Source organism: Pseudomonas sp. AC229, assembly GCF_979254655.1.
Window position 1 is genome coordinate 1 of sequence record NZ_CEEDHK010000016.1, and the last position, 108,994, is coordinate 108,994.

The window sequence follows — 108,994 nt, forward strand, 5'->3', positions numbered from 1 at the left end:
GGCCTCAGCCCTGTTGCTTACAGAGCAAAGGCCGCCATGGCTTAACCAGTACCGTCCAACTTTTGGGGCGCACTTCAGCCTGCGGGAGAGGGTTGGGGAGAGGGCAGCGGTTTAAAGCGTTACGTTCAAATCCAGCCGCTCCACCGCAATCCCACTCACCAACTCATCAAACCCGCCAGCCGCCACGCCATCCCCTTCGACCAACACCCCCTGCACACAAAACCCCTCCTGTTCGTCCACCACAATCAGCAGCGCTTGGCTAACCACGCCATCGGCCAGATCGGTGCGCGCCAGCCCGAGCAATTGTGACCACACGCGCCGCCCGGCGCCGATAAACAGGTTGGGTCCGTCCAGCCCCAGTTGCTGCGCCACGTGAAAGCCGGCGGCGTTGCTCACGCTGTTAACGAACTCGAAGGGTTTGGGCTGTTTGTGATGGGCGCAGACCGCTTCCAGCAGCGCGATCATGGTCGGGCGCGCCGGGTGGCGGGAGGCCAGGTATAAGCCGCAGTCGCGGCGCACGTGTTGCTTGATCGCGGCGGCCGCCAGCAGGGCCTGGAAGATCAGGCGGTCGATGCGTCGTGGCGGGGTGCTTAGCCATTGGCTCAGCGCGGCTTTCAGGTCTTTGTCACTGACGCCCGACGAGCCGCGAATTTCACTGGCTGCAATTACGTTCATTGCGGTTCTCCAGCGGCGCAGCACTGCATGACAAGGGTGGCGTTGTTGCCGCCGAAGCCAAAGAAATTGGCCAGCACAAGGGCGTCTTCCGCCAAGGCAATCGGCTCGCCGCTCAGGGGCAGGCTCGCCGCGTCGGCGTAGTCCAGACCGGGCAATGCCGCGTGTTGCAGCGCATGCATCAGCAGCAGGGTTTCGCTCACGCCGCAGGCGCCGAGGGTGTGGCCGAGCCACGGTTTGAGCACGCACAGCGCCGGCATGTTTTCGCCATACAGGCTGAGCATGCCGTTGCCTTCGGCGTGGTCGTTGGCTTGGGTGGCGGTGCCGTGCAGTTTCACCAGGGCCACCTCGCTGGCGCGGCGATGGGCGCTGCGCAAGGCTTGCTGCATCACCCAGTCGATGTGGCTGCCGTCTTCGCGGGTGGTGGTCAGGCTGGTGGTGTCGCAGGCGCTGAAACCGCCGAGCAAACGAGCCAGCGGTGCGTCGCCAGGCTGTAAAGCGAGCAGGGCGGCGGCGTAGGTTTCGCCGAGCACCAGGCCGTCGCGTTGCGGATGAAACGGGCGGTAGTCGCCGCTGGGGCTGAGCAGGTCGAGGGCGCCGAAGCCTTGCATGGCCAACGCGCTTGGGGTTTCAAAGGCGATGACGACGGCGCTGGAAAATTGCCCGCCTGACAACAAGCGAGCACCGTACAGCAGGCCATTGGCCGCGCTGGTGCAGGCGGTGTTGAGGGTGAAGGCATCGGCAAAACCCCAGCGCTCACGCAGCTGCTCGGCGACGCGGTCGAGCGAGGTGGAGTTGTCTGGCAGGAAGTGGCCTTGGGCGCGGGCCTGCGCTTCCAGTTCGGTGATGTCGAGGCTGGTGCTGGCGACGATCAGCAAGCAATCGTCCAGCGCGCTATGGCCGTGGCCGAGGGTTTCGCTCAGCAACCGATCCATGCGCGCGTCGAAATCTTCGGCGTTGCCGGCTACGTGCAGGTAGGTGCGCGGTTGCTGCAACTCGTGCAGCAAAAACGCCTGGCCCTGCGGGTGCACGCCTTGGCTCAGGGCCAGGCTGGCACTGGCCAAGGTGTCGCCGAGCGCGCATTGCAGGGCGCCGCGTTGCAGGTAAACCGGCGTCACTGCGCTTGCCTGATATAGGCGGCGATGGTGGCGATGGTGTTAAGAATGCGCCGGCCGTCTTTCGCCCCTTCAATGCGCACGCCGTAGTGCTGTTGCAGGGCAAGCGACACTTGCAGCGCATCAAGGCTGTCCATTTGAATGCGGCTTTTGGGGCCGAACAGCGGCTCATCGTCGGCAATGCTTTGCCAGTCGATATCGTCTTCCTTGTCGCATTCACGGATCAGCAATTGCTTGAGCTGTTGTTCTAGTAGTGTGTGGTCCATTGCGTGTGCTGCACTCGCTGCTTGAACAGATACAGCCCCACCGTTCCCAGCACTGCGGCAAGCAGCAGCAGGCGAAGGCAGTAAGGCGCGATGTCGGCCAGTGAGCCATGGCCCACCAGCAACGTGAGAAAGGCGTCCAGCGCCCAGCTCATGGGTGAAACGTTGGCCACTTGGGCCATGGCCGCCGGCATGACGCTTTTAGGCACCATGATGCCGCCGATGGCCGCTAACAAAATATTCATACCGCCGCCCAGCAACAGCGCTTGTTCGGCACTGCGGGCCAACGCCGCCAACAACAGGCCCAGGCAACTGGTGGTCAGCGCAATGCTCAGGGCGAGCACGCCATACGCCAAGCCATTGCCCGGCAAGCTCAGTGGTTCAAGCCCCAACAGCGGCAAGCCATAAACGCCCAATGCCAGCAGCGCCGCGAACTGCAGCAGGTTCAGCGCCATATACGGCAGCACCTTGCTCAGCACCAGTGTGCTCAGGCTTAAGCCTAGACAGCGCAAGCGCAGCAGCGTGCCGCTTTGTTGTTCGCGCTGAAAGCCACCGGCCATCGGCAGCACGACGAAGAACATGCCGAAAATCAGCCAGGCCGGCACGCTCATTTGCGTGGCGTTGGCCTGGGCGCTGAGGTCGCCGTTGGCTAACTGCTGCTGCTCGTCGATCTGGCTTTGCGTGCGCTGCTGCACCAGCGCCAGGCGTTCGGCCGCGCTCATTTGCGGGTCGATGGCGCCGCTGTCTTGCAGGTAGGCGAGCAGGCGGGTTTGCGCCAGCGCGATGCTCACGGCGCTGTACAAACGCTGGCGCGACAGCCGATCAAACTGCGCCGGAAAGCTCAGGCTCGGCCCCTGATGAGGCGCGGTCAACAGCGTTTCGGAAAAGTCGCCGGCCAACCGCACGGTCGCCACGCCCGCCGCCGCGCCGGAGCCGATCTGGCTGTCCGGCAATTGCGCCTGCAAAGCGCTGCGAAAGAAGGCGCTGGCCTCGCTGGCTTGTGGGGCGTTCAGGCTCAGCTGTAGAGGCGGCAGGCGGTCTTGCATGTAGCTCGACATCGCGCCGGCCATCAGCAGCAGAAACAGCGCCGGCATGATAAACAGCACCGCCAATGCGTGAGGGTCGCGCGCCAGCAACAGTGCTTCTTTGCGGATCAGCGCGAGCAGTCTCATAGCTGGCCCCCGTTCAACCGCAGGTACAACTGTTCCAGCGAAGGCCGGCCGAAACGCATCAGCGACGGCAGCGGAGTCTGGCTGCTGATGAACTGACTGATGGCGGCAAACTGCTCGGCATTCAACGCCGCGATGCGCACGCCGTGGGGCTGCATTTCGGCGCGCAGGTGCAGCGCGATCAGCAGCGCCCCGAAGCCTTCGGGAACGTGCTGCGGCCATTCCACCAACAGGCCGTGGTCGGCGCCAAGCAGGGTGGAGGTGTCGAGGTCCAGGCGCACCTGGCCTTCGTGCAGCAGCAAAATACGCTGCGCCACGCGCTCGACTTCTTCCAGGTAATGGCTGGTGTAGATCACTGCTTTGCCGCTGGCGGTCAGTTGCTCCACGGCGGCCAGGAGCAGTTGCCGGCTCTGGGCATCGACGCCAACCGTGGCTTCGTCGAACAGATACACCTGGGCCGGTTGCAGCAAACCGATGGCGAAGTTCAACCGTCGTTGTTCGCCGCCGGAAAGGCTATCGGCGCGGCGATTGAGCTTGTCGGCCAGACCGGTGCATTCCACGCACATCGCCAATCGCTCACGACGCTCACTGCCGCGCAGGCGGTACAGGTCGGCAAACAGATGGAGGTTTTCACCGACCTTCAGGCCCGCATAAAACGCCAACTGCTGCGGCACCAGCGCCAGGCTGCGCGGGCCTTCCCAAATGATCTCGCCCTGCTGCGTGGCAAGCACGTTACTGAGCAGCGAGAGCAGGGTGGTTTTGCCCGCGCCGTTGCTGCCCAGCAGGCCCAGGCATTGGCCCGCTTCCACTTGCAGGTCGATGCCCGACAACGCCGCACGGCTGGCGCCGGGGTAGCTATAACTGAGGGAGCGCAGTTCAAGCACGAACAAGCACCAGCAGCAGTTTGCCGTCCAGAAGCAGGTGGTTGTCGGCGTGAATGCTAAAGCCGTAAAGGGCGCCCCCCGGGCTGAGCGCTTCTTGAGTGGCTTCGACCAACAGCTGGCCGTCGCGAGCGCCGGGTTCATGGTGCAGCTGGAGGTGTGAGAGCTTGCCGACCAAGGCCATTTCGATGGCACTGTCGTCGCCGTATAAGGCACCATGCGCGCCGCACAATTGGGCGGCGGCTTCGAATAACAAGCACGGTGAAGCATCGGCACCGAACGCGGCCAGGTACTTCCATGCGCTCAAACCCTGGATGCGTTGAGCGTCATGGGCGAGCAGGCAATCCAGCCAGAGGGCGTTGCCCTGGTGGGGCAGCAGCGTGTGCAGTGCGGTGCGATCCATTGCCTGCCGGAGTCGAAATTTGGTGGGCCGGCAGTGTAACAGAGGGCCTGCAAGCGGCGCAGCGCCTGCGATAAGCGTGGCGCCGGGGCACGATAAAAGGAGAGGGATATGTGGCAACAATGGCTGGCGTTCGCCCTGGGGTCGGGCGTGCTGGTGGGCATTTCGTGGCGCTCTATGCGCCATCCGCAGTCACACGGGTTTTACCGTTTCTGGGCCTGGGAGTTGATGCTGGCGCTGCTGGTGCTGAATGCGCCGGTGTGGTTTGTCGACCGGTTTTCCTGGAACCAGGATGTGTCGTGGGTGCTGCTGTTTTTATCGCTGTGGACGCTCGGGCTCGGCGTGTATCAGCTGCGCCGCGATGGCCGACCGAGTACGGAAAAACGCACGGATGAAGAGCTGTTCACGTTCGAGCGCACGTCGCAGTTGGTCACCGGCGGCATTTACGCGCTCATCCGCCATCCGCTGTTTTGTTCGCTGCTGCTGTTGGCGTGGGGCATCTGCTTCAAGCAGGTGACGGTGCTCACCGTGCTGCTGGCGCTGGGCGCGAGCGTGTTTTTGTACCTGGCGGCCCGGCGCGATGAAGCCGAATGCACCGAGTTTTTTGGGCAGGCGTATCGCGAGTACATGCAGCGCACGAAGATGTTCGTGCCGTATGTGTTTTAAGGAACGTGCGGTTTTGTAGGAACGGCTGGGCGGCGTATCGATCAGCCGCGATGCTGTTGCTTCAAGCGCATCGCGGCTGAAGCCGCTCCCACAAAACGGTTATGTCGCCTAGCCCTTGCCTTTGGTGCGGACCATGTTCGGCCCGCCATTTTCGAGGTGCTGAATGATGATGCTGCCGACGTCTTTGCCGGTGGTTACTTCGATGCCTTCCAGCCCCGGCGAGGAGTTCACTTCCATCACCAACGGCCCGTGGTTGGAACGCAAAATATCTACACCCGCCACTGACAACCCCATCACCTTGGCGGCGCGGATGGCGGTCATGCGTTCTTCCGGGGTGATTTTGATCAGGCTGGCCGTGCCGCCACGGTGCAGGTTGGAGCGGAATTCGCCGGGCTTGGCCTGACGCTTCATCGAGGCGATCACTTTGTCGCCGACCACGAAACAGCGAATATCGGCGCCGCCGGCTTCCTTTATATATTCCTGCACCATGATGTTTTGCTTCAGGCCCATAAAGGCCTCAATCACCGACTCTGCTGCCTTCTCGGTTTCACACAGCACCACGCCGATGCCTTGCGTGCCTTCGAGCACTTTGATCACCAGCGGCGCGCCGTTGACCATGCGGATCAGGTCGGGAATGTCGTCGGGGGAGTGGGCAAAACCGGTGACCGGCAGGCCGATGCCTCGGCGTGAGAGCAGTTGCAGCGAGCGCAGTTTGTCCCGCGAGCGGGCGATGGCCACCGACTCGTTAAGCGGGAACACGCCCATCATTTCAAACTGGCGCAGCACCGCGCAGCCATAAAAGGTGACCGAGGCGCCGATGCGCGGGATCACCGCATCGAAGCCTTCCAGCGGTTTGCCGCGGTAGTGAATCTGCGGCTTGTGGCTGGCGATGTTCATGTAGGCGCGCAGGGTGTCGATCACCACCATTTCATGACCGCGCGCCTCTCCGGCTTCAACCAGGCGTCGGGTGGAATACAGACGCGGGTTACGCGACAGCACAGCGATCTTCATGCAGCACCTGTGGAAGTAGAGGAGGCCGGGAACGCCGGTTTGTCTTGGATGTAACTGAGGCCCGGATTGACCACCAGTTGGCCGTCAATCAAGGCTTTGGAACCGAGTAGCAAGCGATAGCGCATGGCCTTGCGACAGGCCAGGGTGAATTCCACCTGCCACACGCGATCACCCAGCGCCAAGCTGGTGCGGATCACGTAACGGCTTTGGGTCTGACCGTTGGAGCTCTTAATGGTTTTAACTGCTACAAGCGGCGCTTCGCAGCGTCGGTGACGCAGCTGCACCAAGGTGCCCAGGTGCGCGGTAAACCGAACCCAGGGCTGACCATCGCGTTCAAATGGCAGAATGTCGGTGGCGTGCAGGCTGGACGTGCTGGCGCCGGTGTCGACCTTGGCGCGCAAGCCGGCCACGCCAAGATCGGGCAAGGCAATCCATTCCCGCAGGCCGATTACCGTGAGTTGGTCGAACGTCTTCAAAGGCGGCATTCCCCAAAAGGTGATCGGATTCTAGCCGGGCAGTATGACAACCGCATCTGCCGATGCGGGTTACCGTAAAGGCGTCACGAAACCATAAGGCGATTCATGAAAGACAGCGACGACGACAACAAAGTACGCCTGGATAAATGGCTGTGGGCCGCGCGTTTTTTTAAAACCCGCGCGCAAGCCAAAGAAGCAATAGAAGGCGGCAAAGTGCATTGCCGGGGCGAGCGTTGCAAGCCCGGCAAAGAGCCGAAGGTGGGCGATGAAATACAAATCCGCATCGGCTTCGACGAACGCACGGTGGTGGTGCAGGCATTGTCTGCCGTGCGCCGTGGTGCACCCGAAGCGCAGCTTTTATACAGCGAGACGCCTGAGAGCATCGCCCGTCGCGAAGAAGCCGCCGCGCAGCGCAAAGCCGGCAATATCGGCGTGGAAACCGATGGCCGGCCAAGCAAAAAACAGCGCCGTCAGCTATTCCAGTTCCGGGGTGATCGCGGGCTGTAGCTCACCGCCATCTGGCGCCAGCGCCTCATAGACACGACCCGCACCCCTGATAGAGAAGACGCGCTTGGTCGCCGTTGGGCTTTGCGCATAAAATCGCCGGCCCTGGCAAAGGTTGCGAATCCGCTATGTCTGATTTTTCCCAACGCTTTATGTTCGACGACAGCGATGTGCGCGGCGAACTGGTGTCCCTCGGTGAGAGCTACGCCCACGTGCTGGCCAAACACCCCTACCCGGAACCGGTCGCGCAATTGCTCGGCGAGCTGCTGGCCGCGGCCGCGCTGCTGGTTGGCACCATGAAGTTCGATGGCTTGCTGGTATTGCAGGCGCGCAGCTCCGGCGCCGTGCCGTTGCTGATGGTGGAATGCTCGAGCAACCGCGAGCTGCGCGGCATTGCCCGTTACCACGAAGAGCAGATTACCGCCGACGCCGGCTTGCGCGAGCTGATGCCCGAAGGCGTGCTGACCCTGATCGTCGATCCCAGCAAAGGGCAGCGTTATCAAGGGATTGTTGGTCTCGACGGAATCAATTTGTCGGAATGCCTGTCTGACTACTTCGCGACATCTGAGCAACTGCCGACTCGCTTCTGGCTCAACGCTGATGGACGTCGTGCCCGGGGCCTGCTTTTGCAGCAGCTGCCGGCCGAACGCCTCACCGATCCGGAAGACCGCGCCGCCAGCTGGCAGCACGTCACCGTGCTTGCCGATACCTTGAGTGCCGAGGAGCAGCTGGGGTTGGACAACCCGACCTTGCTGCACCGTCTCTACCACGAGGAAACCCTGCGCCTGTTCGACCCGCAACCGCTGCAATTCAAATGCAGCTGCTCGCGGGACCGTTCAGCCAACGCACTGGTCAGCCTGGGCGAGGCGGATGCTGAAGCACTGCTGGTGGAAAGTGGCGGCAGCATCGTCATTGACTGCCAGTTCTGCAACGAGCGTTACGCGTTCGATGCGGCAGATGTGGCGCAACTGTTCGCCGGTGGTGGGGTGAAATCCCCCTCCGATACTCGGCACTGATAATGCAGGGCGTTTAACGCCCAGTGAAATGATAGAGGCTGCACCTGAATTGTGCTTTCTGGCATAATCCGGCCACTTTTTTAGATGTAGTAGTTTTTTGATCGTTACTACAAAACGTTTGGAGGCTCGGCTTCAGGCCGACGGGGACCCCATATGACGCAAGCCAATAACGCCGTTTATACCGACATTTCCGCCGCACAACTGGTTGAAGAGGCCATCCGTCGTGGCGAAGGCGAACTTGCCGCCAACGGCTCGCTGGTTGTTCGTACTGGCCACCGCACAGGCCGTTCGCCGGTAGACCGTTTCATCGTTGACGAACCCAGCACCTCTTCCGCGATTGCCTGGGGCCCGATCAACCGCAAGTTCCCCGCTGACAAGTTCGACGCCCTGTGGGAGCGCGTTGAAGCGTTCGCTGGCGCGACCGACCGTTTTGTCTCGCACGTGCATGTAGGCGCTGATCCAGCCCACTACCTGCCCGTGAAAATGACCACCACCACCGCCTGGCACAACCTGTTCGGCCGCTGCCTGTTCATTGAACCGGCTGCCTACAACCCGAGCAGCAAAACCGAGTGGCAAGTGCTCAACGTTCCAGGCTTCGAATGCGTACCTGAGCGTGACGGCACCAACTCCGACGGTTGCGTGATCCTCAACTTCGCCGCCAAGAAAGTGCTGATCGCTGGCATGCGCTACGCCGGCGAAATGAAGAAAGCCATGTTCTCCGTGCAGAACTTCCTGCTGCCGGCCGTTGACGTGCTGCCAATGCACTGCGCCGCCAACATCGGCGAAGAAGGCGACGTGACCTTGTTCTTCGGTCTGTCGGGCACCGGTAAAACCACCCTGTCGGCCGATGAAAGCCGTTACCTGATCGGTGACGACGAACACGGCTGGGGCGTTGGCAGCGTGTTCAACATCGAAGGCGGCTGCTACGCCAAGTGCATCGACCTGTCGCAGAAGAACGAGCCAGTAATCTGGAAAGCCATTCAGTTCGGCGCCGTACTGGAAAACGTTGTTCTCGACCCGGTCACCCGTCTGCCGAACTACGCCGACGACAGCCTGACTCAAAACAGCCGTGCTGCTTACCCGATCGAACTGGTCGACAAGCGCTCCGAGAAAAACCTCGGCGGCGAGCCGAACGCTGTGATCTTCCTGACCTGCGACCTGACTGGCGTGCTGCCACCGGTGTCGATCCTCAACGAAGAGCAAGCGGCGTATCACTTCCTGTCGGGCTACACCGCACTGGTCGGTTCCACTGAAATGGGCTCGGGCGGCGGCATCAAGTCGACCTTCTCCACCTGCTTCGGCGCGCCGTTCTTCCCGCGTCCGGCTGGCGAATACGCTGAGCTGCTGATCAAGCGCATCCGTGGCTTCGGCTCCAAGGTTTACCTGGTAAACACCGGTTGGACTGGCGGCGGCTACGGCGTGGGTAACCGTTTCAACATCCCCACCACCCGTGGCGTGATTGCAGCGATTCAAAGCGGCGCGTTGATTGGCACCGAAACCGAACACCTGCCGATCATCAACCTCAACGTACCGAAGTCGGTACCAGGCGTTGAAACCAAGTTGCTGAACCCACGCAACACCTGGAGCGATGGCAACGCTTACGACGAAGCGGCCAAAGGTCTGGCGCAACAGTTCATCGAGAACTTCAAGAAGTTCGACGTTTCTGACGCCATCAAAAACGCCGGTCCTCAGCTGTAAGAGCCCGATGTTTTAAAAACCGCCTTCGGGCGGTTTTTTTATGGGCATTCGTTGGGTTGAGCAAAGCGAAGCCCAACGGACCCAACGCCGCGCCCATCAGAAACATCCCGCGCGACATACATCAGTGCTTTGCCTGAACCTTGCCTGTATACCTGGCCTCCAATACCTACAACCGTCGTAAACGAGGTAGCTATGCAAGTTCAAGTCAACAGTAACGATATGCAAGGCAGTGCCCGTCTCCAGGAGTGGGTAGGCGCAGCGGTAACGGATCGGCTGGAACGGTACGATGACTTTCTCACCCGGTTGGAAATTCACCTCAGCGATGAAAACGGCGCCAAGTCCGGTTCCGAAGACAAACGCTGCCAGATCGAGGCTCGGCCAAAAGGCCATCAGCCCATTTCGGTCACGCACAAAGCTGAATCGCTGGACCTAGCCGTTGAAGGCGCCGCCGAAAAAATGCGCCACGCCCTCGAACATTTGATGGGCCGCCTCGACGCGAAAACCGTGTCCACCGGCCACATGCCTACCGAACTCAACGAAGACACCGGCGAAGACCCCGACGCGTTGTTGCAGGAAGAATTCCTCGCCAAGCAGGACGCACTTGGCAAAGATTGATGAGCACCGGCCGCTAAGCCGGCCATAAAAAAACCGCCTCCAGGGGCGGTTTTTTTTGCTCAGCGAATCGGCATTAACGCTCGATCAGTTGACGCACTTGGGTCTGCGGAATCTGTTGCGAATTGCCTTCGGCATCTTCGTATTCCAGCAGGCCGGTTTCCTCATCCAGCTCCGGCTTGCCCTGAGCATTGATCATTTGGCCGTCGGTGGTGTTGATAATGTAGTCGCTGGCGCAGCCGGAAAGGGTCAGCAAGCAGCAGGCAGCAAAGATCCACTTTTTCATGGTTGGTACTCCTTTAGGTAGGTCTACAACCATTGACCGGGCGCTGCGCTAAAGGGTCCATGTTTTTCTGCGCGCATTCATCGAGGCTAAAGCCTTTCCTACAAAAACGCCGCCACTGTAGGAGAGGCTTTAGCCTTGATGGGCATTACGCAACCAGCCCACGATTAAGCAGATCCGGCCCATTCTGCGTTTCCTGATAAACCGAAATCGCCTGCGTCGCGACCCGCGTCGTGACCTGATTGGGATCAAGGCCAAACGCCTGCGGATTGTTATCCACCTCTAACTGCTGCCGCGCTAGATTTTCGGGCGAGAAAGGGTTGTTGATGTCGTCCTGCAATGCGTCAAAGGCTGCCTGTCGGGCCTGGGCTAACTGGTCTTGCAGCTCTTCGATCTGCTGCTGCCGGGCATCGCGTAATTCAGCCTGACGCTGTTGTTGCAGCTCCCGCTGTTCCTGCGCCCGCAACTCACGTTGCTCTTGCAGTTCCTGCTGACGGGCCAGTGCGGCTTCGTTGTTTGCCGCCAACCGCTCCGCCAGCGAGGTGGCTGCCGCCCCATCGGTTGGGGTGGTCTGGAACGGACTTCGCACTAACGGTGTGCTGGTGTAATAGGCGTTGTTCACGCTGTCGATGGCTAAGGGCATGACGTTCTCCCTGGTTTCATGGCCTGGGAATGTCAGTGTAAGTGCGGCCGGCGTGTGCCTTTAGGCGGATGTGGCATATGGCGCCAAAGCAGATGTTCTAGAACTTTTTCGCCGTATCGCTGACAGGCGTTTATCCAGCCAGCGCGCCGCTGCGCTTGATCGCCCGCGGCTTGCGGCCTGTAGCGGATCGGTCGAAAAAGGCCGGGGAAAGCCGTTGATGTCGACTCGACGCTGCTCGCAACCCATGACCTGCGCGAGAACCCGACGAACGTCGCCCTTTCGGTTGCCGATTTAGTGCTCAGGCTTGCCAATTTGCATGATCTGCTCCACCAGCCATTGCAGAGCCGGGTCGCGCAGACGCTGGCCGAGATGGACGACCTCGAGGTGAAACGGCCCCAGCGGCATGGGCAAGTCCCATAGCGTTAACGGCAGTAGCTCGGCGAAATGTCGCGCCAGTTGGCTGGGCAGCACCGCCGCCAACTCGCTTGTCGCCACGATATGCGCCGCCTGCAAATAGTTCGGCGTGGTGTAGGTGATGGTGCGGTTCAGGCCCTGGTCGCCCAGCCACTGGTCGACCATGCCGCGCGTTTGCCCGCCGTGTACCCAGAGGTGACGCAGCGCCAGGAAGCGCTCTAGATCAAGCGGTGCCTCATCGACAAAAAGCGGGTGCCCGGTACGCACGGCCAGTTGCAGCGTTTCGCTCATCCAATGGCGGCGCGCGAAACGCGGGGGAATCTCTTCGAAGCGGCCGAGCACCAAGTCCAGCTCGCCTTTGTCCAGCGCCTCGCTGGGCAAGGTCGGGCTCAGGTGATGGATTTCGATACGAATACCCGGCGCCAGCCGACTAAGCTGCTCGATCAGGCGCGGCATGCAAATCAGCTCGACGTAGTCGGTCACGGCAATGTTGAACCGCTGTTTGCTGCGCGCCGGCTCGAAAATTTCGCCGGCGCTCAGGCTCTGTTCGATCTGCTGCAACGCCGCCCGGATCGGACCGGCCAGCGCCTGCGCCCGGGGCGTTGGCTGCATGGCGCGACCGACGCGCACCAGCAGCGGATCGTCGAGCAGTACGCGCAGGCGATTGAGCGCATTACTCACCGCCGGTTGGCTCAGGGACAAACGTTCCGCCGCGCGGGAGACATTGCATTCGCGCAGCAACGCGTCCAGCACGCGCAGCAAGTTGAGGTCGAAGGTGGAGATATTCATTGGGTGAATGCCAAATATCACAAGACTAAATTTCAAAAATAGTAGCGCTTTCCTTATGGTGTTGGGCGTTTTTGTATTTGCGTGAGCGGCGCCCGCTACCTGCCCGCACCTGAACAATAAGGAGTCCAAAATGACCCAGAGCACCTACGATATTCAGCGCGCCGCCGTCATCGGCGCGGGCACCATGGGCCGTGGCATTGTCATGAGCCTGGCCAACGCCGGCATTCGCGTGCTGTGGCTGGACAACAACGCGCAGATGCTCGAACAGGCCATGGGTGTGGTTGCCGACACCAACGCGCACAACGTCAAGCTTGGTCGCATCACCGAGGAACAATCCGCCGCTCGCCTGGCATGCGTCACGCCCATTGGCGATTACGCCGCGCTGGCCGAAGCCGATCTAGTGATTGAAGCGGTGTACGAAAACCTCGAACTCAAGCAGCAAATTTTCCGCACCCTGGACGAGACCGTTAAGCAGGGCGCGATTCTGGCGAGCAACACCTCGGCGCTCGACATCGACGCCATCGCCGCCGTCACCCAGCGCCCCGACCACGTACTGGGCCTGCACTTCTTCAGCCCGGCGCACATCATGAAATTGCTGGAAATTGTGCGTGGCGAGAAAACCGCCAAGGCCGTGCTCGATGCCGCCGTCGACCTCGGCAATCGCATCGGCAAGGTCAGCGTGGTGGCCGGCAACTGCGACGGCTTTATCGGCAACCGCATGCTCGCCACCTACGTGCGTGAAGCGCGCATGTTGTTGCTTGAAGGCGCGTACCCACATCAAGTGGACGCCGCACTGCAAGGCTTCGGTTTCGCCATGGGCCCGTTCCGCATGTACGACGTGGTCGGCATCGACCTGGAATGGCGCGCCCGTGGCTTGGCAGGCAAGGGCCAGGATGACCCGGCCGTGCAAGTGGACAACCACCTGTGCGAACTGGGCCGCTTCGGGCAGAAGTCGCGCATGGGTTACTACCGCTACGCCGAAGGCAGCCGCCAGGCCGAGCACGACCCGGAAGTGGACGCGCTGGTGCTGCAGGTGTCCGAAGGGCTTGGCTTTAAGCGCCGCTCCATTGGCCAGGAAGAAATCCTCGAGCGCTGCCTGCTGGCGCTGGTGAACGAAGGCGCGAAAATTCTCGAAGAAAACATCGCCGCCAACAGCCATGACGTCGACCTGGTCTACCTCAACGGCTACGGCTTCCCGCAAGACAAAGGCGGCCCCATGAGCTGGGCCGACAGCCAAGGCGTGGACGACATACTCGCTCGCCTGCACGCCTTGCAAAACCACTACGGCAACCACTGGCAGCCGGCCGCACTGATCGAAAAACTGGCCGCCAGCGGCAAACGTTTCTCCGATGTTAAAGAGGGTTCGCTATGAGCTACCAAGCCCCCCTGCGCGACATGCGCTTTGTATTGCATGAAATGTTCGACGTTGGCGCTCACTGCGAACTGCTCGACAACGGCCTGGACCGCGAACTGGTCGATGGCGTGCTGGAAGAAGCCGCGCGCTATACCGGCGAAGTGATCGCACCGCTCAACCGCAACAGCGACGAAGAAGGCGTCACCCTGATTAACGGCGCGGTCACCACGCCCACCGGTTTCCGCGACGCTTACCAGCAATACGTCGACAACGGTTGGGCCAGCATGACCGGCCCAACCCAATACGGCGGCCAGGGCTTTCCACAAATGGTGGCGGCCAGCTTCCACGAAATGCTGATGGCCGCGAGCCTGTCGTTTCGCGTGTACTCGGGCCTTACCGAAGGCGCGGTGCTGGCGCTGTACAAACACGGCAGCGAAGAACTGAAAAGTGCCTACCTGGGCAAGATGGTCAACGGCAGCTGGACCGGCACCATGTGCCTCACCGAACCGCAAGCCGGCACCGACCTCGCGCTGCTGCGCACCAAGGCCGAGCCGCAGGCCGATGGCAGCTACGCGATCACCGGCAGCAAAATTTTCATCAGTGGTGGCGAGCAGGACATGTCGGAAAACATTGTCCATCTGGTGCTCGCCCGTCTGCCCGATGCGCCAGCGGGCGTGAAAGGCATCAGCCTGTTTTTGGTGCCCAAATACATCGCCAAATCCAACGGCGCGCCGGGCGAGAAAAACACCCTGAGCTGTGGTGCCATCGAACACAAGATGGGCATCAAAGGCGCCGCCACCTGCGTGATGAACTTCGACGGCGCCAAAGGCTGGCTGGTGGGCTCGGCCAATCAGGGCCTGGCGTGCATGTTCACCATGATGAACGACGCCCGTTTCCAGGTCGGCCTACAAGGTCTCGGCGTGGCCGAGCGCTCTTACCAGGGCGCCCTGGCTTACGCCCGTGAGCGTCTGCAATCGCGTGCACTTACTGGCGCGGCGGCACCGGACAAAGCGGCCGACCCGATCATCGTGCACCCCGACGTGCGCCGCATGTTGCTGACCCAGAAAACCCTGGTGGAAGGCAGCCGCATGCTCGCCGCCTACACCGCGCGCCAGCTCGACCTGGAACACGGCCATCCCGATCCGGCCGAGCGCAAAGTGGCCAGCAAGCGCGTGGCGCTGCTGATTCCCATCGTTAAATCGTTCTTCACCGACATGGGCCAGGAAGTGGCCAGCCTCGGCGTGCAGATTTACGGCGGCCACGGCTACATCCGCGAGTGGGGCATGGAGCAACTGATGCGCGACAGCCGCATCACGCAGATCTACGAAGGCACCAACGGCATTCAGGCGCTGGACTTCATTCGCCGCAAACTGATGGGCGACGGCGGTGCGGAACTGAACGCCGTGCAAGACGAATTCGCCGCCCTGTGTGACGCGCAAGCCAGCCGCAGCCAACTCGCTGACCTGGTGCAACCGCTGCAAGAGCGTCTGCACGAATGGCGCGACCTGACCGCACAAGTGCTCGCCGCCAGCAACCGCGACCCGCAAGAAATCGGCGCCTGCTCGGTCGACTTCCTGCAATACAGCTCGTACCTGTTGCTGGCTGGCCTGTGGCTGCAAGCCGCTGCCCGCGCGCAAGATGCGTTGGACGCAGGCGCCGGCGAGGCCGAGTTCTACGAAGCCAAACTGCACAGCGCACGCTTCTACATGCGCCGTGTATTGCCGCGCGTCAGCAGCCACCGCGAGATGGTACTGGGCGGCGCGGATTGCCTGATGGCGTTGCCGGAGGCGCATTTCGCGTTCTAAGCGTACGGCTCTGGATTCTGAATTCCCCGCTTCGCGGGGACGATGGTGAAATAACCAACACCACCGTCATCCCCGCGCAGGCGGGGATCCAGAATCTTCAGTCGATCATCCATAACAATAAAAAAGAGGGTGCCGATTGAAAAAGCGCTTCCGTGTACTCATCGTGCTGCTAGGCCTGTTGGCCTGCCTATACGCCTACTTCGCCTACGCCCCCCGGCCCAACCCGCCGGCCCTGAGCGCCACCGTGCAACACGACCACATCCAGGTCGGCACGCTGGACCGCCAGTTTAGCTACTACATTCCGAAAAACCTGAAAGCCAACGCACCGCTGGTATTCGTGCTGCACGGCTCGTTGCAGACCAGCGACGACATCCGCGTGTACACCGGCTACGAATTCGAGCGCCTGGCCGACGCCCACGGTTTCGTGGTGGTCTATCCACAAGGTTTCGAAAAAAACTGGAACGACTGCCGCCTGGTCGCCGACTACGCCGCGCGCCAGCAGAACATCGACGACAAAGGCTTTATCGCCGCGCTGATTCAACGCTTCGCCCAGCAACACCAGATCGACCGCTCGCGGACGTTTCTCACCGGTTACTCCAGCGGCGGGCACTTGGGTTTCCGCTTTGCGCTGGAACAACCGAATCTGCTCGCGGGCGTGGCGGCGGTGGCGGCGAGCTTGCCCACTGGCGATAACCTTGCGTGTGAAACCAGCGGGCAGCCGGTGTCGGTGCTGGTAATCAACGGCACCGACGACCCGATCAACCCGTTCAACGGTGGCAAGGTCACGCTGTTTGGTCTGGGTAATCGCGGCACGGTGCGATCGTCCGGCGACACCGCCGCCTACTTCGCCGGTTTGAGCGGTTACCCCGCCAAGGCCACCCAGGAGCAGCACCCGAGCGATTCAGTGCGTTTGCAACAATGGCAAGCCGCGGGTAAACACGAAGTGGCGCTTTACGCGCTGGCCGGCGGCGGGCATTTGGTGCCGCAGCCCATGTACCGCGCCCCACGCTTGCTGGGCCGCAACACCGAGGGCTTTAACGGCCCCGAGGCCATCTGGAATTTCTTTGCCCGCCAGCCTTCCGTATCGCCTGGCGGCGCCACACCGACAGCTGCCGTTCAACCGTGAGCGCGCCATTAACCTAAGGAGAACGCCATGCATCCTTTCAGCTTTGCCACCACCGCGCAGATCATCTGCGAATCTGGCTCGGCACGCCGCCTGGCCGCCTTGTGCCGCGAGCGCGGCGCCCACTCGGTGCTGGTCGTAACTGACCCGGGCATCACCAAGTTCGGTTTGCTCAACGACGTATTGCCGGGCTTTGCCGACGAAGGCCTGAGCGTGGCGGTGTTCGACCAAGTGGTCGCCGACCCGCCCGAAGCCATCGTGCTGCAAGCCGCTCAGCAAGCGCGTGAATTGGGCGCAGAACTGATCATCGGCTTCGGTGGCGGCAGCTCCATGGACGTTGCCAAGCTCGTGGCGCTGCTGGCGCACCCGGCGTGCAGTCAGTCGTTGAAAGATATCTACGGCGTGGGCAATGCACGCGGTCAGCGCTTGCCGCTGATTCAGGTGCCGACCACCGCCGGCACCGGTTCCGAAGTGACTCAGATCGCCATTATCACCACCGGCGAAACCACCAAAATGGGTGTGGTTTCGCCGCTGCTGTTGCCCGACCTGGCGCTGTTGGACGCCGACCTCACCCTCGGCCTGCCGCCCGCAGTCACCGCCGCCACGGGTATCGACGCCATGGTTCACGCCATTGAGTCGTACACCAGCGCCCTGAAGAAAAACCCGCTCTCCGATTTGCTCGCACGCGAAGCCTTGCGCCTGCTCGCCGCCAACCTGCACGAAGCCGTGCAGAACGGCCAGAACCGCAGCGCCCGCCAGGCGATGCTGCTCGGCGCGTTACTGGCGGGTCAGGCGTTTGCCAATGCACCGGTTGCGGCCGTGCATGCGCTGGCCTATCCGCTGGGTGGGCACTTCCACATTCCCCATGGCCTGAGCAACGCGCTGGTGCTGCCGCACGTGCTGCGCTTCAACGCCTCGGCGGCCAGCGCGCTGTACGCCGAGCTGGCGCCGCTGTTGCTGGGTGACAAGCTGCAAGCCGGCGATACCGCGAGCCTGACGGAGCAATTCATCACCGAACTGTCGGCGCTAAACGAGCGTCACGGCCTGCCAAGCCGTCTGCGCGATGCCGGTGTGCCGCAGGAAATGCTCGCGCAACTGGCCAGCGACGCCATGCTGCAACAGCGTTTGCTGGTGAATAACCCTCGGGAAATTACCGAAGCCGATGCCTTGGCGATCTACCAAGCCGCCTACTGATCCACTTGAACCGAGCACACCCATGACCGACCGCCAACATTTGCGCAGCGACTACGCCCACTTCCAGCCGATCACCACGCGCTGGCACGACAACGACGTGTATGGTCATGTGAACAACGTGACCTACTACAGCTTCTTCGACAGCGCGGTGAATACCTACTTGATCGAAGTCGGCGGGCTGGATATTCACAGCGGGCCGGTGGTGGGCTTTGTGGTCAGCTCCTCCTGCGACTACTTCGCCTCCATCGCCTTTCCCGAGCGCATCGACATTGGTTTGCGGGTGGGGAAACTGGGCAACAGTTCGGTGCAGTACGAGCTGGCGGTGTTCAAGGCCGGCGAGCAGGAAGCCTGCGCGGCGGGGCGCTTTGTGCATGTGTTTGTCGATCGCGAGACCAACCGGCCGGTGGGTATTCCGGATGGGCTGCGCAAGGCGATGAGTGAGTTGGTGGTGACGTCGTAAGGGTTGGGTTCGGCGTTTGCAGGAATCGCGGCTAATCGGAGTGCCGCCCAGCCGCTCCTACAGGTTGGCGGTTACTGTGGGAGCGGCTTTAGCCGCGATGGGCCACCCCGCAATCCTCGAAAAAAAACCGCCCATCCGGGCGGTTTTTTTATTCAGTCGTGACGACGATGTTTGTGTTTTTTATGGCCGTAGTGATGGCCATTGTCGTGCCGATAATTACGACGCTTGCCGTGGCTCTCACGTTCGTCGTCGGCGCGGCTGGCACTGCCGTAGTTGTTACCCAGCGCGCCACCTGCCGCGCCGCCCAAACCGGCACCGACGATGCCGCCCGTGCTGCCGCCAATTTTGTTGCCGATCACGCTACCGCCGGCAGCGCCCAAACCGCCGCCGATGGCTGCTTCGGTCTTGTTGCCTTTGCGTGCGCCCACTGCGCCGCCAGCTGCACCGCCAACGCCGGCACCAATTGCGGCACCGGTGGAACCGCCCACCTGTTCGCCCACCACCGACCCCAACACACCGCCCAATGCGCCGCCAATACCGGCTTCGGTATTGCCTTCGGCTGCAAACGCCTGGCTGCCAAGCAAGCCAAGGGACAACAGGAACATGCGCGAGTACTTCATGCAGGAACGAGCCTATGTAGGAAAGACGCGCCGATCGTGTATGCGCTTGGGTACACAAACAAGCGGCAAACGACGTGCGGTAGGGGGTTTGTCACGTTTCATAAATATATGTTTTCCCTCGGAAACTTTTGTATTTTCAGCTGAGTCTGAGTGCTCTTGTAGCCAAGGCTTTCGCCACAGTTTCTGCCAACGCCTTCACGGCCGGAGCTGTATTACGTTTCCCGCCTTTCTGCCAGAATCGCCTGCACTTTCCCTCGCCAAGGAGCAGGCATGAACGCCGAACAGGCACAGCAACGGCTCGGTCAGATCGAGGCGTTTCGCCAGGAACTCAAGCAGCTGCACGCCGAGCAGGTGTTAACCCTCGACGCCGAACAGCGCCAGCGAGTCGATGACCACCATCGGCAGTTGCTGAACCACTTCTCCGCCACGCTGAATATCGATGCCGACGAGCGTTCGCGTCAGCTGTCGCTTGGCATGCGCGTCGCCTCGCTGTTCGGGGCGTTGGCGCTGGCGGCCAGTTTGTTTTTCCTCTTCCACCAGTTCTGGGGCGTGTTCAGCGAAGGCCAACAGGTGGCCATGTTGCTGGGCACCACGCTCGGCACCTTTGCCCTCACGGTATGGCTGCACGGCCACGACCGTAGCGGCTATTACACCAAGTTGGCGGCGCTGATCTGCTTCGTGGCGTTTGTGCTGAACCTGTCCCTGGCCGGGCAGATTTTCAATATCACACCCTCAGACAAAGCCCTGATCCCTTGGGCCGGGCTCGCGTTCCTGTTGGCCTATCAATGCAACCTGCGCTTGTTGCTGGCGGCGGGACTGATCTGCGTGGGCGGTTATATCGCTGCGCGGGTCGGCGCGTTTGGCGGCGGCTATTGGTTGTCGGTGGGGCGGCGTCCAGAGAATTTCTTCCCCTCGGCGCTGGTGCTGTTCTGCTTGCCGCTGGCGATCAATCACGCGCGCTTCCATGGCTTTGCCGCGTTGTACCGCGTGTTTGCGCTGCTGTTCGTGTTTCTGCCGGTGCTGGTGCTGTCGTTCTGGGGCGAGGGCAGTTACCTGCCGTGGGAAGCCAGCGCGGTGGAGTCGCTGTATCAATACCTGGGCTTTGTTCTCGCCGGACTCGGCGTATGGCTGGGTATTCGCGCCGGTTGGCGCGAGGTGAGCACCACCAGCGTGGTGTTTGGCGTGCTGTTTCTGTACACCAAGCTGTTCGACTGGTGGTGGGAAACGCTGCCCAAATACCTGTTCTTCCTCGCCATCGGCGTGATTGCGGTGTTGCTGCTGGTGCTGTTGCAGCGGCTGCGACTTTACGGCGTGAAAACGCGCGGAGGTGCGCTATGAGCCCGTTGAAACGAACCTTCTGGCTCGGCGCCGGGCTGATTCTGCTGAGCAACGCCGTGGCGCTTGGCGGCGTGTATTACAACCGCAGTGGCGAGCCAGACAGCATGTTGCGCTTGTCGGAACGTGAGTTGTCGGTGGCCTACAACAGCGTGATGAACAACAACGACGCCGCTGGCCAGATGCTGCAGCTGGATGCACGCCTGGCGGACGGCTGGGTAAACCGCGACAAACTGCGCGAGCTGGGTTTTGAGATCGGCGAGCACGGCGAAACGTACAGGCGCGACCGTTGGGAGCGCGAGGCGCTGGTGGTGCTGGAGCTGAACGGCGAGCAATACCAGACCGAACTGACAGCCGCAGAAGCCGAGCTGAAACAGGCGCAAATCCAGTTTGCCGCTGCGCCAGACAGCCCGGAGGCAAAACAGGCGCTAGACAACGCCGACTACCAATTGAGTCGCTTCAAGGCCAATAACACGCGGCTGTATGTGGTCGACGCCGGCCTGGACGCCGACAGCTTGCGCCAGCGTTATCCGGACCGCAGTCGCTACAGCCTGGCCCGCGCCAGCGTGCGCGCAGGCTTCAAATGGAGTGCCGGTGTGCCGACGCCAGACGACTACACACTGTATTTCGAGCTGGCTGAAGTCAGCGTGCCGAGTCGCTGGCGCACGGTGTTCAGTGCCTGGAATCCGTACGACCGGGCGGCCGAAGAGCGCAACAAGGTCAGCGTGGACGTGACCTTCGGCAAGCGCTTCGAGCCGTGGATTACCAGCGCCAAAGCGCAATAGCAGCGGTCAGACAATCCGCCCGTTATCGCGCGCCGGCTCCAGGCGGATGGCGACGAACTTCGAGGTCGGCGTAAAGCTGCCGTCGCCGACGCTCTCCAGCGGCACCAGCGGATTAGTCTCCGGGTAATAGGCGGCGGCCTGGCCGGCGGGAATATCGAAGGCCAGCAAGGTAAAGCCGCTGATGCGCCGCTCGCGGCCGTCGCCCCATAGCGAGAGCACGTCGACTTTCTGCCCCGGTTTGTAACCCAGCCGAATGATGTCCGCCTCGTTGGCAAACACCACGTCGCGCTGACCTTTGACGCCACGGTAGCGGTCGTCGAGGCCGTAAATAGTGGTGTTGTACTGGTCGTGCGAGCGCAGGGTTTGCAGGATCAGGTCCGGCACTTCGCCACGGGCGCGAATACCTTCGTGAATCAGGTCTTCCGGCAACAGGTTGGCCTTGAACACGGCCAGGCCAGACGCCGTGTTCCAGCGCCGCTGACCGGCAGCGTTGCCCAAGTAGAAACCGCCTGGGTCGCGGGCGCGTTGGTTGAAGCCTTGGAAGCCCGGCACCACGTCGGCGATCAGCTCGCGGATGCGGTCGTAGTCCTCGATCAGCCAGTTCCAGTTCACTGGCTTGTTGCCCAGCGTGGCGGCGGCAATGCCGGCGACGATGGCCGGTTCCGAGCGCATTTGCTTACTCAGCGGCTGCAACTGGCCGTTGGAGGCATGCACCATGCTGAAGGAGTCTTCCACGGTGACCGCTTGCGGGCCGCCGGCTTGCTGGTCGATATCGGTACGGCCCAGGCACGGCAGAATCAGCGCCTGCTTGCCGATGGTCAGGTGGCTGCGGTTGAGCTTGGTGCTGATCTGCACGGTGAGGTCGCAGTTCTGCAGCGCCTGGTGAGCGCGCGGCGTGTCGGGTGTGGCTTGGGCAAAGTTGCCGCCCAGGCCGATAAACACCTTGGCGTCGCCGTCGAGCATGGCGTGAATGGCTTCCACGGTGTTGTGGCCGAATTCTCGCGGCACTTTGAAGTCGAAGCGGCGCTCCAAGGCGTCGAGGAAAAACGCTGGCGGGCGATCATTGATGCCCATGGTGCGGTCGCCCTGCACGTTGCTGTGACCGCGCACCGGACACAGGCCGGCGCCTGGTTTGCCGACGTTGCCGCGCAGCAGCATCAGGTTGGCGATTTCCTGAATGGTCGGCACCGAATGGCGATGCTGGGTAATGCCCATGGCCCAGCACATGATCACGCGGTCGGCCTGGCGATAGGTGTGCGCCATGGCCTTGATGTCGGCTTTGCTCAAGCCGGACTGGGCAATGATGTGCTCCCAACTGGTGGCTTCGACCGCCTCTAAATACGCTTCAACTTGCGTGGTGTGCTGGGCGATGAACGCTTGGTCGAACACCGTAGAAGTGCCCTTGGCTTGCGCCTCGCGCTCCCACTTGAGCAGAAATTTCGCCATGCCGCGCAGCGCCGCCATGTCGCCACCCAAGGCCGGCCGGTAGAACGCCGTGTTGGTCGGGCGATCGCCGTTGCTGAGCATTTCCAGAGCGTGTTGCGGATTCTGGAAACGCTCCAGGCCGCGCTCTTTCAGCGGGTTCAAACACACCACCTGGGCGCCGCGTTTTACCGCTTCGCGCAGCGGTTCAAGCATGCGCGGGTGGTTGGTGCCGGGGTTTTGGCCGATGACGAAAATGGCGTCGGCATGTTCGAAATCGTCAAAGGTCACCGTGCCCTTGCCGACGCCGACGCTTTGCCCCAGCGCTACGCCACTGGCTTCGTGGCACATGTTCGAGCAGTCGGGGAAGTTGTTGGTGCCGTAGGCGCGCACGAACAGTTGATACAGAAACGCCGCCTCGTTGCTGGCGCGGCCCGAGGTGTAGAACTCGGCCTGATTGGGGCTGGCCAGCTTGTTGAGGTGCTGGGCGATGAGCTCGAACGCGGCGTCCCAGGCGATCGGTTTGTAGTGATCGCTGGCCGGGTCGTACACCATCGGCTCGGTCAGGCGGCCTTGGTATTCGAGCCAGTAATCGCTTTGCTCACGCAGCGTGGTGACGCTGTGTTTGGCAAAGAACGCGGCATCAACCCGGCGCTTGGTGGCTTCCCAGTTCACCGCCTTGGCGCCGTTCTCACAGAACTTGACCATGCCGCTTTCCGCCGACTCGCCCCACGCGCAGCCGGGGCAATCGAAGCCACCGTGCTGGTTGGTTTTCAGCAGGGTGCGGATGTTTTTCAGCGCGTTGTCACTGTCCAGCCAGAAGTGCGCCACGCTTTTCAGCGCGCCCCAACCGCCGGCGGCGCCTTTGTAGGGCTTGTAGCGCTGGGTGGGGTGGGTGTCGACTTGATGGGTCATTGCGCGAACTCCGGGCTGTACACCCGCGGCGCATTGTTATGCGGCAGGTGAATCAAATTAAGGTGGTGCCGACGTGCCCATTGCACGGCCAGGCCGGTGGGTGCCGAAAGGCTAACGAGTGTGGTAATGCCGGCGCGCAGCACTTTCTGAATGAGTTCCAGGCTGCAACGGCTGGTCACCAGGGCCAGGCCGCTGGCGGTGGAAATCTGTTGGCGTAGGAGGGCGCCGATGAGTTTGTCCAACGCGTTATGCCGGCCGATGTCTTCACGGCCCAGCAGCAGCTCGCCCTGACCGTTCATAAACACCGCCGCGTGCACCGCGCCGCAGTGCTGGCCCAGCGGTTGGAAAACAGTGATGCGCTGGCGTAAGTCGATGAGCCAGGCAGCGGGCGGCAAGGGGGCAGGCTTTAACGGACTGAGCGATGGCAGCGCTTGTTCAACGGCCTCGACGCCACACAAACCGCAGCCGCTGGTGCCGGTGAGCTGGCGGCGTTGCTGCTTGAGTTCCCAGAAGGCGCGGCTGCTGACTTGCACATCGGCCTGACGGGCAGAGCCGGTGCCGCTGAGGACGACGTCATAAATCTCGTCAATCGACTCAACGATACCGTTGGCGAGGCTAAACCCTACAACGAAGTCTTCCAGATCAGTGGGCGACACCAGCATCACCGCCTGGTTGATACCGTTGAACGAAATGGCCAGCGCCACTTCCTCTGCCAATTCCACAGACGCAGCAGTGCCGTGCTCCAGCTCGTAAAAGCGGTAGCCCTGGCTGGCTTGTTCAGACGTGGTGGAGGAATCGCAGGCGGAAGCCGCCGCAAGAGGCTGGCGTTTGCTGTTCATTGTCGTCACCGAGTTGCACGAGGTTCGGTTGATCGTTATTTGAACAGCCTAGGCCGCCCGTCGGTCGGCGTCTAATCGCTAGTTCTGATGCGGTGATAGAGGGCGTCGATGGGTGCTGAATTGCGGGTTTTGTGGCGCGGCTTGGCGGCATTCCGATTAGCCGCGATTTTCAAGTGCCGAGGTTTCCAGGAATCGCGGCTAAAGCCGCTCCCACAGAGAGCGGTGCGTGTTGGCTACGATTCGAGCAGCATCGCCCCGGCTTCTTGGAAGCAGGCTTCGGCGAGTGCGGAGCGCGGGGCGCTTTTGCGCATGATCAGGCCCAGCGGCGCCAGGGTTTGGGCGTTTTCGATGGGCTGAAGGCGCAGGTGTTTGGTGAGCATGTCGACGCCGCCATAGAGCGGCATGATCGCGCAGCACAGGCCGCCGTGAACGGCCTGCACCAATTGATGCACCACGTCGGTTTCCAGCAGCGGGGTGGGCGTCAGGCCCCGGCTGCGGAAGTTGTGGTTGATCGATTGGCGAAAGTGCATGCCGCTGGATAACAGTCCCAGCGGCAGATTGATCAACGCTTCCCAGGTCAGTTCAGCCGCGTCGAAACGGAAGAAGCGCTGGTCGTACAGCAGGCCCATGCGCGTTTGCATCAAGTTGAGGCTGTCGAAGTGTTCGGCGTTCAGGCGGTCCAGGTACGACACACCGATGTCGAGTCGGTTACTCGCCAAGTGCTCAAGAATTTGCTCGGAGCTGAGCGCCGACAATTCGAAACGCAAGCTGGGGTGCTGCGTGTGCAAGCGCTGCAACAGCGGCACGGGGTCGTAACTGGACAGCGGCACTACGCCCATACGCAAGGTGCCGATCAAGCTGCCGCGACAGGCCGCCGCCTCGGCATTCAACCCGTCATACGCCGCCAGTACGGTGCGCGCCCAGGCCAGCACGCGCTCGCCCGCTTCGGTGAACCCTTCGAAGCGCTGACCGCGTACCACCAGCGGCAGCTGCAGTTCTTCTTCAAGGCTGCGCAAACGCATCGACAGGGTCGGTTGGGTGACGTGGCAGCGCGCCGCCGCCTGGCCGAAGTGCCGGGTTTCATCGAGGGCAATGAGGAATTTCAGCTGCTTGATGTCCATCGGTACCTCACTGGCGGGCGTATGGCTTAAAGCAGGCCGTCGATTAGCAAACGGTAGTCTTCCACTGCGCTGAATTCTTCGGTGTCTTTGGGGCCCTTGCGGCTATCGGGCTCGCGCACGGCCAGCAGGTGCGCGACGCCGTATTCCCGAGCGCTGCGCAAAATCGGCAGGCTGTCGTCGATAAACAGGCTGCGCTCAGGCTCGAAGGCATAGTCGTTTTGCAGGGCGGCCCAAAAGCGTTGGTCCTCTTTCGGAAAACCATAGTCATGGGAGCTGATCAGGCGGTCGAAATAGGGCGCCAATTCGATGCGCTCCATTTTCAGCGACAGCGAATCGCGGTGTGCATTGGTGATGAGCACCACACGTTTGCCGGCTTGGCGCAGGGCGACGAGAAATTTGTCGGCGTCGGGGCGCAGGGAAATCAGGTGCGCCACTTCCCGTTTCAGCTCGCGAATCCGCAGGTTGAGTTGAGCGGTCCAGAAGTCGGTGCAGTACCAATTGAGCTGGCCGGCATGATCGCGAAACAGCGGCAGCAAATGGGCATTCGCCTGCTCGCGGCTGAGGCCATGCACCTCGGCGTAGCGCTGGGGCAAGTGCTCAAGCCAGAAGTGATTGTCGAAGTGCAGATCCAGCAACGTGCCGTCCATGTCGAGCAGAACGGTGTCGATGGAAGACCATGGCAGGTGGGACATAACGATAGCTCTGCAGGGGAAGTGGCGTTTTTCACACACGCTGTAAGGAAAAGAGGCGTGATTGAGTCAGCAAGCATAATCCGGCGCGGCGACAATCCGAAAAGCCGCGTTATGATAACCCGCCAGGTCACGCCAAGGAGCCGTCCCATGCGTCAGAAACCCACCGTCCTCAATCGCGAAATAGTGGCCAGTAGCCGCCTGTTCCGCGTTGAGGAACTGCAGCTGCGTTTCAGCAATGGCGTCGAACGCACCTACGAAAGGCTGGTGGGCAAAGGCGTTGGCTACGGTGCGGTAATGATCGTGGCAATGGCCGACGCCGAGCATGTACTGCTGGTGGAAGAGTTCTGCGCCGGTACGGACGATTACCAGCTCTCTTGCCCTAAAGGGCTGATCGAGCCGGGCGAAGACGTGCTGGACGCTGCCAACCGCGAACTCAAGGAAGAGGCCGGTTTTGGCGCCCATCAATTGGAGCGGCTGACCGAGCTGTCGTTGTCGCCCGGCTACATGAGCCAAGTTATTCAGGTGGTGCTGGCGCGCGATCTGTACCCCGAAACGCTGCCGGGCGATGAGCCTGAACCCATGGCAGTTGAGCGCTTCAGCCTGCATGAGCTATCGAGCCTGGCGCAGCATCCACAATTCAGCGAAGGCCGCGCGCTGGCTGCGCTGTACTTGGCGCGTGACGTGCTGACGCAGCGTGGCGAATTCACCCCGGCGGTACGCTCGTGAGCCTGGTGCCATTGATGGAGCAAGTGGTAGCCTTGGCCCGTGAAGCGGGCGCGGCCATTCTTCCGTATTGGCGCAGTGGCGTGGCGGTAACCGCCAAGGCCGATGACTCCCCGGTGACTGCTGCCGACCTGGCCGCGCACCACATTCTGGCGGCCGGCCTCACGGCCCTGGATGCGAGCATTCCGGTGTTATCTGAAGAAGCCGCCGACATTCCCCTGAGCGAACGCGCCGGCTGGACGCGCTGGTGGGTGGTCGATCCGCTGGATGGCACCAAAGAATTTATCAGCGGCAGCGACGAGTTCACCGTCAACGTCGCGCTGGTGGAAAACGGCAAGGTGCTATTCGGCGTGGTCGGCATGCCCACCACCGGCCGTTACTTCTACGGCGGTGCCGGCCTCGGTGCCTGGCGCTGCGATGTCCATGGTCAACCGCAAGCGGTACACGTGCGTAACGCGCCGGAACAGGGGTTTACCGTTGTGGCCAGCCGACGCCATTCGAGCCCGGAGCAGGAGCAATTGCTGGCTGGGTTGAGCCTGCTGTTCGGCGACTTGCAGCTGGCCAATGTGGGCAGCTCGCTGAAATTCTGTTTGCTCGCCGAGGGCGCTGCCGACTGTTATCCAAGGCTGGCGCCGACCTCGCAATGGGACACCGCCGCCGCGCAAGGCGTGCTGGAAGGTGCCGGTGGCGAGGTGCTGGATATTCACGGCGAGGTGCTCACCTATGAAGCCCGTGAGTCGTTCCTTAATCCGTTCTTCTTGGCGCTGCCGGCGGGTGCGGCGTGGCGGGGGGATTTGTTGCGGTTGGCGCAGGGCTTGAGTGCGTAATCACGTTGAAGTGAAAGCCTCTTCCATCAACACGCGGTCAATGTAGGAGAGGCTTTAGCCTCGATTGCCGTTAAAGCATGTCTTTAAAACGCTCATCTTTCTTGAACACCAGCGGCTGACTGAAGCCTGGGATGCGCATCTGCTCGGCGGTAATCTCGATAGCCTGGTCTTCGATCATGTCCTGGCCAAAGTTGTAGATGATGTCGAGTTGGCCATGCAGCGCACGCTCGTCGTAGGCTTTGGCGTTGGCGCGGGTTTGCTCGCGACGGGCCACGTAATCGGCAAAAGCCGTTTCGCCATGGCGCTTTTTCAGCATGCGCTCGGCGACATGGGGCGCGAGAATCACGCCGCTGGCGTTGTTGCCGCCAAAGCCCTTGGAGTTGATAAAGCACACCTCCAACTGCTCAGCGCCCACATCTCGGTCCTGCGTGGCGATCGCCAGGTGCTGCTGATGCACGTCCGGGGCGACGGCGTCGATGGTTTTGATGCCGGGGATGATGCCGTATTTGAACGAGCCCAATGCCGAGATCAACTGATCGCCGCTGGCCGTGGCGAGGGAGTGGCCGACGAAGGCTTTCACCGCCGTGACTGGCCAGCTCTTGATATCGAAGGCGGCGGCGACGCGGTCTAGCAATTCCGATTCAGTCACGCGGTTGGCCGGCGTGCTGGAGCCGTGGGCGTGAATGAAACTGCGTTTTTGCACGCTTTCCAAACCGACAATCTGTACGGCGCTTGCAACTGCCTTGGCGACAGTCAGGTAGTTGCCCGGGCCTGGTGCGGAAATAGACTTTTTAAAGCCGTCGGCGTTGATGAATACATCGGCAACCGCACCGTGGATATCGGCGCCCAACTCCAGCGCCAGGGCGTCGTCCATCAGCACGACGTATTGCGCGGATTCGGCCAAGGTAAAGCCGCAATTTTCGCCGAACGGGCGACTGGCGCGGCGGAAGTTAACGTCGTCGCGGCCTTCAATCAGGCGCAACCCTTCTTCGGTCGCCAGGGCGCCCATGGCGCTATAACCCTCGATGCACTCCGACAAAATCGGTGCTTCGCTGTTGCCAACGATGGCCACACGAACCTGGCCGGCGGCGATCACATCAATGGCTTTTTGCAGGTTGTAGAGGAACGTGGCGCAGGCGCCGGTCACGCTGCCCGTCGTGCCCACGCTGCCGAGCACATACGCGTTGATAAAGTCAGTCGGCATGCTGTTGAAGCCCAGCGGTAACTGCTTGGCTGACACGCGCTGGCCCTTGAGGCGCGACTGCATCAGGCCGCCAAAGCCGTTTTCGTCGAGCTGGCTCATGATGCTGCCGGAGAACACCGCGACTTCATCGGGCTGAACGTGGCTGACGATGGTTTGCCAGTCCAAGCCGGTAGAGCGCAGGGCATCCGTCGCGGCGACAACCGACATTTGCAGGCCGCGTGGGTGGAAGCGGGAGTTATACAACTCGCTCGGCTCGAAGCCGGTCGGCAACTGGCCGGCGGACTTCACGCTCAGCGCCCGGTAGCTGTCGACTTTGAATTCGCAGCTGCCGTGCAGGGTCACTTGCACCTGGTTGCCTTCGAGAGTTTCCACCGCCCAGTTGGCGGGCAGCGGTTCGGGCAATTGTTTGCGTTGGGCAATAAAGGTCAGCGGCTGGGTGGGGCTGGTGTCGACCTCAAGGTTTTTTTGCCACTGCACGGCGTCGGGGTCGAGGTGCTGCTTTTCGATCCGGCGAACCAGCGTCGACTGCAAAATTTGCGGGCCGAAACGCGCTTCGATGTCGGCGGCAGCCAGGCTGTTGCCAGCGGCATCCTGATAGACGCCATTTACATAGCTGACCAACTTCATCATCACCGCCAGGCCGACCAGGGTTTCGAGCCGGGCGGCGGCGTCCATCGATTCCAGCACGGTGCGACGAAAACCGTGATGGAAGGAGCTACGGCCCGCGGCGTTATACCCACCAAACCCTACGATGACTGGAAGTCGAGACATCTAGCGCAAACTCCTTAAAAAGTACCAGGGCAAGCCGGCTAGGCTGAAAAAGGCTTGCCGATAGTCGATCAATTGAAATGATGATGACGGCCCCGTTAAGTGGGCCCGCTTGATCGAGAGACTATGCTGACGCGAGCAGTGACTAATGAGTCACTGTCAACGGCAAGGTTGTTGGCCGTCAAGGCTGCTCGTCTGGCTGTAAGGAAGGCCTGATTGATTGCAGCGAAACGGCTGAAGCGCTGATATTTGCAGGGGTGTTTGGCTGGGTTTGAAGCAGGGGCGTAGGAGGGATTGTTGCGGGGCTTGTTAGGGGCGGTCGTTGTAAGGCGCGTGACGGTCGGATGGGCCCTGCCTGAGGCGCGGCCCATCCAGCACGTTGTTAGCGGTAAATCACTTCGGTGCTTGCAGTGGAAACGCGAGTACCTGCTTTGCCTTGAACGATGGCTTCGATGTCGGCGAGCGAACCAATCACCGCGACCTTGCCGGTGTTGCGCGCAAACTCGCAAGCGGCCTGCACTTTCGGCCCCATGGAACCGGCGGCAAAACCTAAGCGTTCAAGCTCATCGGGGTGCGCCTCAGCAATGGCTTTTTGGGTGGGCTTGCCCCAGTCGATGTATGTGGCGTCGACGTCGGTGGCAATTACCAACAGGTCGGAAGTCAGTTGCTCAGCCAGCAATGCCGAGCACAAATCTTTGTCGATCACCGCTTCCACGCCTTCAAGTTTGCCTTCGGCGTTGTAACGGGTGGGAATACCGCCGCCGCCGGCGCAAATGACGATGGTGCCGTGATCCAGCAGCCACTTAACAGGGCGGATCTCAAAGATTTGCTTAGGGCGAGGGCTGGCTACTACGCGACGGTATTTATCGCCGTCTGGCGCGATGCTCCAACCTTTTTCGGCGGCAAGGCGTTCGGCATCTTCTTTTGAATAAACCGGGCCGATTGGCTTGGTAGGGTTGCTGAAAGCGGGGTCGTTGGAATCGACTTCCACTTGGGTAAGCAGCGTGGCAAACGGCACTTCAAACGGCAGCAGGTTGCCCAGCTCCTGTTCAATCATGTAGCCGATCATGCCTTCGGTTTCTGCGCCCAGCACGTCCAGCGGGTAAGGATTCACCGAGGTATATGCCGCCGCTTGCAGCGCCAACAGCCCTACTTGCGGGCCGTTGCCGTGGGCGATCACGAGTTGGTTGCCCGGAGCGATTTTGGCAATTTGTTCAACAGCAATTCGGACGTTTTCACGTTGATTATCAGCAGTCATGGGTTCACCACGACGCAATAGGGCGTTCCCACCCAAAGCGACGACAATGCGCATGAGCGTTCTCCTGAAAAATATAGAAAAGGGGGGACTGCGGCGTGGCAATGGTTGCCACGCCGCAGAGGGTCAGATGTCGGCCATAGCCGCGACCAGAATCGCTTTGATGGTGTGCATGCGGTTTTCGGCTTGCTCGAACGCAATGTTGTAGGGCGACTCGAAGACGTCTTCGGTAACCTCAACGCCATTGGCCAAATGCGGATAACGGCTGGCGATGTCCTTGCCCACTTTGGTTTCGCTGTTGTGGAAAGCCGGTAGGCAATGCATGAACTTCACGCGTGGGTTGCCAGCGGCTTTCATCAAGTCGGCGTTTACCTGGTAGGGCAACAACTGCTTGATGCGCTCGTCCCAAGCTTCCAGCGGCTCACCCATGGACACCCACACGTCGGTGTGAATGAAATCCACGCCTTTAACCGCTTCCTGTGGGTCTTCAGTGAGGGTAATGCGAGCGCCGCTCTCTTTGGCGAAGCCTTGGCACTGCGCGACCAGCTCATCGGTTGGCCACAGCGCTTTTGGTGCGCCGATGCGAACGTCCATGCCCAACTTGGCGCCGATCAGCAGCAACGAATTACCCATGTTGTTGCGGGCGTCGCCCAGGTACGCGTAGCTGATGTCGTGCAGCGGTTTGTCGCTGTTTTCACGCATGGTGAGAACGTCAGCGATCATTTGGGTGGGGTGGAACTCGGCGGTCAAGCCGTTGAACACGGGGACACCGGCATACGCCGCCAGCTCTTCGACAATTTCCTGACCATAACCACGGTATTCGATGGCATCAAACATGCGCCCCAGCACGCGGGCAGTGTCTTTCATGCTTTCTTTGTGGCCAATCTGCGAAGACTGCGGATCAATGTAGGTGACGTTGGCGCCCTGGTCATAGGCAGCCACTTCAAATGCGCAGCGGGTGCGGGTGGAGGTTTTTTCGAAAATCAGTGCGATGTTTTTACGCTTCAGGTGTTGCTGCTCGGTGCCGGTGTACTTGGCGCGTTTGAGGTCGCGGGAGAGATCCAGCAGATAGCGCAGCTCGCGTTGAGTGTGATGCATCAAGCTGAGCAGGCTGCGGTTGTGCATGTTAAACGCCATTTTTCATACTCCTACTAAATTGGATTCGGTATCGGTGCTGCCTGGCTGGCAGCACCGTTTCAATCAGGGCAATTAGTAATCGATAGGGTCGCGAATGATTGGGCAGGTCATGCAGTGACCGCCGCCGCGGCCGCGGCCAAGTTCACCGGCACTGATGGTGATGACTTCAACGCCTGCTTTGCGCAGCAATGTGTTGGTGTAGGTGTTGCGGTCATAGCCGACCACCACGCCCGGTTCGAGCGCGACGACGTTGTTGCCGTCGTCCCACTGTTCGCGTTCGGCTTCGAACGAGTTACCGCCTGTAGGAACCACGCGCAGTTTTTTAAGATTCAGCGCTTCGCCTACAACTTCGATGAAATGTTTTTCTTCTCGTCGCGCATCGAGGCCGTCGGAGCGGCTTTCATCGGGACGGATGCTGAACGGAACGATGGCGTCTACCGCCTCGGCGAATACGGTCACCAGGTCGCGGTCGCAGAAACTAAAGACCGTGTCCAAGTGCATGGCTGCTCGAGATTTAGGCAAGCCTGCAACGATGACGCGTTCAGCCGCTTTGTTTGCGAACAATGACTGCGCTAGCTGCGCTACGGCCTGGTGGGTGGTGCGCTCGCCCATGCCGACCAGCACGACGCCATTACCGATTGGCATCACGTCGCCGCCTTCCAGCGAGGCCGCGCCATGGTCTTTGTCAGGGTCGCCGTACCAGACCTTGAAGTCTTCGTTGGCAAAGTCTGGGTGGAATTTGTAAATGGCCGTCACGAGCAGCGTTTCCTGGCGACGAGCCGGCCAGTACATCGGGTTCAGGCTGACGCCGCCGTAAATCCAGCAACTGTTGTCGCGGGTGAACTGAGTATTGGGCAGTGGCGGCAGAATGAAGCTCGAGCTGCCCAGGTAGTCGCGGAACATCTCGATGGCTTTGCCACCGAAGCTACCCGGAAGATCACTGCCAGCGACGCCGCCGATGAGGTACTGGGCCAGCGCGCGGGGCTCAAGGCTTTCCAGCCAGGAGCGGAGTTCGTTGACCAGGCCCAAACCGACGTGATTGGCGGTGACCTTGCGGTCCAGGATCCAGTTACGAGCCTCGGGAATCGAGACGGTTTCGGTGAGCAAATTGTGCATTTCCACTACTTCGACGCCGCGCTCGCGCATCTTGGTGACGAAGTCGAAATGGTCGCGCTTGGCTTGGCTAACCCAGAGCACGTCATCGAAAAGCAGCTCATCGCAATTGGTAGGTGTGAGGCGTTGATGCGCCAGGCCGGGTGAGCAAACCATCACTTTGTGCAATTTGCCGGCTTCGGAATGAACGCCGAGTTTTACTTGAGACATGGCAGGTTCCTTCGATTTTCGTAATTACAAAGTCAGGAAGCCGTCGTAGAGACCGTAGGCCGCTACCAGGGCGCCGATTACCACCAGAGCGAAAATGCCTTTCTCGATCTGGGTAAAAATGGGTTGGCCTACTTCACGCTTGGCCTTGGCGAACAGAATTGCCCCCGGGGCATAAAGAAGTGCAGAAAGCAGGAGGTACTTGGTGCCACCGGCGTACACCAGCCATACCGCGTAGATCACTGCGACGATGGCGATTGCGAAATCTTTGCGGCGCTCTTTGGCAGCTTGCTCGTAGGTTTCACCACGAACGGCCAACAGCAATGCGTACGCGGCCGACCACAGGTACGGCACCAGAATCATTGAGGTGGCGAGGTAAATGAGCGACAGGTAGGTGCTAGCAGAGAACAGCGTGATGATCAGGAATATCTGCACCATGGCGTTGGTCAGCCACAGCGCGTTGATAGGCGCTTTGTTAGCGTTCTCTTTGCGCAGAAAGGCGGGCATGGTGTGGTCATTTGCTGCGGCGAAAAGAATCTCTGCACACAGAAGCACCCAAGAGAGCAGCGCACCGAGTAAGGAGATGATCAGGCCGACGCTGATCAGCACTGCGCCCCAATGTCCGACCACGTGCTCAAGCACGGCAGCCATCGAAGGGTTCTGCAGTTTGGCCAATTCCGGTTGGGTCATGATGCCCAGGGAGAGAACGTTCACCAGCACCAGAATCAGTAGCACGCTGATAAAACCGATGATTGTCGCCTTGCCGACATCTGAGCGTTTCTCGGCGCGGGCTGAGAAAATGCTCGCGCCTTCAATGCCGATGAATACCCAGACGGTGACCAGCATCATGTTGCGCACTTGATCCATCACGCTGCCGAGGTCTGGGTTTTTCAAGCCCCAAATATCAGCGGTGAAGATGTCGAGCTTGAATGCGAAGAAGGCGATCAGAATGAAGAGAACAAGGGGCACGATCTTGGCGACGGTAGTTACCAGATTGATAAATGCCGCCTCTTTCACGCCGCGTAGAACCAGAAAGTGGACTGCCCAGAGCAGGGCGGAAGCACCGATGATTGCAGCGGGCGTGTTGCCTTCTCCAAAGACGGGAAAGAAATAACCCAGGGTGCTGAACAGCAAAACGAAATAACCGACGTTTCCGAGCCAGGCACTAATCCAGTAACCCCAGGCTGAGGAAAAGCCCATGTAGTCGCCGAAACCTGCTTTGGCGTAGGCGTAAACGCCACCGTCCAGATTGGGTTTTCGGTTGGCGAGGGTTTGGAAGACGAAGGCCAGGGTGAGCATGCCGACTGCGGTGATCGCCCAGCCGATCAATACGGCTCCGACGTCGGCGCTGGCGGCCATGTTTTGCGGCAGGGAGAAGATCCCGCCGCCGATCATTGAACCGACGACCAAGGCAACCAGCGCGCCGAGTCGAAGTTTGTGGGCTGAGTCAGACATGACGATCATCCATTCAGAAGGGTTACCGTGAATCTACGCGCGGTCGAGCGGGTAGAGGGCTGACCTAAATCAATAGCTAGCTAACTTTCCATGTTGGCATTCCTGACTTCTGAGATGAGGGGCTACCACCGTTCGGTGTTATTGAGACGTAGCCGGCGCGTGGTCGACAAGCACGTCAGTACCACTGTCAGAACCAAACGCTAGACGGGAATCTAAAATGCGCAAGGGCTATGGCTGGCGGGGGCTTTGGGGTGGCGAACAGCCACTGCGAAGGAAGGAAATAGCAGGCGCAACAGTGATTTCGAACGGGTCTAAAGCGGCCATGTACCTGTAACGCAGGAAAGGCAGGCAGCAGGTGGCCAGCCCTCGACTGCACAGACCAAGGGGGTGCTGAAACGGAGACGTTTGGGGTTTACTCGAGGTCGTCCTGACTGGCACTCAACCCGTGTTTACGCAGCTTGTCGTGCAATGTTTTGCGAGGGAGCCCGAGGGCTTCTGCCAGGCTGCGCAACGAGTTATGGGGCCGGGCCAATTCGGCAGCAATCAATGCGCGTTCGAACGCTTCCACCTGTTCGCTGAGGCCTCCGCTGGCGGTCACGGCAGGCGCTGGCGTGGCGCTTTCCAACGATAGCTCCAGGCCTAAGGCAAACCGTTCAGCTGCGTTCTGCAATTCACGCACATTGCCCGGCCAGGTATGGCGCATCAGCGTGGCGCGTTGGCCAGGTTGCAAGTCGCGAACCGGTAAATGATGCCGCGAGCTGGCTGCTTCGGCGAAGTGTTGAAACAGCAGTAGCGCGTCTTCGCCCCGTTCGCGCAATGGCGGGATGCGCAAAGGCGCTACGTTCAAGCGGTAATAAAGATCGGCGCGGAAACGGCCTTGGTCGGCGCTTTGGCGCAGGTCGTCTTTGCTGGCGGCAATCACGCGGATGTCCAATGGTATCAATTGATTTCCACCCAGCCTTTCAACGACGCGCTCTTGCAGCAAACGCAGCAATTTCACCTGCACATCCAAACTCATACTTTCGATTTCATCGAGAAACAGCGTGCCGCCGTTGGCGAATTCAAATTTGCCGATGCGTCGCTTCTGCGCGCCGGTAAACGCGCCCGGTTCATGGCCAAACAGCTCGCTTTCCACCACCGACTCCGCCAGGGCACCGGCGTTGATGGCGACAAATGGCCCGTTACGGCGGTGTGATAAATCGTGCAGTGCGCGGGCGACAACTTCTTTACCCGTGCCGGTTTCACCAAGAATCAATACGTCGGCATTAATGGCTGCCAGCGCGCCGATCTGCTCGCGCAAGCGCTGGATGCTGGGCGACTGGCCCACCAGCCGGGTAGACAATTCGCTGCGATCAGCCAATGCCAGCCGCAGGCTGCGATTTTCCAGCACCAGACGACGCACCGCCAGCGCGCGCCGTACGCTGTCGAGCAAGTCGTCACTGGCAAACGGCTTTTCCAGAAAGTCGTAAGCACCGGCGCGCATGGCTTGCACCGCCAGCGGCACATCGCCGTGACCGGTGATCAGCAGCACGGGCAAGTCGCTGTCCTGTTCATGCAACTGCGCGAGCAATTCGAGCCCATCAACGCCTGGCATCCGAATATCGCTCACCACCACCCCGGGCCAGTCGCGCGAAATACTCCCGGCCAGTCCTTTGGCGCTCGCCAGGCTGCACACCTTCAAGCCGGCCAAATCCAACGTTTGGCTGAGTGCTTGGCGCAGGTGTGGGTCGTCGTCGATCAACAGAACCTGAGCACGGCTATCGAAGGCGCTGTCGATCATACGGTGGGATCCTCTGAGGGTTGCTGGGTTACGCCGGGCGCGGCGGTTTTCAGGTGAAGCACAATGTCGGCGCCGCCTTGCGGATGGTTGGCCAGGTGCAGCTCGCCATCTAGCGCGCGCATCAATGTCTCGCAAATCGCCAAGCCCAACCCCAAGCCTTGCGCACTGGTTTTGGTGGTGAAAAAAGGTTCTCGTGCATGCGTGAGGGCGTCGTTGGAAAACCCTGGGCCATTATCGCGAATGCTTAGGTGCACGCCCTGTTCGTCACTCACAGCGCTGAGCCAGATACGGCGTGGCGGCGCTTTTTCAACCAGCGCATCCAAAGCATTGGCGAGCACATTGCCGAGCACCTGGCGCAACCGGGTTTCGCCAGCTTGCACCCACAGGGTGGCATCGGGCAGGTCGCGAATCAGCTCCACATCCATCGCGCGTCGGCGCTTAGCGAGAAGGGCCAACGCATCGTCCAAAGCCGGCTGTAAGGCAACGCTTTCCGGGGCGTGACGGTCGCGCCGAGCGAACGCGCGCAGGTGGGCAATTATCGACGACATCCGCCCTGTCAGCTCGCCGATCAGTTTCAAATTGCCGCGTGCATCATCGGTGCGCTGGTGGTCGAGTAACACCGAGGCGTTCTCGGCGTAACTGCGGATGGCTGCCAGCGGCTGGTTGAGTTCATGGCTGATGCTGGCGGACATCGTGCCCAATGCCGATAGCTTGCCCGTTTGCACCAATTCATCTTGGGCGCGGAGCAATTCCTGTTGCGCGTGTTCGCGCTCCAGCACTTCGCTTTTCAAGCGCGTGTTCAGGGTTTCCAGATCCCGCGTGCGGTCGAGCACGCGAATCTCCAGTTCTCGACGAGCACGCGCGTCGATGGCGATGCGCTCCAGATAATGACGGCGGCGCTGCATCATCAGGCCCAGCAGCAAAATCAGCACGAGCAGGGTCGCGCCGCCCACGGCCACAGCGGTTTGAACCGGCCGTGAGATCTGCTCGGCAGGCGCCAGAATGCTCACCGTCCAGCCGGTTTCTTCCAAGCTGCGGCTTTGAATAATCCAGGCGTCACCATTGAGTTTCAGCGCTTGCGGTTCGAGGGTCGGATACGGTTTGTTGGCTGCGATTTCACGCCGTTCCTGCTCGGATAGATCGCGGCTGGCGCGAAAGCGCCAATCGGCCCGAGAGGTCAGAATCACGACGCCGTTGCTGTCGGTGACCAGCAACTGCTCGGGCGTGTTGCCCCAGAGGGTTTCGGTGGTGTCCAAGTCCACCTTCACCACCAGCGCGCCAATCACGTTATCGCCTTCTTTTACCGCCGCGGCGAAGTAGTAACCGCGTTTCCCGGAGGTAGTGCCCAGGCCGAAGAATCGTCCAAGGTGGCCGGTGACCGCTTCGCGAAAGTACGGACGAAACGCAAAGTTACGGCCGACAAAACTGTCGCTTTGCCGCCAGTTGGACGCGGCCAGCGTGGTGCCTTCGGCGTCCATCAAATAAATGGAGTCGGCACCGGTCTGTCCGCGCACCTCTTCGAGCAACTGATTTGCGTGCACTTGTGCGTCCAGATTCTGCGGGTGCGATAGCACACCGCGTAGCGCCGGGAGGTCGCCAAGAATCGGAGGCAGCACTTCATAACGCCGCAGGCTTCCCAGCAGGTTCGCCACATACAGGTCCAAGGTCTGACGATTCTGCTCAACCAACTCGCTGCTGTAATAACGCTCGGCCAGCTGTTGCAGCGGCCATAGCAGCGGCGCCAGCAGCGCGGCGAGCAGCAGCAAACTTCGCCAGCGCGGGCGCCGCAGGGGCGAGTTAGTCGGCATCGTGCAGGCAATCGGCAAGCGCGGTTTGCCAGTGCGGCAGGTGCAGATCCCACGCCGATTGCAACCTCGAACACGCCAGCCGGGAATTCAGCGGGCGCTGCGCTGGCGTCGGGTATTCGCTACTGGCGATGGGCACCAGGCGAGCGCACGGCTTACCCGCATTTTTAAGCTGTTCGCCGATGGCGCTGGCAAAACCGAACCACGACGTTTCACCCAGCGCCGTCAGGTGATACGTGCCCCACGGTCCCGGCGTACCGCGTTGCCAGCGATCCATCACGGCGCGCGTCGTCGTGGCGAGTGTGCCGGCCCAGGTCGGCGCGCCGATCTGATCGCTGACCACGCGCACCTCGTCGCGCTCTTGCAAGAGGCGCTGCATGGTCAGTAGAAAGTTGCGGCCGTATCGGGAATATACCCAGCTGGTGCGCAGAATCAGAAAGTCGCCTCCAGCGTCGACCACCGCTTGCTCACCGGCGAGTTTGCTCTGGCCATAAACGCTGAGCGGATGCGGCGCGTCTTCCTCCAAATACGGCGCGCCCTTGGTGCCGTCGAACACATAGTCGGTGGAATAGTGAATCAACGGCACGCCCAAGGCCTTGGCTTCTTCTGCCAGCACGCCGGGGGCGGTGGCGTTGATCGCAAAGGCTTGCGCGGCGTCCGTCTCGGCGGCGTCAACAGCGGTGTATGCCGCGGCATTGATGATCAGGTCCGGCCGCAGGGCGCGAATGTTAGCGCGCACCGCGTGCACATCCGCCAGGTCCAGCTCGGCGCGACCCAGGCACGTGAGCTCGCCAACACCTTGTAGGCTGCTGAGTAGCGCCTGGGCAAGCTGGCCGTTACGGCCGGTGATCAGCACCCTCATGGAAACAGTTCCGCGTCCTGGAACGGCGTGCCTGCCTGGTCTTTACCGGACAGCTGTGGTGCCTCGCTCAACTCCCAGTCGATGGCCAGTGTCGGGTCGTCCCAGCGAATGCAGCGCTCAAAAGCCGGCGCGTAGTAATCGGTGGTTTTGTACAAGAATTCCGCGAAGTCACTGACCACCAAAAAGCCATGGGCATAGCCGGTGGGAATCCACAGCTGACGTTTGTTTTCAGCCGACAGCCGCACGCTTACCCACTGACCAAAGGTTGGCGAACTGCGGCGGATGTCGACGGCGATGTCCAGCACCTCGCCGGCGGTCACGCGAACCAGTTTTCCTTGCGCCTGCTCAATTTGATAATGCAGGCCGCGCAACACGCCGCGTTGGGAGCGCGAGTGGTTGTCTTGCACGAATTGGCAGTCGATGCCGGTGGCTGCATTGAACGCAAGGGCGTTGAAACTCTCGTAGAAAAAACCGCGCGGATCACTGAACACTTTCGGCTCAATGATCAGCACGTCAGGCAGTTCGGTCGGGGTAACCTTCACACCTGTTCTCCGGCCAAACGATAGAGATACTGACCGTAGCCGGTTTTGCCAAATGCCTTGGCCTGCATCAGCAGTCCGTCGCGGTCGATCCAGCCATTCTGGAACGCGATCTCTTCAAGGCACGCCACCTTCAGGCCTTGCCGGTGCTCGATGGTTTGCACGTATTGCGATGCGTCGAGCAGGCTGTCGTGGGTGCCGGTGTCCAGCCAGGCAAAACCGCGACCGAAACGCTCGACGCGAAGATCACCGCGCTGCATGTACGCGTTGTTCACGTCGGTAATTTCTAATTCGCCACGGTGCGAAGGCTTCACGGCTCTGGCAATTTCGATCACGTCGTTGTCGTAAAAATACAGACCAGTCACGGCATAACTGGACTTGGGCTGGGCGGGTTTTTCCTCAATGGAAACCGCCGTGCCGTCAGCGTCGAATTCGATAACGCCGAAGCGCTCAGGGTCTTTTACCCAATAACCAAACACCGTCGCACCGCTGGCGTGGCTGGCAGCGCGCTGAAGCTGCTCGGTGAATCGGTGCCCATGGAAAATGTTGTCGCCCAGAATCAGACACACCGAGTCGTCGCCAATGAACTTTTCGCCAATCAAAAACGCCTGGGCCAAGCCGTCGGGCGAGGGTTGCGCGGCGTAGCTGAAATTGACGCCGAACTGGCTGCCGTCGCCGAGCATTTTTTCGAATTGCGGTAAGTCGTGGGGCGTGGAAATCAGCAGGATGTCCTTGATGCCGGCCAACATCAGCACGGAGATCGGGTAGTACACCATCGGCTTGTCATAAATGGGCAACAACTGCTTGGACACGCCGAGCGTGATGGGGTGCAAGCGCGTGCCTGAACCGCCGGCCAAGATGATTCCTTTCATTGTGCAGTGCTCCGCATGATTGCTACTCCGAGGTGGCGCCGAGGCGTTCGCGCTGATAGCTGCCGTCTTGCACGTGGCGACACCAGTCGAGGTTATTCAAGTACCACTGCACGGTTTTGCGCAGTCCGGTGGCAAATGTTTCTTGCGGCACCCACCCCAGTTCGCGTTCGATCTTGCTGGCATCGATGGCGTAGCGCAGGTCATGCCCGGGGCGATCTTTTACGAACGTAATCAAGTGTTCGTAGCGTTCCACGCCGCTCGGTTTTTCCGGCGCCAACTCCTCGAGCAGGGCGCAAATGGCGCGCACCACGTCGATGTTTTTTTGCTCGTTGTGGCCGCCAATATTGTACGTCTCGCCAACCTTCCCCTCCGTCACCACTTTAAGCAGTGCGCGGGCGTGGTCTTCAACGAACAGCCAGTCGCGAACTTGCGCGCCGTTGCCGTACACCGGCAGTGGTTTGCCTTCCAGCGCGTTGAGGATCACCAGCGGAATCAGCTTCTCAGGGAAGTGATACGGACCATAGTTGTTGGAGCAGTTGGTAACCAATACCGGCAGGTTGTAGGTGCGCTGCCAAGCGCGTACCAGGTGGTCCGACGCCGCTTTGCTGGCCGAGTACGGCGAGCTGGGCGCGTAAGGCGTGGTTTCTGTGAACAGGTCGTCGACGCCATGCAGATCGCCGAACACTTCATCCGTGGAAATATGGTGGAAGCGAAACGCCTGTTTCGCATCGTCTGCCAGACCTTGCCAGTAGCTGCGAGTGGCCTCGAGCAGGGCGTAGGTGCCGACGATGTTGGTTTGAATAAAGGCCGAAGGACCGTCAATGGAGCGGTCGACATGCGACTCCGCCGCCAGGTGCATGACCGCTTCTGGCTGGAACTCATCGAGCAGGGCGCGTACGCCGGGTTGGTCTGCGATGTCGAGCTGCGCGAAACGATAGCGCGGGTGACTGGAAATGCTCGCGAGGGACTCGAGATTGCCGGCGTAGGTCAGCTTGTCGAGATTGAGCACCTGGTGCTCAGTGTGGTGCAGCAGATGGCGAATCAACGCTGAGCCAATGAAGCCCGCGCCGCCCGTAATCAGAATTCGCATGCCGGAAGGCCTAGTGAGTTCGCAGGCGCCTAGCTTGTCGGCACGTTGGGCAAGAAGCAAGCCTGACGGGCACTGGAGCGCAGACGGCAAAACGCCGCCGCGTGTGAGGCGGCGGCGTTTCGTCTTCCTACTTGGCCTGTGCTTTTTTCGCGGCGGCCGTGGCGGTGGCTTTCGCTGCAGCACGTGCGGTTACGTTCGACGCCGGCACCTGGATGATGATCGGGTGGTCGGTAACGCTGACTCGCACCGAGTTCACGTTGCGCAAGGTTTGAATCGGCTCCTTGCCAATGATCGGGTCATAAATGTTCACCGTCGTCTGCACTTCACCCAGGTTTACCCCAACCAACGTTGGCGCGCCGGGCACGCCTTCCGGCTCAGCCCAGACAATGATATTGGTTTCGGTGTTGGCCTTGATGATCGCCATGCTGTTGCCGGTGCTTGGAATGCCCACCGTCGAGTACTGCAAGATTTTCAACGGCTCGAACGTGGCCGCGTCGGGCGACGGGTCGGCCAGAATGCTGTTCATGTTATGCAGTGCGGTGGCGGCGGACGTTGGCGCATTGTCAGCCTTGCTAAACAGGCCGTAACCGTCGTTTTCGTCCATCAACTGATACACGTAAGTGCGGTAGATATCGTTGAACGCACCGCTGACAAAAATGTTCAGCAACCAGGCAGCGCTCTGCTGCGAATTGGTTTTCGGCGACTGGTAACCCGTTTCCGTATACACCGCAGGCCCCTTGCCGCCGGGTGTATTGCCCAGCGCTACGCTGCGTTTCATCCAGCGGGTTGGCGGTTTGGCAGGGCCCGGGTAGGGATGCTGGTTGTTGTAATCGGCAAGGCCGGGCGTCACTGCCGGGTCCGGCCCCTTCGGAATGCCGCCCGCGTTAAAGCCGGTGAAATAAAAGACTTTGACGTTTTGCAGCAGCGGATGGGACTTGGTCTGCTTGTACAGCTCGGCCTGATAAGACAGCGCCGCCGGCAAACCTTTGGTGCCATCCGGCGCCCACGTCAGCGGAAAGTTGTTGATCTCGTTAGGACCTTCAACCGCCAGGGTGGAACCCGGCACCGCCGTTTCGACCTTGGCCACGTTGCTTAGAAATGTAGAGATGGTTTGCGGCGAGCGGGTGCTGCCCACGGCGCTGATGTAGTTCCACTTGATGCCCGCCTTGGCGAGCACGGTGTAGTACTGGTAGGGCGGATTGCCCCAGAAACTATTCAAGCTGTCGCGGGCATTTTTGATGCCCAGGTAATTCATATCCGCGATAACCATGGAGGGTTTCGAGTAATTCGACGACCCCTGACTGACGTGCAAATTCACGCCTTGCGAATCAATAAAATCAGCCGCGCGCATCAGTGTCGCCGCCTGCGTCGCTTGCATCGTGCATGCGCCTGCGCTGAGCAGGAGCAGCAGGGTTGTAGAGCGAACAGTCGTTTTCATGAGCTACCCCCTTTCAATGAAATTCAGCGATGGTAAGAAAAACGCTAGTTGGCCTGTCGGGCACTGTCGAAACTGTCGTGCCAAAAGCCGTAAGGTATCCGCTGAACGGCTTGTTTTAGACGCCTTTGGCAATAGAGTTTATTGCCAAAAAATACCGGAACTCGATGACTGTTTCGCTGACGTGGCCGGGTCCGCTGCCGCGTTTAACGTTCGTGCAATCAAGCGTACTTGCAATGAAGCGGCCAACACCCAGAGCCGACAGGTGCGCTCAGACGAGCTGCGCATTGTCACGCATCCGGCGTCAGCGTGCGCATGAGCAAACCGAAACGGACGTCCGCCACCGGCGGCACGGCAACGTACATCACATGACCGTCCCCCGGCGCGACGCTCGCCTCTTCGCCGAGCTGCGTCTGCAGCGCTGTCAGAGTGAAGTGTTGGTTGCCACGCGGCGTCATCAGTTCCAATTGATCGCCAATGGCGAAGCGATTTTTGACCCGCACCTGAGCCAGTTCCCCGCGCCATTCTCCGGTGAGCTCGCCGACGAACTGTTGGCGCTCGGCCCGCGAGTTGCCGCTCTGATAATTCTGATATTCATCATGCACATGGCGGCGCAGGAAGCCTTCGGTGTAGCCCCGGTTTGCCAGCGACTCCAACTCGGTAAACAGCTGCGGATCGAACGGTTTGCCCGCCACTGCGTCGTCGATTGCGTGGCGATATACCTGGGCGGTGCGGGCCACATAGAAGTGGCTTTTGGTGCGGCCCTCGATCTTCAGCGAGTGCACGCCCATCTGCACAAGGCGCGGCACATGCTGCACGGCGCGCAGGTCTTTGGAATTCATAATGTAGGTGCCGTGCTCGTCTTCGGACGCCTCCATCAACTCCCCGGGACGGCTACCGTCCTCGAGCAAAAACAGCCGGTCGGTGCTCGCGCCTTCGCCCAAGGTGGGCGTGCAGGTCCGCACGATTTGCCCCAGCTCATTCGCCTGGCCCTCATGCGCCTGGTACTTCCAACGACACGCGTTGGTGCAGGTGCCCTGATTTGGGTCGCGATGGTTGATATAGCCCGACAGCAGACAGCGTCCCGAATACGCCATGCACAGCGCACCGTGCACGAACACCTCAAGCTCCATGGTCGGTACCTGACGACGGATTTCTTCGATCTCGTCCAGCGACAACTCGCGCGACAGAATCACCCGGCTCAGCCCCTGCTGCTGCCAGAACTTCACGCTGGCCCAATTCACCGCGTTGGCCTGCACAGACAAGTGAATGGGAATCTCCGGGAAGTGACCGCGCGCCAGCATTATCAGGCCGGGGTCGGACATGATCAGCGCATCCGGCGCCATCGCCACCACGGGCGCCAGGTCTTTGAGAAAGGTGCGTAATTTGGCGTTATGCGGAGCAATGTTCACCACCACATAGAAGTGCTTGCCTTGGGCGTGGGCCTCGGCAATACCGAGTGCCAGGTTGGTGTGATCGAACTCGTTATTGCGAACCCGCAAGCTGTAACGGGGCTGACCGGCGTACACGGCGTCAGCGCCATAGGCGAAGGCGTATCGCATGGCCTTTAACGTACCGGCAGGGCACAGCAATTCAGGAGAATGGGAAGAGTGCATAGAGAATCGCCTGACAGAGTTAGGGCGCGCGATTCTAAAAAGGGCGGAGGGACCGGGTATTGATATACGTCTAAGGGCGTGAGCCGAACGCAACGTTCGCGGGTCCGAAAACAAAAAAGGCCTTCGATTTCTCGAAGGCCTTTCTTTTATATGGTGCCGGCACCAGGAATCGAACCCGGGACCTACTGATTACAAGAACGCTGCTGAAAGATTAAAAATCAAGGACTTAACGCAAATCGTATTACGTAGGGCAGAGGCTATAACCCGCTAAAGCAGTGGGGATGGCTGAGCTTGTTACGTAGGGGGGCCGAGGCTTCACGGGCTACCGGTTTGGTTCGAGCCTTTCTCCTGAACTGCGTCGCCGTGCAGAAATGTCCACGTCGGACCAAGGCAGGTTTGCGCTTTGATCACATCGTCCAGGTCGGCAGGTATTGCTGGTTTAAGCGAACGTATTGAATGGAGGCAAGGTAGCTAAACGGATGGTTGGAAATGTGGCGCTGATAGCGAGAGATGGATCGCGTATGACGTAGCGTTTGCAGCGTTCTAGGGGGATGTTGTTGAGCATTCATGCATGCCCCATCTTATCCTCAAGCGCCCCGATCATTTTGACTAAGCCATCAATGGTCACCAAGGTATCCCAAGGCAGCCCCGCAAGGGACGCGATGTCTTCGCCGGTTTTTGGATTAAAAACGCGAGCGGTAACAGAACTCGGCCACTGCAATTTGGCCTCGAAGCCCAAAGGATAAAAATATTCCTTCAGCCGAACACACCCAAAAGCGAAAGTCATCTTGGCCATGGTCCGGTTGTGACTCCCAAAACAGCAAGCGTTCATAGATTGCGAGGAATCAAAATCTCCTCGAAGCCCTGCGGCGAGAAGTACACATTCAGCCCAGCGCACGCGAAGGGATAAGTCAACTTTGCCACGAGCAGACCATTCTTGATCTCTGACATGAATCGAGCGTAGGTCAGGAGTTACTCAGCCGCCACCGGGTAGGAATCGAACCCGGGACCTGCTGGTTACAAGAACGGTGCTTACAGCATAAATATCAACACGTTAGGGCATTTGTTATTACGTGTAGAGAATGGACAAACCCGCACGTTTAGCGGGTTTTGTTCAGCTTGTTACGTAGGAGCGACGCAGAACACTCGGGCAGCCCCTACGCCCAGGAAACTGCCGCTATCGGCCAGAAGCGGACCTCAAGGGCTCACTCAGAATCTGAACCTCGGACCACCCTGTCAATTACGCGTCGAATGGTGAGCAGCGAAAAGGGGACAGATTTATTAAGTGGCTCTAATTAGCGAAAATAAAAGGGATAAATTTATTAGGCGGCTCTAATTACAGGCTTTTAACAAATCCGTCCCCTTTTTCTGTAGCCTACGATGCGCCTAGGTTTACAGCAGAGTAAATAAAAACTCTGCCATTTTCGCTGTTCAGTCAATGAGTCTTTGAGTGGTGAACATCAATGATCAAAAAGATATCTTTAGGGATTTTGCTCTTGGCTGTAGGCGGGTATTTGCTGGCAGCAGTTGGGGTGGGTCTGTTTTTTTGGAAGGAAGACAGCCTCTCCGGCGCGATAGCTGTTGTAGATGATTGGTTTTTCACCGGGGCGGCGTTGAGGACGTTCAGTCCGAATGAAAGTGATGCGGAAATGATTGCTTTGTTTGAAAAGCACTTTGCCGAGTTCGAGCGTGTCGTTAACGATAATAGGGATAGCTGTCCCGGAGACCTAGATGCTCATTCGCGTGTTGTGTTTTCAGGAAGGATGGAGTTTGTGAGTGTGAGTCAATATGGTCCTACACTTTGGCTCCCCGATCCGTTCTCCGATAAGGCATTTGATGAAGCGCGTCGCCTGGAGCGCCATTTGTATGCGCTTTCAAATGATTCTGGCACTGGTGCTGGTAAAACAATATCCGCATTTGCGCAAGAACGGAGAGCGCTAGAGTGCAAGTACGGTGCTGTTAATTTTTGGCGGTCAAGGGTCAAAGGATACGCTGGGTTAAGGATGGGCTATATTTATTTTCCACAACCTCCATTGGTTAAAGATGCGATCTTGTATGTGCCTGGAACGAGATTTCCTAATCGCCCGCGAGCGCAAGGAGTTGTGGGGGACGAATTGCTGATGAGTACGGATGTAGGTTGTAGTTATAAGGCTTTGCGTGGAAGTTGGTTTATATATGCTTGTCATTAGCAGTGATAAGGGGGCAGATTTATTAAGTAGCTCTAACTTAGAGTCGTTTAATAGATCCGTCCCCTTTGTTCCCTTGCGCTCGGACCGTCAACGTCCGCTCCTGAACGATTTTTGCCGCCGTTCACGGCGGGAAGCTACCGGCCCATTACTGCCTTTCGCATGCTCATAAGCAGCGCCTGTAGAAATGTCGACCTGTGCAACAAAGGGGGGGCAGATTTTATTTAATAGCTCTAATTTAGAGTCGTTTAATAAATATGTCCGCTTTGTTTTCATCAGCATTTTGCGCAGACCACGCACTCGCGCGCTGCTCGACCGTGCGTTGCAGCAGTTGCCCAGGCTGGGGGTTCGCCAGCCGGGTAGCGAGGGGCTATCGAGACGCGGAAAAGAGTGGGCAGAGTCACTGCGCGAATAACGGGCAGAAGCTGTAGAGTTATTTTCCCGGGTCCGAATGTTCACCCCTATAGACAGGGCGCTGCAAAAATAAATCCACGCGCACGTTTATGTGCCTAACTGAGCGCTTATCATCGCGACCTTCCACACGGCGCTACAGATCACAACGCGCAATCGCTAAGGAGCGGTAGATGTTCGATATATCCAAAGTCAGAAGAACAAGAATAGAGAGCCGCAATTTTCGCAGTGTTTATTTTCTGGTTATGTTGTCGGCTGTGCTCGCGGGCTGCGCGAAAACAAATATTCACGCGCCGAAAGAAACAAGGCTACCGCCCGGCTTCAAGGTTTCAAGTTACTCGCAAGTGATGGTTGCCCCTATAGACGTCCATCCTGATTACAAAAGCGACGCAGAAAACGTTCGGGCAATAAAACGAATACAAGAGGTCTTTAACCAAGAGCTTGCAGTACGGGCATCGTTTATTGAAAACATCCATGCCGCGGAGTCTGTTGACGCGGCGCGCGGTCTGGTAATTGTTCCAGTAGTTGAAAAGATAAAGTATGTCAACGGGGAAAAACGATTTGCTTCAGGTCCCTCCGCCGGAAGTTCAGCCGTTCTGTTGAAAGTCACTTTCTACGAGTACCCTGCGAAGAAAATCGTGCATGAAACTCACATCTATCACAACTCGATGGAGTATGGCGGGATCTTTGCGCTGGCTGGTGCAACGGGTGGTGCTGCCGATAATCGGATGCTTTCGGACACCGGAAGAGATCTGGCAAGTTTCCTTGCTGACTGTAAGTAATGACGCGGGGTATAGGGGGGTGGTTCAACCTGTCCCCTTTTGCGGCTGATGCAGTCTGGGCTGACCGACGCTCTACTTCTGCTCGGATCAAACCTGTCGTGCGTGTGCCTGAAAGCACTGCGACGGTCGCCTACCTTGGCAGATTCACCTGAGCAGCTCGATTAGTCCGGTGTCCCGGTTTTCACGATTCACGTCTCGGATTGATCATGGCCTCAACTCTCAATAATCGAACAGCCAAGGCTCATATTTTAAACGACGCCCCAAGGTTTCCTACCTAGGCACATCCAGCGACTCGGATAGCTAATGGGCATCTTTATGTTTGCTTCGAAGACCAGATCGATGGATGGTTTTCGGTCGTGGTGTTCAAGCAACTGATCGAACATCGAATTCTGAACATCACAGATGAATCGCTGTCGAGACATCCGCATTTTAAGGCGGGTTTATCCCCGTATGAGTTTCACTTGATAGAGCATTCTCCAGCCACGTCGCAGAACACATCCGATGCCGAGAGACATCGGGTCGTCACGTTTAAAGATGTCAGCCTCGACGTGATTGCCACGGCCCTGGAGCTTCGGCTGCCCTTGTATGAACGTGAGTCCCCAGATCAAGCGCTTGATGCGTGCATCTGCACATCTGGACTCGATATCCCATAGGGGGCGAGCCTGGACTGCTCAGAAAAACCGGCCGGTTGCCGCCGTTTGCGAGAAGCTGCGAGCAGCTAGAAACTGATATTTACGATACAAACGCAAGGTCGCTTTTTGTAGGGTGCGCTGTGCGCACCAAGCCAGATCGGTGATCGCTTCGGTGCGCATCGCACACCCTACGGGGATAGCGTCCGGCAGGAGATTTCGATGTCTGCTTCTGGCCGACAGCTGCCTCTCAATAACCACCAGATTCTAGCCAATAGCACTCACATCCATTGCAGTCCCTTGCGCCTCATTAGATATGCGTGACGTGGGCTGTTCAGGCAGCTCGTCTAGTCGGCGGACGGCGCGACGATAGGAACGCTGTGGTCGTACACATCCATCATAGAGCCATCTCTGTGGCCACTCGCCTCTTGCTTATCTGCGCGATTGCCAGGAGTGTCCGTTATGCCCCGGCGCTTGAGGTCGTGCAACGCGAAGCGGTCCGCCTCGGCGATGGCTCCCGCTTCTATGGCTTTAGTGATGAACCGCTGCCAGGCGGTATCCAGACTCGATTTCTGTAACGCGCCGCCGTGAGCCGCGACGATGATGAAACGCCGTTCCGCCAGGATGGGCATCGGGGCTTTGGTCCTGGCCCACACCTTCGCTCTGTAAGCCTTTGCACCGTCCCAAGCGGCACGAAGTCGCGGCGTCCAGCGTACGACATTGTCGCGACTGCCCTTCCGCCGATTGGTCAGCACCCCTTCCTCCAGTTCGTTTGCGTCGCTCAACGTGACTGTCTCGATACCTCGCAAGCGGCACAAATAGCTGAGCTCCATCACATAGGAAAGGTATTCGGGGCACGCACCTGGTTGGCTTCGCGCCAGTTGGCCCAATTCACGGGCCCTGGCGATTAGTGCAGCCATGACTGCCGGCTTCGGCAATCTTCGCTGCTTGCGTTCGACCGGTGCCTCAATACCCTGAGCAGGGTTTGTCTCCAAATAGCCACGGTTACGCCCCCACTGCATTACGCGCCGCAAATATCGCAGTGCGTGTGCCGCTTTAGATGGCGTACCGTCGTCGGCGATCCGGTCGATCACCCGCTGTATCAACGCCGAGGTGAATTTTCGGACCGCCAGCTCCCCGAGTGGCTTGCCCAGCTTGGTGGGTACATCGAGTAGCACGTTTCGCGAGTATTCATAATCTTTCTGCGTCTTCAGGCCCAGCCGCTTCAGTTGTGAGCTTGCGTGAAACTGCTCGCACAAATAGCGCAGGCTTTCTCGGTCGATGCCGGCGCGCTGTTCCATTAGTCGGTGCAGTTCAGACAGGGTGACCGAAGGCGGGGCAATATTCTGGCGCCGCTGCTTGCCCCCCTCGTCGTAGTGCAGGGTGTACCAAACCCCATTACCACGGTGGTCAAAATAAACGGCCGCCGGAAGGGCGGCCTGATCGATGTGCTTGGGAATGTGCGGGTTGTGCTTACGCTTCCTTGCTCGCCTCATAGAATCTCTGCGCCGTACTTCTCCGCCGAGACCGGCCTTAGGCCGCCGGCCTGGTTGATCAAATCCACGGTGGTCCATGGTCCCGTTCGGCCACGGAATATGCGAACTCCCTGCTCGTGCAGGGTTCGCTCCACATCAGCGCGCCGGGTGTATCCGGTGATGCGTTTAAGGTCTTCAAATGTCAGCATGCGCGGGGCCTCACTCATACCCAGTCCCCAGCATAAGGCCGAGCGGCACACGTAATAAGCGAGAAACGCCGGCGCCACCTTCTCGGTTTAAATCAATCCGTCCAGAGATGATCGAGCGCAACTGGTCCAGGGAATCACAAACGTTCTCTCGAGCGGTCTGCAATGCCAGGCCTGAGGAAAGGCCTGACCGTCGATGAATTCTGTGCCCGATATGACCAAGCCCAGCGTCGCCATTCCATCCACTCTCACGTCGTAAAGCGGTGAAAGGGCGATTTTGGAAGTGTGGTGCAGATTGTGTGCGCACGCCTGGAGCGACTCCCGGGCCAGCGGTTCGCATCGGGCGGCGTGAATATAGATATCCGCACGGATGCGCGGCATCGAACGTCGCTCCTTGTCTGATAACGGACGGCCGCGAACATTGAGGGCAAGAACATCGAAATACATGGCGAAAAGATACTGGTTGCACATCCAGTATTATCACCACTGACACCCAGTGCGTCGACGGCGAGTGAATGCCGCTTATCCGTCTTCTGATCATTGTTCCCTCCCGAGCCAGTCCCGACGCGCTCCCCACTGACGGCGCATTTCGTCAACTAAGCTGGCGACGCCCACGGATCCCCGCTTTTTAACGAGCATTTGTTCCAGCTCCGCCACTCTCTCCGAGGTGGTAAACCCACGCCGGAGCCAGTAGCGGGCCTCACAGGCCAGCATGTGCTGGCGTTCTTCATGGTCAGCCATACGCCACCTTGGCATGGGTGGTTTCTGCGTTAGGGATACGAGTTAAGGCCACGGTTTGCGTGATACGCTTTTCGCCGCCGACTTCTTGGGGGTTCACTTGCATGGTGCTTCTCCTTGGGGTTGGTCAGGCCCTGCCGAGTTGCCGCTTGGCGGGGCCAACTTCTTTAAGCCGCGACGTAGCCGCCGGCGGTCTTCATCAATAGGCCCATTTCTGCGGCCTGCTGTAGCAACTTGGTGGCCTTAGTGCTGCCTATCCGCAGCTCCTTTGATACCTGCCTCACTGCCACTTTTGCTCCGGCCTCCGTACTAGCGATGAGCTCCCGTAGCTGTTGCGGTATGCCTGGCTCTGCGGCCTCGTCCGCCCCTGTTTCCGGCCGTTCCTGATCGCGCTCCCGGGACTGTTCCTGCTCCGTTATTGCCGCTACCGGGTCACGCTCCTGCACGATGGGGCTGCGAAGCGCAGCGAGGATCAGTGCGGGCACTACCTCAAGTGCTGCGGCGAATCCGAGGCAGAGGAGGTGGGCCAGATACAGCGGTAGGCCGGCGGCTTTGGCTGGTTTAGCGAGTAGGGCTGTGAGTTCTTGCGAGGCGAGGTCTCTACGCTCCTGGGCGTGTTCACGTTCGGCGTCGATGCGTGCCATGGCGGCCGTCTCCAATTCCAGGGCGCGGCTGACCATTCCTCGGTCCCGTAGCGCCTGGGCTTGCTGGTAGGCGGTGGAAGCATCAGTGTCGAGCTGCTTAATGCGTGCGGCGTCGGCGTCGCGTTGTTCCAACAGATCGATCTGACGTTGCTCCTGGTGCGCCTGGTGCTCGGCACGGCTGGTGATGATCGAGCTCATCAGCCGGTCGTAACTTGCCCAGCCGGAGACGCCGCCCAGTGCCGTCGCGCAAGCCATCATCAGCAGTGCACAAACGGTGCGGCGTGTTGCAATCAGGCCAAGGGCCAGCGGCCAAGCGATGTACTTGAACAGATCCAGGACCACTGCCGCCGATGCAAACAGAGCGGCGATCAAGGCGTTTTCGATCAGCGCCGCGATGGCCAGCGCCACCGAAGTGGCCGTAACCCCCGCGAGTGCGGCGACCATTGCCAGCAATGGCCAGCGATGGTGTTTTTTAAGGTGGTGCATGGTGCTTCTCCTTGTCCGAACGCCTCGGGGTTGCCGCCCCGGGGCGCCGCTTGTTCCGTGGTTAGCTGATCTTCATTGGCTTGCCGTCGACCAGGACGTAGAAGTTCACGTCCCGCAGGGCATACAGGCCGCCCGGTCCGCCATGAACGACAAAGGCGTCGTACGGTGCTGCGGCCACCCGCACCGGGAATAGCTTTTCTGTCTGATGGGCGTACCGGCTGGTTTTCTTGATGCGCGCATACAGCTGCTGACCGAACGGTTTGCACCCGTCCGGGCCGTGCGCGGCTTCAAACCCAAGCCAGGCAGCCTGTGTTTCGACGTTGAGAAACTGACTGTCTTCGGCGGTGGTGCCGGTGCGGCGGCCTAAGTCATAGCCGCGCGGTAGCGCCCAATCCTCGAACGCCAGCAGCAACTCCAAATTGCCGAACTTGCGCATCGTGTTTTCGCTGGCAGGAACGCCGCTTTCTATTTCCGCTTTCATGGTGCTTCTCCTTGAGTGGATTGCCCGGACGTTGCCGCGCCCGGGCTGTAGGTCAGTGAAGGGCTGCCGCCAGCAGAGCCGGCGCGTAGTAGCCAGCCGCTATAAGCAAGGCCAGGGACGCGCCGCTGACGGCCAGCGTGGCGAGACGTTCGCGCCGGCCGGCGCGGTCGGGGTAGCTGTTGTTGTGCATGGTGCTTCTCCTTGGGGTAGGGGCCGGGGCGTTGCCGCGCCCTGGTTGAGTTGTCACGCGAGCTGGAACACCCAGCAGCGGACGGTTTTGGCAGCGCCCGACAGGTCTGTCGCGCGCGCCGAATTAACCGGTTTGTTGCTATCCAAAAATTTGGGGGACTTGCTGGTTTTCAGCAGGCGCTTGAGCTCGTGAATGAGCGGAACCTGCTGCCGCTTGTTCGCCGCCATTTCGATCACCTCGTTGAGGTTGAAGGCGACGAAGCTGTTCTTGCGGGAGTGATTCAGTTGGCCGCCTGGCTCGTCGAGCGGGCCGTTCAGGTACTCAAACAGCTCCCAAAAGCTGCTGACTACCGGGTGGTCGGCGTTGATTGCTTGCTGACGTTCCAGCGCCATTTGCTCGACCTCCGCGTGGACTAGCGCGGCTTTGTCGTCGTCCAGCGGCACCACCAGCTGCAAGGCGTCGATCAGGCTGCGCAACTGGGCGTGGTTCTTGGCGATACGGACGGTACGGATCCCCGGTACAGCCAGGAGCTGCTGCTCGTAGCCGGAGGTGCGCTCATCGATCAGCTTGACGATCTGCGCCTCAGGTAACAGGGCCTTGACCAAAAAGCCGCTGAGCTGCTCCACGGGCATGCGTTCCAACTGCTCGGCGTAGGCTTTGGATTGCGGCGTCTGGTGCTCGCGAGTTAGGTGCACATGGCCGAGGCGCTGGAGGATCGGCTCGGAGGCATTGACCGCATTGTTTTGGGCGATGAGTAGTGCGCCACGAAACGGCGGTTCGCGGGTGTCGTTGCCGTTGTTTTTCACGCCTGTGGAGCGGACGCTGCGGCCGTTGTATGCGGTCTTCAGCTCGTCCCAGTCGAAGTGTTTAACCGGGGCGCCTTCTTTCTGCTCGCGTTCCGACTCGATCAATACGACCGGCAGGTTGCCTACCTGGGCGAAGTTGCGCGCGCGGCTTGCAGCGGTCGCTTTGGATGGGTCGAAGCCTTCGTATTCGGTGCGGCCAGTACACTTCCACAGCAGTTCCACCAGAGTGGTTTTGCCGGCGCCAGCCTCGCCAATCAGCTCAAGGAACAGGTAGGACTTGTGTAACTGGCGGATCTGCTCCGCATAAAGCGCCCCCAGCCACCATGCCAACACGACGACACCACGGACGCCAAAGCAGCGCCAGAACAGGTCGAACCATTCCTCTTTGTAGTCGCTCAGCTCGGGGTTGACGTGCAGCACCGGCGACTGGCTCTGCGATTTGATGCTCTGCCGACCGATGTCGAAAAAATCTTCTTGGTTCAGCTTATGGACCTTGCCGCCGGCGATGGCGATGTCGTTGAACACGTAAACGCCGTGCTCGCGGGCGTAGCCAATCCAGTCGATGGTGTTAACGGTTTTCAGGATGTCGAGCTGGTTTTCCAGCATTCGCTCAAGCTGCTGCGGGGTGCCGGAGAAAAGGGCTCCGTTGCACACGTTGAGCAAGCGCTTCTTAAACTCAGGCGCTGAGGAAATTTGCGCAGAGGTAAATGTGCTCTTGATGGTCGGAGCTTCCGGGCGCTCAACGCGGAAGTAGTACCAGGCCTCGTCCGTCTGCTCGTTCCGCATGAAATAGAGCGCTTGGAAATTGCAGTTGGCGATGCGCGTGACGCATCCCGCTTGGCGGAGCGCTTTCTCGCGGACTTGTTTCTCGTTGAGCTGTTGCGCTTCGTGGGACTCGTCGTTCTCCAGGTCGCGTGTGGCTCGCTCGTAGCGCTCCATATCCAGGCGGAACCAGTACAGGCGGGAGTGGAACGTAAAGTGGAATTCCTTGCGCTCGTCCCAGCTGTACATCAGCAGACCTTTTTCCTCTGCTGACTCGGCCAGCAGCAGGTCGCCTTGATGGCGCGCTTCGTCGAGGTCGAGCTCGATGCGCTTCGCTTTTTCGTCCGCGCCTTCGATAAACGTCCACCGCTGATGGAGGTCGTTCCAGTCAAGTTTTCTCGCGCCCCGTTGCGGGATCACAGCCGCGCCGCACTTGAAGCCCATGTCGCGGGCTTCCTTCGCCCATCGACGCATGTTGGCTTTAGCAACCGGCTCGTTATCGAGCGCCCAAATCAGGCGGGGGAGGGGCTTGTCAGCTTCCTGGCAGGCCTTTTTAAGCGACTTGAGTGATTCGGTTGGGCATGGGGCGCTGCTCATCATGGACACAGCCGCCACGTCGTGGTGGAGCAGCGCTATGGCGTCGAAAATGCCTTCGACAATCCACAGCTCGCGGACCTGCACCAGGTCGAGCGAAGGTGGGCACCACCACACGCCTTTGTAACTTTCGCCTGGCTTGAAACGCGCTTTCTGCTTGCCGAAGCGTTCGGGGCGGTCGATCAGACGCTCCCAGTAGCCGCCTTTGTCCAAGGGAAAACGGACGGTTGCTGTGCCCGCGCTAATGTCGCGGCTCCAGTAGTTTTCCTGCGTGAACCAACCGGCGATTAGCTCGATGCGAAAGCCGCGAGCCATCTCCAAATAAGCGCGGGCGGTAGCGGTTGGATCCTCATCAGTAGACGGCGCCTGCTTGCTCCAGTCGTTGAACAGGTCGCTGTACAGATCTTTGACGTGGACGCGGTGGCCACACTTCTCAGGCCGGCCGCAGATCAACATCCACGGTGAATCGTGGAAGGTATAAAGGGTTTTCTTGCCACAGCCAGGCGCAGGGCAGGTGCCTTTGCGCATGTAATTGGTGCCGCTCATGTGCTTGAGGCCGAAGTCAGCCTCAATGCGGCGGAGCACCTCGCCCCTGAATCTCTCGTGCATCGTCATGGAACTGCCTTACTAGTTGGCGGCAAGGGCGGCTTGCAGCGCGCCGATGGTGCGTTTGTGGCCGGCGAGGGCCGGGTAATCGTCGAGGATGCGGCGGCTTCTAAAGCCCTCGGGGACGTCGCGGTAGCGGTCGTCGTACCAATGCTCCAAGAAGCCCTTGCGGAGCTCTGCGCGCAGGCTGCCAAGCCACGCCACTGCGACCGGCTTGGGCATGTCCAACTGAAACGCAACGGCGTTTGGCATGGCGGCACCTCGAATTGCGGATAAAACTTCCCCAAACCCACGGGAGTGGGGCAGGGCGGTTAAAGGGTCAGAGAGCGGCCGTGTCGGCCGGGGAGTGCAGGAAACGGTGCGGTAGAACCCGTGCCGATACCGGATAGGTTTTCCCGATGCGGTAGTCCCGAATCAAGCAAAGATCCGAACCGCTGGAGACGTCTACGCCGATCCACGACTTGCCCCGTGGTAGGCGGTCCGTCATCGCTAAATGCACTAGGCGCCCGGCCATGAATACCGGCACACCCCATACGTTCACCAGGTGGTTGACGGTGCGGTCGAAAAGGCCGTCGTCGTTGAGGTGTTCCTGCTGGTGTAGTTCTACAAAGGCTGCCGCATTGCGCTGCATGCCGGTGCGGTAGTCATCGAGTTGCTTGCGCGTGAGCGTGATGGTTTGCATAGTCAGGCCTCCAAGACGGCGAGCATGTCGAGCTGGTTGGTTTTCACCGCGCTGTCGCGGAAAGCCTGCATTCGCTTAACCGACGGTGCGACGGGTAGCCTGACGCGGGGACGGTCTATTCCAGAGGCGTTCAGCTCGTATTCCCATGAGAGGGAGCCGCCGTAGGTCGCGCCGCAACCGAGGTTGGTGCACTCGCCGTACATGGTTTTGAAAATGGGTGTTTGCTCTTCCGAATTACGAATACGCATTCGGCTGCCGCAGGCAGGACACAGGGCCTTGTACCCGCCGCCATGGTTGGTGCTCATCGTTTCTCTCCCCGGCCGCTAACGCGGCCAATGGCTTTCGCCAAAAAAAGCGACGCTTCCTGCGTCTACTACTGGTCCTGGTTGCCCGGATTTTTCCGGTGCAACGTAATCACGGCGCCGATTTCGGCGTGTCTTGCTGCAAGGTGCCGACGGTGAGCGGCGACGATGTCAGCGAGCTCGCCTTCATCAAGTCGACCATCTGCCAAGGCTTTGAAAATGATCTGGTCGACCTTGCCTTCCGCGACGTCGGTGGCAAGCGAGCGGGCGTACAGGTCGAGGTTGTCGACGTGGCCATCCTCTGGCATCGGTGCAAAGACACCGCCGTAGAGACCAGCCATGTAGTCGGCGAGAATGTTGGTGCCGCTGACGCGTTCGAGCTGGCGAACTTGCGCGTCAGTCAGAGGGCGATGGCCCGGGTTTTCGTAGGCCTTGTTGTCGAACTGTTTGAGGTCCAGGCAAAGGTGCGCAGCGGCGCATTCTCTGCCGCCTGGAAAGGCGGCAACGGCAGCCATTACGGCTTTGCGGCGGCTATCAAGAACTGGGCGTGTCATCTTCTCGTTTCTCCCCTGGAACGGGCGCACTAATGTGCGACCGTGCCCGCCTTGATACCCAGCAGAACGGCGGCGCGGTGGGCTTCGCCACGCTTGCCTTTTTTAGTGCCGGCTAAGACTTGATAGGTCGTGAACTGATCAAGCCCGTTCGCTTCGGCAAACTCCTTGACGGTTTTGCCCTGCGATTGGAGCCATTCCTTGGCTTGTGCTGGTGTTCGGGTGGCGTGCATCATTCAAATCCATTCAAAAGCGTTCAATGACGCCAAGATTACCACTCAAAAGAGTGGTGTCAACTGGGAAATACCATCCAAATGAGTGTAATTGGCGAGCGCTTGCGCGAAGAGAGAGAGCGTCTGGGGTTGTCGCAAGGGGCTTTCGGAGAGCTTGGTGGCGTAAAAGCCAACGCCCAAGGCAATTACGAAAAAGGCGAGCGGTTTCCTGACGCGGCCTACTTGGCTGCTGTCGCGCAACATGGGGTTGACGTTTTGTACGTCATAACGGGGGAGAAGAAGCCTGTTAGTGAAAATGTATTGGTTGATGAGGAGCTAGAGCTCCTCAACCGCTACCGCCAACTGCCGCTAGCGGATCGGGCTGGGACGACCAAAATGGTGCTGGCCTTGGCCGAGATGGCTGGGCGGCACCAGAGCCAAGAGGGCTAAAAGGCGCTACAGCGTGCGATTGTGTGGCAATGAGCTGCGGATTATTTGGATGCTTGTCGCTCACTGCCATTAAGGAGTATGCAGATGAGTGCCGATGTAACGGAGGCTGCGGTAAACCAACCTGCGGATTGGGTTGAGCAGCGCTATGTGGAACCGTTGACGCCAGAGGAACGGCTGATGTTGAGGTATTACCGCCAGTTGGAGGGGCCGGACCAATCCTTCATGGTTAGGGCAATGAAAGCCCGAGCAAGACAAACACTGAATCCCACCGACTGACTTAACGGAGCCTCGCACTTGCGGGGCTTTATACTCTGCATCCGCTCAGAGAAAAATAGATGATTCATTTTGGCATTGGCGCATTTGTTGGATTTGTCTTCACTCTGTTTACTACACTAATTTATTTCTCACTTGGCGACGGCACAGTATCTCTTGTAAGTCCAGACCATTACGGTTTTCTTAAGGACTACGTAAGTCCTATTGTCGCCGGTTTCGCCGGTGCGGCAGCGGGCGCCATTTGTGCGTATGGTTTTTCCGAAAAGCAAAAACGGCAGCAAGACTTGGAGCAGGCTGCGGAGATTTACGTATCGGCTATGTACGCCATCACTGCAATGATCGAAGACGTTGCTGGGATCACTGAAAAAATTATCCGACCTTTTGAGTCGCAGTCCGGGCGATTTTTGTCAATTCCCCATATGGGTTATTCTCTTCGTTCATATGATCTTGAAATAGATAAGCGCATCTTCGGGTTGTTCGTTCGTTTGAGAGCTACAAACGCTAATTCTAAGCTGTTTGCAGCGGTTAACTTATATCGCAGCTTAGGCAATCAAATCGAACAGCGCAGAGACCTTATGAGTGAGTATTGGGTTGCGCGACATGCGCATCCAAGAAATAGTCATAAAAATCTGACGGTTCACCAAATAGCCGACATGGTTGGTGCTACGAGAGTTTACAACGCGTATGAAGCCTCCGAGGGGCTAATAAAAACCTTGGAGACCACGCAGAATTCTTTGATTGAGCTCGTGGTTTATTTGAAGGATCTAGGGCAAGCATATTTCACTGGTAAGAGCGTCCGCGTTTTTCTTCCACGTATGAATGTATTGCCTGCCCCTTTGGAAGGGCCGCAGATTAAGTCTTCTAAGGAGTTGGCCGCAATGCTCAACGGTCCTCTTGTCCACGTGATCCAAATATCTAATGAAAACTGGACCGTGCCAGGTGGTTGGCCGGTGAGCTATTCACAGCTTTTTATAATTTCGAAGGGGTAGCGCAATGGAAGGCTTTTTAGACAGCGTACGAACTCACATCAATGAGCGCCTGAATAGCCCGCTCATCGGTGCATATATTCTCTCTTGGATATTCCTAAATTATCGGATTCCACTAATTTTTTTTTCGGATTTAAAAGTATATGAAAAAATCGCGCAGGTTGATTTTTATCTCCATGGCAACCTTGCGAATGCTAAATACGCCTATGGTCTTCCGCTCGCTGTCGCTCTGGTTTATATCTTTATACTGCCGTTTCCTTCTGCGCTAGTTTCCGTTTGGACTCTTTTTAGTCAGAACGTATTATTGAGGATGCAGCAGTGGGTGCTTCGGAAAAAAGTATTTACGTTCGATGAGGTTGCTCTTAAAGAAAGCGGGTGGCGTTTAGATCGAGAAAGCAAGGTACGGAAAATCGAGGAGATGGAACAGAAAGTAGAAGAGATGAAGGTAAAAAGATCAAATTCTGAAGCGGAGTTGCAGTTGGCGATCAAACGCGCCGAAAAATTCGCGGAAACAGAGTTCAAATTAGAAAGGGTCAATTTCGATTTGTCTCATCTCCAGAGAGAGTTGGCAGAAAAAACTGGCGAGGTTTTAAGCCTACAAGGGGATATGAATATCGTTCGGCAAGCACTTGCCGATAAAGAAGCTGAAGCTGCTGAGGCGGCGGAAGTTATGGTGCGTGCGATCACAAAGCTCGCTGAGGGCGGCTACGGAGGGGCGGTGCGGCAAGAAATTTTGTACGCTTTGCAAGGCCGTGCAGTGACACCTTCGCTGGTGCAAAGTGTATTAAATGCCACATCAACAAACACATAGTCACTGTTTGACGGGGAGCTGCTTTTCTTTGAGACGTAACCACTCTCGATCCAGCGCCCGCTTTGCGTTGGCTTTGCTTTGATAGAGATGCGTCAGCCGGCGCGGCTCGGTCTGGTCACCCTCGGTGAGCTTGTGCTGTGCCCCGGTTTTTGGGTCGCGATACCAGGCAACCAACCCCGTAAAGCCATCGTTGATGTCGTGGTCCGCCAGTTCGTCCAGGTCGCCTTCCGGTAACTGCGATTCGAGCTCCAGCGCAGTGGTGAAACTCTCAGGCGTGAAGCTGTGGCGAATGTTTCCACCGAGCCAGATGATTTCCGCAATTTCCGCTTTGATCCCTGTCAGGCTGTAGGTCTGATCGGGCACCAGATCCGGTCGTCCCTTGGCAAGCGTATAGCTCAATGTCGCCGTCCCTCGCTGCAATCGGCTCCACTCCGACCGTGCCGCTCGTAGCGCGCTGGCCTTGTCGGTGTAGCTGTGGCGCAACTCTTTGATGTTCTCGCCGCCGCCGGCGAACACTTCCTGTTTTTTCGCGCTGTTCACGTCGTAGAAATACGCCTTCACGCCGGTGTAGGTATCGCGGCTCGCCTGTAGGTAGCGGTGCTGGTCGCCATCGGCGCGCGTCAGCGTGACGTGTGGAAGTTCCAGGCCGCTGACTGTCACCGCTTTACCGGTAGGCATGAACAACAGGCGGCCGGCTTTGATGCTGGCGATGGCGTCGTGGTCGCGGCCGAGGCGGGTGAGCAGGTTTGCGTCCGACTCGTTGGCTTGATCCAGGTGCGCCAAGTCGAGGCCGGCAAGCGCAGCGCTGATCAGCGGGGTGAGGCCGTATCGGGTCGCGATAGCGCTGACGATGGTGGCAAGGGGCGTGGCGTCCCAAGAGCGCTCGCGCTTCACCTTCAGCCCGCCGCTCAGGTCGGCGCTGCGGGCGCGGATGTTCAGGGTATCAGGCGCTCCGCTGTGCTCGGTTTCGTCGACGTTGTAGCGGCCTTTGTAGACCAGGCCCGTGTCATCCCACCCAAGCCAAAGATCGATGGCGGCGTCACGGGGTGGTATTGCCAGCAACCCGTCATGGTCGCTTAGCGCGATGTCGAGCTGGTCCGCCTCCATCCCTCGGTTGTCGGTGAGCTCGATGCTGATTAGGCGCTCGACCACTGCGGCGGTGATGTCGTTGCCAGCGACCACGACGCGGCAAATCGGCTTGGCGTAGGCGGTAACCTCGCGGTAACGCTGGGCCGCCTGATCGAGCAGGCCAGCGGCTTGGCTCAGAAGGCTCAAAGCAGCGCACCCAAGATAGGGCGCAGCAGCCCGCCAAGCACACCGGTTGCCGTGCCGAGCATGTCGATGCGGCCGTCGTCGATACGCTTGAGGCTGATGGTGAATTCGTAGCGACGCGGCGTGCCGTCCTCGAAAAAAATCTGCTGGGTTTCGCTGATGGATGTGATCGCCCAGGCGCCGTAAATCTTGCCGGTGCCGCTCACCAGTGCCCACGCTTTGCCGGTGTCCGCCATCATTCTGAGCGAGTCCAGGCCGAGGGGAGACCCGGCGAGGCCTGGCAGCAATGAGCCCGGCAGGGTGATGGTGTCTTCACCGCGCCCCAGGAATTGACTGGCAGGGTTGGTGCCGATGCGGCTGGTCGAGCTGTGCCGCCATTCGGTGCTGCGTTGCAGCTCCTGGTAGGCGAGGGTAGGCAGCCCGAATACAAACATGCCGAGTGCCATCATCATGGTCTGGTTACTCCTGGTCGCTCAGTGCGCTGCGGCGGCGCACCTGGTCACCGCGTTGGACCTTGGCGACTTCCGCCGCCACAAGCCGCGCGAGCATTTGTTCATCCATTCCTTGCGCCGCATACACTTTGATCGTTATCGGAGCGGCCTGCTGGACGGCTGGGGCACCACCTCCGCCGATTGCGCTTAACGGCGGACGGTTATCCATGGCAAGCGCCGAACCCGCAGCGCCGAGGGTGACGGCGCCGGCGGCTGCGAGCTTTTTGCCAATCTCAACTACGGCCGCCAACGGACCCTTTTCACCGTTCTGGAGGCCTTGCTCCAGGCCGGCCATCGTGAACCCGCCGAGGCTGGCGAAAACGCGAGACGGGGAATGGATGCCCAGCTTTTCCTTGAACCAGTTAATGGTCGACTCACCGGCGCCGGTGATGGCCTCTTTCACCTTGCCTAACCCTTCGCTGATGCCCTGGACCATGCCCTGCATAAGCATCAAACCGAAGTCGCTGAATTTGGCCGGCATCTCAACGCCGAAGTAATTCATCACGCCGGCGAACACGCGATAAAACAGCCCCAACGGACTGAAGTTAAGTATTAGCGCAGTGATCCCGGCAAACCCGCCGCTCAGGCCTGCTTTGACCTCTTCCCAAAGGCCGAGGAAGTACGCCTTGATTGGATCCCAATACTTGTAGATCAGGTACACCGCACCGGCGATGGCCATCACCGCCAAGCCGATGGGATTCATCATCAGGGCGCGCCCGATCCACAGCACCGCACGGCCTACCCACAGGAAAGCGCTCCCCAATCCTTTTAGCGCCGCAACGGCGCCGAAGCTTTTGATGCCCAGTAGCGTGAGCGCGTAGCGGACGATGGCAAAGGGGCCGAGGAAGCTGGCAAGCGTGAGCATGAGCCCACCACCCACAGCCAGCAGCAAGGCCAACCCCGCCGCCGTTTTGACGATGGCAGCGGTCAGCGCCGGGTGTTCTTTTACCCAGTTCTTTACGCTGACGGCGAGTTCGCCGATGCCCTCGATCAGGTCTTTGAGCTCTGGCGCGATTGTTTCGCCGATCTCGCTCATGGCGTTGGTCCAGCTGCCTTCGGCGGCTTCGATCATGTTGGTCAGCGTGCCGAGCTGCTCATTCACACGGGTGCGCAGATCGGCCTGGGCGGAAAGCTTGGCCGCCACCTCGTTATAGCCGCCCAGCCCCTTTGCCATCATGGTGTTGAGGGTTGTGATGGTCTCGCTATCGTCGCCAAACATTTGCTTGAGCAAAGCCAGGCGATTTTCCGTCGTAAGCCCCTGCAGTTTTTCCAGTTGGGCGTACATTTTCTCGATGCCGCCGAACTCGCCTTTGCCGTCGGTGAAATCCAGTTGCAACTTGATGCCCTTGGTCACCTTCAAATCGCCCAGCGCTTGCTGGATTTTGTCGTTGTTCATCGCCCCTTGGAAAATCTTCCGGTAGGCGTTGCCTGCTGCGCCGCCTTCCATGCCGGCCTGGTCCATCATCACCAGGAGAGGGGTGAGCACTTTGGAGGCTTCCAGGCCCTGCTTCTTGATGATGTCCATGACCGGGGAAATCTTGCTGAAGCCCTGGAGCATGTTCCCGCTGTCGACGCCGAGGTAGTAGCCGCGCTGGATGGTGTCCATCAACGACATCATGTCTTTCTCGCTGGTGCGAGTGGCGTCCTGCATCTTGGCGGCGAACTCAGCCGCAGCGGTCACCGGCATTTGCAACTGCACCCCAAGATAGGTCGCCGCCTCCCCGGTCCCGCCCAGCACGTTGGCAGCGCTCAGGCCTTGGCGCCGGAGCATCGTCATCATTTCCTGAAAGTCTGCGGTGGTGCCTGGCAGGCGATCACCCAACGTCGTGGCGAGATCGCTGATCCGCTTGAAGTCTTCCGGCACTTTGCCGGTGGCGTCCATCATCGACACCTTAAGTTGCGTGGCTGCGTTCTCGGCTGGAGCAAACGCGTCGACGATGCTTTTCAGCGGTCGCGAGATTCCATATGCAGTGCCTAATCCAGCAGCACCGCCAGCGGCCATGCTGCCTGCCAGGTGTTGGGATTTGTCGAACTGTGCTCGAGCAGAAGCGAGGCGTTTCTGCTGCTGCACCAAGGCCTGCATACGCTTGCCTTGTGTGCTGATTGCCTCGTTGGTTTCGTGGATTCGCTGCTTCAGTTCGCGCGAGTGGCCGCTCAGATTTTTGGTGCTTATGCCGGCGTCAGTTAGCCGGTTGCGAAGCCCTTGGAGCTGAACCTGTTGCTCCTGGTGCTTGCGTTTGAGGTCGGAGGCGACGCGCATCGCGCTCTGCATGTTCGCGACCATTTCCCGCGTGGGCACGCCGGTATTCGCCATCGCGCGGCTGAGGGCTTTGACGCGCGCCTTGGCGTCCTCAAGTTCTGAGCCGGTCTTTGCGCTGGCGTTGCGCATGATCGTCCAACTGCGGATGTCGGACTGCTGCGCTTGCAAGGATTTGAGCTGGTCGCGATTGCGCTTGAGCTCCTGGCCGAGGCCGACGCTGCCCCGGGTGATGGCGCGGATAGGTCGAAGAGCGCGGTCCACGGCCTGGAGCACGAGCTGCATCTTCAGATCATTGGCCATGGTTTTTCTCCCAGCGAATCCTGGCCCGTTCGCGCCATTCCATCAGTTCAGATAGGGACAGCGGATCGATCTCCGCCGGCCCCCAGTGAAAGACCATGGCCAGGTCGGCCATGGCGTCTTCTACGCAACGAGGACACCCTCCCGCGCCGACTTCGTCAGTAAAAAACTTGCGACCGCCACGCCGCACTGGAGCAGGTCGGCCGGGTCCATCAAGCCGATTTCATGCTCAGTGAGCGCCGGGGTCGAGATTCGTGGCAGTACCTTGCGAAGCGCCAGTACGTCCATCTGTGCCAGGTCCGACAAAGTGACGCCACGCAGCGAGCCGCTGAGGGGTTTGCGCAGGATCACCTGGTTGATCTTCGTGTCACCGCGAACGATGGGCGTGTCCAGTTCGATAATTTCTTCGTTGGGGTTTTTCGCCGGTGCTGCGAGTGCCACGGCTTCGAGGGTTTCGGTCTTTTCCATGATGCGGCTCCTTGGGGAAAGGGGTTGCGCCGCAACGCGCGGCGCGTGGTTGTGAATGGGGTGCGACCAATGCCCGGGTTACAGGCCGATGTTCTGCCGATGCTTGGCGAGCAAATCGACGCCGTCGACGATGAACACGAAGTTCAGGAGATCGATCTCGACGATGTCGACGCTATCTACCGTCAGCTTGTAGTAGGTGCAGGTGGTGGTGATTTCGTGCTCGGTGTCTTCACCAGGGGCCGCGTCGCCGAAGCCAATTTCTTCATGTCGGCCACGAACCGTTATCTCGACGGCGCTGATCTCGCCGGTGTCATCGCGCTGAACCGAGCCGGCAAAGCGCAAGGGAACGCCGTCAGCGCGTACCGTGCCGTACTGGCGCATAACGGTCAGATCCCAGCCGCCCAGCGTGAATTTGAGCTCGATGCCGTCGTCGCTGTGTCCAAGGTCGACTTTGACCGGGCCGTCCATGCCACCGCCTCGGAAGGCCTCCATCTTGCGGGCCAGGTTCGGCAAGGTGACGGACTTGGCTACGCCCTGGTAGCTGTTGCCGTCGTTGAACAGGTTCATGTGCTTGAGCTTTTTGGGCAGCGCCATGGTGGTGCTCTCCTACGGCGCGGCCGAGGCCGCGCAGGTGAATGGGTTAGGCCTTGACGGTTTCGGCGAAGGTCATCAGATAGCGGTCGGTGATGCGCTGGCGGAACAGCAGGTTTTCCAGCGGCGGGACCGGGGTGTAGTCGTAGTCCAGGAACAATTTGCCAGCCTTGAGGCTGGTGGCGTCGTTGGCGGCAGGGTCGTACCAGCATTGCCCGTCGATGATGTAACCGCCGGTCTTCAGCTCGCGAAACTTGGCGTTAACGCCGGCGACGATGTCTTTCACCAAGCTGCCATGCATGGGTTTGTCCACGGCCCAAAAGTGCGCCTCGGCCATGGTGTCCGCGAGCACTTGAGCGGTGCGGGTGTAGTTCTCGAAGGCGAACAACGGGTCGGCGCTGGTGGTGCGGTTGCCCCAAAAGCGGAAGCCTTCACGACGGATCAGGGTGGTGACGTCGGCGGCGTTCAACAGGCCGGCGTCGGTGGCTGGGTTTTGCAGATCCCAGAATATGTCCTTCGACAGGCCCGACACGCCGTTGACCGGCACGTTGGAGAGGGTTTTGTGCCAGCCGATCTGCTCGTCGATTTTGGCGCGCAAGCCCAAAGCACGCGCTACGGCAGAGGCCGGCGCGTTGCTGTTGGTTGCGGTGTCCCAGTTCACGAAGTCGGGCCAGATCAGCATCAGCTCACGCGAGCCAAACCCATCGCGGTAAGCGGTGGCCTCGGCAACGGTTTGGCAGTTCCAGACGCTGGCGTAAGCGAAGGCGCGCATTTTCTCGGCGATGGCAGCCAGCTCGGTGGTAACGGCGAGGTTATCCAGACCAGGTACGCCGAGAATGCGCGGGCGCACGCCGAGCTGCACTTCGGCCGCCAGCAACGCTTTGAGGCCGGTGTATTGGCCCTGGGCGGTTACACCGCCGATGATTTTGGAGGTTTGGTCGGCCTCTTTCGCTGACGCATCGGCGCCGACGCCGTCCTCTACGCGTACCACGACGGTGACGGGGCTGGCCTGGTCGGCGATGGCGTCCAGGCTGCGGGCGAGGGTGCCCAGCTTGCCTGCTTTGCCGGATGCGGTGAGCACGTCGGTCAGCAGTACCGGCTTATTGAGTGGGAAGGTGGCTTCATCGGCATCGCTGCCGGTGCAGACCATGCCCACCACGGCGGTGGCGATGGTGCGAGTGGGTCGGATGCCCTCGTTGATTTCGAGGACGCGGACGCCGTGATGGTAATCGGTGGCCATTGGGCAGCTCCTGGTGGGCGTGGTGCCAGTTCAGTGAGCCTTGAGGGTGACGCGCGCGCGCAAGCGGCGCGAGCGGTGGGCGGTGTAGCGGGGCACGCTACAGGGCAGGCATAAAAAAGCCCCGCAGATGCGAGGCAATCCTCCCCAGGAAAATGGTTAAGCGCCGGTGTTGTTACCGATGCCGGCAACAGACGCCTCAATGGCCGCAACGGTCTCGGCGGCGATGTCTTCAGCTTGTTCGATGTTCCCAGCGGCGAGCGCGATGCGAATGAGCTCTTTGGCTTGGAGGCGCGTCTCGCGAAGAACGTAAAGCGCCTCGGTGTAAGCAGCTGCCTCGGCGAGGATGCTTTCGGCCGCCTGTTGTGGTGTGCGCCCGTTAATGGCCCACGCAGCGACAGTGCGCGGCGGTTCGCCTTGGAAGCCGGCAGCGGCAAAGGCCTCAGCTTCTACGCGTGCGCGGTCGTATTCGACGGCGCGCAACGGATCGCCAGCAACCTTGGCGCGGGCCATGTCGGCGGCCGCGTCAATCAGCGCGCACAGGCGAATCTCCGGCGCAATGACCGGCTCTGGCTTCACCAAGGCGATCAGCGCGGCGGGGACTTCAATTGGTTCGGCCGCAGCTGGTCGCATCGCTTCGATACGTTCCTCCAGCTCAGCGGCCGAAAGATTCTCAGCGATCAGCAGGTCGGCCGGAATGAAGTGGTTGAGGGTTACGTTCCCCCAGTCAATGACCATTGTCCCGAGGGCTGTGGATACAGAAAGGACTTCAAAATTGCTCAAGACATGACTCCTTTAACGCGGTCTGTGGAATTGCCGGCGGCGAACGTGAAGACGTTTCCCCCCGAAATAATTGCTGCACCAGGTGCGCCACCGGCCCAGGGGCCTGAGGTGGAATAGGTAGTGTTCGACCATCCGACACTGCCCGCTGCCCCGGCTACGCCAGCAGCTCCGCCGGCACCGCCTGTACCGCCAGCACCATCCCCCGGGTATGACGAGCCACCGGCGCCGGCAACGGCAGCGCTTACGCCTTCGCCTGCGCCACCGGCGCCGCCGTACACCATCTTCGCGCCGCCACCTGAACGAATGCTGCGGTGCTGGCCAAGGCCACCACCACCACCGCCGCCCTGGATGTAGCCGCGTGAGTTATCCAGGGTGGTCGCAAATTCCAGAAGTAAGCCGGTTCCACCTGGCTGACCTTCGGCGGCGGCGCCACCGGCACCACCTGCGCCCTTGATGTATCCCTCGTTGATTACCAGGAGCGTCGAGCCCGCTGGAAATACGCCGGTTCGTAGCGCGGCCGCAGAGACGCCGCGAAGCACCGCTTTGTTGATGAACACGTACTCGCGCGGCTTGGTGGGCGAGCCCATCAGCGAATAGATGCTGGCGTCAGCCAGGTCGGCGAGGTTCGTGTAGACGATGCGGCGGCGCCAGGAGCGCTTCCAAGTGTCGGCGGCGACCTTTACCCAAAGCACCTCCCCGTTACGCCAACCGTCGGCCATCTTGGCGCTCGGCATGACGCCAGCCTTTTGCCCAGCCGGGGTCTTAGCGTGGAAATTCATGTTTCCACCTGCAGCCAGATGGTGCCCACCACGCCATCGGCGGGCGTAGGCGCTGCGGTGGAAATCACAATGCGGTCCGCTGGAAACGCGTCAGTGATGCCGTACCCAGCGAGGGTTGTCGGGTTGGTTCCGCTGACCACTTGCCCTCGTTTGTTCACCGTCACGCTGCGGTACGTGCCGGCCGCGATGCCTGACTGGCCGGCAACGAGCTCGAAGACCAGTCCGGTGGTGCCGAGGACGATTGGACCGTCGGTGACGAGAAGCCAGGTGCTATCGGCGTTCGCGTTGCCGCGCTCAACCGTAACCAGCAGGCCGGGGGTTACTTCACTGTTCGAGTCGGCGTCGATAGCGCGGGTCCAGGCGCCGGCCGCTGCGATCCAAAGACCGTTGTCCTTCGGGTCGGTTTTGTCTTTGACCAGGACGCGCGTGCCGGCAGTAAGTGCCACCGTCCAATCGCCCCCAGCCTGAACGGCCAACCCGCTGAGGTTGATGTTGGCGACGGTCGTGTATTGCACGCTTTGTTTGCCGTCCATGGCGTTGATTCCGGCGGCGATCATCGCTTGGACTTCGGCCTCGGTGGTGTACTGCGGGTGCGGGTCGGCGCCCGCTAGATGGTTGACCATGATCGCGTCCGCATAGGCGCGGGTGGCCAACACTACCGACGGGTCGATCTTCAGTTGCACGGCGGCGGTGCTGGAAACGATGAGCACCATGCGCATGACTTGGGTCTTGCCAGAGCCTTCCGCCACTACCGGTTTGTAGCTCGGCGGACAGTTGGCGACGGCGATCAAGTCCCCCGCGTCGTCATACAAACCCATCTCCCGAAGCCAGTAGCCGCCCTCAGATTCAGGAATCACGAGCTCGGCGATGATCTGACTGGTGTTAAGCGGGTCGACGATCAGGCTGTTGAGATCTGCACGGTACGTTTCGCGTACCAGAGCCGTTTGCGTGCGGGTGGGGTTGGGCAGGGCGCCGTTCCCGTCGCCGACGGCCATACGGCTGATTTGCAACGGGGTGCCCAACGCGGTGGCGTTGGCAAGCTTGGCTTCGCCGATGGCCGTGAGCAGTGCGAAATAGGTTTGGCTCATTGGTAAACGCTCGTGGTTTCGATGATATGGGCGGCGCCGCCAAACAGTACGGCGGGGGCTCCGACTTCAATCGGGCCGGGTTCGTATGGGTAAACAGTCGTGACTTCACCGCTCAGGCCGGCCGCGCCGACGTGGAGGTTGCCGCGAACCTCCAGGCCAACAGCCAGGCCCACAAGGTGGCGGCTGAGCGGCTTGGCGTCATCGATCAGCCAGCTCAGCTCCTGGTACATGGCCTCGGTGATGCCGGTGTCGAGCACACCGATCAACAGCCGAAACGTGCCGGGGACGCCGAGCGGCGCCTCTTCCCACCATTCCTGCACCTCGATCAGATAGCCGAGGGGCTCCACCACCCGCCGCAGCGCGCCGATGGTTCCCTTGTGGGCATGGATGAAGTACGCCGATTTGATGGCCTGCCGCTTGGCGCTTTCCGGCCAGGCCTGAGACCAGCGGTCTACCGAAAACGCCCATGCGAGGTACGGCAGCAGGTCGACGGGGCAGGTGTCTGGATTCCATAAATCACGCAGCGGGACCGGCACGCGCTCGATCTGCGCCAATGCCTGAGCAGCAAGACGCTCAAGCTCCGTAGCGTTGCTGGGCACAAGGCGGGCGGCCATTACTCAGCCACCCCGACGGTGTAGCCGGTGCAGTACGGCGCCTGTTCCAAGGTCGCGACGATATCGGCCCAACCGACCAGGTCGACGCGTTTAACGCCTTCGATGTGCAGGGCTGCGTCAAGCGCCGAGCGGTTCACTTCCTGCCCGAGGCGCCGACGCTTCCCAACCAGCGCAGCCAAGCGCTTTTCAGCGGCAGCGCGAATGGGTTCGCTCTCCGGGCCGGAATTGATTAGGTGGAGTACTGCCTGCACGGTGTAAGGCAATACCTCCGCGCTTTGCACCGTCAGCCGATCTGCCAACGGGCGGCGGTCTTCATCGCTGAGGTAGGTCAGCACTGCGGCCAACTCTTCCGGCGAGGCGGCGCCATTGCCCAGTGCGCTCTGCACGGTGACGACGACCTCGGCCGGCGCCGGGCTGTGTGCCGTGGCGTCTGCAACTCGGCCGTCCGCACTGCGGGCGTGAAAAATATAGGCATTGCGAGGCCCCGCGACAGACAGGCCTTCCATTGCCATCTGGATCCGCTCGCGCAGCGCGTCGTCCAGTTCCATGACCGCCGCCACGGGCGGAACAACGGTGTCATCCGCCGGCGTGATTACCAGGCGCGAGACGTTGAAGCGCGCACCGATCTGCTCCAAATCCGCACCCTTGGCAAACGCCAGCAATACGGCAAGCGATGCCTCATTGACGCGTTGGCGCAGCAACGTTTCGCGGTATGCGCTCTCCTGGAGCAGTTTGGTCAGCGGTTCCGATTCAAGCGCCAGCGTTGCCGCGACCTCGGCCTGTAAATCGGCTGGCCAGAGGCTCACCGCGTAGGCTTTGCGCTCGGACAGGATCGCCTCGTAGTCGATTTGTTCGACCACACTTGGCGGCGGTAGCTGGTTGAGATCGATGGGCGTAAAGGTGACGGTCATGCAGCGGCCCCCATGCTCAGCGGCACGCGCAAGCTGAGCGCTTCGTTGGTGTCTGTGCGCGTACCCTCGACGTCCAGAATCGCCTGGCCGGCGACCTCGCCCTGGGTAAGCTTCACGCTGTTGAGGCGGATCCGCGGCTCCCAGCGCATGAGGGCCATCGCCACTGCTGCGTAGGCCTGCAAGCGCGTGGCGTTGTTGAATGGGGCGTCGATCAGATCCACCAGGTAGCTGCCGTATTCACGGCGCATTACGCGGCTGCCGATGGGGGTGGTAAGGATGTCGGCAATCGACTGCGCCAGATGGTCGCTGCCGGTCACCGTCCGGCCCGTTTTCGAGCTCATGCCGATCATTGCGGGCTCCCGGTTTGGCTATTACCGAACTGGACACCACCGTGCGTGTGGCTTACCAGGCTGATGCCTGCGGCGACTACGTCATCGCTGACAGTGACCAGCCCCGTTATTTGCTGGTTGCCTTCTTGGGTGTAGTCGCCCTTGTGGGTGATCGAACCCTCTATGTGGATGCCGCCAGTGCTGACCAGGTGCGTTACGCCGCCCGCTGGAAGCGTCGCGCGCAGGACGTGGGAAACGAAGTCATATTCCACAACTGCCCCGTCGGCGTAGGTACGGCGGTGCAGGCCTTCGCGGTCGCCATTCGCTGGGTTGGCGTCGCTGAACAGACCGACCAAGGCCACGCCTTGCGTAAGCAGTCCTGACGGACTGAGCAGGACGGCTTGTTCGCCGATGGTGGGCGGGTCCCATTCTTTCGAGGATCCGGCGCGAAGGGCGAGCCATGGCACCCATGAGCTGGTGACGTTTCCGCTTTTCACCCGCACGCGAGGCGGCTCGACCTGAACGTCGGTGACGGTGCCGAGGCGGACCAGGTTCTCAATGAGGCGGGCAAGTTCGGCGAGACTGTTCATGCCCCCGATGTTGGGGCTCACGCGCGCGGGGCGCATTCAGTCGACACTGTAGCGGGGCGCGTTACACCCCTATTTCCGGAAGGTCTACCGACGCTTTTTTGCTTTCGAGCAGAGAATCCTTTTTAGAAAGCCAATTCTTTTCGAAACGCCGGCGGTGAATTCTCTTCAGTAAATGCTTTGCGGATATACCCTACGCCTGTGCCGTTCGTATACACACAGGCCTTGTGCCGCCAGAGCAGGAATGACGGCCATTCCGACGGAACGGGGTGCGCTGTCTCTTGATGAACCATAACGTCCTCATGGGCCTTAGACTCCTCCATGGTCACGACTCGGTAGAATTTGTTCCGTCCTTCCGTCCGATCATAAGCAGCGTATGTAGTCAGATGGCGACGATCGATCCTTAATTTGCATACTTCTTTATAATCGGCCGATATTTTTGCGAAATCAGCTTGGTCTTTTATGAAGAGATTCGCTCGGCAGTTCAACATTTGATGTTGGTTTATCGCCCTTGCATCTTGTGTCTTTTTAATAGATATCCAGCCATTTTTATGCGGAATGCTATATATATCGCCATCGTAAGCCATAAAACAGATTGTCGGGCTCAGCGGCAGTAGAGCGATAAGGCCTGATCTATTTAGCCCGAAGGACTTTCCAGTCTTTCTAGGATTATTTAGAGCCCAACGGTTGGTGAGAATTGCTGGGTCGTCAGATGTGATAAATGGTAACTCTGAATTGTTACGAATAAAGCAAGCCTTCAAATCACCCACGATGTATGCGCTCGCAGCAAATGTTCCCATCGCCATTTGCACAGCATCCTTTATTTCCAGCCGATAAGAACTGCTCTTTACCGCTAGGTCTTTGAAAAGGTCATCAGACATTTCAACTGCGCGTTTAGACGCCGCTTCGGTGCGCAGGTATTGGAAAAGCCAAAAAAGTCGTAATGTTTCAACTGTATCTACGGTGATTTCCTGCGGCGTTGAAATTATCGTTCTAAGACTTTTCGCATATTCGCCCTCTAGCATTTGAATAGCATCTTCTAATTGTTGATTTTTTCCGTAGAAGTAATCTCGAGAGCATTGATTTTTAACGGGGGCCGTCTCGATAAAACGGTCTCTGTCGATGTTGTAGAGATTGATGGCGAGATTTTCTGCATTGACTGTGAATTGACGCAGGTAGCATCTGGGGACGAAGTGCTGGTTTTTATTGTTGGCCATAGATTTCTATTCATTCGCTTTACGCAATCTCACGAGCTGCGCGAACTAGCGCTTTGGTCACGGGAGGGGCGCGAGTTAGTAGTGAAGTTAAAGTTCAACTAGCGTTCGTGGTCCAACCACGTTGCCTTGAAGCAAGGCAATCGGCAAGCCCTAGCCCACGAGATGTTTTAGAAGACATTCCCGAATCATTTCGATATCCGCCTCGGAAAAGCCCAGCAGCTCACGGCACTCATATTGCACGTCGGCTTGGCCTCGCGCGGGGCGGTCGCGTAGTCCGAACTGGTGAACGCGTGCAATGCGGGACACCCGGCCGGCAAAGCCGAGGGTAATGCCAGCGGCGCTGCTGCGCAGCTTCAGGTGCTTGGCTTGGCGCAGCTTGCTGAACATCTGCCGCTTGATCCGACCGACCTTGCCTCGCAGTTTGCGGGGCTTGCGGGTGGCGTATGGAGTGCCGTCCGGGTTTCGCTGAGCTGCGATGCGCTGCTGTTGGTTGCGGCGCAGTTTGCGGCCCAGCTCTGAGCTGAGTTTCCGTTGTTCACCAGGTGAAAGCTTGGCAAGTAACAGGCCTGCCCATTCTTCCAGCGCTTGCAGGTTATCGCTCACAGATCGAAGTCCGGCTCGTCGGGGTGGTTGATGTCGAGTGTGTCGTCGGCGTTGCGCTTGACGATCACCCGCTCGGTGAGCGGCAGGCTCAGGGCCATATCAACTTTGCCTCCGTCCAGGACGTCAGCCTCGAAGCCGATGGCATCTTTGCCGCGCTCCAGGTTCGTCAGTAGCTCCGGCTGTTGACGACGCAGCCAGGCGAGCAGCGGCACAAAAACGCTGTCCGGGTGCCCTGCAAAGTCGGTGAGGATTACCTGCAAGGTGTAGCCGTATTCAAACGACAGACCGGTCGCGGCGGTACAGCGAACCGTACCGCTGTCGATGAAGATCAATAGGCGGTCGGGGTTGTGTTTGAGCTCGGCAAGCGACGCCAGCAAGTGTTCGCGCAGGCTGTTGGGTTTGTTCATTGGGCCGCCGCCTTCTGTTGCTCCTGGTAGACCATATCGACCTTGGCGGCGCAGCTGGCCCAGTCCGCCTCCGTGGCGTCCTGGTCGTCAAGAAGCTCGCCGTTTTTGTCGGGCTTAGTTGCGCTCAATGTGCACGGCGTTACGACCGGACAACCACTTACGATAATTTGCCGCTCCGGTGATGGCGGGGCGCTCGCGCAGGCGCCGAGCAGCAGCAGGCAACTCAACGTCAGCCCATTCGCGTAGTTCAGTGTTCTCACGTTTCAGCTCCTTGATTTGTTGCTTGCGCACGTCCAGCTCGCGGCGCAGATCCTGGCCGGCCAGTTGCAGGCCAACCTGCGCATCTCGCTCATCGCTGAGAGAATCGCGCAGGCTGGTGATGGTGTTGGCATCTCGCTCAATGCGCTCTTCCGCTTCGCGCTGCTGCTGGGCAGCGAGGGCGGCTGCGGCTTCTTCATTGGCCGTCCGCAGGTGCTGGGTCCAGAGCAATAGCGCGAGAGCAGCCAGTAGCGCACCGCCATACAGCGCCTGACGTAGCGGGCTCATTTGCGGTGTCAGCCGGCGGCATTCATGGACGCCTCGTCCAGCGAATGGACGTCCCCTAGCACCACGGTCAGTCGGACACCTGGTCGCGAACTGATGAGCTCCTTGGCGAAGGCCTCGAACGTGGCTTGGTCGGTATCGGCGGGCACGCATACAACGTCCCCATCTCGAAGCTCCAAGCGCCGCGCTTTACCGGCGACGCTCATGCCGCCACCTGGCCGCAGCCACATTTGGCGTGGCGTTCGTAGGCGCGCTCCAGCTTCACGTCGTAAAGGTTTCGGGCGTAGCCAGCGCCGTTATAGCCCTTGGCGAAGGCCTGCCACTTTTTCGCCTTCAACGCCTTGTGCAGAACTGGGTCCGCTTCGATGAACCGAACGAAGGCCTCGAACTGCTGGTTTTCGTCCTTGCTCATCAGCAAAACGAATTCGTCGACGCTGGGGTAGCCAAGGCGCTCGGCGTGGTAGCCCATGATCTGGAAGGCGCCCCAACTGGCCGACTCGTTTGCGCAGCGCGCATCGATCATTCGGGCCTGTGCCAGGCGTTGGTGTTCGCCAACACCGCCGACATAACCGCCGGGCTTGGTGTTCACGACGGAGGGAAACTGCGCGGCGAGCTCTGCGGCGTGTCTTTCTAATGCGGCTCGGTCGTCGTCTGCGGAACGGGCTAGCGCCAGGCGCTCAAACATGACGTGCCGCTCGAACAGGATTTTCGGTTTCCCGTTCGCGAGGAACCCTTCGCCGAGGCTTTCGACTTCGTTCACGGCATAGATAACAGCCAGCTCGACGCCAAGACGTTCCGCGCCTTTCACTAACGCCGCATTCGCCAGCAGGTTGCGACAGTCAGCCCCGGAAAGCGCGGCCAGCGTCTTGGATCCCGCAGCACCGTCGACGACCAGGCCAGCCTTTCGCTGGAAGGCGCGGACGGCTTGTTCAGTGGTGTCGCCGAAATCGCCGTCGGCCAGCAGCTTGGCGCCGGCGGCGTTTAGTTGCTCTTGGAGGCGGCGAACCCCCATACCTTGAGAACCGTGGCGGAGTGCTTCGCTCATAGCTGTTCAACCTTCTTTTCCAAAGCGTGTTTTGCAGCCGCGCGGCTGGTCTCGACACCCAGCAACCCGACCACGCACGCGAAGAAAGTGCCCGCGCTCGCGGGGGCACCGATGAATTCGGCGCCGTAGTGCACGCCCACGCCGAGCAGGCCGCAGAGAGGGGCCTCCATAGCGATCTGGCGCACGCGGCCACCGGTGTAAATTATTCGCCAAGCCGCCACCATCAAGGCGAGGCCGCCGGCGTACAGCGCCGGGAAGTTTTGCTCCAGCCAGGCGGCGAACCAGGCCCACGTTTCGGGACGGTCAGGCATTCGCTTCATTCCTTTCACCCTGCGCCAGCGCGTAGGTGGGCTGTTCAAGCGGCAACTGGTTGATGCGCCGCACCACCTCACTCAGCAGAACCGGGCTAAAGCGAGGGGCCGCGTCCGACAGGCCCAAGCCGGCCGCGCAGAACTCGCTGCAAAACATGCGGGTTTTGTTGTCGATGGCGAGCGGCAAGAATTGGGAAAGCACGATGCCGAGCCAGTCGTAGCCCTTGCCTTTGTGCTTGGCGAACAGTTGCTCAATGAGCGGAACGCTCGCCCAGGGCAGAGGGATCAGGTCCCAATGGTCCGGGTCAAAATCGACGTTCTTCGCGCGGACGCCACCGTCCATTGCGCTCGCCGAAAGCCAGCGGCCGTCGGGCATTACCAGCTCGCAATGGCTGTATTTGGAGCGGGTCCACAAACGGATCATCCAGTTGAAGAGTTTGCCGCGTGCCTTGTAGAGCGCGAGGAAGACGACGGCCGTGTCTTGATTCAATCCCATAGGTTCACCACTTGGCGTTGTTCAGGTTGGGGGGCGGCTTCCGGCAGAGTGACGGGGGTGCCGTGGGGAATGATTGGGCCGAAGTCGGCCAAGCCTGGATTGGCATCGAGCACTGCTTCGGTGACGCCAGCGGTGCGGCCGTAGTAGTGCCAGCAGAGGCTGTCTACGGTGTCGCCCTGCGAGGCGATCACGGTGGCCACTACAGCAGCTCCACGGTGGCGTGGCTGATGCCCAAAATAGTCCGCAGCGCCTTGCGTGCGTCGCGCCGTAACTGGTCCGGGCTGCTCACTTCCTCGGTGACTTTTTGCTCGCCGCTGTTGGTCGCGTCGAAGCTGTTGTAACGCTCGATCAGCTCGGCTAACGCGCCGGTGTAAATGACGCGGCGGTACAGATGAACCTGTTGGCTTTCGCCTTTGATCATTTCGCTGGGCACGGCCGCCAAGGTGGCGAAGCCTTCGGCCTGGCGCTTCGCGCGATAGCCAGCGAGCTCGCGGTTGGCCTCGATCATGGCGTTGACGGTGGCCACCTCAAGGCGTGCGTCAGTGACGCTTGAGTCGATACGCATCGCGGCGCGCAATTTCTGGCCATCGATCTCCGGCCAAAAGTCCGCATTGCTGATCGGGTAGGCGTCATTTGGGGTGCCGCCGGCTACGAATCCGCTCATGCCTATCACTCGTGAAAGTCGGCGGTGGTCGGGGCGTCACAGCGAGGCCAAGGAGTGAGGTCTGCTGATCAGCCCCGAGCCGCCGGGGTTGCGGGGGACCGCTCGGTTAGCTGGCAGGGCCAGCGTGTTTTTTGAGAAGGCGCTCGACGTTGGCCAGGTCGGTTTTGCCACCGCAGGCGTCGTGCAGCTCGATGGCGCGCGTGAGTGCAACTTTCGCTGCGTTCAAACGCTCCACGGCCGGGCCGTCAATCTGCTCGGCGTTAACGGACTTGAGGGCGGTTTTGCCAATGGCCAGAAACAACTTGGCGCGCGCCTGATCAGGCATGTCGTGCTCGGCGGTCAATACGCGAGCGCGCTCCAGAATCACCGGATCGAAGCTGCCGCCGTCGGGCTTGAGCGCTTTGAGCGCGGCTTCCGCCACTTCCTCCGCCACCACGCAGCCGGTGGAGCGGTTAAAGCGATCCGGCATTTTCAGGCCGTGCTGCAGAACGTAGGCAGCGACGTCCAGACCGCCAGCGAAGTCGCCTGCGTCAAAGCGCCAAAGCATGGTGGTGACGACTACGTCGTCCTGTGCGCCCTTGCCTGCTGACAGCACCCCCTCAATGTATGGCGCGTACTGCGGCAACAGTTCGACCTTGAGCGCCGCTTTGGCTTCGGTGGATTGAAGATTGCTGAGGCGCAGTTGGTCCTGGTGAAGCTGGGCCATTTGCACTTCATAACCTGTGGCGCCCACCATCAGGGCGGCCGGTGCGGTCATAGCTGCCTCCATGGCAGCGCGTTTGCGCTGCTGGTTGGCTTGGGCAAGGGTCAGTCCCATGGCTTACGCGACCTCGATGTTTTCGACCAGGGCAGCGAGGCCGAAGTCCTCGACCACATAGGCGTCGTTGGACGACTGGTAGTCCGCAATGCGGTCGTATTCGGGCTCGTCTTTCAAGTGACGGCGGCGGCCGCTTTCCTGCCAGTAGATCGACAGGTTGGCGAGGGTAGTGACCAACACCGTGTTGTCCGGGAAGAACGGCGCGTCGACGATGGGCAACCCGCCAACGCGTGCACGGGCGGTAATTTCCTGCGCAGCGTTCTCTTCCTGGTTGGAGGCAGCACCTTTCTCTACCGCCGTCAGCAGCTTGTCGTGCATCAGGTTGCGAGAGATGAGCACTACCAAGTCCGGCCGGCTGCGGTGCCACGGATCCAGCATTTGCACCGCGTCGAAGACGAGGCCGTCGAGGTTTTTGTAGTCGCCATTGGCGCCGATGCTGACCTTGCCAGCAGTTACGCCGGAGTCGAGTACGCGGTCCGGCGCCTTGATGCGGATTTTCTCCAACCAGCCAATGTTGACGTCTTGGCCGAGCGGGTTGGTGGCGCGGTTGGTGTTGGCTGCGGCGGTGGTGCCGTTGAAGCCAACCATGATGCGGTCCAAGGCTTGGCGCAGGGCGATGGCTTTCGACAGCTTGACTTGGAAGTCGGGGAACTTCGCCCACGCATCGAGCAGCGCATAAGGGAACGACGTGTCGTAGTTGGTTTTTTTGCAGACGTATTCGTCTTTGGTCAGCGTGGAAACGTTGGACGGGTTGCGACGGCCGCCGGCGCTGGTATCGGTGCGGCTGGCAATTGGGCCGTTTACGCCCAGCAGCAACGCTTCGCCGCTTTGCTCGGTTACGCCGATGATGTTGATGCGGGTCAGGAAGCCGTCGGACTCCTGAATGGCCACTTCCAGATTTTGCTGAACGCTCGGTTCGACGTTGAATTTCTCCGCTGCGCTTGGCACGGAGTTGAGCAGAGCGATCTGCACGGCCAGAGCGTTAAACGCTAGGCGGGTTTCTTTACGCATGGGGTATTTCTCCGATTGGTGCGGACTTCGCGAGGTGTCAGTAGGTGGTCAGGGCCTGGCCGTTTCCACCGGAAACCCGGGGGCGTTGTTGCTGGCTGTGGTCCTCGGTATCGCCGAGACGCTTCACCAGGGCGGTCAGCTCGCCTTCCAGCGTGGTGACCTTGGTGAACAGCTCTTGGTGATCCTTCTGCTCTTTGGCGAAGGCTTCGCCTTGCTCCTTGGCATGGGTGGCAAGTGCCTCCACGGCCTGAGTGAGCTCGGAGAACTGGGCTTCATCCTTGACGTTTTTTTCCTTGTTTTTGCCGAGGGCATCCATCACCCGGTTGAACAGGCCGAGGGCCTTGTTCTCGGGCTCGGTGACTTCCTCGAATTCGAGTACCGACTCTTCAGCGGCGCTGAACAGGTTGTCTTTGTCCTGTTTGCGATTCGCCAAGGTCCCGTGCTGAGCGCTGAACTGGAGCGCTTCGGTGCCGAGACTGGCTGGGGTGTCGGTTACCGCCAGGCCAACCAGGTATGCCTTGCCGGTGTCGGCAAACTTGGGGTTGATTTCGACGGAGGTGTAGACCTTCTGGTTTTGCTTGTTCAGGGCCAGCAAGGCTTCGTTCGGCTCCAACTGAGCGAACAGCGCCAGCTTCTTGGTGCCGTTGATCTCGACCTCTTCGGCCTTACAGGCAAGCACGTCGCCATAGGCGCCGAATTCGCCACCCGGCAGCGACCATTTGATGTGTTCACAGTTGATGCGGGCGCCGTAGGTGTTGGGGCTGTATTGGGCGGCCATCTGCTCAATCCAGGAGCGCTCAATGTTGCGGCCGTCGGTGGTGGCGCCTTCTACGGCAACACGAAACCACTTGGAGCGGAATTTCTTGGCGGGGGTGGTCATGCGGGCAGTCCTCAATGCGGTGGCGGCAGTGCCGTTGCGTTGAGGGCATGGTCGGCAGCGCGGCGGGGCGCGGCAACGCGCTGAGGATGTAGCGGGGCGCGCTACAGGGCTTGGCGATAGGGGCTCGCGCGTGCGAGCGGCAGCATCGGCGCCATGAATTCCATCGTCGATCTACCCACCGATCCCCGCCGCCACGCCAAGCACCTGTATTGGCAGGGCTTTCGCGTGTGCGAAATCGCCGAGCTGACCGGCGAAAAGGAAAAGACTCTCCATAGCTGGAAAGCCCGGGACGACTGGGACCGCGCGACGCCTTTGGAGCGCATTCAGGCGGCAACAGAGGCCCGGCTTGTTCAACTGATTCTCAAGGATCCGAAGAGCGGCGCGGACTACAAAGAGATCGACCTGCTGGGCCGTCAGTTGGAGCGGCAAGCCCGCATACAGCGCTTCCAGGATGGTGGCACGGAAACCGAGCTCAACCCCGAACTGGATAAGCGCAACGCTGGGCCAAAGCGTAAGCCGAAGCGAAACGAGTTCACAGAGGAACAGATCGAGAAACTGCTTGAGGCGTTTCTTGATGAGAGTTTTGGGTATCAAAAAGACTGGTATCGAGCGGGTGAACAGCGCACCCGGGTGATCCTCAAAAGCCGGCAAATCGGTGCGACGTTTTACTTTGCACGCGAGGCGCTGCTCGATGCGCTGACCACCGGCCGCAACCAGATTTTCCTGTCCGCGAGCAAGGCGCAGGCGCATATCTTTAAGGCCTATATCCAGGCCTTCGCGCGTGACGTTGCAGGCGTTGATGTATCCGGCGACCCGATCATTTTGGGGAATGGCGCCGAGCTGCATTTCCTCGGCACAAACGCCCGCACCGCGCAGGGCTATCACGGCAATTTCTACTTCGACGAATTCTTCTGGACCTACAAGTTCCAGGAGCTGAACAAGGTCGCCAGCGGCATGGCGATGCAGAAGAAATACCGCCGGACCTATTTCTCTACGCCCAGCTCGATGGCGCACGAGGCCTACACCTTTTGGACGGGTGAGCGGTTCAACAAGGGCAAGCCGACGGCACAGCAGGTCAAGCTGGACGTGAGCCACAGCGCGTTGCAGCAAGGGCGGTTTTGCGAGGACAACATCTGGCGCCAGATCGTTACGATCCTCGACGCGGAGCAGCGTGGCTGCGATCTCTTCGACATCGACGAGTTGCGCCGCGAATACGATGCGGCGGCGTTCCAAAACCTGCTCATGTGCCAATTCGTCGACGACGGCGCGAGCATCTTTCCGCTGGCCCTGTTGCAGCCCTGCATGGTGGACAGCTGGACCGAATGGGCTGAAGACTTTCGCCCGTTCCATGCGCGGCCGTTTGGCGAGCGCCAAGTCTGGGTTGGCTACGATCCTGCGGAGAGCGGCGACTCGGCAGGATTGGTCGTCGTGGCGCCACCCCTCGTACCGGGCGGCAAATTTCGTGTCCTGGAGCGCCACCAGTTCCGTGGCATGGACTTTAACAGTCAGTCCGAAACCATCCGGCAGGTCACACGCCGCTACAACGTCACCTATATCGGTATCGACACCACGGGCTTAGGCAGCGCCGTGGCCCAGCTCGTCCGCCAGTTCTTCCCCTCGCTGAAGACGTTCACCTACAACCCCGAGGTTAAGACCCGTTTGGTGATGAAAGCTTGGGACGTGGTGAACAAAGGGCGGCTTGAGTTCGACGCTGGTTGGACCGACGTGGCGCAGTCCCTCATGGCCATTCGCAAAACCATCACCCCGGGCGGGCGCCAGTTCACCTACACCGCCGGCCGCAACGACAACACCGGCCACGCCGATCTGGCGTGGGCGCTTTTCCACGCCCTGCACAACGAGCCGCTAGAAGGCCAGACCAAGGCCAACACCGGCATCATGGAGATTTTCACATGAGCAAAAACCGCAAAAGCCACCAGGTGGCAACCATGCCGCCAGCGGGTGAAGTGGAAGGCGAGCTCCTGGTTCAAAAGGGCGGCGGTGAGTCGGTCGCTTTCAGTTTTGGCGACCCGGCGCCGGTGCTCGATGGGCGGGACATTCTCGACTACCTGGAATGCTGGGCAAACGGCCGCTGGTACGAGCCACCCGTCTCGATGGAAGGGCTGGCCAAGTCCTCGAAGGCGAGCGTGTATTTGCAGTCGGGCCTCATCTTCAAGCGAAACGCGCTAGCCCGCACTTTCATTCCCCATCGTCTGCTAAGCCGCCAAGCGTTCGAGCAGATCGCGATGGACCTCGGCTGGTCCGGCAACCTGTACCTGGAGAAGCGCGACAACATGCTCCGGCAAGCCATCGGCTTGCAGCCTTGCCTGGCCAAGTACGTGCGCCGTGGTGTAGATCTGGAGACGTATTACCAGGTGCGTGGCTGGCGCGACGAGCATGAATTCAAGCGCGGCAGCATCTGCCACCTGCGCGTTGCGGACATCAACCAGGAGATCTACGGCCTACCCGAATGGCTGCCGGCTTTGCAAAGCGCGCTACTCAACGAGGCGTCGACGCTCTTTCGCCGCAAGTATTACCAGAACGGCAGCCATGCCGGTTTCATCCTGTATATGACCGACCCTGCCGGCAACGAAGACTTCGTGTCCGATCTGCGCACCGCAATGCGCAACAGCAAGGGTCCGGGCAACTTCCGCAACCTGTTCATGTATGCCCCGGGCGGGAAGAAAGACGGCCTGCAACTGATCCCCATCAGCGAAGTGGCCGCTAAGGACGACTTCGGCACCATCAAGAACATCAGCCGCGACGACCAATTGGCAATGTTGCGCATTCCGCCGCAGCTCATGGGCGTGGTGCCGCAGAACGCTGGCGGGTTCGGATCGATTCGAGATGCTGCTGAGGTATGGGCAGTCAACGAGCTGGAGCCTGAGCAGGCGCGCTTGCAACAAATCAACGAATGGTTGGGTGAGGAGGTAGTGCGGTTTGCCGCTTATGAAATACCCACACCACCTTAGGTCGTTGCATAGAGCTGCTTCTGCGAAGCAGCTTCTTAGAGCATCAGCTATTCACTATGGCGCGTCACCTTGCGCTTTGCGTAACGCATCCTTTTCTGCGCCTAAAGCCTTTATTTTTGCCATTTGCAGTTGTCGGTTATGGCGATGGACGTACCACTCGTTTATGAGTGTCTCTATCAACTCGACTAGCAGCTCCGCTTCTGAGGGATCGACGTCGACAATGACATCGATGTCCTTTTCCATATGTGCACCGATGTTTCCTACCCTGCGTAGAGAATCGATAGCATCCCAAGTCTCGGGATCAGTTTTATCTTTAATCCCGTCTATTTCTGCATAGAGTGTTTTGGCTGACACGTTCCAGAAATCTCGGATCATTCCTTGGAGACAACGTCGCGCGAGGGTGGCTGAGGCTTTGGGCGAAAGGTCGACTATCAGGCATGCTTCTTCATAATCTTGCCGAATTTGGGTAGGCACGTATTCTGGAAATGACCGAGCGTTGCTAGCAGGACACAGGCGCCATTGCTGAATTTTATCGCCTAGATGCCGTTGTCCCCCCGCGACGAACGTCTTCATCAGCGACACTTTGATAGCAAATTCCAGACAATCTGGGTTTGGGCAAACCACTATCTCGCCGAAGATAGAAAGCCAGCCATATTTATTGCGCTTGTCGAAATCCTTCCGGAAAGTATCGAAGTTTGATTCGGTTACCACCGCTGCGTGGTCGCAGTAGGGGCACTTCCAATTGAACCTATCCATATCACGTCCCTATGTGAGAAAGGAGACGAATATACCCCCGGTGCGCGTGGCAATCTCCCGTCAAACTCGCCTGAAGGTGTTTTTCTGTGTTCATCGATCTTCAGCGCAAGCCGGACGTGAGGCTTTTGGAACGTGGCTCGGTGCTCAACTTCAAAGGGCCTGTCAATTAAACAGACCCTCTCCTTCCGATTGGTGGAAGGCTTTCTCTCTATCTACGTTCGTTCAAAAACCCAACAACGAACGGTCCTGCCTGTTAATCGACTATTGATCGGATGATTCTTATATAGGCAGCGTGGTGCTTCGCTCTGCCAAAGTCCCTGACGAAGCGCGCTGTCTAGGCGCAACGGGTTGCCGTGCTCTGACAGCAGCCGGGCTAGCTCCGGGAGGTTGACCGCCAGCAGTCCGCCAACATGGGCGTGGTTGTAATTGACGCCCTCTCTGTCCAAAAAGGATAACGCCAGCCAAAACGGGGACACGACATCAAGTGCTTGGGGCGCTGCGCGTCCCAAGTTTTCTATTTCCGGTACCGGAAGACCCAGCGCAACAGAAACCTCGGCCAGTTGCTGGTGTATCAACTGACGAAGCTCCCTGTCGCGGGTGAGGTATAAATTCTTGGCCAGTGATAACCGCAGGCGGTGGTTGGCGATGCGCAAAGCCGCTGGAGTCTGGCTGCTCATATGGTATCGACCGGTTTTGCGGAGGGTTGGCAGTACCTCATCACAAACCCATGACTCGAAGCTTTTGGCCTCCTGCTTTCGACTTTTGATGATCAACCGATAGAGGTTCCCTTCGTTGATGAATATCAGCTCGCGTCGCTGACCACCTGAGCTGATATCTCGTTTCGATATACCAGCCTCTCGGCAATGTTTGATCACCGCTTGTGGCGCGTTCTGGTAGCCAAGCACGGCGCAAACGTCAGTCGCGCAGAACCATAGCTCACCGTCATCGCCGCAAAGCACACGCATTGGCAGGCTCTCAAAATCAAACGATACCGGCAGGGTCATGCCTGTCTCCTTGCAGGTCTGGTCCATGGCTTGTCTGTCTGAATAGTTTGCCCGGCTGCGGCTGTAGCAGGCAACGCAACCCGGCGTGCGTCGCTCCTAGAACCAGTCCGTTTGCGGCCCTTGGCGCGCGCTCGTCCCCCCGCCACGCCCCCGGGCTAAATGGGGCGTTTTTTCTGCACCCCTGCGGAGCCGTCAGCGCAGCCCCGGCGTTAGGCTTGTGGAAGACTCAGGAGGGCTCGAAACCCTGCGAAACCCTGCGCGGAGGCGGTTTTTGAGCATCGTCGGAATGCACAGCGGAAACGGGGGATGGGGGCATTTTTCAAAAAGAGTAATTTCGGTGATCTTCAGTCAGACCACCCCTGGAAGCCGCGCCGTTCGGGGCTTCGCTGGTTACAAAAAGGAGTAATAAATAGGTAATAGGAAAAGTAATTTTCTGCAAGTAGCTGATTTATAAGGCTTTTTTCGTAGCCAAATATCACCCTATAAAAGAGTAATCAGATTACTTGTATGTTACTTAAAAATTACCTTTTTGGCCGATCACAAAAGCCAATGGAATCAACGGCTTGCGTCGTTTTCAGGGGAGAGGTTACTAAAATTACTCTTTTTGAATACCCCCCCACTACCTGAGAACGTCAGATCGCATACGGGGCGTGTGCGCAGAAGCGCGAAGGGAAATGCTTGTTACGCGGCTTGTTACGTATGACCGCATGGCTTGCGAATAAATCGGGCTGCAAGCCTTGGGAAATATGGTGCCGGCACCAGGAATCGAACCCGGGACCTACTGATTACAAGTCAGTTGCTCTACCAGCTGAGCTATACCGGCATTTCAGGGCCGCCATTATATCCATTAGAAGCGGCGAGTAAAGGCCTGATCTACGGTGATTTTTTGCTTGGATTTGAACGTGTCGGCATAGGCTTATGCACAATTGCGATGAGAGGCAGCGCAAGCCAGCCCATTTAATGTGAGTACTTGACAAGCGCTGCTAACTTACTGGTTTTGTTGATTTTTTAAGTCTGATTAAAAAATAATCACGTTTTGCGAGCCCTAGTAGCACCGGGCTTTGCCGAGGTTGCCCAGAAACTATCAACAAAGTTATCCACAGATTGTGTGGGCAACTTTTAGCGTTCTGCCAGAAGCATCAGGTTGCGTGGGCTGACATGGCCTACGCAGAACTGTCCGAGCTGAACCCTGTACCCGCGTTCTTGCAAAAACAGGGCGCGGTCTAGCAATAGCCAGATCTCGAGCGGGCGCCGAAACAGGCCGCGTACCAGTTCCAGATTGCGCACTTCGGCCAGTCGCGCCCAGCCTTTGTGTTCCAGCACTTTCCAGTCGCGCTGGGCGGGGGCGGGCAGTGCTTTTAGTTGGGCAAGATCGCGGCAGTAGTCGGCGAAGTCTTTGTGTAGCCAGCTCGGTGGCAGCGAGGGCGTTGGCAGGTAGTCGTCCACGGCGCGCAGTTCGCGTTGCAGCAGGTCGAAGGCCAGGCGACGGGCCATGGAGGTGTCGCGTTGGCGGCGAACCCGCGCGCCTGCGGTGACGGTTTCGCTCAGTGGCAGGCCAAGGTCGTCGATGGAGAGTTGCAGTGCAGAGGTCTTGCCCGCTGTGGATAACGCCTGGTAGTGCGTGGCCGCGATGCGGTTGTAGCAGCACGGGGCGACGGCCAATTGCCGGCAGCCGACTTCGCTCGCCAGGCGCAGCAGGCGCACGTGCAGGTCGCCGCAAGCGTGCAGAGCAACCGGCGTCTGATCTGGGTGAACGTGCTGATTGGCGGTGTCGGCGAGCACGTCTTGTTCGATGTGCCGTCCGGTTATGCCCCGGCGATGTGCCAGTTGCGCACCGGTAGCGACCAGCGTGGCGTCGTGCTCCAGGCAGGTGAGGGGCTGCCCGTCGCGGGCTAGCAAATGGCCGAGGTGTCCTTTGCCGGCGCACCAGTCCAGCCAGTGCTGGGGTGGTTCAGCAAAATTCACGCAACTGGCGAAGGCCTGAATCTGCTCCCATTTGCGGCCCGGAATGTCGACTGAGAAATGGGCCAACGGTGCGGCTCGGTTCGCGGTTGGCAATGCCCCGACGTTGGCCAATGCAGCGGACTGCGCGGCCAACTCACCGAACGGTGCGGGCGCTTGCACGCGCTCCGGGTGGTTGTGCGCCGCCTCGGCATCCGCCAGTGAGCGCGCGCGCAGCCAGGCGGCCAGTTCGGTGTGCTCGGCTTCCCATGGCAATTGCCGGTGGGTAAAAGGGCGCGGCCGCCAGAGGTGTTGATGGCGCAGCAGAAAGTCGTCCAGCGCTTGAAAGCGCGGCAGCAAGGCAGAACCCGTGAGTACGGCGGAGTCGGTCATGGCGAACAGTTTGAGGATTGCCCATGGCCGACGTGGCGCATGGGCGGGCGCCTATTCTAGCGGCCTTGCGTGGCGTCGACGCGCAGCCAGAGTTCCAGCAGTTTGAAACCTTTCACCAGCACGAAGGCGATGGCGAGGTAGAAGAGGCCGGCGGCGAAGAAAATCTCTACCGGCAAGTAGGTGCGGGCGATGATCGTGCGCGCCATGCCGGTGAGTTCCAGCAGGGTGATGGTGCTCGCCAGGGCGCTGGCTTTGAGCATCAGGATCACTTCGTTGCTGTAGGCCGGCAAGCCGATACGCGCGGCGCGGGGAAGAATGATGTGCAGCATGGCCTGCGCCCGCGACATGCCCAGCGCGCGCGCCGCTTCCACTTCGCCCGGCGGCACGGCTTGAATGGCGCCGCGCAGAATTTCCGCGATGTAGGCGGCGGTATGCAGGGTCATGGTGAGCACCGCGCACCAGTACGGATCGCGCAAATACGGCCACAACGGGCCGTGGCGCACCACGTCGAATTGCGCGGCGCCGTAATACACCAGGAACAACTGCACCAGCAGTGGCGTGCCGCGAAAGAAGAAAATGTAACCGTACGGCAAGGCGCGCACGTACCAGTGGCGCGAGGCGCGAGCGATGCCCATGGGCAGCGCCAGAATCAGGCCGGCGATCACGGCGAACGCGACCAACTCCAGGGTCAATATCGCACCGTCGAACAGGCGCGGCAGGTACTTGATGATTACGTTCCAGTCCATCACGCGCTCCGAACGAAGCCGCGGCTGGCGCGTCTTTCGATGAAATACAGGGCGGTCATGGCGACCACCGTCAGGCCGAGGTAGATGAATGCCGCCACCAGAAAGAAGGTGAACGGTTCTTTGCTGGACGTGACCGCAATCTGCGAACGGCGCATCAGCTCTTCCAGGCCGATGACCGACACCAGCGCGGTGTCTTTCATCAAAATCATGAAGAGGTTGCCCAGACCCGGCAGGGCGATGCGCCACATTTGCGGAAGAATGATGCGCCAGAACGTGCGGCCTTTGGACAAGCCCAATGCCTGGCCGGCCTCACGGTGACCACGCGGGATCGCCAGAATGGCGCCGCGGAAAACCTCTGTCGCATACGAGCCGAAGCACAAGCCCAAGGCGATGGTGCCGGCGGCGAAGGCGCTCAGCTCCAGGCTTTCCATGCCAATGGCTTCGCCAATGCTGCGCATTAAATTGACCGTGCCGAAATAAATCAGCAGCACCCACAGCAGCTCGGGAATGCCGCGCACCAGGGTCGAATACGTGCCGCCGAGCCATTGCAAAGGCTTGTGCGGGGATGTTTTGGCCAGCGCGCCCAGCAGGCCGAGCACCAGACCCAAACACAGCGCGCTTAGCGCCAGTTTGATGGTCATCAGTGTCCCAGCGAGCAGCGCGGGGCCGAATCCATGAAGATCAAAGATCATCGTTTTTTACTGCTTTGAAGAGGCGAAGGAGCCCAACATTCGAGGGCTTCTGGACTAGAGCCAGGCAAGGCGAAATCGCGCCGGGCAGCGCAGCGTACCTAAGCACTTCAACTACTTTGGTACGTGAGCAGGCACGGCGCGGTTTCAACGCAGCATGGCCGACGGCCAGGAGGCCGCTTAGTAAATGCTAAAGGGGAAGTATTTGTCGTTGATCTTTTTATACGTACCGTCTGCGATGATCTCCTTCAGCGCAGCATTCAACTTCTCGCGCAGCGGATCTTTTTTGCGGACGGCGATGGCGATTTTGTCGTTGTCGAACACCGGGTCGCCTTTGAATTCGAAGCCTTTGCCGGTTTCGCTTTTCAGCCATTCCCAGTTCACGAATTTGTCAGCGAGCACGCCATCCACACGGCCGGAGGCCAGGTCGAGGTAGGCGTTTTCCTGGGTGTCGTAGAGCTTGATGTCGACGACGTCAGCCATGTTGTCTTCCAGCCAGGTGCCGGCGATGGTCGCGCGCTGGGCGCCGATCACTTTTCCTTTGAGGCTGGCTTTGTCGGTTTTGAACGGTTTGTCTTTGGCAGCAATGAATTGCAGTTTGTTGGTGTAGTACGCGTCGGTGAAATCGACGGCGTTTTTACGCTCTTCGGTGATCGACATGGAGGCGGCGAGGAAGTCGAACTTCTTGGCGTTCAGGGCGGGGATGATGCCGTCCCAATCAGACGTGACCACTTCGCACTCGGCCTTCATTTTTGCGCACAAGGCTTGGGCAATTTCTACGTCGAAACCGCCGACCTGGCCGCTCGCGTCGATCAGGTTGAACGGTGGGTAGGCGCCTTCGGTGCCGATTTTCAGTTTGTCAGCGGCGACGGCACCAGTGCCGAACGCCAGGGTAGCGGCCGCGGCCAGCAGTATCTTTTTGTAGTTCTGCATGGGTTGTTGCTCCGTGTTAGCGATTGCTGGACATGAATTGCTTGCAGCGCGCCGAGTTCGGGTTGCTGAACACCTGCTCGGGCGATCCTTGTTCTTCCACCAGGCCCTGGTGCAGAAACACCACTTCACTGGACACCTGGCGGGCGAAATTCATTTCGTGGGTGACCAGCAGCATGGTCCGACCTTCTTCGGCGAGCGCGCGAATAACGTTAAGCACTTCCTGGACCATTTCCGGGTCGAGTGCCGAGGTGGGCTCGTCGAACAGAATCACTTTGGGTTGCATCGCCAATGTGCGGGCGATGGCGGCGCGCTGCTGTTGGCCGCCCGACAGCTGCGCGGGGTACACGTGGCGTTTGTCGCCGATGCCCACTTTGGCCAGCAACGCTTCGGCCCTTTCGGTGGCTTCGGCTTTGCTCAAGCCCAGTACGCGACGTGGCGCCTCGATGATGTTGTCGAGCACCGTCATGTGCGGCCACAGGTTGAAGTTCTGGAACACAAAGCCAATTTCGCTGCGCAGGCGGTTGATCTGCTTGTTGTCCGCCGCGACCAGTTCGCCGTGCTTGCCTGCTTTGAGCTTGAGCGCTTCGCCGGCCACTAGAATTTCGCCCTTGTGTGGGTTTTCCAGCAGGTTGATGCAGCGCAGAAAAGTGGATTTGCCAGAACCGGAAGAGCCGAGGATCGAGATCACGTCGCCGTCACGGGCGGTAAGCGAGATGCCCTTGAGCACCTCGAGGTCGCCGTAGCGTTTGTGCAGGTTACGGATTTCGAGCGCGGGCGTTGCCTCGGCCATGGGGTGTCCTCTTGTTCTTAGGGTGCGCTGAATGCGGCGACTTTCCTGGCGAGGCTGCAACCTAGCATAGCGTCGGAAGAGCAGCCAAGACCGCCCAAGTGGCTATTTGGCTGCCTGCCGAAATGGTGTCGCATCGGCGCAAGTGGCTGGCGCGAGGATGCAAAACGAGGCGGTATTTCGTAAGAGGCTGTGGGAAATAGGTGGTGAATTCCAAGGTTTGGCTTCGCTTTTCTTCACTCAAGCGCACATGTGTAGTCATTTAAGACATATCCATGTTAATTACCCAGCGTCGCTCAACGCTGTGAGGCCGCTATGAAACGCAAGCAATCGATCGAGCAGGTCCGTTGGGACCTGGCCCTGCGTTATCGCCTGATCGAAACCGTGGCGTGGTGGGAGGGGCGGCTGACCACAGGGCATCTGATGCAAAGCTTTGGCATCAGCCGGCAGCAGGCCTCGAAAGATATCAACAGTTACCTCAGCGAATACGCGCCGAATAACCTCGACTACGACAAGCACCTGAAGGGCTATGTGCCCAGCGCAACGTTCAAGCCACTGTTTATTGATGACAGTGCCAGCGCGTACTTGCACCTGCTCAACCAAAACCACGAACGCGCGCCTCACATCGAGGGCTTGGCATTGGCCTATGCGCATACCGAAGTGCTGATGGTGCCAGATCGTTCTGTGCGCCCACAGGTGCTGCGCCCGCTGTTGCGCGCCTGCCGCGAGGGGCTGCGTTTGGAGTGTGAATACGTGTCGCTGGCCAATCCGCTCGCCGAGACGCGCCTGATCGCGCCGCACACCTTGGTCTACACCGGAATGCGCTGGCACGTGCGCGCCTATTGCGAGAAGAACCGCGACTACCGCGATTTTGTATTGAGCCGCCTGCGCGGCGTGCCTGATGTGCTGGATGAGTCCGAACACGGCATTGAGTCCGACGCCGGCTGGGCGGCGCAGGTCGACGTGATTATCGAGCCGGACTCACGCCTGAGCGCCGAGCAGAAAGCGATCATCGAAATCGACTACGGCATGCACGAGGGCCAGCTTCGGGTCGCCAGCCGTGGCGCGCTGGTGCAGTACGTGCTGCAGCGCTACCAACTCGACGCGACCAAGGTGCAAAGCAAAGCCAGCGCCCAGCAGATTGTCGTGGCCAATATCGATGCTTTGCAGCCTTGGCTCTACTAACGCGCCCACTTACTCAGCCGGGCCGTAGGCCAAATGCGCCGTCAGCCAAAAGAAGGCGGCAACGGCGAGCAGAATGTGCGCGTTATTCAGAGCTGCGTTGATAAACCACATGATCAAACCTCCAACGAAACGGTGTGGCTGAACCCTAAGCCGCCAACGTTCACGGGTCGATCTGTCCACTTTTCGTGCGTAATCTTTTCGCACAGGTGTATTTCCCTCCCTTCGCTGCGCCAGCTGCGTGTCTGCCGAGCGTCGTGTGCCGCTCGTCTACCCCAATCAAAATACTTGTACGAGGGCATTCGGTTTGTACAAGTATTTTGATAATGTCGCGCTGATGTCAGTCGGCCACCCATTTCCCTACACCGCCGCCCGACTCCATGAATGAGGTCATGCAATGTTTTCCAAGAATTTGAAGCTTGAGCTGACAGCCAGGACGGCTGAAGTGGAGGGATTCAAAGGATTGATGGCTGCGCTGGAGCGCTCGATGGCGGTTGTAGAATTTGATTTGGAAGGCCGGGTTATCCGCGCCAATCAGAATTTTTTGAACGTGATGGGTTACCGCGCCGACCAAGTGGCGGGCAAAGCGCATCGCGAGTTCTGCACGCCTGCCCATGTCGGCAGCAAGCAATACAGTGATTTCTGGACGGCGCTGCGGGCAGGTGAATTTGTTTCCGGCACCTTTCAGCGCCTGGATAGCAAAGGCCAGGACGTGTGGCTGGAAGCCAGCTACAACCCCGTGCTGGATGCCAATGGTCGCGTGCTGAAGGTGGTGAAGTACGCCATGGACGTCACCGAGAAACTCATTCGCGAGCGCGATGCCCGCGCCAAGCTGGTGGCGATTGACCGGGCCATGGCGATTGTGGAGTTCGATCTGCAGGGCAACATTCTCACGGCCAACGAAAACTTCGTGCACACCATGGGCTATGGCCTCGGCGAGATTGTCGGCAAGCCGCACAAAATGTTTTGCGAAGCGGTGCTGGTCAACAGCGCGGAATATGCCGACCTGTGGCGCGGGCTGAATCGCGGCGAAATTCGCGGTGGGCAGTTCAAACGATTGGCCAAACATGGCCGGGTTGTGTGGTTGGAAGCGACCTACAACCCGGTGTACGACGCCGAGGGCAAGCTGTGCAAAATCGTCAAGTTCGCCAGCGACATTACCGAGCGTGTCGAAAAACAACAGAACGACGCCCGCAGTGCCTCGCGTGCTTATCACATCTCCGCTGAAACCGAGAAAACCGCCGAACACGGCACGCAAGTGATTCAGGAAACCGCTCGGGAAATGCGTCAGATCGCCGAAAACATCGGCGCTTCGGCCAAGCTCATCACGCAACTGGGCGCGCGGTCCGAGCAGATCACCGCCATCGTTAACACCATCCGCGGCATCGCCGACCAAACCAACCTGCTCGCGCTCAACGCCGCTATTGAAGCGGCACGGGCGGGCGATCAGGGCCGAGGCTTTGCCGTGGTGGCCGATGAGGTGCGGCAACTGGCCGGGCGCACCAGCGGCTCTACTGCAGAGATCGCCGAACTGATCGGGCAGATTCTCAAAGAAACCCGCGAGGCCGTGACCAGCATGAACCTCACTCAGGAAGTGGCAAACCACGGCGTCACCCTCGCCGACCAGGCAGGCGCCGTGATCGTGCAAATTCGCGATGGCGCCAGTGGGGCGGTGGAAGCGGTGAGTATGTTTGCGGCGACGCAGGAAAATGCGGAACGAGTGGGGGCGTTTGCTTAGAGGAGCATCGCGGCTGAAGCCGCTCCCACGGAGAAAACGGCAATTTAGCTTCTAAAAAATTGCCGCCGCAACACATCTCCAGATCGAGCGAGCTAGGTGTGGCAATCCTAGTCAGGCCGAGCAAAAAAGGCTTTTGAAGCGCAGTGGGCTGGTGCCCATGAGCATTCAAAAGCCTTTTTTAACGCAGCCAGACCGACGCGCAGCCGATCGCTTCAAAAACGCATAAAAAAGCCGGCTTGTGGCCGGCTTTTTGGTGGAAGCTTTGGCTTATTTTTGGTAAGCCGCAACCGCCTTCAAAATCTCGGCACGGGCCGCTTCCGCGTTGCCCCAGCCTTCAACCTTGACCCATTTGCCTTTCTCGAGATCTTTGTAGTTCTCGAAGAAGTGCTTGATTTGCTCAAGCAGCAGCGGAGGAAGGTCGGTGTATTCCTTGATGTCGACGTACAGCTGCGACAGCTTGTCGTGCGGTACAGCGATCAGTTTGGCGTCGCCGCCGGCTTCGTCGGTCATGTGCAGAACGCCGACTGGGCGCGCGCGAATCACTGCGCCTGGGGAAACTGGGTATGGAGTGACTACCAATACGTCGAGGGGGTCGCCGTCATCCGCCAGGGTGTTGGGGATGTAGCCGTAGTTGGCTGGGTAGAACATCGGGGTGGCCATGAAACGGTCGACGAACAGGCAGTCGCTGTCTTTGTCGATTTCGTATTTGATCGGCGCGTGGTTGGCCGGAATCTCGATGGCGACGTAGATGTCGTTCGGCAGGTCTTTGCCGGCCGGGATCTTGCTGTAGCTCATGGGTTCGCTTCCCTAGGTTGGCCAATCAAACTTGGCCGGTTACCGGCCAAAAAGTGGGCGCGATTATAGGCATATTCGCCCGCCGTTACCATGCTTGGCGACTCAGCCGTTGGTCTCGTTCTGCCCTGAAACGGCGTGCTGTTCGAGGCGGCACAGTCGTTGAAGCGGGTCTTGTCGGTAAAACGCTTGCAGTTGCATGTACACGTTTGGGTAGGCCTGCATGAGCAGATCCGGGGCGCTGAAGAAGTATTCGCTGGTGACGGCAAAGAACTCCGCCGGGTTTTCGGCCGCGTAGGGGTCGATGGCGGTTTCGGCGTCGGGGTTGTCATCCAGTTGGCGGTTCAGGTCGTCGTACGCGCTTTGCATGGCGCTCGACCATTCTTCCAGGCGCATCGAACGGTGCAGCGGCGGCAGGCCATTGGCGTCGCCATTAAGCATGTCGAGCTTGTGCGCCAACTCGTGAATCACCAGGTTGTAGCCGTCCCAGTTGCCGCTGCTGAGCACGCCCGGCCAGGCCAGAATCACCGGACCTTGCAGCCAGGCTTCACCGCTGTGCTCGCCGTCCCACTCGTGCTCGATGCCGTTGGGATCGCGATGGCGTTGCGGGCTGACGAAGTCGCCGGGGTACAGCACGATTTCATGGAAGCCCTGATACCAATCGAGTTCGGGCAGATGCAGCAAAGGCAGCTGGGCGAGGGCGGCCAGGTGCAGGCGATCGTCACCATGCAGCTCGACGCCGGGCAGGGCGGTCAGGCGTTTGGCGTGAATGAACAATACGCAGCGACGTTTCAGGCGCTGAATGTCTTCGTCACTCAGGCCGTCGAGAATCGGCAACCGCCGCAGCACCCGCGCCCAGTTTTCGGGCGAGATCGGGTGCTTTTGCAAAATGCGGCGCTGACGCCAGCCGCGAAGAAACCACATGGCGCGAGCCGATCAGTTGGCCGAGTCGGGCGCAGTTTCCGGGCGCAGGCGATGGTGCAGCCAGCCGATAACCATGGGCAGCAAGCTCAGGCCGATCACCACCAGAATCATCAGTGACAGGTTGTCTTTGACAAACGGCGCGTTGCCGAAGAAATAACCCAGCGTCACCAAACCGCCGACCCACGCCACAGTGCCTAAGGCGCTGAAGCCGAGAAAGCGCAGATACGGCATACGGCCGATGCCCGCAACGAACGGCGCGAAGGTGCGCACGATGGGCAGGAAGCGCGCCAGCGTTACGGTTTTGCCGCCGTGGCGGTCGTAGAAGTCGTGGGTGCGTTGCAGGTAGTCGCGGCGGAAGATTTTCGATTTGGGGTTGCTGAACAGCCGTTCCCCCACGTTTCGCCCAATCACATAGTTGGTGCTGTCGCCGAGCACGGCGGCAAACATCAGCAGGCCGGCGAGTAGCACCGGGTCCATGCTGCCCGTCGCGCACATGGCGCCGGCGATAAACAGCAGCGAGTCGCCCGGCAAAAACGGCATCACCACCAGGCCGGTTTCGCAAAAAATAACCAGGAACAAGATGGCGTAAATCCACACGCCATAGTTGGCCACCAGCACGGCCAGGTAATTGTCCAGGTGCAGAATCAGATCAATCGGGTTGAATTCCATATGACGCCTATTGCGCTGAGGGGAAAGAGCACTGGCGTTCGATAGCCGGTAGGTCGGTCGGCATTATAAGAGCAAGGTCTGGGGGTCGCGCTGCAGTTTGTTGCAACAGATGTCCGACGAAACGACCGATGGACAACCCGCCTGATTCACTGCCCTGCGATGGTGCGCCCCGCGCTGAAGCGCCCACGCTTGACGCCGCGCTCGAGCCTAGCGCGGCCGTGTGAACGGTTTAAGTCAGTCGCTGTTGATGGGCAGCACGTAGTTTTTGAATTGGCTGTCTTCGCGAAAACCGATGGACTCGTACACCTTCTGCGCCACCTCGTTGTTGCTGCTGGTGGAAACCCGCATGCGCACGGCGTTGGTTTCCTTGGCCATTTTTTTCGCGGTTTGCAGCAGGCGATCCGCCACCAACTGCCGGCGCGCGTCTTCGGCCACATAGATGTCGTTGAGAATCCACACACGTTTGAGCGACAGCGAGGAATAGCTCGGGTACAGCTGGCAGAAGCCCATCAGCTTGTCTTCGTCGTCCGCCAGGGCCAGGTAAATGACGGACTCTTTACGGCGCAGGCGCACTTCCAGAAATTTGCGCGAGGAGTCCGGGAACGGCAGCTCACCATAGAACTCGCGGTATTTGACGAACAACGGTGTCAACAGATCCAGGTGTTCCAGAGTGGCTTGGACAATGCGCATGGTGGCCTCGACTGCAATGAATAAGGGCTGCGCTGGCGGCGCGGGGCACGGCCAGGGTTGCCGAGATGCTGCCTGTGGTGGCTAGAAAGCGCAATCCAAGCAAGCGTTTGAATCTGACAGTGGCGGTTATGACTTCGGTGCGTCGAGTAAGAAGTTGTGGCGCATGTCCTGAGGGCTTTCCGAGTCCAGGCTATGCACTTCGGCTTCGTCCTTAAGGTGCACGCCAGACAATTGCCGCCGACACGCCTCGCGCATCAAGTACAGCAGGCGATGAGCCGCCATGCCATAACTCAGGCCTTCGAGGCGCACATTGGAAATGCAATTGCGGTACGCGTCGGTTAAGCCGACCTTGGGCGCATAGGTGAAATACAGGCCCAGGCTGTCGGGCGAGCTCAAGCCCGGGCGTTCGCCGATCAGGATCACCACCATCTTGGCGCCCAACAGCTGCCCCACTTCATCGGCCACCGCCACGCGCCCCTGTTCCACCAGCACCACCGGCGAGAGGCTCCAGTTATCGGCCGCCGCCTGTTCTTCAAAACGCTGCAAAAACGGCAGGCTGTGGCGATGCACCGCTAAGGCCGACAGGCCATCGGCGATGACAATGGCCAGGTCCACGCCGCCGGGGTTGGCCTGGGCATAGTCGCGCAAGGCTTGCGCCGATTCCTCGTTGAGCTTGCGGCCCAAGTCCGGCCGTTGCAGGTAACTGTGGCGGTCAGCAGCGGCGCTGTGCAGCAGTAAGCTGTCGCGCCCGCGCTCGGCCAGTTGCGCGCTGAGGGCAGCGTGGTCGAACGGCAGGTGCACGGCATCGCGCGCCTGGGCGTGGGCGAATTGGAAATCGAGTTGCGCGGTGGTTGGCAAACTGGTGCCGGCGCGGCCCAGGGCGATGCGCGCAGGCGTAAGGCGGCGTAGCTCCTGCCAGGGGTTGTCGATGCTGCCGGTGATTTCGTTTTCCATCATTCGTCCTTACTCGACCTGTAGGAGAGGCTTCTGCCTCGATGCTCTTAAAGCACAAACATCGAGGCTGAAGCCTCTCCCACAGGTGGGGCGGAAATTAATTCAACTGCGCCAACGCCTGGCGAAACGCGGGCGGCAGCTGCTCGCCAAAGCGCACGCGGCCATCGGCCTGGGTGAAGATGCCCATGCGTTGCAGCCAGGCTTCGAACTCCGGCGCCGGGCGCAGGCCCAGGGTTTGCCGGGCATACAGCGCGTCGTGAAACGAGGTGGTCTGGTAATTGAGCATGATGTCGTCCGAGCCCGGAATGCCCATGATGAAGTTGATGCCCGCCACGCCCAGCAAGGTCAGCAGCGTGTCCATGTCGTCCTGATCGGCCTCGGCATGGTTGGTGTAGCAAATGTCGCAACCCATCGGCACGCCCAGCAACTTGCCGCAGAAGTGATCTTCCAGCCCGGCGCGAATGATCTGCTTGCCGTTGTACAGGTATTCCGGACCGATAAAGCCGACCACGGTGTTGACCAGAAACGGCTTGAAATGCCGCGCCACCGCATAGGCGCGGGTTTCGCAGGTTTGTTGGTCAACGCCGTGGTGCGCGTTGGCCGACAAGGCGCTGCCCTGGCCGGTTTCGAAATACATCAGGTTGTTGCCCAGCGTGCCGCGCTTGAGGCTCAGGCCCGCCTCGTAGCCTTCTTGCAACACGTTCAGGCTGATGCCGAAACTGGCATTGGCCGCCTCGGTGCCGGCGATGGACTGAAACACCAGGTCCAGCGGCACACCGCGTTCGATGGCAGCAATCGATGTAGTGACGTGGGTCAGCACGCAGGCCTGGGTGGGGATTTCGTAGCGCTGAATGATGGCGTCGAGCATTTCCAGCATGGCGCAGATCGAAGCGATGCTGTCGGTGGCCGGGTTGATGCCGATCATGGCGTCGCCATTGCCGTACAGCAGGCCGTCGAGAATGCTTGCGGCAATACCGGCGGGTTCGTCGGTGGGATGGTTGGGTTGCAGTCGCGTGGACAGCCGCCCCTGCAAACCCAGCGTGCCGCGAAATTGGGTGACCACGCGAATCTTCTGCGCCACCAGCACTAGATCCTGCACCCGCATTATTTTCGACACCGCCGCTGCCATCTCCGGCGTCAGCCCCGGCGCCAGCGCGCGCAGGCTGTTCTCGTTGGCGTGGTCACTGAGCAACCAGTCGCGAAAGCCACCCACGGTCAGGTGACTGACCGGGGCGAGGGCGAGGGCGTCGTGGGTGTCGATGATCAGGCGGGTGACTTCATCTTGTTCATACGGAATCAGCGCTTCATCGAGAAAGTGCTTGAGCGGGATATCAGCCAACGCCATTTGCGCGGCAACGCGCTCGCCGTCGTTGCTGGCGGCGACCTCAGCCAGGTAATCACCCGAGCGCGCCGGGCTGGCCTTGGCCATCACTTCCTTGAGGCTGTCGAACCGGTAGGTTTCGTTGCCCACCGCGTGGGAAAAACGGGCCATTAGGCACTCCTTCTTGTGGCTGCAAAAGCCCATTTGCCATGTTCTTTGTTCTGAAACCTTAGTCGGTCAGAGCATCGCAGATGGAGTCTTGATTCACTTTCCTGCTGCAAAGAGCGCTGCAAAGACTGGGCCCGCAATGCGGGCCCAGGTCGAACGTTGATTAACACCGGGCGATCAGACGCCGTTGAGCATGGCGTCGGCTGGTGCGTTGGCGCGCTGGGTCGCGGTGAGTTGGAAGTAGACGAAGCCCACCGCCATGAAGCCCAGGAAGATCAAGCCGATGGTGGCGTTGAAGTACGCCATCGCTACCAGGCAAACCAGCGCCAGCGCCAAGGCAATGCCTGGCACGATCGGGTAGCCCGGCGCGCGGAAGGTGCGCTCTAGGTTCGGCTCGGATTTACGCAGCTTGAACAGGCTGAGCATGCTGATGATGTACATGACGATGGCGCCGAACACCGACATGGTGATCATCGCCGCAGTCAGGCTCATGCCCTGCAAGTTGATCAGGCCGTCGCTGTAGATCGCCGCGATGCCCACCAGGCCGCCGACGATGATGGCGCGGTGTGGCGTCTGGAAGCGCGACAGTTTCGCCAGGCCTTTAGGCAAGTAGCCAGCGCGGGCCAGGGCGAAGAACTGACGGGAGTAACCGAGAATGATGCCGTGGAAGCTCGCCACCAGACCGAACAGACCGATCCACACCAGCATGTGCATCCAGCCGGAGTTTTCCCCGACCACGGCTTTCATCGCTTGTGGCAGCGGGTCGTTGATGCCGGACAGCTTGGTCCAGTCGCCCACGCCACCGGCCATGATCATCACGCCAACGGCGAGGAACACCAGGGTCAGGATGCCGCTGATATAGGCTTTGGGAATGGTGCGTTTCGGGTCTTTCGCTTCCTCGGCCGCCATGGCCGCGCCTTCGATGGCAAGGAAGAACCAGATGGCAAACGGAATGGCAGCGAAGATGCCGGAGATCGACGCGGCGCTGAATTCGTTCTGGCCGGACCAGCCGTTGAGCACGAAGTTACTGAAGCTGAAGCCCGGCGCTACCACGCCCATAAACACCAGCAGTTCGGCCACGGCGAGCACGGTGACCACCAACTCGAAGGTGGCCGCGATGCGCACGCCGAGAATGTTCAAGGTCATAAACACGAAGTACGCGCCGACGGCGGCGTGCTTGGGGTCCAGCGCCGGGAATTGCACATTCAGGTAAGCGCCGATGGCCATGGCAATTGCCGGTGGCGCGAACACGAACTCGATCAGCGTGGCCAAGCCGGCAATCAACCCGGCCTTCTCGCCGAAGGCGCGACGGCTGTACGCGAACGGGCCGCCGGCGTGGGGAATGGCGGTGGTCAGTTCGGTGAAACTGAAGATGAAACAGGTGTACATCGCCGCCACCATTAACGCGGTGACGAGAAAGCCCAACGTGCCAGCGGTGCCCCAGCCATAGCTCCAGCCAAAGTACTCGCCGGAAATCACCAAGCCTACGGCAATGCCCCATAAATGCAGGGTGCCAAGCGTGGGTTTTAGTTGTGTTGTTGTAGTCATGTATGGACCCGCCCTGAGTGGTGAACCGTTCAGAAAGACAGGTGCCATCACGCAACGGCCATGCCAGGCGCAACAAAATGTTGCGGCGCGGTGGGAAAAGGTCGCGATTGGAAAGGGTGTGGGTCGTTTTTGGTTTTTGCGTTGAAGTGACTGGTGGGTCGGTGGTTTAGGCGGGGGGGGGGTGGGGCGCGCAAATGGTGCAGGGTAAAGCAGCCCTCTCCCCCAGCCCCTCTCCCGCGAGCGGGAGAGGGGAGTTAAACCGCGAGCTCGCTTGGAGCGCCTATCAAGCCCCCTCTGCCCGCTTGCGGGAGAGGGTTTTACGCTTTAGAAAAACCCCAACGGATTAATGTCGTAGCTCACCAGCAAATTCTTGGTCTGCTGGTAGTGGTCCAACATCATCTTGTGCGTCTCGCGCCCCACGCCGGATTTCTTGTAGCCACCAAACGCCGCGTGCGCCGGGTACAGGTGGTAGCAGTTGGTCCACACCCGCCCAGCCTTGATGGCCCGGCCCACGCGATAGGCGCGGTTGATGTCACGCGTCCACAGGCCGGCGCCCAGGCCGAACTCGGTGTCGTTGGCAATCGCCAGCGCTTCGGCTTCATCTTTGAAGGTGGTAATGCTCACCACCGGGCCAAAGATTTCTTCCTGGAACACGCGCATTTTGTTGTTGCCCTTGAGCAGGGTCGGCTGGATGTAATAGCCCGACGACAGGTCGCCCGACAATTGCTCAACCTTGCCGCCGGTCAGCAGCTCTGCCCCTTCGCTTTTGGCGATTTCCAGGTACGAGAGAATTTTGTCGAATTGCTGCTCGGAGGCCTGGGCGCCGACCATGGTGTCGGTGTCGAGCGGGTCGCCACGTTTGATCTGGCTGATCTTCTTCATCACTTCCTGCATGAACGCCGGATAGATCGACTCCTGCACCAACGCGCGCGACGGGCAGGTGCACACTTCGCCCTGGTTGAAGAACGCCAGCACCAGGCCTTCGGCGGCCTTTTCGATAAAGCTCGGCTCGGCCTGCATGATGTCTTCGAAGAAGATGTTCGGGCTCTTGCCGCCCAACTCCACGGTGCTCGGAATAATGTTTTCCGCCGCGCATTTCATGATGTGCGAGCCCACGGGCGTGGAGCCGGTGAACGCAATTTTGGCGATGCGTTTGCTGGTGGCCAGCGCCTCGCCCGCTTCCTTGCCGAAGCCTTGCACCACGTTGAGCACGCCGGGTGGCAGCAGGTCTCCGACCAATTCCAGTAGTACGCAAATGCCCAGCGGGGTTTGCTCGGCGGGCTTGAGCACCACGCAGTTGCCGGCCGCCAGCGCCGGGGCGAGTTTCCAAGCGGCCATCAGCAGGGGGAAGTTCCACGGAATGATCTGCCCGACCACGCCCAGCGGTTCGTGAATGTGGTACGCCACGGTGTGTTCGGTGATTTCCGCCGCCGAGCCTTCCTGCGCGCGTAGGCAGCCGGCGAAGTAGCGGAAATGGTCGGCAGCCAATGGAATGTCAGCGTTCAGGGTTTCGCGTACCGCTTTGCCGTTGTCCCAGGTTTCGGTGACGGCCAGCACTTCAAGGTTGGCTTCGATGCGGTCGGCGATTTTCAGCAGCACCAGCGCGCGGTCTTGCGCCGAGGTTTTGCCCCAGGCGTCTGCGGCGGCGTGTGCGGCGTCGAGGGCTTTGTCGATGTCTTCGGCAGTGGAACGGGGGAATTCGGCGATAGGCTTGCCGTTAACCGGCGAGGTGTTGGTGAAGTACTGGCCTTTTACCGGGGCCACGAACTCACCGTTGATGTAGTTGCCGTAGCGGCTCTTGAAGGAAACGATGGCGCCGCTGGTGCCCGGATGTGCGTATTGCATGGTGAAGTTCTCCTGGCTTTTTATGCTTTTAGGAAGCGCGTTCGATTGCGCTGGGTTAAGCGTAGAGCAAGCCCTGAGCCAGGCCTCATTGAAAACGCCCGAATGGCTGCTGTCGGCGGATTGGCGGCCGCTCTGCGCCGGGGCTTTGGCGCGATTGGTTAATGAGCGGGCGGATATGCAACAGCAGCGGTGACAGTTTGTCCCATTCTTGGTACAGCCGCCGCGCGGCGGGCAGGCTATGCTCAGCGCGGCCTTGGCGCTCGAAACGGCAAACCGCTCGATAACCAGCCAAGCGCACACTGCGGAGAACAATAACAATGCAGAGTCAATTCAACCGTCACACCCAACAGGTGATGACGCTGGCCCAAGGCAAGACCCAATTCGACGGGCCTGCCGCCGACCCCTCCATCGCCCGCTCGTGGCTGCGCTGTCTGCAGGACCATCATCTGGATCCCGGCCAAACCATGGCGCCCACCGTGCTGGAACATGCGCGGGTGTTGGAACGTCGCGAGCGCTTGCAGCAGGTGCTGGAGATTGCCAGCGGCGAGATGACCAGCCTCTATCAGCAACTGGCAGGCGCCGGCCATGCCGTGCTGCTCACCGATGCGCGCGGCGTCATTCTTAACAGCGTGACCGGCAACTCTGAGCGCAAAAGTTTCGAGCGCGCCGGCCTGTGGCTGGGCGCCGACTGGAGCGAAGCCTGCGAGGGCACCAACGGCATCGGCACTTGCCTGATCGAACGCCAGGCGCTGACTATTCACCAGGACGAACACTTTCGCGGGCAGCACACCGGGCTTACCTGCTCGGCCAGTCCGGTGTTCGACTGCCAGGGCGATTTGCTCGCCGTGCTGGACGTGTCGTCGGCGCGCGCAGACGTTTCGCGCCAGAGCCAGTTTCACACCATGGCGTTGGTCAACCTGTCGGCCAAGATGATCGAGAGCTGCTATTTCCTGCGGCGCTTTGAGGGTCAGTACTTGCTGCGCTTTCATGTGCAGGCTGAATACGTGGGGTTGTTCAGCGAAGGCCTGCTGGCGTTCGACGGTGACGGGCGCATCAGCGCGGTGAACCAGAGCGCCATGAACCTGCTCGGCGACACGCGCGGCAACCTGATCGGCAAACCGCTGGAAAGCTTTTTTGATTGCCGTCTGGACGAGTTGCTAGGCCGCGCCAACCTTGCCAGCAGTTGGCCGCTGCGCACCCACAATGGCCGCGCCTTGTTCGCCCAATTGCGTGGCGTGGCGCGCAGCCAGCCGAGCGCCCTCAGCCCGTCGATTAGCCGCTTGTCCAGCAAGCAATTGCCGGCCGACATTCCTGCCAGCTTGTGCGTGGCCGATGTTGCCTTGCAGCGCGAGTTTCGTCGCGCCTTGCGCGTGTACGAACGCGACGTGCCGCTGCTTATCAACGGCGAAACCGGCACCGGCAAAGAAGCATTCGCCAAAGCCATTCACCAGGCCAGTTCGCGCGCCGGCAAGGCCTTTGTCGCGCTCAATTGCGCGGCCATTCCTGAAAGCCTGATTGAAAGCGAGCTGTTTGGTTATCGCGGTGGCAGCTTTACCGGAGCGCGCAAGGAAGGCATGAGCGGCAAGCTGCAACAGGCCGACGGCGGCACGCTGTTTCTGGATGAAATCGGCGACATGCCGTTGGCCATGCAAACCCGCCTGTTGCGCGTGCTGGAAGAGCGTGAAGTGGTGCCTATCGGCGGCACGGCGCAGGCGGTGAATGTACGCGTGATCAGCGCCACGCACCGCGAACTGGGCGAGCACGTGGCCGCTGGCAGTTTTCGCGAAGACTTGTATTACCGCCTCAACGGCCTGGTGCTGACGTTGCCGCCGTTGCGCGAGCGTAGCGACCGCGAGCAACTGCTGTCGCATTTACTCGCCGAAGAAAGCCAAGGCGCTGCGCTGCGTTTGGACGCCGACGCGCGCCAGGCGCTGCTCGATTACGCCTGGCCCGGCAACGTTCGGCAGCTGCGCAATGTGCTGCGCACGCTGGTGGCCTTGTGTGAGGGCGAGCGCATCAGCTTCAGTGAGTTACCGGCTGAGCTGCGTCAGCGGCAACGACCGGCGACTCTGCAAACCGAGGCGCCGCTGAACGCCGCCGAGCGCAGCACCTTGCTGGCGACGCTCAATCAGCAGCACTGGCACATGAGCCGCACGGCTGAGCAATTGGGCATCAGCCGTAACACCCTGTACCGCAAGTTGCACAAGCATGGGATCGAGCGGCCTTAAGCCGTAGCCGCCACTTCCAGGCGGTCGCGGCCATTGGCTTTGGCTTGGTAGAGCGCGCGGTCGACGCGCTGGAAGAAATGCTCGGCGTCGTGGTCGCGCTTCGCATCGAAGCGGCCGACGCCAACGCTGGTGGTCAGCGGCAAACGTTCGCCCTGTAGGTCAATGCCGTTGCTGGCCAGGTCTTGGCGAAACTGCTCGGCCAATGCTTGCGCCTGTTCCAGCGAGGTGTTGGGCATCAGCACGCCGAACTCTTCTCCGCCCAAACGCAACAGCGCGTCGCTGTCACGGCGAAACACCTGGCGCATACGCTGGGCGAATTCACTGAGGCAGGCATCGCCGCCGGAATGGCCGCGCTGGTCATTCACTTTCTTGAAAAAGTCGATATCCAGCAGCACCAGCGCCAGCGGCTCACCGGTGCGCTTGGCGGTGGCGACCATGTTCTGGAACAAGCTGTTGAATTGGTAGCGGTTGCCCAGCTGCGTCAGCGTATCGGTGCGGCTCAGTTGGTCGAGCGTGGCCTGTTGCTGCAACAGGCGCAGTTCCAGGCTCAAGGTGCCGAGGTATTCGCGGTGGCTGCGGTTCAGGGCCAGCAGCAAGTAGCTGAGGTAGAACACGAGGGTAACAAGCTGGGTGTGGCCGTCGCGCCAGTCCAGCGCCATCACGGCAAGGCCGGGTACATACAGCAGCAGAATGGCGATGAACGCGCGCTTCTTGCGCATGGCGAAATTGAAGGTCATCGCCGTGCTGAAGGCCACGGTGCTGAGGGTGGCGATCATGGCCGAATCGGCGAAAGCGTCGCTGTATAGCGCCCAGGCATGGGCTTGGCCCCAGCACAACGCGGTCAGCAGCACCAAACCCCAGTGGCGGTCGAGCCAGCGTTGCAGCTGTTCCTGACTCTGAGCGTGCGGCGGCGTATGCAGTAAGCGTGCGGTCATCAGCCCGGCGAAAAGCAGGCTGCCAGCGATACCGGTGAACGGCAGAGAACCTGGCGCTGCGCTGAACAGCCACGTCAGGAGCCAGGCCAGCAAGTAATAGATGCCGCCAAGGCGCGTGCGCACGCGGGTGTCTTGAACTTCACGCCAAAGGGCGAAGGCCTGGGGTGAACGCGGTAATTCGGCGTCGGTCATTTTTTGTGATCACAGGAATCTGCACGCACAAAGCATAGTGGTTCGGCGTTGAAAAAAATATCAAAACGCTATCATTTGGCCATCGAAGAAGCGGCGTTTTGGCGACCATTCGTCAAACACCTTGCACTCCTGAGGGGCGCAGCGGCCCAACGTCTGTACATCAGACAACGAGCCTGCGGCTCAGGGAGTGACAGATGAACCGATTCAATCGCAAGCCGGCCCTGCTGGGCGCGGCATTTGTACTGGCCTTGAGCGCGAGCGCCTCAAGCTTTGCCTTGGATGGTGGCGCGCCCGGTCGTGCGGTCCAAGGCGCGAACCCTGGTGGGGCTGCGAGCCAAGGCGGAACTGGCGCCGGTAACACAGGCAACGGCGTGAACAGCGGCGGCGCCACCACTAACGGCTCGAACACCAATGGCTTCAACAGCAACGGCTACAACAACAACACCAACAGCAGCGGCACCATCAACAACGGCGCCGACACCAATACCAATGGCACCAATAACAACGGCGGCAACATGAATGGCGGCCAGATGAATAACCAGGGCTCGGGCAGCATTGGCACCGGCACGGGCAGCGGAACCAACACGGGCGGCACGCTGGAAGATCAGCGTCGGGCCAGTGGTGAAGCGATGGAGCGTGAGCGTACTGGCGAACAGTAACGGCCAGCGCAAGACCCTGTAGGAGCGGCTGGGCGGCATTCCGATTAGCCGCGATGCTTTTAAGATCGATCAAGAGCATCGCGGCTGAAGCCGCTGCCACTGAAGTCAGTGCGGCGGATACTGGCTTAGGATTTTCGCCACGGTGTCCCGAATCGCCGCCTCGCGCTCAACCGGTGTGGTTTGGTTGTTGTGCACGATCTGCTCGGCGCTGCCGCGCCATACCAATTTGCCATCTTTGGCATCGAACAAATCGACCTGCACGGTGCCAACTTTGTAGTCCACGTTGCGGGTTTCGGTATATCCCGGGCCGCCCCAGTAACCATTCCAATAACCGCCCCACGCGCCACCGTAGGTGGTGCTCACCTGATCGGTGCGGTTCTCGACGATCAACCACGCTTGTACCGTCACGTCGCCTTTGCCGCCGGCCGGGGCTAGGCGCACGCCGCGCTGATCGAGTTGCTCGCTGACTGCCGCACGAATGCGCTGTTCAGTGAGGTCGCTTTTAATCCGTGGATCATCCGGGCTGTACTGCAAGGCCGGCTCTTTCCAGGTGAAGGTGCGGTACGCGGCGAAGTCGCGGTTCTTGTCGAAATCCTGATTGAGCTGGGCGTTCTGGCAAGCGGCCAACAGCAGAAGCAGGGGAATGACCAGCAGTCGTTTCATGGCAAATCTCCCTTCATGCGCGGGGTATGCGCTGAAGTGTAGTGATGGCTCAGCGCGGCGGATAAGCGCTGAGGGCTTTGTTAACGGCTGAGCGCAACGCGTCTACGCGCTCGCTCTGGCTGCCACGGTGGGCGGTTTCGGCACTGCCATTCCAGATGCTTTGGTGGTTGCGCGCATCAATTAGCTCGATGCGCACCACTTGCACCTCTTCCTCGTAAGTGCGCATGACCGGGACGCTGCCGTACACACCGCCGTAATTGTTGCCGTAGGGCCCGCGCCCGTAATACGAGCCGTAGTCGTCGCGCTCCTGGCGCAGACGCCGCTCGACTCTTACGTCTGCGCGCACTTGCACATCGGCCACGGCGCCTTGGCGAGCCGGACGCAGCCCGCGTTGGTCGAGGCTGTTGCTGAGAATATCGGCCATCTGCTCCGGCGTGGCGCCAGCCGTACCGCCGGGCAAGCGCCCGTTCTCCCATGCCCACGTTTGGTAGCGCCCGTAATCACGAGGCGCCGCCGGATAAGCACTCAGGTCGAGGGTTTGCGCCGCCGCTGCTGGCGCCGGGGGCAGGGGGTTGGACGTGGCGGTGTAGGGGTTTTGGCTTTGGCAAGCCGCCAGGCCCAGGCAGCAGGTCAGCAGCAGTAAACGGCAGTTCATCATGCGCACCTCATTTTTACGGCAGCGCCGCCGCGTTACAGCGGGCGGCAAATCCAATGCAGGTAGCGGCCGAGGCCCATGAAACTCGGGTGGCGACGGTGAGCCAGTTCCATTTCCAGCAGGTCGAGCAACTGCGCTTTGTGCTGAAAGTCGCTCGGCATGTAGTCGTGAAAAACCCGCACGCCGCTCTGGCTTTCGACTCGCCAAGCCGTGGCGAGTTGCGTCGCCAGTTCGCGTGGGTCCAGGGGCATCTGCGGCGTGAAGCTTTGTTTCTCGCCGGCGAATTCTTCTTTGCGCAATTTGCGGAAATGGCCTTTGAGCAAGTTGCGGTAGATCAGCGCGTCTTTGTTGTAGAAGGCCAGCGACAGCCAGCCGCCCGGCGCCGTGAGCTGGTGCAGCACCGGCAGAATGGCATGGGGCTCGGCGAGCCATTCCAGCACGGCGTGGCACACCACGAGGTCGTAGCGGTCGGTGAGTTGGCCGAGCAAATCTTGCCATGGCGCCTGGATGAATTCGGCCTGTACTCCCGCTGCGGCGAAGCGTTCGCGGGCGCCTTGCAGCATCGGTTCTGCCGGCTCGGTAACGGTGACGTGGTGGCCCCGTTCAGCCAGCCACAACGACATATGGCCAAGCCCGGCGCCGATATCCAGAACTCGCAGCGGGCGGTCGGGCAGCGCTTCGGCCAGGTCAGCCTGGAGCACGGCCAGGCGAATGGCGCCTTTGGCGCCGCCATAAATTTTCTCGGCGAAGCGGGTGGCCAATTCGTCGAAGTGGCGATCACTCATTTGGCGAACCGCCGCTCGTTGTCGGCAAGTTTGGCGCGCACCACCTCATTCATGTCGAGGCCGAGTTCGCTGCACATCAGCAACAGATACAGCACGACGTCGCCAATTTCCTGGCCGGCATGGGCGAGTTTTTCAGCCGGAAGCTGGCGCGACTCGTCCTCGCTTAGCCATTGAAAAATCTCCACCAGTTCGGCCATTTCCACACTGGCGGCCATGGCCAGGTTTTTCGGGCTGTGGAAACCGCGCCAGTCGTTGGCGTCACGAATGGCGTGCAGGCGGGTGGTGAGTTCGTCGAGGTTCATGCGGCGCTCCGGGCAGAAGGGCCGCATTGTTTCATGGGGCTAGATCAGTCGCCAGCTACCGCTCATGTGCGGCATGTCGTGGTTGCCCACCAGCTTGAACTGGCCGCTGCTGGCCGGGTTGCTCGCTTGTAGGGTGACGGCACTGGGCAGCAGCACTGGTTTTTGAAAGCGCACATCGACCACATAGCCGGAGGCCGGCAAACGCTCGCCGAGCGCGGCCAGGGCGCGTCCCTTGTTCCATAAACCATGTGCAATGGCGCGGGGGAATCCGAACAGCTTGGCGCTCAGGGCTGACAGGTGAATCGGGTTGTAATCGCCCGCCACGGCGGCGTAGCGGCGGCCGATGTCGGCGGGCGCTTGCCAGTGGGCAATGTCTTCCAGCGGCAAGGTAATTTCTTCGCTGCGTTCGGCCGGCTGCCCCGACAGTTTCACCCCACGGCAGAGGATGCGGCTGTCGCCTTCCCACAGCAGGCCGAGCTGGTCTTCCAGGCGAGTGACCAGGCTGAACACGGCGCCTTTTTCGTGTGGCTGCAGATTGTCCACATGCACGCTGGCAATGAACGGCCCCATGCCGCCCAAAGGCCGCACGCCACGGAT

117 protein-coding genes, 1 tRNA gene and 2 pseudogenes (1 of these 120 cut by a window edge) are annotated in these 108,994 nt (G+C 60.0%); 27 read left to right on the forward strand and 93 right to left on the reverse strand.

Annotation, left to right across the window (positions count from 1 at the left end; translation table 11 throughout):
* Window positions 1-111: 111 nt before the first annotated feature.
* The 6 genes from AC0IW7_RS20550 to AC0IW7_RS20575 are packed head-to-tail and all read right to left on the reverse strand — an operon-like array spanning window position 112 to window position 4,503.
* Window positions 112-675: a hypothetical protein gene (locus AC0IW7_RS20550; protein WP_471820472.1), complete on the reverse strand. Its 564-nt coding sequence runs from the start codon at window positions 673-675 to the stop codon at window positions 112-114.
* Complete coding sequence (locus AC0IW7_RS20555; RefSeq protein ID WP_471820474.1) at window positions 672-1,790, reverse strand: beta-ketoacyl synthase N-terminal-like domain-containing protein; 1,119 nt, start codon at window positions 1,788-1,790, stop codon at window positions 672-674. Before AC0IW7_RS20555 ends, AC0IW7_RS20550 begins: the two co-directional genes overlap by 4 nt.
* A complete protein-coding gene (locus tag AC0IW7_RS20560) occupies window positions 1,787-2,053 on the reverse strand; it encodes an acyl carrier protein (RefSeq protein ID WP_122453878.1) in 267 nt (88 codons plus the stop codon). Before AC0IW7_RS20560 ends, AC0IW7_RS20555 begins: the two co-directional genes overlap by 4 nt.
* A complete protein-coding gene (locus tag AC0IW7_RS20565; RefSeq protein WP_471820475.1) occupies window positions 2,035-3,222 on the reverse strand; it encodes an ABC transporter permease in 1,188 nt (395 codons plus the stop codon). Before AC0IW7_RS20565 ends, AC0IW7_RS20560 begins: the two co-directional genes overlap by 19 nt.
* Complete coding sequence (locus AC0IW7_RS20570; RefSeq protein ID WP_471820477.1) at window positions 3,219-4,103, reverse strand: ABC transporter ATP-binding protein; 885 nt, start codon at window positions 4,101-4,103, stop codon at window positions 3,219-3,221. Before AC0IW7_RS20570 ends, AC0IW7_RS20565 begins: the two co-directional genes overlap by 4 nt.
* Window positions 4,096-4,503: a beta-hydroxyacyl-ACP dehydratase gene (locus AC0IW7_RS20575; protein ID WP_471820478.1), complete on the reverse strand. Its 408-nt coding sequence runs from the start codon at window positions 4,501-4,503 to the stop codon at window positions 4,096-4,098. Before AC0IW7_RS20575 ends, AC0IW7_RS20570 begins: the two co-directional genes overlap by 8 nt.
* Window positions 4,504-4,611: 108 nt before the next feature.
* On the opposite strand from AC0IW7_RS20575, the gene AC0IW7_RS20580 reads away from it, so the two are divergent.
* On the forward strand, window positions 4,612-5,166 hold the full coding sequence (locus AC0IW7_RS20580) for a methyltransferase family protein (protein WP_122493508.1): 555 nt from the start codon (window positions 4,612-4,614) through the stop codon (window positions 5,164-5,166).
* Between the two features lie 108 nt (window positions 5,167-5,274).
* On the opposite strand, the gene rimK is transcribed toward AC0IW7_RS20580, so the two are convergent.
* Window positions 5,275-6,177: a 30S ribosomal protein S6--L-glutamate ligase gene (gene rimK / locus AC0IW7_RS20585; RefSeq protein ID WP_122493507.1), complete on the reverse strand. Its 903-nt coding sequence runs from the start codon at window positions 6,175-6,177 to the stop codon at window positions 5,275-5,277.
* Entirely contained in the window at window positions 6,174-6,653 is a 480-nt protein-coding gene (gene rimB, locus AC0IW7_RS20590) for a retropepsin-like aspartic endopeptidase RimB (RefSeq protein WP_122454126.1), read from the reverse strand. Before rimB ends, rimK begins: the two co-directional genes overlap by 4 nt.
* A gap of 105 nt (window positions 6,654-6,758) precedes the next feature.
* Between rimB and AC0IW7_RS20595 the strand changes: the two genes are divergently transcribed.
* From AC0IW7_RS20595 to AC0IW7_RS20610, 4 genes are all read left to right on the forward strand, one after another.
* Window positions 6,759-7,160, forward strand: coding sequence for an RNA-binding S4 domain-containing protein (locus tag AC0IW7_RS20595; RefSeq protein ID WP_471820480.1), 402 nt, complete (start codon window positions 6,759-6,761; stop codon window positions 7,158-7,160).
* Window positions 7,161-7,285: 125 nt separating this feature from the next.
* Window positions 7,286-8,173, forward strand: coding sequence for an Hsp33 family molecular chaperone HslO (gene hslO / locus AC0IW7_RS20600; protein ID WP_122454127.1), 888 nt, complete (start codon window positions 7,286-7,288; stop codon window positions 8,171-8,173).
* 153 nt (window positions 8,174-8,326) lie between these two features.
* On the forward strand, window positions 8,327-9,871 hold the full coding sequence (locus AC0IW7_RS20605; RefSeq protein WP_471820482.1) for a phosphoenolpyruvate carboxykinase: 1,545 nt from the start codon (window positions 8,327-8,329) through the stop codon (window positions 9,869-9,871).
* Between the two features lie 192 nt (window positions 9,872-10,063).
* Window positions 10,064-10,486: an HPF/RaiA family ribosome-associated protein gene (locus tag AC0IW7_RS20610; protein WP_463540943.1), complete on the forward strand. Its 423-nt coding sequence runs from the start codon at window positions 10,064-10,066 to the stop codon at window positions 10,484-10,486.
* Between the two features lie 73 nt (window positions 10,487-10,559).
* Here the strand turns inward: AC0IW7_RS20610 and AC0IW7_RS20615 are convergent, their stop codons facing one another.
* The 3 genes from AC0IW7_RS20615 to AC0IW7_RS20625 all read right to left on the reverse strand — a co-directional run bounded on the left by AC0IW7_RS20615 (window position 10,560) and on the right by AC0IW7_RS20625 (window position 12,612).
* On the reverse strand, window positions 10,560-10,769 hold the full coding sequence (locus AC0IW7_RS20615) for a YgdI/YgdR family lipoprotein (RefSeq protein WP_122453887.1): 210 nt from the start codon (window positions 10,767-10,769) through the stop codon (window positions 10,560-10,562).
* A 145-nt stretch (window positions 10,770-10,914) separates the two neighbouring features.
* Entirely contained in the window at window positions 10,915-11,409 is a 495-nt protein-coding gene (locus tag AC0IW7_RS20620) for a hypothetical protein (protein WP_471820484.1), read from the reverse strand.
* Window positions 11,410-11,700: 291 nt separating this feature from the next.
* The gene (locus AC0IW7_RS20625; protein ID WP_471820486.1) at window positions 11,701-12,612 is read right to left on the reverse strand and encodes a LysR family transcriptional regulator; all 912 of its coding nucleotides are present in this window, start codon (window positions 12,610-12,612) and stop codon (window positions 11,701-11,703) included.
* 130 nt (window positions 12,613-12,742) lie between these two features.
* Between AC0IW7_RS20625 and AC0IW7_RS20630 the strand changes: the two genes are divergently transcribed.
* The 5 genes from AC0IW7_RS20630 (at window position 12,743) to AC0IW7_RS20650 (ending at window position 18,548) form a co-directional block, all read left to right on the forward strand.
* The gene (locus tag AC0IW7_RS20630; protein ID WP_471820488.1) at window positions 12,743-13,984 is read left to right on the forward strand and encodes a 3-hydroxyacyl-CoA dehydrogenase; all 1,242 of its coding nucleotides are present in this window, start codon (window positions 12,743-12,745) and stop codon (window positions 13,982-13,984) included.
* Window positions 13,981-15,771: an acyl-CoA dehydrogenase C-terminal domain-containing protein gene (locus tag AC0IW7_RS20635; protein ID WP_471820490.1), complete on the forward strand. Its 1,791-nt coding sequence runs from the start codon at window positions 13,981-13,983 to the stop codon at window positions 15,769-15,771. Before AC0IW7_RS20630 ends, AC0IW7_RS20635 begins: the two co-directional genes overlap by 4 nt.
* A gap of 136 nt (window positions 15,772-15,907) precedes the next feature.
* Entirely contained in the window at window positions 15,908-16,897 is a 990-nt protein-coding gene (locus AC0IW7_RS20640; protein ID WP_471820491.1) for a CE1 family esterase, read from the forward strand.
* A 27-nt stretch (window positions 16,898-16,924) separates the two neighbouring features.
* Window positions 16,925-18,088, forward strand: coding sequence for an iron-containing alcohol dehydrogenase (locus AC0IW7_RS20645; protein WP_471820492.1), 1,164 nt, complete (start codon window positions 16,925-16,927; stop codon window positions 18,086-18,088).
* A 22-nt stretch (window positions 18,089-18,110) separates the two neighbouring features.
* Window positions 18,111-18,548 (forward strand): acyl-CoA thioesterase, encoded by a 438-nt coding sequence (locus AC0IW7_RS20650; RefSeq protein ID WP_471820493.1) that lies wholly within the window; start codon window positions 18,111-18,113, stop codon window positions 18,546-18,548.
* A 152-nt stretch (window positions 18,549-18,700) separates the two neighbouring features.
* Here AC0IW7_RS20650 and AC0IW7_RS20655 read toward each other — a convergent pair whose 3' ends face one another.
* Window positions 18,701-19,168, reverse strand: coding sequence for a glycine zipper domain-containing protein (locus tag AC0IW7_RS20655; RefSeq protein ID WP_471820495.1), 468 nt, complete (start codon window positions 19,166-19,168; stop codon window positions 18,701-18,703).
* 270 nt (window positions 19,169-19,438) lie between these two features.
* Here AC0IW7_RS20655 and AC0IW7_RS20660 point away from each other — a divergent pair, with 270 nt between their 5' ends.
* On the forward strand, window positions 19,439-20,506 hold the full coding sequence (locus AC0IW7_RS20660) for a DUF2157 domain-containing protein (RefSeq protein WP_471820497.1): 1,068 nt from the start codon (window positions 19,439-19,441) through the stop codon (window positions 20,504-20,506).
* Window positions 20,503-21,288, forward strand: a complete 786-nt coding sequence (locus tag AC0IW7_RS20665) for a DUF4824 family protein (RefSeq protein ID WP_463384609.1) — start codon at window positions 20,503-20,505, stop codon at window positions 21,286-21,288. The genes AC0IW7_RS20660 and AC0IW7_RS20665 overlap by 4 nt, the downstream gene beginning before the upstream one ends.
* Before the next feature lie 6 nt (window positions 21,289-21,294).
* Here AC0IW7_RS20665 and AC0IW7_RS20670 read toward each other — a convergent pair whose 3' ends face one another.
* The 4 genes from AC0IW7_RS20670 to yrfG all read right to left on the reverse strand — a co-directional run bounded on the left by AC0IW7_RS20670 (window position 21,295) and on the right by yrfG (window position 26,277).
* On the reverse strand, window positions 21,295-23,625 hold the full coding sequence (locus AC0IW7_RS20670; protein ID WP_471820499.1) for an FdhF/YdeP family oxidoreductase: 2,331 nt from the start codon (window positions 23,623-23,625) through the stop codon (window positions 21,295-21,297).
* Entirely contained in the window at window positions 23,622-24,464 is an 843-nt protein-coding gene (gene fdhD, locus AC0IW7_RS20675; protein WP_471820501.1) for a formate dehydrogenase accessory sulfurtransferase FdhD, read from the reverse strand. The genes AC0IW7_RS20670 and fdhD overlap by 4 nt, the downstream gene beginning before the upstream one ends.
* A 233-nt stretch (window positions 24,465-24,697) precedes the next feature.
* Entirely contained in the window at window positions 24,698-25,585 is an 888-nt protein-coding gene (locus AC0IW7_RS20680) for a LysR family transcriptional regulator (RefSeq protein ID WP_463384611.1), read from the reverse strand.
* Window positions 25,586-25,611: 26 nt separating this feature from the next.
* Window positions 25,612-26,277, reverse strand: a complete 666-nt coding sequence (gene yrfG, locus AC0IW7_RS20685) for a GMP/IMP nucleotidase (protein ID WP_471820503.1) — start codon at window positions 26,275-26,277, stop codon at window positions 25,612-25,614.
* 147 nt (window positions 26,278-26,424) lie between these two features.
* On the opposite strand from yrfG, the gene nudE reads away from it, so the two are divergent.
* Window positions 26,425-27,003 carry an ADP compounds hydrolase NudE gene (gene nudE / locus AC0IW7_RS20690; RefSeq protein ID WP_471820505.1) on the forward strand — a complete coding sequence of 193 codons (579 nt, stop codon included), beginning with the start codon at window positions 26,425-26,427 and terminating at the stop codon, window positions 27,001-27,003.
* Between the two features lie 14 nt (window positions 27,004-27,017).
* A complete protein-coding gene (cysQ, locus tag AC0IW7_RS20695) occupies window positions 27,018-27,827 on the forward strand; it encodes a 3'(2'),5'-bisphosphate nucleotidase CysQ (RefSeq protein WP_471820507.1) in 810 nt (269 codons plus the stop codon).
* Window positions 27,828-27,897: 70 nt separating this feature from the next.
* On the opposite strand, the gene AC0IW7_RS20700 is transcribed toward cysQ, so the two are convergent.
* From AC0IW7_RS20700 to AC0IW7_RS20765, 14 genes are all read right to left on the reverse strand, one after another.
* Window positions 27,898-29,802 carry a beta-ketoacyl synthase gene (locus AC0IW7_RS20700; protein ID WP_471820509.1) on the reverse strand — a complete coding sequence of 635 codons (1,905 nt, stop codon included), beginning with the start codon at window positions 29,800-29,802 and terminating at the stop codon, window positions 27,898-27,900.
* A 379-nt stretch (window positions 29,803-30,181) separates the two neighbouring features.
* Window positions 30,182-31,111 carry a carbamate kinase gene (gene arcC, locus AC0IW7_RS20705; protein ID WP_122493489.1) on the reverse strand — a complete coding sequence of 310 codons (930 nt, stop codon included), beginning with the start codon at window positions 31,109-31,111 and terminating at the stop codon, window positions 30,182-30,184.
* 69 nt (window positions 31,112-31,180) lie between these two features.
* A complete protein-coding gene (locus AC0IW7_RS20710) occupies window positions 31,181-32,191 on the reverse strand; it encodes an ornithine carbamoyltransferase (RefSeq protein ID WP_471820511.1) in 1,011 nt (336 codons plus the stop codon).
* Between the two features lie 72 nt (window positions 32,192-32,263).
* On the reverse strand, window positions 32,264-33,514 hold the full coding sequence (gene arcA, locus AC0IW7_RS20715; protein WP_471820512.1) for an arginine deiminase: 1,251 nt from the start codon (window positions 33,512-33,514) through the stop codon (window positions 32,264-32,266).
* A gap of 24 nt (window positions 33,515-33,538) precedes the next feature.
* Window positions 33,539-34,966, reverse strand: coding sequence for an arginine-ornithine antiporter (gene arcD, locus AC0IW7_RS20720; protein ID WP_471820514.1), 1,428 nt, complete (start codon window positions 34,964-34,966; stop codon window positions 33,539-33,541).
* 412 nt (window positions 34,967-35,378) lie between these two features.
* Window positions 35,379-36,746 carry a two-component system response regulator DctD gene (dctD, locus tag AC0IW7_RS20725; RefSeq protein WP_471820515.1) on the reverse strand — a complete coding sequence of 456 codons (1,368 nt, stop codon included), beginning with the start codon at window positions 36,744-36,746 and terminating at the stop codon, window positions 35,379-35,381.
* Window positions 36,743-38,554, reverse strand: a complete 1,812-nt coding sequence (locus tag AC0IW7_RS20730) for a sensor histidine kinase (RefSeq protein ID WP_471820517.1) — start codon at window positions 38,552-38,554, stop codon at window positions 36,743-36,745. The genes dctD and AC0IW7_RS20730 overlap by 4 nt, the downstream gene beginning before the upstream one ends.
* Entirely contained in the window at window positions 38,544-39,413 is an 870-nt protein-coding gene (gene rfbD / locus AC0IW7_RS20735) for a dTDP-4-dehydrorhamnose reductase (RefSeq protein ID WP_471820519.1), read from the reverse strand. The genes AC0IW7_RS20730 and rfbD overlap by 11 nt, the downstream gene beginning before the upstream one ends.
* The gene (gene rfbC, locus AC0IW7_RS20740) at window positions 39,410-39,955 is read right to left on the reverse strand and encodes a dTDP-4-dehydrorhamnose 3,5-epimerase (protein WP_471820520.1); all 546 of its coding nucleotides are present in this window, start codon (window positions 39,953-39,955) and stop codon (window positions 39,410-39,412) included. The genes rfbD and rfbC overlap by 4 nt, the downstream gene beginning before the upstream one ends.
* Window positions 39,952-40,824, reverse strand: a complete 873-nt coding sequence (rfbA, locus tag AC0IW7_RS20745) for a glucose-1-phosphate thymidylyltransferase RfbA (protein WP_471820521.1) — start codon at window positions 40,822-40,824, stop codon at window positions 39,952-39,954. The genes rfbC and rfbA overlap by 4 nt, the downstream gene beginning before the upstream one ends.
* Window positions 40,825-40,846: 22 nt before the next feature.
* Window positions 40,847-41,914 (reverse strand): dTDP-glucose 4,6-dehydratase, encoded by a 1,068-nt coding sequence (gene rfbB, locus AC0IW7_RS20750; RefSeq protein WP_471820523.1) that lies wholly within the window; start codon window positions 41,912-41,914, stop codon window positions 40,847-40,849.
* Between the two features lie 127 nt (window positions 41,915-42,041).
* The gene (locus AC0IW7_RS20755; protein ID WP_471820525.1) at window positions 42,042-43,352 is read right to left on the reverse strand and encodes a hypothetical protein; all 1,311 of its coding nucleotides are present in this window, start codon (window positions 43,350-43,352) and stop codon (window positions 42,042-42,044) included.
* A 287-nt stretch (window positions 43,353-43,639) separates the two neighbouring features.
* On the reverse strand, window positions 43,640-44,965 hold the full coding sequence (gene trhP, locus AC0IW7_RS20760) for a prephenate-dependent tRNA uridine(34) hydroxylase TrhP (RefSeq protein ID WP_471820527.1): 1,326 nt from the start codon (window positions 44,963-44,965) through the stop codon (window positions 43,640-43,642).
* Between the two features lie 565 nt (window positions 44,966-45,530).
* The gene (locus tag AC0IW7_RS20765; RefSeq protein WP_471820528.1) at window positions 45,531-45,761 is read right to left on the reverse strand and encodes a DUF1652 domain-containing protein; all 231 of its coding nucleotides are present in this window, start codon (window positions 45,759-45,761) and stop codon (window positions 45,531-45,533) included.
* Window positions 45,762-46,428: 667 nt separating this feature from the next.
* Here AC0IW7_RS20765 and AC0IW7_RS20770 point away from each other — a divergent pair.
* Complete coding sequence (locus AC0IW7_RS20770; protein WP_471820530.1) at window positions 46,429-47,154, forward strand: hypothetical protein; 726 nt, start codon at window positions 46,429-46,431, stop codon at window positions 47,152-47,154.
* Window positions 47,155-47,735: 581 nt separating this feature from the next.
* Window positions 47,736-48,344 carry a hypothetical protein gene (locus AC0IW7_RS20775; RefSeq protein WP_122453453.1) on the forward strand — a complete coding sequence of 203 codons (609 nt, stop codon included), beginning with the start codon at window positions 47,736-47,738 and terminating at the stop codon, window positions 48,342-48,344.
* A gap of 976 nt (window positions 48,345-49,320) precedes the next feature.
* Here AC0IW7_RS20775 and AC0IW7_RS20780 read toward each other — a convergent pair.
* From AC0IW7_RS20780 to AC0IW7_RS20840, 13 genes are all read right to left on the reverse strand, one after another.
* Window positions 49,321-50,469 carry a site-specific integrase gene (locus AC0IW7_RS20780; protein ID WP_471820532.1) on the reverse strand — a complete coding sequence of 383 codons (1,149 nt, stop codon included), beginning with the start codon at window positions 50,467-50,469 and terminating at the stop codon, window positions 49,321-49,323.
* Window positions 50,466-50,675 (reverse strand): hypothetical protein, encoded by a 210-nt coding sequence (locus tag AC0IW7_RS20785; protein ID WP_471820534.1) that lies wholly within the window; start codon window positions 50,673-50,675, stop codon window positions 50,466-50,468. The genes AC0IW7_RS20780 and AC0IW7_RS20785 overlap by 4 nt, the downstream gene beginning before the upstream one ends.
* A 69-nt stretch (window positions 50,676-50,744) precedes the next feature.
* The gene (locus AC0IW7_RS20790) at window positions 50,745-51,035 is read right to left on the reverse strand and encodes a hypothetical protein (protein ID WP_471820535.1); all 291 of its coding nucleotides are present in this window, start codon (window positions 51,033-51,035) and stop codon (window positions 50,745-50,747) included.
* A 156-nt stretch (window positions 51,036-51,191) separates the two neighbouring features.
* Window positions 51,192-51,410, reverse strand: coding sequence for a DUF7696 family protein (locus AC0IW7_RS20795; protein WP_471820537.1), 219 nt, complete (start codon window positions 51,408-51,410; stop codon window positions 51,192-51,194).
* Between the two features lie 149 nt (window positions 51,411-51,559).
* Window positions 51,560-52,522 carry a hypothetical protein gene (locus tag AC0IW7_RS20800; protein WP_471820538.1) on the reverse strand — a complete coding sequence of 321 codons (963 nt, stop codon included), beginning with the start codon at window positions 52,520-52,522 and terminating at the stop codon, window positions 51,560-51,562.
* A gap of 61 nt (window positions 52,523-52,583) precedes the next feature.
* Window positions 52,584-53,003, reverse strand: coding sequence for a hypothetical protein (locus AC0IW7_RS20805; RefSeq protein ID WP_471820539.1), 420 nt, complete (start codon window positions 53,001-53,003; stop codon window positions 52,584-52,586).
* 52 nt (window positions 53,004-53,055) lie between these two features.
* On the reverse strand, window positions 53,056-53,193 hold the full coding sequence (locus AC0IW7_RS20810; protein ID WP_471820541.1) for a hypothetical protein: 138 nt from the start codon (window positions 53,191-53,193) through the stop codon (window positions 53,056-53,058).
* Between the two features lie 53 nt (window positions 53,194-53,246).
* On the reverse strand, window positions 53,247-55,964 hold the full coding sequence (locus AC0IW7_RS20815) for a toprim domain-containing protein (RefSeq protein WP_471820700.1): 2,718 nt from the start codon (window positions 55,962-55,964) through the stop codon (window positions 53,247-53,249).
* An 18-nt stretch (window positions 55,965-55,982) separates the two neighbouring features.
* Window positions 55,983-56,213 (reverse strand): hypothetical protein, encoded by a 231-nt coding sequence (locus AC0IW7_RS20820; protein ID WP_471820542.1) that lies wholly within the window; start codon window positions 56,211-56,213, stop codon window positions 55,983-55,985.
* 67 nt (window positions 56,214-56,280) lie between these two features.
* Window positions 56,281-56,643: a hypothetical protein gene (locus tag AC0IW7_RS20825; protein ID WP_471820544.1), complete on the reverse strand. Its 363-nt coding sequence runs from the start codon at window positions 56,641-56,643 to the stop codon at window positions 56,281-56,283.
* Between the two features lie 2 nt (window positions 56,644-56,645).
* Window positions 56,646-56,948, reverse strand: a complete 303-nt coding sequence (locus tag AC0IW7_RS20830; protein WP_463541976.1) for an ogr/Delta-like zinc finger family protein — start codon at window positions 56,946-56,948, stop codon at window positions 56,646-56,648.
* Between the two features lie 68 nt (window positions 56,949-57,016).
* Window positions 57,017-57,499 carry a YmfL family putative regulatory protein gene (locus AC0IW7_RS20835; RefSeq protein WP_471820545.1) on the reverse strand — a complete coding sequence of 161 codons (483 nt, stop codon included), beginning with the start codon at window positions 57,497-57,499 and terminating at the stop codon, window positions 57,017-57,019.
* A 29-nt stretch (window positions 57,500-57,528) separates the two neighbouring features.
* Entirely contained in the window at window positions 57,529-57,729 is a 201-nt protein-coding gene (locus AC0IW7_RS20840) for a DNA-binding protein (protein WP_471820546.1), read from the reverse strand.
* A gap of 81 nt (window positions 57,730-57,810) precedes the next feature.
* Between AC0IW7_RS20840 and AC0IW7_RS20845 the strand changes: the two genes are divergently transcribed.
* The 4 genes from AC0IW7_RS20845 to AC0IW7_RS20860 all read left to right on the forward strand — a co-directional run bounded on the left by AC0IW7_RS20845 (window position 57,811) and on the right by AC0IW7_RS20860 (window position 60,228).
* A complete protein-coding gene (locus AC0IW7_RS20845) occupies window positions 57,811-58,158 on the forward strand; it encodes a helix-turn-helix domain-containing protein (RefSeq protein ID WP_471820548.1) in 348 nt (115 codons plus the stop codon).
* An 84-nt stretch (window positions 58,159-58,242) separates the two neighbouring features.
* Window positions 58,243-58,434: a hypothetical protein gene (locus AC0IW7_RS20850; protein WP_471820550.1), complete on the forward strand. Its 192-nt coding sequence runs from the start codon at window positions 58,243-58,245 to the stop codon at window positions 58,432-58,434.
* A 59-nt stretch (window positions 58,435-58,493) separates the two neighbouring features.
* Entirely contained in the window at window positions 58,494-59,420 is a 927-nt protein-coding gene (locus tag AC0IW7_RS20855; RefSeq protein WP_471820551.1) for a hypothetical protein, read from the forward strand.
* A 4-nt stretch (window positions 59,421-59,424) separates the two neighbouring features.
* Window positions 59,425-60,228, forward strand: coding sequence for a hypothetical protein (locus AC0IW7_RS20860; protein ID WP_471820553.1), 804 nt, complete (start codon window positions 59,425-59,427; stop codon window positions 60,226-60,228).
* Here the strand turns inward: AC0IW7_RS20860 and AC0IW7_RS20865 are convergent, their stop codons facing one another.
* The 28 genes from AC0IW7_RS20865 to AC0IW7_RS21000 all read right to left on the reverse strand — a co-directional run bounded on the left by AC0IW7_RS20865 (window position 60,229) and on the right by AC0IW7_RS21000 (window position 79,929).
* Window positions 60,229-61,503 (reverse strand): phage late control D family protein, encoded by a 1,275-nt coding sequence (locus AC0IW7_RS20865; RefSeq protein ID WP_471820555.1) that lies wholly within the window; start codon window positions 61,501-61,503, stop codon window positions 60,229-60,231.
* Complete coding sequence (locus AC0IW7_RS20870) at window positions 61,500-61,952, reverse strand: phage tail protein (protein WP_471820557.1); 453 nt, start codon at window positions 61,950-61,952, stop codon at window positions 61,500-61,502. Before AC0IW7_RS20870 ends, AC0IW7_RS20865 begins: the two co-directional genes overlap by 4 nt.
* A 7-nt stretch (window positions 61,953-61,959) precedes the next feature.
* Window positions 61,960-64,551: a phage tail tape measure protein gene (locus tag AC0IW7_RS20875; RefSeq protein WP_471820558.1), complete on the reverse strand. Its 2,592-nt coding sequence runs from the start codon at window positions 64,549-64,551 to the stop codon at window positions 61,960-61,962.
* Complete coding sequence (locus tag AC0IW7_RS20880; protein ID WP_463541984.1) at window positions 64,541-64,663, reverse strand: GpE family phage tail protein; 123 nt, start codon at window positions 64,661-64,663, stop codon at window positions 64,541-64,543. Before AC0IW7_RS20880 ends, AC0IW7_RS20875 begins: the two co-directional genes overlap by 11 nt.
* Before the next feature lie 8 nt (window positions 64,664-64,671).
* Window positions 64,672-65,016 carry a phage tail assembly protein gene (locus tag AC0IW7_RS20885; protein WP_463541985.1) on the reverse strand — a complete coding sequence of 115 codons (345 nt, stop codon included), beginning with the start codon at window positions 65,014-65,016 and terminating at the stop codon, window positions 64,672-64,674.
* 78 nt (window positions 65,017-65,094) lie between these two features.
* Window positions 65,095-65,610, reverse strand: coding sequence for a phage major tail tube protein (locus tag AC0IW7_RS20890; RefSeq protein ID WP_471820560.1), 516 nt, complete (start codon window positions 65,608-65,610; stop codon window positions 65,095-65,097).
* A 46-nt stretch (window positions 65,611-65,656) separates the two neighbouring features.
* On the reverse strand, window positions 65,657-66,847 hold the full coding sequence (locus tag AC0IW7_RS20895; RefSeq protein ID WP_471820562.1) for a phage tail sheath protein: 1,191 nt from the start codon (window positions 66,845-66,847) through the stop codon (window positions 65,657-65,659).
* Window positions 66,848-67,003: 156 nt separating this feature from the next.
* The gene (locus AC0IW7_RS20900) at window positions 67,004-67,627 is read right to left on the reverse strand and encodes a phage tail protein (protein WP_471820564.1); all 624 of its coding nucleotides are present in this window, start codon (window positions 67,625-67,627) and stop codon (window positions 67,004-67,006) included.
* Window positions 67,624-68,406, reverse strand: coding sequence for a hypothetical protein (locus AC0IW7_RS20905; protein ID WP_471820566.1), 783 nt, complete (start codon window positions 68,404-68,406; stop codon window positions 67,624-67,626). Before AC0IW7_RS20905 ends, AC0IW7_RS20900 begins: the two co-directional genes overlap by 4 nt.
* Complete coding sequence (locus AC0IW7_RS20910) at window positions 68,403-69,494, reverse strand: phage tail protein (protein ID WP_471820568.1); 1,092 nt, start codon at window positions 69,492-69,494, stop codon at window positions 68,403-68,405. The genes AC0IW7_RS20905 and AC0IW7_RS20910 overlap by 4 nt, the downstream gene beginning before the upstream one ends.
* A complete protein-coding gene (locus AC0IW7_RS20915; RefSeq protein WP_471820570.1) occupies window positions 69,491-70,108 on the reverse strand; it encodes a phage tail protein I in 618 nt (205 codons plus the stop codon). The genes AC0IW7_RS20910 and AC0IW7_RS20915 overlap by 4 nt, the downstream gene beginning before the upstream one ends.
* A complete protein-coding gene (locus AC0IW7_RS20920) occupies window positions 70,108-71,019 on the reverse strand; it encodes a baseplate J/gp47 family protein (protein WP_471820572.1) in 912 nt (303 codons plus the stop codon). The genes AC0IW7_RS20915 and AC0IW7_RS20920 overlap by 1 nt, the downstream gene beginning before the upstream one ends.
* Entirely contained in the window at window positions 71,016-71,369 is a 354-nt protein-coding gene (locus tag AC0IW7_RS20925) for a GPW/gp25 family protein (protein ID WP_471820574.1), read from the reverse strand. The genes AC0IW7_RS20920 and AC0IW7_RS20925 overlap by 4 nt, the downstream gene beginning before the upstream one ends.
* The gene (locus tag AC0IW7_RS20930) at window positions 71,366-71,938 is read right to left on the reverse strand and encodes a phage baseplate assembly protein V (RefSeq protein WP_471820576.1); all 573 of its coding nucleotides are present in this window, start codon (window positions 71,936-71,938) and stop codon (window positions 71,366-71,368) included. Before AC0IW7_RS20930 ends, AC0IW7_RS20925 begins: the two co-directional genes overlap by 4 nt.
* A gap of 122 nt (window positions 71,939-72,060) precedes the next feature.
* Window positions 72,061-73,152: a DUF4238 domain-containing protein gene (locus AC0IW7_RS20935; RefSeq protein ID WP_471820578.1), complete on the reverse strand. Its 1,092-nt coding sequence runs from the start codon at window positions 73,150-73,152 to the stop codon at window positions 72,061-72,063.
* A 150-nt stretch (window positions 73,153-73,302) separates the two neighbouring features.
* Window positions 73,303-73,755, reverse strand: coding sequence for a phage virion morphogenesis protein (locus AC0IW7_RS20940; RefSeq protein ID WP_471820580.1), 453 nt, complete (start codon window positions 73,753-73,755; stop codon window positions 73,303-73,305).
* Window positions 73,752-74,162 carry a phage tail protein gene (locus AC0IW7_RS20945; protein WP_463541996.1) on the reverse strand — a complete coding sequence of 137 codons (411 nt, stop codon included), beginning with the start codon at window positions 74,160-74,162 and terminating at the stop codon, window positions 73,752-73,754. The genes AC0IW7_RS20940 and AC0IW7_RS20945 overlap by 4 nt, the downstream gene beginning before the upstream one ends.
* Window positions 74,159-74,389: an Rz1-like lysis system protein LysC gene (gene lysC / locus AC0IW7_RS20950; protein ID WP_463541997.1), complete on the reverse strand. Its 231-nt coding sequence runs from the start codon at window positions 74,387-74,389 to the stop codon at window positions 74,159-74,161. The genes AC0IW7_RS20945 and lysC overlap by 4 nt, the downstream gene beginning before the upstream one ends.
* Window positions 74,277-74,708 carry an Rz-like lysis system protein LysB gene (gene lysB, locus AC0IW7_RS20955; protein WP_463541998.1) on the reverse strand — a complete coding sequence of 144 codons (432 nt, stop codon included), beginning with the start codon at window positions 74,706-74,708 and terminating at the stop codon, window positions 74,277-74,279. The genes lysC and lysB overlap by 113 nt, the downstream gene beginning before the upstream one ends.
* An 8-nt stretch (window positions 74,709-74,716) precedes the next feature.
* A complete protein-coding gene (locus AC0IW7_RS20960) occupies window positions 74,717-74,911 on the reverse strand; it encodes a hypothetical protein (RefSeq protein ID WP_471820583.1) in 195 nt (64 codons plus the stop codon).
* Window positions 74,908-75,750, reverse strand: coding sequence for an N-acetylmuramidase domain-containing protein (locus AC0IW7_RS20965; protein WP_471820585.1), 843 nt, complete (start codon window positions 75,748-75,750; stop codon window positions 74,908-74,910). Before AC0IW7_RS20965 ends, AC0IW7_RS20960 begins: the two co-directional genes overlap by 4 nt.
* Complete coding sequence (locus AC0IW7_RS20970) at window positions 75,747-76,070, reverse strand: phage holin, lambda family (RefSeq protein ID WP_463560655.1); 324 nt, start codon at window positions 76,068-76,070, stop codon at window positions 75,747-75,749. The genes AC0IW7_RS20965 and AC0IW7_RS20970 overlap by 4 nt, the downstream gene beginning before the upstream one ends.
* On the reverse strand, window positions 76,054-76,557 hold the full coding sequence (locus AC0IW7_RS20975; protein WP_471820587.1) for a hypothetical protein: 504 nt from the start codon (window positions 76,555-76,557) through the stop codon (window positions 76,054-76,056). The genes AC0IW7_RS20970 and AC0IW7_RS20975 overlap by 17 nt, the downstream gene beginning before the upstream one ends.
* Window positions 76,548-76,757 (reverse strand): tail protein X, encoded by a 210-nt coding sequence (locus AC0IW7_RS20980; RefSeq protein WP_463560653.1) that lies wholly within the window; start codon window positions 76,755-76,757, stop codon window positions 76,548-76,550. The genes AC0IW7_RS20975 and AC0IW7_RS20980 overlap by 10 nt, the downstream gene beginning before the upstream one ends.
* Window positions 76,757-77,221 (reverse strand): head completion/stabilization protein, encoded by a 465-nt coding sequence (locus AC0IW7_RS20985; RefSeq protein WP_463542002.1) that lies wholly within the window; start codon window positions 77,219-77,221, stop codon window positions 76,757-76,759. Before AC0IW7_RS20985 ends, AC0IW7_RS20980 begins: the two co-directional genes overlap by 1 nt.
* A gap of 106 nt (window positions 77,222-77,327) precedes the next feature.
* Entirely contained in the window at window positions 77,328-78,038 is a 711-nt protein-coding gene (gpM, locus tag AC0IW7_RS20990) for a phage terminase small subunit (protein ID WP_471820590.1), read from the reverse strand.
* A 3-nt stretch (window positions 78,039-78,041) separates the two neighbouring features.
* The gene (locus AC0IW7_RS20995) at window positions 78,042-79,049 is read right to left on the reverse strand and encodes a phage major capsid protein, P2 family (RefSeq protein WP_471820592.1); all 1,008 of its coding nucleotides are present in this window, start codon (window positions 79,047-79,049) and stop codon (window positions 78,042-78,044) included.
* 37 nt (window positions 79,050-79,086) lie between these two features.
* Entirely contained in the window at window positions 79,087-79,929 is an 843-nt protein-coding gene (locus AC0IW7_RS21000; RefSeq protein WP_471820594.1) for a GPO family capsid scaffolding protein, read from the reverse strand.
* A gap of 153 nt (window positions 79,930-80,082) precedes the next feature.
* On the opposite strand from AC0IW7_RS21000, the gene AC0IW7_RS21005 reads away from it, so the two are divergent.
* Together AC0IW7_RS21005 and AC0IW7_RS21010 are read left to right on the forward strand one after the other, a co-directional pair.
* Entirely contained in the window at window positions 80,083-81,843 is a 1,761-nt protein-coding gene (locus tag AC0IW7_RS21005) for a terminase ATPase subunit family protein (RefSeq protein ID WP_471820596.1), read from the forward strand.
* Window positions 81,840-82,898, forward strand: a complete 1,059-nt coding sequence (locus tag AC0IW7_RS21010; RefSeq protein ID WP_471820598.1) for a phage portal protein — start codon at window positions 81,840-81,842, stop codon at window positions 82,896-82,898. Before AC0IW7_RS21005 ends, AC0IW7_RS21010 begins: the two co-directional genes overlap by 4 nt.
* A gap of 54 nt (window positions 82,899-82,952) precedes the next feature.
* Here AC0IW7_RS21010 and AC0IW7_RS21015 read toward each other — a convergent pair whose 3' ends face one another.
* The 8 genes from AC0IW7_RS21015 to AC0IW7_RS21050 form a co-directional block, all read right to left on the reverse strand.
* Window positions 82,953-83,654 (reverse strand): DUF4145 domain-containing protein, encoded by a 702-nt coding sequence (locus AC0IW7_RS21015; protein ID WP_471820600.1) that lies wholly within the window; start codon window positions 83,652-83,654, stop codon window positions 82,953-82,955.
* 212 nt (window positions 83,655-83,866) lie between these two features.
* Window positions 83,867-84,658, reverse strand: coding sequence for a BRO-N domain-containing protein (locus AC0IW7_RS21020; RefSeq protein WP_471820601.1), 792 nt, complete (start codon window positions 84,656-84,658; stop codon window positions 83,867-83,869).
* Between the two features lie 747 nt (window positions 84,659-85,405).
* Window positions 85,406-85,481, reverse strand: a tRNA-Thr gene (locus AC0IW7_RS21025).
* A 296-nt stretch (window positions 85,482-85,777) separates the two neighbouring features.
* A complete protein-coding gene (locus tag AC0IW7_RS21030; protein WP_471820603.1) occupies window positions 85,778-86,992 on the reverse strand; it encodes a methyltransferase in 1,215 nt (404 codons plus the stop codon).
* A 56-nt stretch (window positions 86,993-87,048) separates the two neighbouring features.
* Window positions 87,049-87,738, reverse strand: coding sequence for an ABC transporter permease (locus AC0IW7_RS21035; protein WP_471820604.1), 690 nt, complete (start codon window positions 87,736-87,738; stop codon window positions 87,049-87,051).
* Window positions 87,738-88,430, reverse strand: a complete 693-nt coding sequence (locus AC0IW7_RS21040; protein WP_471820606.1) for an ABC transporter permease — start codon at window positions 88,428-88,430, stop codon at window positions 87,738-87,740. Before AC0IW7_RS21040 ends, AC0IW7_RS21035 begins: the two co-directional genes overlap by 1 nt.
* A 177-nt stretch (window positions 88,431-88,607) precedes the next feature.
* Window positions 88,608-89,360, reverse strand: coding sequence for an ABC transporter substrate-binding protein (locus AC0IW7_RS21045; RefSeq protein WP_463536209.1), 753 nt, complete (start codon window positions 89,358-89,360; stop codon window positions 88,608-88,610).
* A 16-nt stretch (window positions 89,361-89,376) separates the two neighbouring features.
* Window positions 89,377-90,150, reverse strand: coding sequence for an ABC transporter ATP-binding protein (locus AC0IW7_RS21050; RefSeq protein ID WP_122493474.1), 774 nt, complete (start codon window positions 90,148-90,150; stop codon window positions 89,377-89,379).
* A gap of 312 nt (window positions 90,151-90,462) precedes the next feature.
* Between AC0IW7_RS21050 and AC0IW7_RS21055 the strand changes: the two genes are divergently transcribed.
* The 3 genes and pseudogenes from AC0IW7_RS21055 to AC0IW7_RS21065 all read left to right on the forward strand — a co-directional run.
* Window positions 90,463-91,332, forward strand: a complete 870-nt coding sequence (locus tag AC0IW7_RS21055; RefSeq protein WP_471820608.1) for a helix-turn-helix transcriptional regulator — start codon at window positions 90,463-90,465, stop codon at window positions 91,330-91,332.
* A gap of 463 nt (window positions 91,333-91,795) precedes the next feature.
* Window positions 91,796-92,500 (forward strand): annotated as a pseudogene (locus tag AC0IW7_RS21060) (PAS domain-containing protein); the annotation flags it as partial.
* A 105-nt stretch (window positions 92,501-92,605) separates the two neighbouring features.
* A pseudogene (locus AC0IW7_RS21065) lies at window positions 92,606-93,067 on the forward strand (methyl-accepting chemotaxis protein); the annotation flags it as partial.
* 267 nt (window positions 93,068-93,334) lie between these two features.
* Here the strand turns inward: AC0IW7_RS21065 and ppa are convergent.
* The 8 genes from ppa to exaC all read right to left on the reverse strand — a co-directional run bounded on the left by ppa (window position 93,335) and on the right by exaC (window position 101,978).
* Window positions 93,335-93,862 (reverse strand): inorganic diphosphatase, encoded by a 528-nt coding sequence (ppa, locus tag AC0IW7_RS21070; protein ID WP_122453923.1) that lies wholly within the window; start codon window positions 93,860-93,862, stop codon window positions 93,335-93,337.
* A gap of 102 nt (window positions 93,863-93,964) precedes the next feature.
* Window positions 93,965-94,783 carry a M90 family metallopeptidase gene (locus AC0IW7_RS21075; RefSeq protein WP_471820610.1) on the reverse strand — a complete coding sequence of 273 codons (819 nt, stop codon included), beginning with the start codon at window positions 94,781-94,783 and terminating at the stop codon, window positions 93,965-93,967.
* A 12-nt stretch (window positions 94,784-94,795) separates the two neighbouring features.
* Window positions 94,796-95,452: a DedA family protein gene (locus tag AC0IW7_RS21080; protein WP_463381596.1), complete on the reverse strand. Its 657-nt coding sequence runs from the start codon at window positions 95,450-95,452 to the stop codon at window positions 94,796-94,798.
* Between the two features lie 234 nt (window positions 95,453-95,686).
* A complete protein-coding gene (locus AC0IW7_RS21085) occupies window positions 95,687-96,142 on the reverse strand; it encodes a GNAT family N-acetyltransferase (protein WP_122453926.1) in 456 nt (151 codons plus the stop codon).
* Between the two features lie 126 nt (window positions 96,143-96,268).
* Complete coding sequence (gene eutC / locus AC0IW7_RS21090) at window positions 96,269-97,096, reverse strand: ethanolamine ammonia-lyase subunit EutC (protein WP_471820611.1); 828 nt, start codon at window positions 97,094-97,096, stop codon at window positions 96,269-96,271.
* A 97-nt stretch (window positions 97,097-97,193) separates the two neighbouring features.
* Window positions 97,194-98,588, reverse strand: a complete 1,395-nt coding sequence (locus tag AC0IW7_RS21095) for an ethanolamine ammonia-lyase subunit EutB (RefSeq protein ID WP_471820613.1) — start codon at window positions 98,586-98,588, stop codon at window positions 97,194-97,196.
* A 174-nt stretch (window positions 98,589-98,762) separates the two neighbouring features.
* Window positions 98,763-100,133 (reverse strand): ethanolamine permease, encoded by a 1,371-nt coding sequence (gene eat / locus AC0IW7_RS21100; protein WP_471820615.1) that lies wholly within the window; start codon window positions 100,131-100,133, stop codon window positions 98,763-98,765.
* A 324-nt stretch (window positions 100,134-100,457) separates the two neighbouring features.
* The gene (exaC, locus tag AC0IW7_RS21105; RefSeq protein WP_471820616.1) at window positions 100,458-101,978 is read right to left on the reverse strand and encodes an acetaldehyde dehydrogenase ExaC; all 1,521 of its coding nucleotides are present in this window, start codon (window positions 101,976-101,978) and stop codon (window positions 100,458-100,460) included.
* Between the two features lie 317 nt (window positions 101,979-102,295).
* On the opposite strand from exaC, the gene AC0IW7_RS21110 reads away from it, so the two are divergent.
* Window positions 102,296-104,206, forward strand: coding sequence for a sigma-54-dependent Fis family transcriptional regulator (locus AC0IW7_RS21110; protein ID WP_471820618.1), 1,911 nt, complete (start codon window positions 102,296-102,298; stop codon window positions 104,204-104,206).
* Here AC0IW7_RS21110 and AC0IW7_RS21115 read toward each other — a convergent pair.
* A complete protein-coding gene (locus AC0IW7_RS21115; RefSeq protein WP_471820620.1) occupies window positions 104,203-105,333 on the reverse strand; it encodes a GGDEF domain-containing protein in 1,131 nt (376 codons plus the stop codon). The two genes, AC0IW7_RS21110 and AC0IW7_RS21115, sit on opposite strands and share 4 nt — an antisense overlap.
* Window positions 105,334-105,527: 194 nt before the next feature.
* On the opposite strand from AC0IW7_RS21115, the gene AC0IW7_RS21120 reads away from it, so the two are divergent.
* Window positions 105,528-105,992: a hypothetical protein gene (locus AC0IW7_RS21120; protein ID WP_463551316.1), complete on the forward strand. Its 465-nt coding sequence runs from the start codon at window positions 105,528-105,530 to the stop codon at window positions 105,990-105,992.
* Window positions 105,993-106,097: 105 nt separating this feature from the next.
* Here the strand turns inward: AC0IW7_RS21120 and AC0IW7_RS21125 are convergent, their stop codons facing one another.
* The 5 genes in view from AC0IW7_RS21125 to AC0IW7_RS21145 are tightly spaced (at most 49 nt apart) and all read right to left on the reverse strand, a layout consistent with a single transcriptional unit that may run on beyond the window.
* Window positions 106,098-106,655, reverse strand: coding sequence for a DUF4136 domain-containing protein (locus AC0IW7_RS21125; RefSeq protein WP_471820622.1), 558 nt, complete (start codon window positions 106,653-106,655; stop codon window positions 106,098-106,100).
* Window positions 106,656-106,704: 49 nt separating this feature from the next.
* Window positions 106,705-107,310: a DUF4136 domain-containing protein gene (locus tag AC0IW7_RS21130; RefSeq protein WP_471820624.1), complete on the reverse strand. Its 606-nt coding sequence runs from the start codon at window positions 107,308-107,310 to the stop codon at window positions 106,705-106,707.
* A gap of 35 nt (window positions 107,311-107,345) precedes the next feature.
* Window positions 107,346-108,095: a methyltransferase domain-containing protein gene (locus AC0IW7_RS21135; RefSeq protein ID WP_471820626.1), complete on the reverse strand. Its 750-nt coding sequence runs from the start codon at window positions 108,093-108,095 to the stop codon at window positions 107,346-107,348.
* Complete coding sequence (locus tag AC0IW7_RS21140; protein ID WP_122493460.1) at window positions 108,092-108,397, reverse strand: nucleotide pyrophosphohydrolase; 306 nt, start codon at window positions 108,395-108,397, stop codon at window positions 108,092-108,094. Before AC0IW7_RS21140 ends, AC0IW7_RS21135 begins: the two co-directional genes overlap by 4 nt.
* 39 nt (window positions 108,398-108,436) lie before the next feature.
* Window positions 108,437-108,994 carry the 3' portion of a MaoC family dehydratase gene (locus tag AC0IW7_RS21145; protein WP_471820628.1) on the reverse strand. 294 nt of this gene lie beyond the right edge of the window, so 558 of the gene's 852 nt are visible here — the last part of the coding sequence; its start codon lies off the right edge, out of view — the gene reads right to left on this strand; the stop codon is at window positions 108,437-108,439.

Bases quoted from the DNA above. Each gene is read 5' to 3' on its own strand.
- arcA (WP_471820512.1), bottom strand. From the start codon at position 33,514: ATGTCTCAAGTAAAACTCGGCGTTCATTCCGAAGCCGGCAAATTGCAC.
- AC0IW7_RS20605 (WP_471820482.1), top strand. From the start codon at position 8,327: ATGACGCAAGCCAATAACGCCGTTTATACCGACATTTCCGCCGCACAA.
- AC0IW7_RS20775 (WP_122453453.1), top strand. From the start codon at position 47,736: ATGTTCGATATATCCAAAGTCAGAAGAACAAGAATAGAGAGCCGCAAT.
- AC0IW7_RS20795 (WP_471820537.1), bottom strand. From the start codon at position 51,410: ATGCCAAGGTGGCGTATGGCTGACCATGAAGAACGCCAGCACATGCTG.
- AC0IW7_RS20915 (WP_471820570.1), bottom strand. From the start codon at position 70,108: ATGGCCGCCCGCCTTGTGCCCAGCAACGCTACGGAGCTTGAGCGTCTT.
- AC0IW7_RS20835 (WP_471820545.1), bottom strand. From the start codon at position 57,499: ATGACACGCCCAGTTCTTGATAGCCGCCGCAAAGCCGTAATGGCTGCC.
- AC0IW7_RS20815 (WP_471820700.1), bottom strand. From the start codon at position 55,964: ATGCACGAGAGATTCAGGGGCGAGGTGCTCCGCCGCATTGAGGCTGAC.
- AC0IW7_RS21140 (WP_122493460.1), bottom strand. From the start codon at position 108,397: ATGAACCTCGACGAACTCACCACCCGCCTGCACGCCATTCGTGACGCC.
- AC0IW7_RS20975 (WP_471820587.1), bottom strand. From the start codon at position 76,557: ATGGGATTGAATCAAGACACGGCCGTCGTCTTCCTCGCGCTCTACAAG.
- AC0IW7_RS20615 (WP_122453887.1), bottom strand. From the start codon at position 10,769: ATGAAAAAGTGGATCTTTGCTGCCTGCTGCTTGCTGACCCTTTCCGGC.
- ppa (WP_122453923.1), bottom strand. From the start codon at position 93,862: ATGAGCTACAGCAAGATCCCGGCCGGCAAAGACCTGCCGAACGACATC.
- AC0IW7_RS21010 (WP_471820598.1), top strand. From the start codon at position 81,840: ATGAGCAAAAACCGCAAAAGCCACCAGGTGGCAACCATGCCGCCAGCG.
- AC0IW7_RS21125 (WP_471820622.1), bottom strand. From the start codon at position 106,655: ATGAAACGACTGCTGGTCATTCCCCTGCTTCTGCTGTTGGCCGCTTGC.
- AC0IW7_RS21110 (WP_471820618.1), top strand. From the start codon at position 102,296: ATGCAGAGTCAATTCAACCGTCACACCCAACAGGTGATGACGCTGGCC.
- AC0IW7_RS20710 (WP_471820511.1), bottom strand. From the start codon at position 32,191: ATGGCGTTTAACATGCACAACCGCAGCCTGCTCAGCTTGATGCATCAC.
- AC0IW7_RS20780 (WP_471820532.1), bottom strand. From the start codon at position 50,469: ATGAGGCGAGCAAGGAAGCGTAAGCACAACCCGCACATTCCCAAGCAC.
- AC0IW7_RS20625 (WP_471820486.1), bottom strand. From the start codon at position 12,612: ATGAATATCTCCACCTTCGACCTCAACTTGCTGCGCGTGCTGGACGCG.
- AC0IW7_RS20630 (WP_471820488.1), top strand. From the start codon at position 12,743: ATGACCCAGAGCACCTACGATATTCAGCGCGCCGCCGTCATCGGCGCG.
- arcC (WP_122493489.1), bottom strand. From the start codon at position 31,111: ATGCGCATTGTCGTCGCTTTGGGTGGGAACGCCCTATTGCGTCGTGGT.
- AC0IW7_RS20930 (WP_471820576.1), bottom strand. From the start codon at position 71,938: ATGAACAGTCTCGCCGAACTTGCCCGCCTCATTGAGAACCTGGTCCGC.
- AC0IW7_RS20595 (WP_471820480.1), top strand. From the start codon at position 6,759: ATGAAAGACAGCGACGACGACAACAAAGTACGCCTGGATAAATGGCTG.
- AC0IW7_RS20855 (WP_471820551.1), top strand. From the start codon at position 58,494: ATGATTCATTTTGGCATTGGCGCATTTGTTGGATTTGTCTTCACTCTG.
- cysQ (WP_471820507.1), top strand. From the start codon at position 27,018: ATGGAGCAAGTGGTAGCCTTGGCCCGTGAAGCGGGCGCGGCCATTCTT.
- AC0IW7_RS20550 (WP_471820472.1), bottom strand. From the start codon at position 675: ATGAACGTAATTGCAGCCAGTGAAATTCGCGGCTCGTCGGGCGTCAGT.
- AC0IW7_RS20830 (WP_463541976.1), bottom strand. From the start codon at position 56,948: ATGAGCACCAACCATGGCGGCGGGTACAAGGCCCTGTGTCCTGCCTGC.
- AC0IW7_RS20850 (WP_471820550.1), top strand. From the start codon at position 58,243: ATGAGTGCCGATGTAACGGAGGCTGCGGTAAACCAACCTGCGGATTGG.
- AC0IW7_RS20820 (WP_471820542.1), bottom strand. From the start codon at position 56,213: ATGCCAAACGCCGTTGCGTTTCAGTTGGACATGCCCAAGCCGGTCGCA.
- AC0IW7_RS20960 (WP_471820583.1), bottom strand. From the start codon at position 74,911: ATGAGCGTCGCCGGTAAAGCGCGGCGCTTGGAGCTTCGAGATGGGGAC.
- AC0IW7_RS20635 (WP_471820490.1), top strand. From the start codon at position 13,981: ATGAGCTACCAAGCCCCCCTGCGCGACATGCGCTTTGTATTGCATGAA.
- rfbA (WP_471820521.1), bottom strand. From the start codon at position 40,824: ATGAAAGGAATCATCTTGGCCGGCGGTTCAGGCACGCGCTTGCACCCC.
- AC0IW7_RS20985 (WP_463542002.1), bottom strand. From the start codon at position 77,221: ATGAGCGGATTCGTAGCCGGCGGCACCCCAAATGACGCCTACCCGATC.
- AC0IW7_RS20880 (WP_463541984.1), bottom strand. From the start codon at position 64,663: ATGGCCGACCTGGCCATGGTCTTTCACTGGGGGCCGGCGGAGATCGAT.
- AC0IW7_RS20910 (WP_471820568.1), bottom strand. From the start codon at position 69,494: ATGAGCCAAACCTATTTCGCACTGCTCACGGCCATCGGCGAAGCCAAG.
- AC0IW7_RS20645 (WP_471820492.1), top strand. From the start codon at position 16,925: ATGCATCCTTTCAGCTTTGCCACCACCGCGCAGATCATCTGCGAATCT.
- AC0IW7_RS21115 (WP_471820620.1), bottom strand. From the start codon at position 105,333: ATGACCGACGCCGAATTACCGCGTTCACCCCAGGCCTTCGCCCTTTGG.
- AC0IW7_RS20765 (WP_471820528.1), bottom strand. From the start codon at position 45,761: ATGGCCAAGATGACTTTCGCTTTTGGGTGTGTTCGGCTGAAGGAATAT.
- exaC (WP_471820616.1), bottom strand. From the start codon at position 101,978: ATGCAATACGCACATCCGGGCACCAGCGGCGCCATCGTTTCCTTCAAG.
- AC0IW7_RS20670 (WP_471820499.1), bottom strand. From the start codon at position 23,625: ATGACCCATCAAGTCGACACCCACCCCACCCAGCGCTACAAGCCCTAC.
- AC0IW7_RS21075 (WP_471820610.1), bottom strand. From the start codon at position 94,783: ATGTGGTTTCTTCGCGGCTGGCGTCAGCGCCGCATTTTGCAAAAGCAC.
- AC0IW7_RS20805 (WP_471820539.1), bottom strand. From the start codon at position 53,003: ATGAAAGCGGAAATAGAAAGCGGCGTTCCTGCCAGCGAAAACACGATG.
- hslO (WP_122454127.1), top strand. From the start codon at position 7,286: ATGTCTGATTTTTCCCAACGCTTTATGTTCGACGACAGCGATGTGCGC.
- AC0IW7_RS20770 (WP_471820530.1), top strand. From the start codon at position 46,429: ATGATCAAAAAGATATCTTTAGGGATTTTGCTCTTGGCTGTAGGCGGG.
- AC0IW7_RS21015 (WP_471820600.1), bottom strand. From the start codon at position 83,654: ATGGATAGGTTCAATTGGAAGTGCCCCTACTGCGACCACGCAGCGGTG.
- AC0IW7_RS20965 (WP_471820585.1), bottom strand. From the start codon at position 75,750: ATGAGCGAAGCACTCCGCCACGGTTCTCAAGGTATGGGGGTTCGCCGC.
- AC0IW7_RS20860 (WP_471820553.1), top strand. From the start codon at position 59,425: ATGGAAGGCTTTTTAGACAGCGTACGAACTCACATCAATGAGCGCCTG.
- AC0IW7_RS20995 (WP_471820592.1), bottom strand. From the start codon at position 79,049: ATGCGTAAAGAAACCCGCCTAGCGTTTAACGCTCTGGCCGTGCAGATC.
- rfbD (WP_471820519.1), bottom strand. From the start codon at position 39,413: ATGAGGGTGCTGATCACCGGCCGTAACGGCCAGCTTGCCCAGGCGCTA.
- AC0IW7_RS21135 (WP_471820626.1), bottom strand. From the start codon at position 108,095: ATGAGTGATCGCCACTTCGACGAATTGGCCACCCGCTTCGCCGAGAAA.
- AC0IW7_RS20970 (WP_463560655.1), bottom strand. From the start codon at position 76,070: ATGAAGCGAATGCCTGACCGTCCCGAAACGTGGGCCTGGTTCGCCGCC.
- AC0IW7_RS20945 (WP_463541996.1), bottom strand. From the start codon at position 74,162: ATGAACAAACCCAACAGCCTGCGCGAACACTTGCTGGCGTCGCTTGCC.
- AC0IW7_RS21120 (WP_463551316.1), top strand. From the start codon at position 105,528: ATGAACCGATTCAATCGCAAGCCGGCCCTGCTGGGCGCGGCATTTGTA.
- AC0IW7_RS20885 (WP_463541985.1), bottom strand. From the start codon at position 65,016: ATGGAAAAGACCGAAACCCTCGAAGCCGTGGCACTCGCAGCACCGGCG.
- AC0IW7_RS21080 (WP_463381596.1), bottom strand. From the start codon at position 95,452: ATGGAATTCAACCCGATTGATCTGATTCTGCACCTGGACAATTACCTG.
- AC0IW7_RS20700 (WP_471820509.1), bottom strand. From the start codon at position 29,802: ATGTCTCGACTTCCAGTCATCGTAGGGTTTGGTGGGTATAACGCCGCG.
- nudE (WP_471820505.1), top strand. From the start codon at position 26,425: ATGCGTCAGAAACCCACCGTCCTCAATCGCGAAATAGTGGCCAGTAGC.
- AC0IW7_RS20870 (WP_471820557.1), bottom strand. From the start codon at position 61,952: ATGATGATGGCACTCGGCATGTTTGTATTCGGGCTGCCTACCCTCGCC.
- AC0IW7_RS21035 (WP_471820604.1), bottom strand. From the start codon at position 87,738: ATGGACTGGAACGTAATCATCAAGTACCTGCCGCGCCTGTTCGACGGT.
- AC0IW7_RS20925 (WP_471820574.1), bottom strand. From the start codon at position 71,369: ATGATCGGCATGAGCTCGAAAACGGGCCGGACGGTGACCGGCAGCGAC.
- AC0IW7_RS21130 (WP_471820624.1), bottom strand. From the start codon at position 107,310: ATGAACTGCCGTTTACTGCTGCTGACCTGCTGCCTGGGCCTGGCGGCT.
- AC0IW7_RS20790 (WP_471820535.1), bottom strand. From the start codon at position 51,035: ATGCCGCGCATCCGTGCGGATATCTATATTCACGCCGCCCGATGCGAA.
- AC0IW7_RS20575 (WP_471820478.1), bottom strand. From the start codon at position 4,503: ATGGATCGCACCGCACTGCACACGCTGCTGCCCCACCAGGGCAACGCC.
- AC0IW7_RS21050 (WP_122493474.1), bottom strand. From the start codon at position 90,150: ATGGCCGAGGCAACGCCCGCGCTCGAAATCCGTAACCTGCACAAACGC.
- arcD (WP_471820514.1), bottom strand. From the start codon at position 34,966: ATGTCTGACTCAGCCCACAAACTTCGACTCGGCGCGCTGGTTGCCTTG.
- eat (WP_471820615.1), bottom strand. From the start codon at position 100,133: ATGACTACAACAACACAACTAAAACCCACGCTTGGCACCCTGCATTTA.
- AC0IW7_RS21040 (WP_471820606.1), bottom strand. From the start codon at position 88,430: ATGATCTTTGATCTTCATGGATTCGGCCCCGCGCTGCTCGCTGGGACA.
- AC0IW7_RS20800 (WP_471820538.1), bottom strand. From the start codon at position 52,522: ATGCACCACCTTAAAAAACACCATCGCTGGCCATTGCTGGCAATGGTC.
- AC0IW7_RS20565 (WP_471820475.1), bottom strand. From the start codon at position 3,222: ATGAGACTGCTCGCGCTGATCCGCAAAGAAGCACTGTTGCTGGCGCGC.
- AC0IW7_RS20890 (WP_471820560.1), bottom strand. From the start codon at position 65,610: ATGGCGCTGCCCAAAAAGCTCAAGCACATGAACCTGTTCAACGACGGC.
- gpM (WP_471820590.1), bottom strand. From the start codon at position 78,038: ATGGGACTGACCCTTGCCCAAGCCAACCAGCAGCGCAAACGCGCTGCC.
- yrfG (WP_471820503.1), bottom strand. From the start codon at position 26,277: ATGTCCCACCTGCCATGGTCTTCCATCGACACCGTTCTGCTCGACATG.
- AC0IW7_RS20650 (WP_471820493.1), top strand. From the start codon at position 18,111: ATGACCGACCGCCAACATTTGCGCAGCGACTACGCCCACTTCCAGCCG.
- AC0IW7_RS20920 (WP_471820572.1), bottom strand. From the start codon at position 71,019: ATGACCGTCACCTTTACGCCCATCGATCTCAACCAGCTACCGCCGCCA.
- rfbB (WP_471820523.1), bottom strand. From the start codon at position 41,914: ATGCGAATTCTGATTACGGGCGGCGCGGGCTTCATTGGCTCAGCGTTG.
- AC0IW7_RS20560 (WP_122453878.1), bottom strand. From the start codon at position 2,053: ATGGACCACACACTACTAGAACAACAGCTCAAGCAATTGCTGATCCGT.
- AC0IW7_RS20610 (WP_463540943.1), top strand. From the start codon at position 10,064: ATGCAAGTTCAAGTCAACAGTAACGATATGCAAGGCAGTGCCCGTCTC.
- dctD (WP_471820515.1), bottom strand. From the start codon at position 36,746: ATGATCGACAGCGCCTTCGATAGCCGTGCTCAGGTTCTGTTGATCGAC.
- eutC (WP_471820611.1), bottom strand. From the start codon at position 97,096: ATGGAAAACGAAATCACCGGCAGCATCGACAACCCCTGGCAGGAGCTA.
- AC0IW7_RS20935 (WP_471820578.1), bottom strand. From the start codon at position 73,152: ATGGCCAACAATAAAAACCAGCACTTCGTCCCCAGATGCTACCTGCGT.
- AC0IW7_RS21085 (WP_122453926.1), bottom strand. From the start codon at position 96,142: ATGCGCATTGTCCAAGCCACTCTGGAACACCTGGATCTGTTGACACCG.
- AC0IW7_RS21045 (WP_463536209.1), bottom strand. From the start codon at position 89,360: ATGCAGAACTACAAAAAGATACTGCTGGCCGCGGCCGCTACCCTGGCG.
- AC0IW7_RS21005 (WP_471820596.1), top strand. From the start codon at position 80,083: ATGAATTCCATCGTCGATCTACCCACCGATCCCCGCCGCCACGCCAAG.
- AC0IW7_RS20755 (WP_471820525.1), bottom strand. From the start codon at position 43,352: ATGAAAACGACTGTTCGCTCTACAACCCTGCTGCTCCTGCTCAGCGCA.
- AC0IW7_RS21030 (WP_471820603.1), bottom strand. From the start codon at position 86,992: ATGACCGACTCCGCCGTACTCACGGGTTCTGCCTTGCTGCCGCGCTTT.
- AC0IW7_RS20905 (WP_471820566.1), bottom strand. From the start codon at position 68,406: ATGAATTTCCACGCTAAGACCCCGGCTGGGCAAAAGGCTGGCGTCATG.
- fdhD (WP_471820501.1), bottom strand. From the start codon at position 24,464: ATGAACAGCAAACGCCAGCCTCTTGCGGCGGCTTCCGCCTGCGATTCC.
- AC0IW7_RS20810 (WP_471820541.1), bottom strand. From the start codon at position 53,193: ATGCACAACAACAGCTACCCCGACCGCGCCGGCCGGCGCGAACGTCTC.
- AC0IW7_RS21020 (WP_471820601.1), bottom strand. From the start codon at position 84,658: ATGACCCTGCCGGTATCGTTTGATTTTGAGAGCCTGCCAATGCGTGTG.
- AC0IW7_RS20730 (WP_471820517.1), bottom strand. From the start codon at position 38,554: ATGCCGACTAACTCGCCCCTGCGGCGCCCGCGCTGGCGAAGTTTGCTG.
- AC0IW7_RS20620 (WP_471820484.1), bottom strand. From the start codon at position 11,409: ATGCCCTTAGCCATCGACAGCGTGAACAACGCCTATTACACCAGCACA.
- AC0IW7_RS20655 (WP_471820495.1), bottom strand. From the start codon at position 19,168: ATGAAGTACTCGCGCATGTTCCTGTTGTCCCTTGGCTTGCTTGGCAGC.
- AC0IW7_RS21055 (WP_471820608.1), top strand. From the start codon at position 90,463: ATGAAACGCAAGCAATCGATCGAGCAGGTCCGTTGGGACCTGGCCCTG.
- lysB (WP_463541998.1), bottom strand. From the start codon at position 74,708: ATGAGCCCGCTACGTCAGGCGCTGTATGGCGGTGCGCTACTGGCTGCT.
- AC0IW7_RS20825 (WP_471820544.1), bottom strand. From the start codon at position 56,643: ATGCAAACCATCACGCTCACGCGCAAGCAACTCGATGACTACCGCACC.
- AC0IW7_RS21000 (WP_471820594.1), bottom strand. From the start codon at position 79,929: ATGACCACCCCCGCCAAGAAATTCCGCTCCAAGTGGTTTCGTGTTGCC.
- rimK (WP_122493507.1), bottom strand. From the start codon at position 6,177: ATGAAGATCGCTGTGCTGTCGCGTAACCCGCGTCTGTATTCCACCCGA.
- AC0IW7_RS20680 (WP_463384611.1), bottom strand. From the start codon at position 25,585: ATGGACATCAAGCAGCTGAAATTCCTCATTGCCCTCGATGAAACCCGG.
- AC0IW7_RS20580 (WP_122493508.1), top strand. From the start codon at position 4,612: ATGTGGCAACAATGGCTGGCGTTCGCCCTGGGGTCGGGCGTGCTGGTG.
- AC0IW7_RS20785 (WP_471820534.1), bottom strand. From the start codon at position 50,675: ATGAGTGAGGCCCCGCGCATGCTGACATTTGAAGACCTTAAACGCATC.
- AC0IW7_RS20845 (WP_471820548.1), top strand. From the start codon at position 57,811: ATGAGTGTAATTGGCGAGCGCTTGCGCGAAGAGAGAGAGCGTCTGGGG.
- AC0IW7_RS20665 (WP_463384609.1), top strand. From the start codon at position 20,503: ATGAGCCCGTTGAAACGAACCTTCTGGCTCGGCGCCGGGCTGATTCTG.
- AC0IW7_RS20895 (WP_471820562.1), bottom strand. From the start codon at position 66,847: ATGGCCACCGATTACCATCACGGCGTCCGCGTCCTCGAAATCAACGAG.
- AC0IW7_RS20875 (WP_471820558.1), bottom strand. From the start codon at position 64,551: ATGGCCAATGATCTGAAGATGCAGCTCGTGCTCCAGGCCGTGGACCGC.
- AC0IW7_RS21095 (WP_471820613.1), bottom strand. From the start codon at position 98,588: ATGGCCCGTTTTTCCCACGCGGTGGGCAACGAAACCTACCGGTTCGAC.
- trhP (WP_471820527.1), bottom strand. From the start codon at position 44,965: ATGCACTCTTCCCATTCTCCTGAATTGCTGTGCCCTGCCGGTACGTTA.
- AC0IW7_RS20840 (WP_471820546.1), bottom strand. From the start codon at position 57,729: ATGCACGCCACCCGAACACCAGCACAAGCCAAGGAATGGCTCCAATCG.
- AC0IW7_RS20660 (WP_471820497.1), top strand. From the start codon at position 19,439: ATGAACGCCGAACAGGCACAGCAACGGCTCGGTCAGATCGAGGCGTTT.